Source organism: Gemmatimonadales bacterium (assembly GCA_036279355.1).
GTDB lineage: Bacteria > Gemmatimonadota > Gemmatimonadetes > Gemmatimonadales > GWC2-71-9 > DASQPE01.
In genome coordinates, this window is record DASUJH010000025.1 from 1 (window position 1) to 81855 (window position 81855).

Consider the following 81855-nt stretch of genomic DNA (forward strand, 5'->3'; position numbering starts at 1 on the left):
GGTACCCTGGCTCCGAGCCCGTTGGCTCGTCGAGGTCCGCCCACCAGACCTCGCCGCGCTCGATTACCACTCGGGCGTGCGGAGCGACCGAGCTTGGCTGCGGCGGAGCGGGCGCTCCAGGCGACTGGGCTGCTGCGCGTAAACGCGATCGAGTCGCTCGGTCACTTTGGTATTTTGGTGCTTGGCCAGGAATTCCGCCACGGCGGTGGCGTACAACTCACTGCGCGAGACCCCGAGACGCCGGGCCAGGGCATCGGCAGATTCGAAGAGCTCGTCGGGCAAGGAGATCGCCGTCTTCATACCACGAGTATACTGAGGTAGTACCGGCGGCGCAAGCGGACGAGCAGAAGGCCGAGCTCGACCGGCGCCTGGCTTGGCTTGCGCGCGATCCTGGCTCCGCGATCCCTGGGAGCAGGTCCGCCGCGACCTCCTCGAACCGGAGTGACGCGCCGGCTCACGTTCCGGCCGCAGGCCCGCACTGAGCTTCGTCAGGTCCGACGCTGGTACGACCTCGTCACCCGAGTGCTGCCACTCGCGAAAGCAGCCCGATGACGTGCCCACAACCGAAAGGGGATTACTCGACATCGCTGCGCCGGCCACTTGGATCAATTTCTCGACGCATTTCCGTCGGTCTCGCGGGCGCACGCCGTGGCGGCACTCACCTGGGCGCGCGCGGCGCTCGTGACGGGCGCGCGTCCTGGTGGATGAGGATGTGCCGCGCCAGCGCGCCCCTGCCCTGCGCGGCCACGAGCGCAGGTTCGTAGCCGCCCATGGCCTCACAGACGCGCGCCTCGCCACTCGGCCAGCACGCGAATTCGAGCTGGGGTTTGGCCGGCTCGCGTCGGCCCCACCTTGCAGGATGCGGGCACCCAGCCCACGCCTCCGGAACGGAAGAGGCCACTCATCAGCAGGCACATGCCATGAAATCTGCAAAGAAGGGTGCACCGAAATCTTCCAAGGGCACCACCGTGACTGGCAAGAAGCCCCAGGGATTCACGGACGAGGAGCGAGCCGCCATGCGGGAGCGCGCGCAAGAGCTGAAGGCGGAAGCACACCGTGGCTCGGGCGCGGGCACGGCGGACGGAGAGAACGATGTGCTGGCGAAAATCGCTGCGATGCACGAACCGGATCGCGCTATGGCGACGCGGATTCATGCCATCATCAAAGCCAATGCGCCAACCCTGTCGCCGAGAACCTGGTACGGAATGCCCGCCTATGCCAAGGAGGGCCATGTGGTCTGCTTCTTCCAAAGCGCGCAGAAGTTCAAGGCTAGGTATGCGACGCTGGGTTTCAGCGACAAGGCGAATCTCGACGATGGCCAGATGTGGCCGACCAGCTTCGCGCTCCAGAAGCTGACTACCGCCGAGGAGGCTCGAATCAGCGCACTCGTGAAAAAAGCAATCGGTTGACTCGGCACCAGATCCACAAGATCGCCGCGGGCTTCGGCTCCGGTTGGAGTGGTGGGTGGCGCGACCGGGATCACGGCCATCGCGCCCGGCCCGGTGCAGATTCCGGGCGGTGTCGGGGAGAGCACGGCACCCATTCACCGCACCCACGAGGAACTCGGAGATGAAAGCACCACTGAATGCAGGACTCACCGCGGCGGTCGTCGCCTGTTTGGTCGGCGGCCCCGCCCCTGCCGCTGCCCAGGCGGCCCACACCGGCGGCAACTCGAAAACGGTCTACGTCGCCCACCTGCACCCGATGAACACCAAGGTGACCGGGCACGCGACGACGGGCGATGCCCGGTTTTCAATCGAGGGCGACAACCTGACCATCAGCATCAAGGTCAAGGGCGCCGCACCCGACATCGAGCACTGGCAGCACTTCCATGGATTCACCGACAGCCGGGATGCCACCTGCCCGACGAAGTCGGCCGACAAGAACGGCGACGGCATCATCGACCTGATCGAGACCGAGCCGGCGGCCGGCACGACGATGGTGCCGTTCGACTCCGACCCGGCCGCCATGGACGTGGCGCATGGCGCCTACCCGAAGGCCTCGGCCGGCGGCACGTATGATTATCACCAGGTCGTGTCGCTCGAGGCCCTGAAGGCGGCGTTCGCCAAGGCGTTCGATGGCGCGCAGCTCGACCTCGACCGGCGGGTGGTGTTCGTTCACGGGGTGCCTTCGGACACCAAGCTCGCGTCGTCCGTGGCGTCACTCGGACCCATTCCCGCGCAAGTCACGCTGCCGATCGCCTGCGGCACGATCGAGCGGGCCAAGCGGTGAGTCTCGCATGCTTGCCCACCTCTGCGATCAGATGCGCCTGCCCTTCAACGCTGACCCGAGCGGTCCCCTGCCCGGTCCTCCGCGGCTCCCGGTCGTGCGCGAGGCGCTTCTCTACTTTCTTCCCTGGCCGAGGGGAAAAGTGCAAGGACCGCCCGAGGCGTTTGTAACCGAGCCGGGGAGGTGGGCCGATGACCTTGAGACGTTGAGAGCGTTGGTCGATCAGTTCCTCAACGCGGATTCGCGGCGACCGTTGTCGGTTCACCCAAATTGGGGACGGCTGATTCGGCGGCAGTGGGGAGTGTTCTTCTATCGCCACATTGATCACCACCTGAAGCAGTTCGGGGTCTGAGCCCCGCCGCGACGCCGCCGCAAGCGGGCCGTCGTGGTTGCCGGACGTACTGATGCCAGTTGGCGGGGACGCGGCCGCTGTCGGCCGGCCCCGCGCAGGTGGTACATTCGCCGGCGTGATCACCGACCGAAAGGAATGGCAGTTCTTCGTCGCCCTGCGGCGCGCGGACGGCGCGCTCGCCGCCGCGTGGTGGGCGACGCTCATCCTGCGCGGCGTGCTGCCGGCGGTCTTCGCGGTGGCGATGGGCGTGCTCATTGCCGCCGTGCAGCATAAGGGCGCACTCGGCACACCCCTCGCCGTCGTCGGCGCCGTTTTCGTTCTCCTCCAGGTGCTGCCGCCCGTGCACACCGCCCTCGGCTACAACCTGGGCGACCGCACCTCCGCCTGGCTCTACGACCGCCTCACCGAGGCGTGCGTGCGCCAACCCGGAATCGCCCACCTCGAGGATCCGGAGCTCACCAGCGACCTCACGGTGGCGCGCGACTTCGACCTCGGCATGACGGGGCCGCCGCTCAGCGTCTCGATGGATTTCATCGCCGGCGGGATGGCCGAGATGATCGGCGGACTCGCCTCGGCGGCGGTGCTGTTCGCCTTCGTTTGGTGGGCGCCGCTGGTGCTCGTGGCGGCGTGGCTCTCGACCCACTGGCTGCTGCGCGAGAGCGCCATCTGGTTCGACCGCAATACGCCCGAGGTCCGCGCCGCCCAGCGCGACGCCGAGTATCTGTACCGGCTCGCCGTTGACCCGCCGGCGAGCAAGGAGCTGCGGCTGTTCGGGCTCGCCGGGTGGACCCTGGACCGGTTCATCGCGCGGCGGAAGCGGCTGCACACGATTCAGTACGAGGCCACCCGGATGCGCGAGCGGCCGATGCTGTGGAGCCTGCTGATCGTGGTGGCGGCCAACGTCGCCGTGCTCTGGGTGCTGGCGGCGCGCGCGTCGGCCGGCGCCATCTCGGTGGGCGAGCTGGTGGCCTACGCCCAGTGCGTGATCGGGACGTCGCTCATTGCGTTCGGCGGCTTCAGCTGGGCGCTCGACGGCGCGTCGGCGCCGGTGGCTGCCGTCCTCCGGCTCGAGAAGGCGATGGCCCCGGAGGGGGCCCTCGCGATGGGTTCGCGATCCGCGCGCGGGCTGCCGGCCGGCGAAATCCGGTTCCGCGGGCTGCGGTTCGCCTATCCCCACGGCGGCGGCACGCCGGTGCTCGACGGCGTCGAGCTCACCATTCCCGCGGGCACATCGCTGGCGATCGTCGGGCAGAACGGTGCGGGGAAGACCACGCTCGCCAAGCTGCTCTGCCGCCTCTACGATCCCGCGGAGGGAGCGATCGAGGTCGACGGCGTGGACATCCGCGCGCTCGACCTCGCGGAGTGGCGCGGCCGGCTGTCGGCCGTCTTCCAGGACTTCGTGCGCTTCGAGCTGCCCCTGCGCGACAACGTCGCGCCAGAGGGCGCGCCTGACGAGACGATTCGGGAAGCGCTGGCGGCGGCGGGCGCGGGCACGCTCGCGAGCCTCGACACCGTCCTCTCCCGCGCGTACGAAGGGGGCACAGACCTTTCCGGAGGCCAGTGGCAGCGGATCGCCCTTGCCCGCGCGCTCTGCGCCGTCGCGACCGGCGCCCGGGTCGTGCTGCTCGACGAACCGACCGCGCAGCTCGACGTGCGCGGCGAAGCGGAGATCTTCGAGCGCATCCTCGGCGCCACCCGCCACTGCACCACCATTCTGGTGTCGCACCGCTTCTCCACCGTACGCCGCGCCGACCGCATCTGCGTCCTCGAGCACGGCCGCGTCGTGGAACTGGGGACCCATGACGAGCTGATGGCGAAGCACGGCCGCTATCGCACCATGTTCGATCTCCAGGCACAGCGGTTCGGCCGCGCCGAGGAGGACGAGGGGGTGACGTACGATGTCCTCGGCTGATCGCGATCTGCCCGCTGCCCTCCCGTCGATGTGGCGACTGCTCCGGCTCGGCTACCGCTACGAGCCGGCGCTCATGGGGTGGGCGTTCGTGCTCTCGCTCGCCGGCGCGCTGCCCGACGCCCTGCTCGCCTACTGGTTCAAGCTCATGGCCGACGCGGTGGTGGCGGGCAACGCCTCCCGCGTGCGGCTCTGGGTGGTGGTGCTCGGCCTGTCGGCGGTGGGGACCTGGTTTCTGCGAACGGTGAGCACGCGGGTCCAGCGGCGTTTTCGCGACCGTGTCACCATCGCCCTCGAGGCGCACGTCGCGCGGCTCCAGGCCGGCATCACGACCATCGCCCATCAGGAGCGCCCGGAGTACCTCGACCGCCTGGCGATGCTGCGGAACCAGGTGTTCGTGCTCGACCACATGTACATGTCGGTCTTCTCAACCGCCGGTTGGATCCTGCGGTTGGGGGTGACGCTGGCGCTCCTCGTCTCGGTGCACCCGGCGCTGGCGCTGCTGGTGGTGTTCGCGCTGCCGACCGTGATCACCGCGACGTGGCGCCCGGGCGTGGAGCGGGCGGCGGAGGAAAAGGCCGCTCCGTTCTACCGGCTGGCGCGGCATCTCTTCACCATCCTCACGACGGCGTCGCCGGGCAAGGAAGTGAGGCTCGCCGGCATCGGCGCGGAACTCTCGGATCGGCGGCGCCGCACCTGGGAGGATGGCTACGGTACGATCGCCCGTGCGCGCTGGGGATCGATGCTCTGGAACGCTGCCGCATGGGCGGTGTTCGGCGCGGCCTATGTCGGATCGATCGTGTTCGTCTCGGCGGGGCTGCGCGCATCGGCGGGCGCCGTGCTGCTCGTGCTCGCGGCGGGGGCGCGGCTCTCGGCGTACATCGGTGCCACGGTCGGCGAGCTGGGATTCCTGCGTGGGTTCTGGGTGTACGGCGCGCGGCGCCTCGCCTGGCTGGAGGACTATGCCGCGTCGGTCGCCGCCGCGGGAGATCTGCCGGCGCCGGACAAGCTCGAGCGTGGGATCCGGTTCGACCACGTCTCGTTCGCCTATCCGGGCACCGACCGGCTGGTGCTGGACGACGTGTCGCTCGACCTGCCCGCGGGATCCGTGGTCGCTATCGTCGGTGAGAACGGCGCGGGAAAAACTACGCTGGTGAAGCTCCTCGCGAAGATGTACGAGCCGACGTCGGGCCGGATCCTCGTCGACGGCGTGCCGCTCGCGCGCATCAGTCCCGAGCAGTGGCGGGAGAAAATGGCCGGCGCATTCCAGGACTTCTTCCGGTTCGAGCTGCGTGCGCGCCTCACGGTGGGCGTCGGCGACCTGCCGAGGGCCGGCGACGACCCCGCCGTGCGGGCGGCGGTGTCACGCGCCGGCGCGGACGACGTGGTGGCGCGGTTGCATGCCGGCCTCGACACCCAGCTCGGCCCCACGTGGCCGGGCGGGGTGGACGTGAGCTTCGGCCAGTGGCAGAAGATGGCATTGGCCCGCGGGTTCATGCGCGACGCCCCGCTGGTCCTCGTGCTGGACGAGCCGACCGCCGCGCTGGATTCGGAGACCGAGCACGCCCTGTTCGAGCGCTATGGCGCGGCGGCGCACGGGGCCGGAGGCCGCGTCACGCTCCTCGTCTCGCATCGCTTCTCGACGGTGCGGATGGCCGACCTGATCGTGGTGCTCGACGGCGCGCGGGTGACGGAGGTGGGCACGCACGAGGCGCTGATGGCGCGCGGCGGCCAGTACGCGGAGCTGTATACGATCCAGGCTACGGCGTATCGGTAGCGCCGCGTCACTCTCGGTGGATCACCTCGTCTGGGGCGGCCGGAACCTCGACGAGGAAATCGACCGGCTCGAGGCGCTGACCGGCGTCCGCGCCGCCCGCGGCGGGGCGCATCCCGGCGCCGGCACCCACAACGCGCTCCTCCGCCTCGGGGCCGCCAGCTACCTCGAGCTCATTGCACCCGATCCCGCACAAGCACCGCCCGCCGGTCCGCGGTGGTTCGGGCTGGACGATCTCACCGCGCCGGGCCTCGTCACCTGGGCCGCCAGGGCGACGGACCTCGAACGCCGCGTCGCCAAAGCGCGCGAGGCCGGGCTCGATCTCGGCGAGGTGCGACGCGGGCAGCGCCGGCTGCGCGATGGCGAGCTGCTCACCTGGCGACTTACACAACCCGAGATTGCTCGGGGCGACGGGCTCGTGCCGTTCCTGATCGATTGGGGCGAGAGTCCGCACCCGGCCGAGCGTGCGCCCGCCGGAATCGCGCTCGTGGCACTCGGGGCAGAGCACCCCGACCCGCCGCGCATCCGCCGGATGCTGGAGCAACTCGGCGTCGAGCTCCAGGTGTCGCGCGGACCGACGCCCGCGCTCATCGCCACGCTCGACACGCCGCGCGGACGCATTGCGCTGCGTTGATTGGAGACCGCCGTCACGCCACGGACATCGTCGCCCGACCCGCTGGCCATGGGGCCGGCGCAGTGCGGGCACCCGCCGAGTTCATGTACTCCCGCCTTGCCGCGCGCGCCCTGACGCTCGTCGAGGGTACCTATCGCATCGCGTGATGCGCCGCCGTCGCCGGGCGGGCCCACACCGGCTACCTTCCCGGCGCGCCTGCGAACGTGAGGCGGGGGTGGAGTGCGCATGACGGGCGCAGGTTCCGCAGCATGGGCGAATTAGGCTGCGGCACCGCAGTTGAATACAAGTTAGGCTGCGTCCGGCATTGCGCCAGGAGGAGGAGATAATGGACACCGGCGAAGCGCGGCAGCTTCTCCTCAAAGAGCATGGGTGGAGCCCTGAAACTCTCGATATCTGGCTGCGTGCGGACTGCAAGTGCGAGGTTTGCGGTCGAGACCTCTTAGGGTGCATCGATGACTACTTCTACGGGGCTGAGATCGACCACTTGCAGCCGGCGTCTCGCAAAGGTGGTGATGACGCATCCAACAGGGCGCTGCTTTGCAAGATGTGTAACAGGTTGAAGCGGAATACTGAGCTGTGCGATCCGACGCGGGGATTGCCGCGAGAAGCGATAGTCGAACTGGCCCGCAAGCACATCGTGCCGATTCGGCTTGACAGGCAGCACAAGCTAGATGCGGCAAAGCGGCTTCTTGAGGTGTTGAGTCGAGCCCAGAACCCGGCAGGGGCGACCAGTAGCCCAGAACCCGCAGCCTAACCCGCAAATGCAGCCGACAAGCGCGAAGCGGATCAAGCTCCGGGCTCAGCAACCCTCCGATGGCGCGCTGTGGAACGTGGGTTTTCTTCAAGTCGCTTGCAGCTGATTTGCAAGTCGTTGGGCAGACAGTACCCACGCGTACGTCGGAGTGGGTACGCTATCTTCGGTCACCATCGCCCCCCGAAAAAAGGAGCATCTCCGATGGCCAAGGTGACACCCTTCCTGATGTTCAACGATCAGCTCGAGGCGGCCATGGAGTTTTACACCGCCACGTTCCCGGACTCCCAAATCAGGAACGTGGCCCGCACTGGCAACGACGGTCCGATCGCCTCCGCCGAGTTCGTCGTCGGTGGTCAGGTCTTCATGGGCTACAACGGGGGCCCGTACTTCACCTTCTCCGAAGGCTTCTCCCTCTATGTGGACTGCGAGGACCAAGCGGAAGTTGACGAGTATTGGGACAAGCTCGTCAAGGCCGGCGCGAAGCCTACCCAGTGCGGCTGGATCAAGGATCCGTTCGGCATCTCGTGGCAGATTGTCCCACGGCGATTCATCGAGCTGATCCGCGACGGGAACCCTAGGAAGGTGAAGGCCGTGATGGAAGCCATGATGACGATGGTGAAGCTCGACGTAGCGGCCCTTGAGAAAGCCTACATTGAGGCGTAGCAGTGTCAAACGCCCGCGCCTTGAGCGCTGAGGAAAGCAAACGGTTGACTCGGCACCAGGGCTCCAGCTGGTACCGGAATAGCCTTGGGAACGCAGCGCCTCATGCCCGAGAGGCGCTTTGGAGGGACTTCGCTCAGGTGAGCGGCCCAACACCGGTTGCAATCCACCACTGACCTCCGCGAGGCAGCCATGGCTCTGGCACCGATCCTGATGCTGTACCTGGTCATTGGCGTGGTGGCGGCCACCGGGTCGGTGACGATCAGCCGCTCGCGGTTCTCGCCACGGGTGGAGCACACCTTCTTCGCGCTGCTGCTCATTCCGATCGCCGCGATGTACCTGGCCTTCGTCGCGTACTTCGGCGACTCCTCGGCGCTCCGGCCCGAGGCCTGGGCGGTCGCGGTATTCGCGGTGCTCGGGCTCCTGGGCCTCGGGTTTCCTGCGCTCGTCGTGCTGGGCTATGGGCTCCACGGCGGTTGGGACCTGGCGCACGAGATCTGGGTGCACCTCGGAGCCGGGGCCGGCGGCGCGCGGCCGTTCACGCACTTACCGCTCGCGTACGGGGTGTTCTGCGCGGCGTACGACTGGTGCATGGCGGGGTACTTCTTCACCCGGCGTGCGGCCTGGCGGCAGTGAGCGGGCGTCACGGCGGCGTAGCCGAACGGACGTTGCCGGGTAAACATTATCGACGGCGTTGCTGAGTCCGCTTCGCCGAGGATTGGAAAGTTCTGACATTGTGCCGCCGGCCGCCCTCAAGGACCTCCGATGACCCTCGATATGCGCCCCCAGTGTGAGAAGTGCGACGCACCGCTCGACTTCCGCGACCTGGCCTTCATCTGCAGCCACGAGTGCACCTTCTGCCCGGCCTGCGCCGTGAGCCTGGGCCAGGTCTGCCCCAACTGCGGCGGTGAGCTGGTCCGCCGCCCGCGGCGCCCCGTGAACATCTCAGCTGATTCGTAACAGGTGTTATCACCTGATGGGTGCCGCCCTTTCGCTTTCTCCGCCGCGGCGACATCTTTGTCTCGCTCCCCGACGTACGACTGCTCTCCTCATCGCGAAGGGCGCTGAGCCTCCTCCATAGGCTCGGGCCCCGAGCGCACGCCAGTTGCCATGCCCGCTGAGGCAATGAGCAGGCTGCGTAACTGAGCCGGCACGGGGCGCACGCATCGTGAGCATGACCGGAAGCGCCGAAGCCAAAGTGCCGCCCCCCAACGCCACACCGCTTGGAGCCGCCCGCCGTTCCCAACGGATCGCGGCGGCGCTTGGCGCGTACGCTCTGGCCGGGGGAGCCCTTTCCCTGGCCGGCTGGGTCGCCGATATCCGCCGCCTGACGGATTGGGTGGACCGCGGCATCTCGATCCAACCCACCACGGCCGTCGCCGCCATGGCGGCGGGCGCTGCCCTGATCCTGTTCACGCGGGACCGCCGGCGCTCCAGCGCCTCGTTCGCGGTGCTCGCCGGGCTGATTGCCATCGCCACCCTGTTCGAGCACGTGTCCGGCGTGAGCCTGGGGATCGACACTCTGCTCACCTTCGGCCGGCCGTGGGCGAACGTAGCCACGGTCGAACCGGGCCGGATGGGTCTGCCCGCCACGAGCTCGTGGATCCTCCTGGGCGCCGGGCTGGTGCTGGCGCAGCGGGGCGAGCGAGCGCGGGGAACGGCCGCCGCCATGGGGGTCGCGGCGACGCTGATCGCCGCGCTCTCGCTGATCGGCTACCTCTTCGGTGCCGACCCGTTGTTCTCATTGCCCCGGCTCACCGCGGTAGCGGGGCAGACCTCCACGCTGATCCTCGCCGTCGCGCTGGGCCTCCTGGCCGCGCTCGCCGACCGCCAGCCGATGCGCATGCTCCTGGAGCATAGCGCATCGGGACTGCTGGCCCGGCGAGCCTTGCCGGCCGTCATCGGGCTGCCGGTGGTGCTAGGACTCCTGGTGCTCCGGGGCCGGGCCGCCGGGCTGTACGACAGAGGAATGGGCTTCGCCCTCCTGGTGCTCGGACTCGTCGTCATCATGAGCGCGGGGCTCTGGTCATGCGCGGCCGCGGTCGCGGCGCACGAGCGCGCGCTCGCCGCCGCCAGTCACGCGCTGCGGGAGAACGAGCAGCGGTTCCGCCGTCTGGCCGATGCCATGCCCCAGATCGTGTTCACGACCGATCCCGACGGGCGCATCGCCTTCACCAACCAGCAGTGGAAGGACTACACTGGTGAGCCCGGCGGCCGCGCCGCAGATCTCACCGCGCCGGTGCATCCGGACGATCTCTCCTCGCTCCACGAACGCTGGGAGCGGGCCCGGAAGTCGGGCGAGGAGCACGCGGCCGAGCATCGGCTGAGGCGGGCGGACGGAGCCTATCGGTGGTTCCTGACCCGCGCGGTTCCGGTGAGGGACGAGCGGGGCGCCATCGCCCAGTGGTACGGCACCTCCACCGACATCGACGACCAGAAACGGGCCGAGCTGATGCTGCAGGAGAGCGAGCGGCGCTTCCGCGCGTTCGCCGATGCCGCGCCGGCCATGCTGTGGGTGACGGAGCCGGACGGCTCCTGCTCGTTCCTCTCGCGCGGGTGGTACGAGTTCACGGGCCAGACCGAGCGTGAGGCTCTGGGGTTCGGCTGGATGGACGCGGTGCACCCCGAGGACCGCGGTGGCTCACGGGAAAGCTTCCTCGCCGCAATGGGCCGCCATGAGCCGTTCACGGTGGAGCAGCGCGTCGCGCGGCTGGACGGCGAATACCGCTGGACACTCGCCGCGGGTCGGCCTCGCTTCGGCCCGGGCGGCGAGCTCCTCGGCTATAGTGGCTCGGTGATCGACGTCGACGATCGCAAGCGGGCGGAAGGCCAGCTGCGGCAGGCGGCCAAGATGGAAGCCATCGGCCGCCTCGCCGGCGGCATCGCCCACGACTTCAACAACCAGCTCCACGCCGTGAGCGGCTTCGCCAACCTCGCGGCGGGCGATCGCGGCCTCGGCGCCCGGGCTCGGCAGGACCTGCAGGAGGTCCTCAAGTCGGCCGAGCGCATGGCCGCCCTCACGCGCCAGTTGCTGGCCTTCAGCCGCCAGCAGTTGCTCCAACCGGAGACGCTCGAGCTCAACGCCGCCGTCCTGGACGGATCGTCGCTGCTGCAGCGGCTGATCGGCGCCCACGTCGAGATGGAGCTCGAGCTCGCGGCCGAGCCGACCTGGGTCCAGGTGGATCGCGCGCAGCTGCTCCAGATGCTCATGAATCTGGCCATCAATGCGCGCGACGCGATGCCGGGAGGCGGCCGGCTGCGGATCAGCACCGGCCGGCGCAAGGACGGATCGCACATCGTCCTCTCGGTGGCCGACAGCGGCAGCGGCATCGCGGCGGAGCACCTGCCGCACCTCTTCGAGCCGTTCTTCACGACGAAGGGCGTCGGCGAGGGCACCGGGCTCGGGCTCGCCACCGTGCACGGCATTGTCGCCCAGAGCCACGGCCAGATCGAGGTCGAGAGCGAGCCGGGCCGGGGGACCACGTTTACGGTGCTGCTCCCCGCGGTCACGGAACCGATCGCGGCACCGCACGTCGCGCCCAGCCTGGTGGACTCCACGCCGCGGCCGGCCCGGATCCTGGTGGTTGACGACGAGGAGATCGTTCGCGCGGTGGTCGCCCGCACGCTCGAGGGTGAGGGCTACGAAGTCCTCCAGGCGCGGGACGGACGAGAGGCGCTCGAGCAGCTCGGCCGGGCGCGAGGGTCGGTGGACGTGCTGTTGAGCGACGTAGTCATGCCGGTACTGGGCGGGCGCGAGCTCGGGGCCCGCCTCGCGGCCGAGCATCCGGAGCTGCCGGTCATCTGGATGTCGGGATACACGCGCGACACCGCGTTCGGCGATGGCCACTCGGACGGCACCCAGCTTTTTCTCCAGAAGCCGATCCTGGCCGATCTGCTGGTGAGGACGGTGCACGACGTGGTCGCGCGGAGGGAGACGCTGCAAGAGGTTTGACCAACGCGTGGGCGACGAGCCCGCCCGGAGGGCCTATGGTCGCTCGTTCGGATCTTCCTGGCGTGCTTCTCTTGCTTCCACTCGTTCTGCTGCTGCCGCGGGCGGCCGACGCGCAATACAGCCCGGTGCACCGCGGCTCCATTCAACTGGCCGGCACCGCTCAGCTCAGCCACTTCCGTGATATCGGCAACGACTTCAGCAGCAGCGTCATCGAGCTCGCTCCGCGGCTCGGCTATTTCGTCGCCCCGGGCCTCGCGCTGAACGCGAACCTGCAGTTCCGGCACGATGCGTCGGAGGTCGCCGCGGCTACGCAGTGGGGCGTGGGGCCCGGGCTCACGTACTACGTGTCCGGGCTCTCGCGCCGCGTCTATCCGTTCGTGTCCGGCCGGACCCTGTTCACCTGGAGTCACGCGTGGGACGGGAGCGGGGTCGTACTGGATCGGCGCAACTCGACCAGTTGGCTGGTTTCCAGCGGCGCGCTCGTGCTCCTGGCCGAGCATGTCGGGCTGACGGCCGAGCTGTACTATCAGCACGACCGGTTCACGGTTGAGCCCTCGACCAACTCCGACGAGCAGTATGGGCTGCAATGGGGCTTCGCGATCTTCGTCCATTAGGGTATGCCGCGCCCCCGCACCGGGCGACCGAATGACAGGGTCCGCATGAATTTCGACCTCGAATCATCGATGGACGTACTTCGCCGTACCCCGCCTGCCCTGGAGCAATTGCTCGGCGGGCTGGCGGAGCCGTGGATCCGGGGCGCCGAAGGCCCCGACACCTTCAGCCCGTTCGACGTGGTGGGGCATCTCATCGACGGCGAGGAGACGGATTGGATCCCGCGGGCGCAGATCATTCTGGCCCGGGGAGCCGATCCCCGCTTCGAGCCCTACGATCGATTCCGGCATCGAACGAGAAACGTGGGGTGCTCGCTCAGCTCGTTGCTCGCGGAGTTCGGCCGCTTGCGCGCGGCCAATCTGGCGCTGCTCCGCTCCTGGCAACTGACGGCGGCCGAGCTCGAGCTGCCCGGCAATCACCCGAGCCTCGGGCGTGTGACGCTCCGCCAACTGCTGGCCGCCTGGGTCGTGCACGACCTCGGGCATCTGGCTCAGGTGGCGCGGGTGATGGCCAAGCAGTATCGGCAGGAAGTCGGGCCGTGGGTGCCGTTCCTGCCGGTCCTGACCGACCACGAGGTGCCGCGCTCCTGATGTTCTTCCGAGCCGTCGTGATCTGGTTGGCCATCCTCGTGCTCGCGAGCCTCAACGGTGCCCTTCGGGACCTGCTCCTGGCGCCGCTCTGGCTCGCGCAATCCCGGGGTGTGCTCGGAGGTGCGGCTGATGTCCGCTGAACGGCCATGAGCGTGGTGATCGATACGTTTCGACCGGAGCACGCGGCGGCGTTCGACTCGCTGAATCGAGCGTGGCTCACCGCCTATGACCTGCTGGAGCCGGTTGACGAGCTCCACCTCACCGATCCGGCGGGCGCGATCCTGGCCCACGGCGGCCAGATCTTCGTGGCGCTCGAGGACGACGTCGTGATCGGCACATGTGGGGTCGTACCCCACGGACCGGGGACTTTCGAAGTGGTCAAATTGACGGTGGCACCCACTGCCCGCGGCCGCGGCATCGCACGCGAGCTCGTGGATGCCTGCCTTGCCTACGCGGTCCAGCAGAGGGCGCGGCAAGTGGTGCTCGTCTCCAACTCCCGCCTGCAAGCGGCGCTCAGGTTGTATGAGCGGCTTGGCTTTCGGTATGCGCCGATGCCGGCCGCGATGCCTTACGCGACCGCGGATGTGTACATGGAGCTGGAGCTCGCCCCGGGTCTGCCCGCCGCGCCCGCCCGTCCGCCCGTCCGCCCGTCCGCCTAGTGCCCCTGCCGCATCATTTCCCGCATTACCATCACATCGTCGAGGTCTTGGGGCCGGCCGGCGGCCTCCTTGTAACGGATGATGTCAGAGAGACTGGCGGCCAGAATCGTGGTCCCGTACACCTCGAACCTGACTGCGTCGCGTGCCAGGTCGTCAAATCCATCCGTTCCGCTCGGCGTGAAGGCGATATCCAGCCGGCCGGCGTCGGTGACGAGATTCCAGAGCCGGGCGCGGCGCAGGGTCGTAGCGGAGCAGTCAAACGCCAGCCCCTCCGGAACTCCCTCGGTGAAGACCCGTGCGTCGAGCTGGCGCAGCGCGGCGGCGAGTCGGTCGAGGTTCGCCGGATTCGCGGCTGGCGTGATGTCGGCATCGGCGGTGGCCCGGGGGAATCCGTAGAGCCGGGCGGCCATGGCGCCGATCAGAACGTAGCGCACCTTGTGGCGCGCGAGCGTCGCGATGAGCAGCGCGGGGTCGAGCGGCTTCACGCGGACGTGCGCCGGGCTAAGGAGAGGAAGCGTGACAGATTGCCGAGTTCGGTGAGCCGTGCCTCGGGGGGCAGGCCGAGAATCCGAGGCACGTCGGCCAGCATATGACTCCGGGCGGCGCGGCGCGGAACGACGGTGGCGTTGAGCGTGACGCCGGCGGCACGCAGCAGGCGCAAGAGCGTATCCCATGAGGGACTGGTCTCGCCGAGCTCGATACGGGCCACGACCGACTGCGCGGTGCCGGCGCGCCTGGCCAGAGCGCGCTGGCTGAGGCCACTTCGGGCGCGGGCCTCGCGAAGGAGCGTGGCAGGCGTGACCATCGGCGCATGATAGCTATCAAGCTATCAGGCCACAAGTCTCCCCGCTTTCATTGCTGACGCACCGTATATTGTACGAGCTCAAGTCGCTCGCCAACGCGCGCCGCGCCGTATCAGTCGCTCATGAGGTGTATCTGGCCGAGCCCATCAGCCGCGAGCGCCGGCGCCGGCGCGCATCCGCCTTAACTTCGGAGCCATGCCCTCCACCGCCCCTCGCCTGCTGCTCATCGGACTCGACGCCGCCGACCCCGAGCTGATCGACCGCTGGACCAGCGACGGCACGCTCCCGAACCTCGCCGCGCTGCGCCGCGCCGGCATCTCCGGCCGCCTCGCCAGCTCCGCGCAACATCTCGCCGGCTCGCCCTGGCCCACCTTCTACACCGGCCAGCCGCCGTCGCAGCACGGGCTCTACCACGACTATCAGTGGCGCGCCGAGTCAATGGGATTTGCCGCGCCCGGCGAGGACTGGCTCTCGCTCTCGCCCTTCTGGCGCCACCTCGGCGCCCGCGTTTCCTCCGTCATCTACGACATGCCGATGGCGCTCGGCATGGAGCCGTTCAACGGCGTCGAGGTCGCGGGCTGGGCCGCGCACGACAAGCTGGCGCCGCCCGCTTCGCACCCCGCCGATCTCCTGAGCGAGATCAAGCGCCGCTTCGGCGAGTGGCACATCGGGCCCGAGTCGTACGGGGCAGTGTCGGCGGCCGAGCTGCTCGAGCTGCGCGACCAGTTGCGCGACGGCGTTCGCCGCTCGACCGACCTGGCGCTCTGGCTGCTCGAGCGGCCGTGGAACCTCGCGATCGTCGCGTTCGGCGCGCTGCACCGCGGCGGCCACCGGCTCTTCGACCGCACGAGCATCGCGGGCGCGGCCACCAAAGCCCAGGGCGCGAGCTTCGACGGCGCCCTGCGCGAGCTGTACGTCGAGTGCGACGCGGCCCTCGGCCGGCTGGTGGCCGCGGCGCCCGACGCCACCGTGATCGCGTTTTCGGTCCACGGCATGATGGCCAATACCGCGCGCGTGGATCTGCTGGAGGACATGCTGGCGCGCGTGCTCAACGGGAACAGCAGCGCGCACCCGAAGCGCGGCATGATGCGCCGATTCGGCGAAGCGATTCCGACCGAGTGGCGGCGCGCCATCACCGCCCGGGTGCCGCGCGCCTTTCGCGAGCGGCTGGTGAATCGATGGGCGACCGGCGGCATCGCGTGGGATCGCACCCGCGCGTTCACCCTCCGCGCCGACTTGCAGGGCTACGTGCGACTGAATCTCCAGGGGCGCGAGCGGCAGGGCATCGTACCCCCCGCGTCAGTCGCAGCGTTGCGCGACCAGATCGCCGAGGGGCTGCTCACCTTTCGCGATGCCGCCACCGGCGAGCCGCTGATCGCCGCCATCGAGCCGATCGACGGGCTCTTTCCCGACGGCAATCGGCGCGACAACCTGCCCGACATCGTCGTGCGCTGGAGCGACGCGCCCGCCGCGCCGCACGTCGCGGTGGAGTCGCCGCGGTTCGGCCGGATCGAGCGCGCGACGCCCGGCCGGATTCCGAACGGGCGGAGCGGCAATCACCGCGGCGAGGGTTTCATCATTGCGCGCGGGCCCGGCATTGCGGCCGGCGCGCGGCTCGGCGCCACGCCGCACATCCTCGACCTCGCGCCGACCGTCGTGCGCCTGCTCGGCACCACCTCGAGCGTGCCGCTCGCAGGCCGCGTGCTTCCGGAGCTCGTCGGGTCGGTGTGACCGCCGCGGGGGACCGGCATCCGATGAAAGTCGTCCACCTGATCGATCACATGGGCCTCGGAGGCCAGCAGCTCGTCGTGCGCGACCTCGCCACCGCGCACGCGGCCGACGTGGAGCCCGCCGTCTGGGCGCTGAGCCGCCGCGAGCTGCCCGGTACAGCCGAGCGATTCGCCGCGGCCAGCGTGCCGTACTGCACGCTGGGCCTTTCGCGCACGAGCCCGCTTGCGCTCGCCGGCCTGCGCCGAGCGCTCCGTGACGCGCGGCCCGACGTGCTCCACCTCCACCTCGAGTACGCCACGCTGTTCGGCACCCTTGCCGCGCTCTCGCTCGCGGCGCCGCGCCCGTTGCTCGTCGCGTCGCTGGCGAACGATCCGCACCGGCACTCGTCGCTCCACCGTCGCGCCGGGCGCCTGCTCGCGCGCTACATCGACCTGCACATCACGATCTCGCCGAGCCTGCACGATGCCGTGCTGCGCGCCTATGCCGGGCGCCCGCGCCGCGTGGTTCTCGTGCGCTTAGGGATCGACCTCGCCTCCGCGGAGCGATCCGCGGCCGACCCGCGCCGAGTCGCCGAGTATCGGGCCGCTGCGCGGCGCGTGATCGGCACGGTGGCGCGGCTGGTGCCCCAGAAAGCCGTCCACGTGCTGCTCGACGCCGCGCCCGCGCTGCTCCGCGCGGAGCCCTCCACGCGGATTCTGATCGTGGGCGACGGGCCGCTCCGGAGCCAGCTCGTTGCACAGGCTCATCGGCTCGGCATTGCCGGGGCCGTGACGTTCGCGGGCTACCAGGGGGACACGGTGTCAGCCTACGCCGCGATGGACGTGTTCGTGCTTCCGTCGCGCGACGAGGGATTCGGGCTCGTCTTTCTCGAGGCGATGGCGATGGGCGTGCCGGTGGTCGGCACCCGCGTGGTGGGGAGCCAGGATGCGGTCGAAGACGGCGTCACGGGGCTGCTGGTACCGTTCGGCGATCCGGCGGCGCTCGCGGGCGCGGTCCTTCGCCTCTTTGCCGACGAGCAGCTCCGCCACCGGCTTTGCGCCACGGCGAGTGCGCGGGTGCGGCGAGATCACTCGCGCGAGCGCCCGGTCAAAGAGATCGAATCGCTCTATCGCGAATTGATGGACCGGCGGATCGCCGCCCTGAATGGCCCGCCGCGCGCACCGGTGGCGGTCGAGGCACGCACCCATGGGTGACGCGGCGTACGATCGCGTTTTCATCCTCGAGCTCACGGGACCGACGCTCGATTTCATCCTCGAGCGGCGCGCGGCGCTCCCGAACTTCGGGCGCTTTCTGGCCGAGGGCGCCTGGGGGCGACTCACCGGCCCGCCCCAGCCGGTGGCGCCGCAGTCGTTCGCGACGCTGCTCACGGGGCGCAACCCGGGTGCGACGGGGCTCTTCGATTTCTTCACGTTCGCCGCCGGCGGCTACGACCGCGTCCCCTACAGCACGACCCTGCTGCGCCAGCCGACGTTCGTCCAGCGGCTGTCGGACCAGGGCAAGCGCGTCGGGCTGGTCAACGTGCCGCTCACTTTCCCGCTGCCGAAGCTGAACGGGTTCGTGGTCTCGGGCGACGAGGGCATCGGCGACGAGTTCGCCTGGCCGCCGGAGGTGTGCCGGCAGCTCACCGCGGATGGGTACGTCGTGCCGTTCGGCGCGTCGTACTCGCCCGGCCGCGAGCACGAGCTCACCGACCACGCGATGCGCGTGCTCGCGATGCGGCGCCGCGCGCTGCGCACGCTGTTCGGCGGCGGACAGTGGGACTTCGGCATGCTCACGTTGCACATGTACGGCGAGCTGCTGCACGCGTTCTGGAGGTTTTACGACCCGGCCCACCCGGAGTACCGGCCCCTGGCCGAGGTGTTCGGCGATCGCGATCCGTTTCTCGAGCCGCTGGTCGAGATCGACGACATGCTGGGCGAGATCGTGGAGCTGGCGGGCCCGCGCGCGCTCGTGCTCGTGCTGGGCGCGTGGGGCCATCGGCTGGAGCACACCCGGGTGCACCTCAACGCCGCGCTCGCGCGCTCGGGTGACCTGCATTTTCGCCGCAATCCGCGCGCGCTGGTGAAGCGCGTCATGTTTCGCTCGGGCGTGACCGCCGCGTCGGCCGAGCGGCTGGCCCATCGGCTCAATCTCTGGAAGCTGTTCCACTACGGGCTACCCCGCGGCAAGCGCGCCAACGTGACCGGGGCGACATTTCTCTCGTTTCGCGACGTCGACTGGGCCCGCACGCGTGCCGTGGCAATGGGCTATCTCGGCCAGGTCTTTCTCAACGTGCAGGGCCACCGCCCGCTCGGTGTCATCCCGGCGGCGCGCTACAATGCCGAACGCGAGCGAATCGCGCGGCTGGTGAGTGAGCTGCGCGACCCCCGCAACGGCAGGCCGATGGTGCGGCGTGTGCTCGCGCGCGACGAGATTTATCGGGGCGATGCGCTCACCGACGCCCCCGATCTCGTCGTCGAATGGATGCCGGGCTATTCCGGCGACACCGGGCTCGCGGGCGGCGGCCGGCTGGTCACGCTGAGCGCGGCGAACCACTCCAGCGACCACTGCACGGAGAGCGTGATCCTGGCACTGGGCCGCGGCGTGCAGCGAGGCGAAATTACGGCCATCCTCCAGGACATCGCGCCGACGGTGCTCGATGCACTCGGCGTCGCCGTGCCTGCGGAGCTCGAGGGCAGCGTGCTTTCATTCAACACGGAGTCTCCATGACCGACCTCTACAGCGACGCACATCGCGCGTTGCAGGACCGCTTCGACACCCGCCGTCTGGCCGACAAGCTCGACGAGATCAACGTGCGCACCGAGTTCTCCGACGCCGACCGCGCGTTCATCGAGAGCCGGGACATGTTCTGGCTTGCCACGGTGGACCACCTGGCCCGGCCCACCGTGTCGTACAAGGGCGGCGCGCCTGGGTTCGTGCGCATGGTCGATGCGACCACGCTCGCGTTTCCCGCCTACGATGGCAACGGGATGTTCTATTCGCTCGGTAACATCGACACGACGGCGCAGGTGGGGCTCCTGTTCATGGACTTCGAGCGGCCCTATCGGCTGCGGGTCCAGGGCGAGGCGCGCGTCGAGCTCGACGACCCGCTGCTGGCGGAGTTTCCGGGCGCGCTGCTCGTGGTGCGCGTCGGCCTCACGTACGTCTTCCAGAACTGCCCGCGCTACGTGCACCGCTATCAGAAGGTGCAGGCCTCGCGCTATCTGCCTCGGGCCGACGGGAAAGCCCCGCTCGCGGGCTGGAAGCGCATCGACCTGATCCAGGACGATCTGCCCGCGGCGGACCAGGGCCGCGCCGCACGCGAGGGCGGCTGCATGTCGATCGAAGAGTGGGCGGCGAAGTCGGAGGCGGGGGATCCGGAGGCGTGAGGCGGGCGCGCTAGAAGAGTTCCTCGGCCAGCGCGACGATGATGCCCGCAGGGCCTCGCACGTAGCAGAGTCTGTACAAGTCCTTGTACTGGGCCACCTCGCCGACGAGTTCGGCGCCGTTGGCGCGCAGGCGAGCGACGGTGTCGTCGACGCTTTCGACTGCAAACATGACGCTCCGGAGGCCCAGCGTGTTCGGCGGTGCGATCGCCGGTTCGATCTCGACCAGCTTTGGATTGCGAAACTTCGTCAGCTCGAGCCGGCCGTGCCCATCCGGGGTCCGCATCATAACGATGTCCACCTGGACACGTTCGAGCCCATTGACGCGGTCCACCCACGCGCCCTCGACCGGCATCTCGCCTTCGACCGTCATGCCGAGCGCGGTGAAAAACGCGATAGCGGCTGCAAGATCGTCGACGACCACGCTGACATGGTCCAATCTCTTGATCGTCATGTCCCTAGTTTAGCAGAGGCATGCGCGGCGGCCCAGGCCGGCCGTTCTGCGCATCCGTAGTCGCGCCCTCACAGCGCCACGATCCCCATCCGCACCCCCTCCCGCACCGCCTCCGCCCGGTTGCTCACGTCGAGCTTGGTGAAGATCGTGGCGAGGTGATGCTTCACCGTCGACGCCGTGATGCCGAGCGCGGCGCCGATGGCGCGGTTGGCGAGGCCGTCGGCGACGAGGCGGAGCACCTCGGCCTCGCGCAGGGTGAGCGCGGCGCCCGCGACGGCATCTCCCAGGCCCGCATCGGCCGGCAGGAGATCGCGCGCGGCGGCGCCCGCGAGGCCGGCGGGCTCGCCGGGCTCGTCGCGACAAACGACGTCCGCCTCCTCGATCGTCCCCACCACGCGCATCGACGGATCCGAACGGAAGAGCCGGAGCAGCGCGGCACGGCGCGCTGGGTCGGCGACGGCGACGAAGATGCGGGTCACTTCCACGTGCTCATGCGGCGCCGCGGTTGATGCCGCCGTCGAAGGCCCAGAGTAGCGCCCGCACGTCGGGCGCGGGCACCGCGAGCGCGAGGCCACCCACCACCATCGTGTTGATCCCGATCACCTGCCCCGCCGCGTCGCACAGCGGGCCGCCGGAGTTGCCGGGCGCGAGCCGCACGTCGGCCTGAAGCCACGGAAGGTCGCGGTGCGCGGGGGGCAGATTCGCGGCGACGCGCACCGGACCGATGCCGTGCACGATTCCCGCGGTGGCGGCATTGGCGATGCCCATCGGATGCCCGACGGCAACGACCAGATGCCCGGGCCGGATCGCGCCGTCGTCGGCGAGCGGCGCCGGAGCGGGCAGCGACGCCGCGGTCCGGTCGCGCCGCAAATCCAACGGCGTGAGGACGGCGAGGTCGCGCCGCGGATCGCGCAGCACGAGCTCGAGCTCGAGCGCCGCTCGGTCCGCCGTCACCCCGGCGAAGCGGGCGCCCGGCCCGCCCCGCGCCACGTGCGCGTTGGTGACGACGACGTGCCGCCCGCTTGCGTCGGCGACCACCACGCCGGCGCCGCCGCCCCAATCACCCGCGCGGAGTTGAACCACGCTCCGCCCGATGCGATCCACCACCCGCGCAAGCTCGCCCGCCAGCACCTGCATCGCGCTCGCGCTCACCGGCGCCGCCCGTCGCCCCGCGGGCGCTCGCCCACCAGCACCTCGATCTCGGCCCGCGCACCGCCCCGCACGAGCGACAGCTCGAGCGTGCGGCCCACCGCGTCGCCCGTGAGCACGTGCAGCACGTCCTCGGGCTCGCGCATCGGGCGGCCGTCGATCGCCACGATCACGTCGCCCACCAGCAACCCGCCGAGCGCCGCCGGGCCGTCCGGCTCCACGGTGGTCACCAGCAGACCGCCCTCGCGCTCCAGGGCGAGTCGCTGGCGGAGCGCCGGCGAGAGGCGCACCGCCTGCATGCCCGCGCCGAGCCAGCCGCGCGGGACGTAGCCGCGGCTCAGCAGCACGTCGAGCACGCGATTCACCGTCTCCACCGGCAGCGTGGTCGCGAACGGCCGGCTCAACCCGCCCGAGTTGATGCCGAGCACCCGGCCTTCGATGTCGACGAGGGGGCCGCCGCCGAAGCCCGGGTACAGCGTCAGGTCGCTCTGCACCAACCGCGCGATTTCGCCGCCGCGCCAGCAGCGCCACGGGCCGCCGGTGGCGCTCACCGCGCCGAACGCCGCGCGCGGTCCACTCGCGTCGAGCCGGGCGAGGGCGAGCACCAGGTGGCCCGGCTTCGCCGCGCCCACGTCGCCCGGCTCCGCCACCGGCGCCTTGCCCGGCTCGATCCGAAGCGCCGCGAGATCGGTCGACGGGTCGCGCCCTTGCAGCGTGGCGGCGACGCGCTCGCCGCCCGGCAGCGTCACCCAGAGATCCTGCTCGCGCCGCACCGTGGCGTGCGTGGTGACGATCACGCCATCGCGCCAGTGGACGCCCGTCGAGGCGAGCTGCGGGCGGGCGTGCACCGCCACGGTGCTCTGCGCACCGCGCTCGACCGCGGCGGCGAGCTGATTGGAGAGATCGAGCAATGCGGAGGTCGCGGGGGCTGCCATGGAAAGCTCCTTCGTTCGTCGGGTCGCGGCCGGTGCGGCCGGCGACGTAGGAACGAACGATAGGAGCCTGGAGGTCCGCCGGCATCGGCCGAATGGCCATCGGCCGAATGGCCATCGGCCGAACGGCCATCGGCCGAACGGCCAGCGTGGCGCGAAGAGTGGTCGCTCGACGCTACTGCGGCGCCATCACCCCCGCCGGGCAGCGCCACACCGCGTGCTCGGCCGCGTAGCCGGTGCGCGGGAGGAGTTGCGATGCGAAGAGCACGGCACCCCAGAAGACGACGGCGAGCGCGACCAGGTGAGCGAGCCCCGCGCGAATGCGCCACGCCGCGAGCGCGCACCAGGCGCCGCCCACCAGCACCATCGCGACGGCACCGAGATATCCGGCGAGCGGCAGGTCGCACGCGCGGGCGTACGGCCACCAGACGATTGCCGCGCCGAGCGCGACGACCAGGATGAGCCGCGCCCAGAGACCCGCGAGCTCAGCGCCGGCCCGGTCACGCGCCGCGGCCGCGCCGCGATAGCGAGTCCAGCGCTTGGCCGAGGTCGCAGCCGTCGAACCGCCCACGGCCCCGCGCGGCCCGGAGCGGTGGAGGCTCGGCTCGGCATCGTGGCCGGCGAGTTGCGCGAGGAGTCGGTCCACCTCGCGTGCCATCGGATCGGGCTGGCGGCCGGGCGGCGGCTTGGGCATGGATGCCTGCCGGAGATGTGCTGGTGCGCTGCGGCGACGCGGTAATCGATCGGACCGCGCTCGCGGCATTTGCCGTACCAGCCACCTGCCCCGCGCGACCCGCTTGCGCCGCTTCACGCTGGCCGAGAAGTCACACCGCGCCTGCGTCCGGTGCCCTTGCAATCCGCGTTGCATCGTTCGGCGCGCCCATGCAGCTCCCTGCACGGGACCGACCGCGCCCCGTCGTGCGGCGCCTGCAACTCACTCGGGCGTGCCCGCCGCCTTGAGTCGCTCGACCACCGCGTCCTGGTGTTGTTCCGCGGCGATCGTGCGGGCGCTCTTGTTCCGGTCGTCGCGCACGGCCGCATCGGCCCCGCGCGCGAGCAACAACTCCACCACCGGCAGCTGCCCGTACGCCGACGCCCACATGAGCGCCGTCTCGCCGTGCGCGTAGCGGGCGTTCACGTCCACGCCGGCATCGAGCAGCGCCTGCACGCAGTCGGCATGTCCCTCGCCCGCGGCGTAGATCATCGCCGTCTTGCCCACCCGATCCACCGGCCGCGTGTCGGCGGCCTTGGCGAGCAGCAGCCGCACCATCGCAATGTGGCCGGCGTACGCGGCTCCCATGAGCGGCGTGTCCCCCGCGATGTCGGCGAGGTTCACGTCGGCACCGTGCGCGAGCAGGAGCTGCGCGAGCGCCGTGTCGCCCCTGGTCGCGGCCATCATGAGCGGCGTGTCGCCCTTCCGATCGCGGGAGTTCGCGACCGCGCCGCGGGCGAGCAGCGCCTCCACGTCCGCCAGCCGCCCGGCGCGGGCCGCGGTGAGGAGGTCGAAGTTGTCGTTACGCCGCTGAGCGTGGGCCTGATCCGGCACCAGGCCGCCCAGCGCGACCATAGCGGCGAGCGCGAGTGAACGCCGCCCGAGCGAAGACATATGGGACTCCAACTGAGTGAGTCGCGAGGTGATACGTCGCACCACACCTTGCGCGCGGCACCGGGGAACGTAACGTAGAGCCGCTCCGCTGGAACATAGCGCGCCAACTCCCCGGGTGGTCGCTCCACTCCTTCGTCGGCTCCTCGAGCCGGGAAAGGCTGGTATGCACATGTCGATGCGCATCCTGCCGGCAGCATCCGTCCTGTTCTGTCCACTGCTCCTTCTCTGGCCCGCCGCCGGCAGCGCGCAGGAAGTCGGCACGGCGGGACCCGGAGCGGGAGGCGTCCCCCGCGACATCAACGTGTCGCAGCAGATGCTGAGCGGCGCCGGCAGTCAGAACAACAACTGGCTGCACACCAACGGCAACTACGACCAGACCCGCTTCTATCCCGGCAACCAGATCAACACCGGCAACGTCAAGAAGCTCCGGCCGGCATTCGTCTTCCAGACCGAAGTGCTGGAGACGATGGAAACCGCCCCGGTCATCGTGGACGGGACGATGTACATCACCACGGCGTACGACCACGTGTACGCGCTCGATGCCGCCACCGGCCAGCAGTTCTGGCACTACAAGCACCAGATGGGCCCGGTGACGACGTTCTGCTGCGGCCCGAACAATCGCGGCGTCGCCGTGAACGGCGGCCGCGTGTACCTCGGCACCCTCGACTCGAAGCTGGTCGCGCTCGATGCCAAGACGGGCGAAGTGATTTGGCAGAAGCAGATCGCCGATCCGGAGCAGGGCTACAGCGAGACGATGGCCCCGACGGTGGTGGACGGCAAGGTGCTCATCGGCACCAACGGCGGCGAGTACGGCATCCGCGGCTTCGTGAAGGCGTTCGACGCCAACAGCGGCGACCTGCTCTGGACCTTCTACACGATTCCCGAGAAGGGGCACGAGGGGACGTTCTCGCCGACCGACGCCACGGGCCGCGACGAGCACCGCGACATCGCGGCGGAAAAGGCGGCGTTCGCCAAGGACGCGTCGTTCTACAAGACGCTGGGCGGCGGCGTGTGGATGAATCCCTCGGTCGATCTCAAGACCCGCACGATCTACTTCGTCGTCGGCAACCCCTCGCCCGACCTCTATGGCGCCATCCGGCCCGGCGACAACCTCTACACCGACGCGCTCGTGGCGCTCGATCTCGACAACGGCACCTACAAGTGCCACTTCCAGTACGTGCCGCACGACGTCTGGGACCTCGACGCGGTGAGCCCGACGATCCTGATCGACGCCAAGGACAAGAGCGGGAAGATGATTCCCGCCGTCATGCACGGCGGCAAGACCGGGCACGTGTACGTGCACGACCGGTCCAACTGCCAGCTCATCCGCTACTCCGAGGCGATGATCCCGCAGGAGAACATGTGGGTGCTGCCGGAGCCGAACGGCGCGCGCATGCTGCCCGGCGCCAACGGCGGCGTCGAGTGGTCGCCCATGGCGTTCAGCCCCAAGACCCGCCTGGCGTACGCGCTCAACCTGCACCAGCCGATGACCTATCACGTCGAGGAGGCGAACTACCCCGGCGGGTCGAAGCTCTGGCTGGGCGGCGCGTTCAAGACGATCCCGGCCGAGAAGCAGTGGGGCCGGCTCGCGGCGGTGAACGTGGACGATGGCAAGGTGGCGTGGAAGTACGACACCGAGCAGCCGCTCATGGGCGCGGCACTGGCCACCGGCGGCGATCTCGTCTTCTTCGGCGAGGGCAACGGCAACTTCAACGCGCTCGACGCCAGGACGGGCAAGCGGCTCTGGAGCTTCAACTGCGGCGCCGGCGCCAACGCGATGCCGGTCTCCTACATGGTGGGCGGCAAGCAGTACATCGCCGAGGGCTGCGGGGGCAACACGCAGATCGACTTCAAGCGCGGCAACAGCGTATTCGTGTACACGCTCGGCGATTGATGCCCGCCGGGCGGGGCATGCGTCGTATCGGAGTTCCGTGCGTTGCCGCCGCGGCGAGCTTGGCACTCGTTGCCGCGGCGGCGGCGCAGGACACCACCGCGGGGCAATCCAGGGCGCAGATATGCACGGCGTGCCACGGGCCGGGCGGCAGCTCGGCCCAGCCGCTCGTGCCCAATCTCGCCGGCCAGACCTCCCGATACCTTTATCTCCAACTCAAGGACTTCAAGGAAGACCGCCGGGCGGACCCGCTCATGACGCCCGTCGCCAAGTCGCTCGAGCGGCAGGACATGTACGACGTGGCCGCGTATTTCTCCGCGCAACCGCTGCACCCCGCCGAATTCAAGACCGATCCGGCGCGCGTGGCGCGCGGCGAGAAGAAGGCGGCCGAGACGCTCTGCACCATGTGCCACCTGGGGGAGTTCAAGGGGCAGAACGAGATTCCGCGCGTGGCGGGGCAGCAGCACGACTATGTGGTGAAACAGCTCACGGCGTTCAAGACCGGCACACGGACGAACGACGCGGGAACCATGGCGAGCGTCGCCAAGACGCTTTCGGACGAAGACATCGAGGATCTGGCGCACTATCTCGCAAGCCTTCGGTGACCTCACGCGCGCCCGCCGCGGCCTTCCGCCCCGGCTCGCCGCCGCGCTCGCGTTCGGGGCGGCGGGCGCGCTGCTGCCGGCGGTCTGGTTCGGCCCCGTTCTCGTCACCAGCCGAGATTGGGTGAGTTGGCTCCTCTACCTGGGCCTGCCCGCGCTGGCGGCTGCTGCCGCGGGCGCGCTCTTCGGCCGGCCGCTGGTGGCGCCGTCGGGCCCGGGGCGCGACGGCGCGGCCATGCTGCGCGGGGCCGGCATCGCGACGGTCGCCCTCATCTTCTTCGCCCCGCTCTATGCCTGCGTGGTCAAGTGGACCGAGCCGGGATGGACCAGCGTGGTCGGCCTCACGCTCCTCGTCATCTTTTTCGCGGCGCTCGCCATGTGGTGGGCGCTCGCCGCCATGGGCGGGCTCGTGGGCTGGGCGCTCTACCGGTTCTCGCTCCGCGCGGGGCGGCCGGGCGCCTGAGGCGGCCCCGCGCCGCGCCGGCCGTTGCGGTCGGGAGCCGCGGCGCGCAGCTTGGGTGGGCCACTTGCTCCGGAGGACCCCATGGCACAATGTGAAGTCTGCGGCAACGACTACGAGCTGTCGTTTCAGGTCGTCGCCGCCGGCCATACCCATACGTTCGACAGCTTCGAGTGCGCCATCAACAAGCTGGCGCCGATTTGCGACCACTGCGGCTGCAAGATCATCGGCCACGGCATCGCGGCCAGCGGCACGTTCTACTGCTGCGCCCATTGCGCGCGCAAGGAAGGCGTCACGACGGTAGCGGACCGCGCGTAGGCGACAGCGAACGCGACAGCGAACGCGAACGCGCGCGCGCCAGGCGGCGCGGCGGCGGCGATGAACTCGCGAGGTGCGGCGATGACGACGTACGCGATTCGCGGCGGTGAAGAGGGCGCGCGGCGGCTCGAGCTGGTCGCGCATATCATGGAACCGGCGACCGCAGCGCTCCACGCGGCCGCCGGCGTCGGTCCCGGCATGACCTGCCTCGACTTCGGCTGCGGGCCCGGACACGTGAGCCGCGCGCTGGCTCGGCGGGTCGCACCGGGCGGACGCGTCGTCGGCATCGACGTCGACGCGGTCAAGCTCGACGCGGCCCGGCGCGAGTGCGACCGCGCCGGCCTCGCCAACGTCGAGTTCCGGATGAGCGACGCGACCCTGTGGGCCGAGCCGGACAGCTACGACGTCGCGTACGGCCGCTTCATCATGTCGCACCTCGCCGAGCGCGGGGCGATCATCGGCCGGCTGGTCGAGGCGCTCCGCCCGGGTGGAGTGCTGATGCTGGAGGACATCGAATTCGCCGGCTCCTTCTGCTGGCCGCCGAATGCCGCCTATACCCGGTATTGCGAGCTCTACGGCGCCGTCATTGCGCGGCGCGGCGGCGACCCCGATCTCGGCCCGCGGTTGTACCCGCTCTGCGTCGACGCGGGACTCGAGGACGTGCATGTCGGAGTCGTGCAGTTCGTCCATGCCGCCCGCGCGCCCGAGAAGCAGCTCTGTCTGACGACGATGGTGAACATCTGCGACGCGGTCGAGGCCGAGGGGCTCGCGAGCAGCGAGGAGCTGGCGGAGACCGTCGCCGCGCTCGCCGCATTCACCGACGACCCGCGGTCGCTCCTGGGCTCGCCCCGCGTTTTCCAGGTGTGGGGACGGAAGCCCGCACGCCGCAGCTGAGGCCATGCCGGCACGCAGGCCGGTGAATCGACGCGCCGCGCCGACGCACTCGATCGCCACGATCGGCTATCAGGGCGCCACCGCACGGAACGTGGTCGACACGCTGCTGGCCGCCGGCATCGATCTGCTCGTCGATGTGCGCGCCGTCGCCAGCTCGCGCCGCCCCGGCTTTTCCAAGTCGCTGCTCGCCGCGCACCTGATGGAAGGCGGCATCGAGTACCTCCATCTCCGCGCGCTCGGCACGCCGGCCGCGGGGCGCGCCGCCGCCCGCGCCGGGCGGCATGAAGAAATGCGGACGATCTACCTGGGCCACCTCGTGCTGCCGGAGGCGCAGGCGGCGCTCGATGCGTTGGCCGACCTGGTGCGCGCCGGCCGCCGCGCCTGCCTCCTCTGCTTCGAGGCCGACGCCGCCCACTGCCACCGGAGCATGGTGGCCGCCGCACTCGACGCGCTGGTGCCGGTGCGCGTCGTCCACCTCGACCCGTCCGGAGCATGACCATGGCCCCCGCAGCGCCCAGCTACGCGCTCGGCCACTCCGAGGCGGAGCTCGAGCGGCTGATCCAGCAGTCGCGATTCTTCGGCGAGCTGACCGAGGAGCTGTTCCAGCGCGCCGGCATCCTCCCCGGCATGCGCGTGCTCGACATCGGCTGCGGCCCGGGCGACGTGTCGTTTCTCGCCGCGCGCGTGGTGGGGCCATCGGGCTCGGTGCTCGGCGTCGACCGCTCGGCCGACGCCATCCGCCTCGCGCGCGAGCGGGCCGCGGGCGCCGGGCTCACGAACGTCACCTTCGCCGAGGGCAGCCTCGACGAGCTCGACGTGGGCGGGGAGTTCGACGCGCTCGTCGGCCGCCTCGTGCTCCTGTATCTCGCCGACCCGGCGGCCACCCTGCGGCGGCTCCGGCGGCATCTCAAGGCCGGCGCGCTCGTCGTGATGCACGAGATGATCATGAGCACCGCCGTCGCCCTGCCCGCGTACCCGCTCTTCGAAAACGTCGGCTGGTGGGTCCTCGAGTCGTTCAGGCGGAGCGGCGCGGACACCGAGATGGGCGCGAAGCTCTTGACGACGTTCGTCGACGCCGGACTGCCGGCGCCGCAGATGGTGATGCGCAATCGGATCGACGGCGGCCCCGGTGCCCCCACGTACGCCGCGCTCGCGCATCTGATCCGCAGCCTGCTCCCCGCGATCGAGCGCTACGGCGTGGCGACGGCCGACGAAATCAGGATCGATACGCTGGCCGACCGCCTCCGCGAGGAAACCGTCCGGGGGCGCGGTGTCGTCATCGCGCCCGCGCTGGTAGGCGCGTGGGCCGTCGAGCCGGGGGGGTAGTCATTCTCGCCGTCGTGCTGGTGCTGCTCCGCTACGTGCTCGTCCATTACGCCTGACGCACCGCCTCCGTCTGGCGATTTCGCGCCCGCCGGGCCACCTTCACAGCCAAATGACCGATCTCGCCGCGCAGCTCCAGGCCACCCTGGGCGACGCATATCGCCTCGACCGCGAGCTGGGCGGCGGTGGGATGTCGCGCGTCTTCCTGGCCCATGAGACGGCGCTCGGCCGGCGGGTGGTGGTCAAGGTGCTGCTGCCCGAGCTCGCGGCGGGTGTGAGCGTGGAGCGCTTTCGGCGCGAGATCCAGCTGGCGGCGCAGCTCCAGCACCCGCACATCGTCCCGCTGCTCTCTGCCGGCGAGTCGGAGGGGCTGCCGTTTTTCACGATGCCGTTCATCGCGGGCGAATCGCTCAGGGTGCGCCTCGGCCGCGAAGGCGAGCTGCCGATCAACGAGACGCTGCGCATCCTGCGCGATGTGGTGTCGGCAATCGCATACGCCCACGGCCACGGCGTCATGCACCGCGACATCAAGCCGGACAACGTGCTGCTCTCGGGCGGTGTCGCGGTGGTCACCGACTTCGGCGTGGCCAAGGCGCTGCGCGAGTCGGGGACGAGCAGCCACGCGATCGGCGACGCCGAGGCGGGCCCCACGGCGCTCACCTCGATGGGCATCGCCCTCGGTACGCCGGCGTACATGGCGCCCGAGCAGGCCACCGCCGATCCCACGACCGACCACCGCGCGGACATCTACGCCTTCGGTGCCATGGCGTACGAAATGCTCGCGGGGCGAGCGCCGTTTGCCGGCCGCTCGCCCCAGGCCACGCTCGCCGCGCATGCGATCGAAGCGCCCGAATCGGTGGACCGGCTCCGTCCCGGCGTGCCGCCATTGCTCGGCACACTCGTCATGCAGTGCCTCGCCAAGCGACCGGCCGATCGGCCACAGACGGCGCTCGAGGTGCAGCACACGCTGGACGCGATCGGAACGCCGACCGGCGGTACCACGCCCACGCGCGTCGTCGCACCCGCAGGGCGCGGCACCGCCGCGGCGACGACGCCGGCCGGCACGCACCCCGGCGGCGATGCTGACGCACCGGAAGCGGCGGGGACGCCCACGGGCCACGGACAACGGGGGCGCGCGGTGACGCTCGCCGCGGCCGGCGGTGTGCTCGTGCTTGCCGCGGCCGTCCTGCTCCGGCAGGCGCGCACGCCCAACCCGCAGTCGGGACCGACTGAGGCGCCGATCACGTCGCCGGCTGCGGCGCCCGCGGTGCCGTCGCCGCCGAAGCCAGCGGCGCCGGCTGCTTCAGCGGGGGACTCGGCAGCGGCAGATTCGTCCCCCGCGGCCGCGCAGGCGCAGCGACCGGAGCACGCGGCGCCGGAGAAGCACGAAGCCGAATCGGCGAGAACTCGGCCTCCGACCGCTGCACCGGTCAGACGTGCGCGGGCCCGGGATTCGTCGGCGGGAGCGGCCCGGGATTCGCTCGCCGCCGCGGCCCGAGAGCGCAAAGCGCAACTATCCGCGCCCCCAACATCCGCGCGGCAACCATCCGCGCCGCCACCAGCGCTTCGCGATTCCGCCCGCCGCACCGCACCGAGCGACTCCGCCCTTGCGCGCGTTCGCCCGCGGGACTCGGCGGTCCCTGCGCCGGTGACGCCTTCCCTTACGCCGCGGGTGAGCGCGCCGCCCTCATCGAGCGCGGTTCTTCCGCAGCGCGCCTCGTCGGCCGCAGTGACCCCCTCCCCCTCGCCGTCGGCTCAGTCGCAGGCGCCCCCACCCCCGCCCCCGCCGGCGGCGGCGCCGCGGCCGGCCCAGGTCGATGCGCGCGCGGCGATTCGCGGCCTCGTCGCCGACTACGCGGCCGCAGTCCGGTCGCGCAGCGTGGCCGACCTCCGCCGCATCTATCCGGCAATGACCGCTTCGCAGCAGCAGTCGTGGGAGCAGTTTTTCACGATCGTGAGCCACGTCGACGCGCAGCTTGGGCTCGCGCAGCTCTCGATCGGAACGGGCGCGGCCGACGGACAGGTGACCGGCTCCTACACCTACACCAACGAGAGCACACACCGGCGCGAGGAGCAGGCGATTTCCTTCCACGCGGCGTTCCGGCTCGCGCCGGGCGGCTGGCAGATCAGCGAGGTGCGCTAGCCGCCGTCAGAAGTTGTACTCGAGCCCCGCCGTCCAGATGAGGTTCGGCCGGAGCCCGCCGCGGTTGAGCGGCCACTCGGTGTTGGCGATGAAGGTGACGCCCTGCACCGCCGTGAGCTTGACGCCGAGCGAAGCATCGACCAGATCGTCGCGGGTGTCGGGGATCGTGGTGGGCGTGATGACGCGGCGGTAGGGTGACTGGATCACGACCGGCGCCGGCACCACGAGCGGATTGGTGCCGACCTGCAGCTCGGAGATGACGTCCGCCGCGAGCGTAGCCCACGGCGCCAAGAGCTGGTCGAACCCCGCCGTGGCCAGCACCGCGTCGGTCTGGAACTCGCCGCCGCGGTAGGCATACCCCACGTTCACGTGCGGCGAGAAGGCGCCGAACCGGGCCGACGCCACGGCGAGCCCGCGCACGGCAAAGGCGCCCGCGCCGAGCAGGTCCTCTTCGCTGCCGGTCGGGAAGCGCACGTCGGCGAGGAGCGCGAGCGAGAGCGGATCGCCCCGGCGCAGGTTGACCTTGGCTCGCGCGGCCACGTCGCCCAGGCCCGTCGCCGCTCCCTCGACGAAGCGCGTCGCGGTGAGCACCGGATTGGTGGGCGTGCCGCCGAAGAAGTGGACGGCGGGCGGCGGCCCGAACGGGTTGATCTGCGCGCTGCTGTTGCCGCGCATCGAGGTGGTGACGATCGGCAACACGACCCCGAGGTCCACCCGATCGGTGATGCCGTAGGTGAGCAGAAACGAGGTGACCGTGACGTGGATGTCGAGCGCGAGCCCGAGGTCGATCGTCTCGTTCTCGACCGTCGGCACGCCCATGAGCGAGCAGTCGCCCCCCGCCACCGAATCACAGCCGGGAAAGTCCACGTTGGCGTGGGTGAAGGTGAAGCGTACATTGTCGAGGTCCACGCCGCGGAACGTCTTGAAGCTGAGGCCCGTGCGGGTCACCCCCGCCAGCATGCGCCCGCGGCCCAGCGTCTGCGCGCGCTCGCCGAAGATGGGCCCCGCCGATGTCGACGTGCGGGTCGGCACGCCGCCCTCGAAGCTGAACGTCGAGCCGCCGCTCGCCGCGCTCACCGGCACGTCCGCCGCGCTGCTCCCCACCGCGTCGGTGAGGAAGGCAATCACCGTTCCGTTGCTCGAGGCCGCCGAGGGAATGAAGTGGCTGCCGTGGATGCGGATCGACTCGGGATTGTTGGGATCGCCCGAGCCGCCGAGGAAGAGCGGGTCCTGGCCGGCGGTAAAGATGAAGAGCTGCGAAATCTGATCGCGGAGGTGCTGGGCGTACGCGGGCGCCGGGAGGGCAGCGGGCACGGCCAGCGCGACGGTCACGAGAAGGCGGCGCATGCAGTTTGCTGGCGAAATGGTGGAGGGGCACCGGACGTCACCGGCCCGCCATGACTAGCACGGATTCGACCACTCGGCAAGGGGCGCTGCAGAGCGTGTCGCCGGCGGCGTCGGACCGGCTGCACGGAAGCGAGCCGCCGTACGGATTCCCGGTTAGATTTCGGCCGCGTGCACGACTTGGCGCGCGATCCGACCTCTGAAATCGAGACTCACGTGAGCAGCTATAAAGTCGAACAGCGGCGCCTGGTCCACCGCGGCCGAGAGTTCCATTTCGTGTCCTACGAGGGCCGGGTCGCCAACGAGCGCCGCGGGGAGTCCGCCCTGCCGCCCATGTGGTTTCTCATGAGCGAAGGCAAGCGCCGCGAGGTGATGCCGCAGACGATGGACCAGCCGGTCGAGGAAATCGACGGCGCGCTGCTGCGCTGGGTCGATGAGCAGGTGTTCGGGCTGGTCAGCGGCAGAGTGCGCTCCGCGTGATGGCGCGCTGACAGGCGCCGCCGGCTCCGCTATCTTCGCCAGGCAACCCGGAGATCGACCTCGATGCGATTCGCTTCCCTGCTCCTCATCCTGCTCGGCGTAATCGGGACCGTGCTGGGCCTCGTCACCTTTGTCGAGCATCTTCGGAGCGCCACCGAGCGGCCGTTCTGGCTCGAGACTTACGGCGGCCCGGGGCCGATCATGGCGGGCGTCGCGCTGCTGCTGGTTGGACTCTATCTCCGCTCGACGAGCCGCTCGGAACAATAAGCGCCGCGCGGCCTGGAGGACTACATGCCGATACCGCTCAGGCTGGACACTGACGACATCACCATCGCGTTTGACATTATGAGCATGAACGGCTCGCTCCAGCCGGGCGCGACCGTCACTACACCCGGCGGCGGGCGGCTCCGGTTCGACGGCCGAGTGCCGGCGGGCCAGGGCGGCGGCTCATCGGGGCGGCTCGATTTCGAGCTGCTCGACCTGCCGTCGGACGCCGCGGCACCGGTCGCGGCGTGGCTCTCCGAGCGTCTCAACGGGCGGGTGGCGACCGTGCGCGTGGGCGGCGTCGCCGTGCCCGCCGAGCCCGACGCCTTGCGCCGCGCGCTCGGCGGGCGCGCGTAGGCGCGTCGGGTTTCCCGAGCCGCCGATCCGTGCCCGGGCGCCTCGAGGCGATCTGGATCAAGCGGGCGCACTGGGGACCGATGGACCCGGTGTCCGCCGCAACGCTCGTCGCCGGTCAGGGGCTCGTCGGCAACGCTGACCAGGGTCGCCGGCGGCAGGTGACGATCATCGAGCGCGAAACGTGGGATCGCCTCATGCGCGAGGTGGGCGGCGCGGCACCGCCGTCGGCCCGGCGGGCCAACCTGATGGTGAGCGGCGTGCCGCTCGTCGAGAGCCGCGGCCGCGTGCTCCGCGTGGGCGGCTGCCGGCTCCGGATCGGCGGCGCCACCATGCCGTGCGAGCGGATGGACGAGGCGGTGCCGGGCCTGCAGGCGGCGATGCGGCCGGATTGGGGCGGCGGCGCCTTTGCCGAGGTGCTGGACGACGGCGAGATCGCGGTCGGCGCCGCCGTCGCGTGGGTCGAACCGGAGCGAGCGGAGCCCGACCACCAGGGGGAACACATGCCAGTCGCCGCCCTCGCCCGCCCCGAACCCGGCGAGTACGATCCGTTCTACGAGCAGTATCTCGTCGAGCTCACCGCCGATGACGTGCTTCCCGTGCTGGCGAGCCAGCTCGAGGAGACGGTCGCACCGTTGGCCGCGCTCTCGGACGCCCAGGCGAACTTCCGCTACGCGCTGGGCAAGTGGAGCGTGAAGGAAGTCGTTGGGCACCTCGCCGACGCCGATCGCATCTTCACCTATCGTGCCCTCTGCATCGCGCGCGGGGACAAGACGCCACTGCCCTCGTTCGACGAGGAGGCCTATGTGAACGGCGCCGGGTTCGAGCGGCGCTCGCTCGCCTCGCTGGTGGACGAGCTGCGCGCGGCGCGGGCCTCTACGCTGGCGCTCTTCCGCTCGCTCGATCCGGAGACGCTGCGGCGCCGCGGCGTGGTGAGCGGCAGGGAGGTCACCGCGCGTGCGCTCGGCGCGATCATCGCGGGGCACGAGCGGCATCACGCGCGGGTGTTGCGGGAGCGGTATCTCGCGAAGATGCCGGCGCGCTAGAACGGCCTCCGTGTGGGGCTGCCAACCTTCGCGCTCCGAGCGGCCGCGGTTCGGAGCGCCGGCGAGCCCGCAACGGAGGGGGTGGCGCCGGAGCGGACGTCAGTGAGCGGTAGCCCCCCTTGGGATCTCGCCGATTGAGCGAACTGCAGTCCGCGCAGGCGCGACCCCCTCCGTTGCGGGCGAACGAGCACCGATCGGCGGCCGCCCTACCTCTTCCCCCCGCGATTCTTGTCGAAGATCGCCCAGAGTATGAGCACGAACGCCGCGAGCCGGAGCAGGTAGAGCCCCGTCACCGCCTCGTCCGGCGGATCGTTGAGCAGCGCGAGCGTGAGCCGCTGCACGCCAAGGGTCCAGAACGCCACGGCGAAGACGGCGAACAGCCGGTCCCGCGTCTCCCGCCAGAAGCGCAGGAAGAAGAGCCCCGCCACCGTGTAGCCCGCGACGATTGCGCCCGAGATGATCGGCAGCACCGGCGTGTAGGCGCGCATCACCGCGTCTCCCAGATGAGGCCGTACAGCATGACCGCGAGTCCCGCCAGGATCGGCACGCTCCGGAGCAGCGCCAGATCGTAGCTCGGCAGCACCAGCACATCGACCACCAGCATGATGTTGCCGAGCGCGAATCCGACGAATCCGAGGCCGCTCCAGAACAGGAGTCCCACCCCGCGGGTCCGCCAGCCCCGGAGCAGCAACGCGGCGCACGCGAAGCTCGTGAGGGCGCAGAGCACGTAGACGAACGGAGCCATGTTATTCCTCCGCCGGCTTCCGCAGCCGGAAGGCGTCCGAGAACGCACGCACGTTTTCCATGGGGCGTGAAGCGATGGCCGTGATGACCGCGACCCGGCGCTCGCGATAAGTCTCCGCCAGCCGCCGGACTGTGGCGTCGAGCTCCGGCGTCGCCGGGCCGTAGGAGTAGGCCCGAGGGTCGGTATGCTCCGTCGACTCCTTCGCCAACCCCTGTTCCCTGAGCAGCGCGAGGCGCCGCGCGGCCGAGGTCGGCTGGCTGTAGAGAGCGCGCGCCACCGCGTCCGCCGTCCATGCCTCGGATGGCGAGCGGTAGATCAGGAGCAGAACTTCGAGATGTTCGATGGTGTCGACGTGACGCGCGAGGAAGCGGTCCACGTCTTCCGGAATGCTGCCCGGGCTCACCGGGCGCTCCCCGTGGGTGCGCCGCCCGCCACTACGCCCGGGACCTGCCGAGCGTGAATTGGAACGTCGCCCCCTGCCCCGGCGTGGCCTCGGCCCAGATCCGGCCGCCGTGCCGGTGGATGATGCGCTGGACCGTGGCGAGCCCGATGCCCGTGCCGGGGAACTCACTCGCCAGGTGGAGGCGCTGGAACGGACCGAAGAGCCGATCGGCGTGGGCCATGTCGAAGCCGGTCCCGTTGTCGCGGATGAAGTAGGTGGGCTCGCCGGCGACCTGGGTCATGCCGAACTCGATGCGCGCCGCCGGCTCCCTGGCGGTGAATTTCCAGGCGTTCTCCAGCAGATTCTCGAGCGCGATCCGGAGCAACTGCCCGTCGCCTTGGGCCGTGACGCCGGGCCGGATGCGTACCTCCACCTCGCGCGCCGGCTCGGCCTCGTGCAGCCGGTCGACGATGACCCCCACGAGCCCGCTCAGATCGACCTCGTGCTCGCGCAGCTCGGCCCGGGTCACCCGCGCGAGGTAGAGCACGTCGTCGATGAGCTGCGCCATCTGCTGGCTCGCCTCGCGCATCCGGTCGATGCAGCGGCGGCCGCTCTCGTCGAGGTGCGGCCCCTGCGTTTCGAGCAGCATGCGTCCGAAGCCGTCGATGCGCCGGAGCGGCGCGCGGAGGTCGTGCGAGACGGCGTAGCTGAAGCTCTCCAGCTCCCGGTTCTTGTGCTCCAGCTCGCGCACCAGCGCCGCCTGCTCCGCCGCCATGGCGTGCGCCGCCTGCTCGCTCGCCTGCAGGAGCTCCGTCTGGCGGCTCAGCTGCGCCGTCTTCTTGGCCAGCTCGACGAACACCGCCACCTTCGACCGCACGAATTCAGGCACGATCGGCTTGACGAGATAGTCGACCGCGCCCACCGCGTAGCCGTGCACCGCCTCGGTCTGCGTGCGGTCGGCGGCGGTGAGAAAGATGATCGGCGTGTGGCGCGATTTGTCCCGCTCGCGGATCAATGTGGCGGTCTCGAAACCGTCCATGTCCGGCATCTTCACGTCGAGCAGGATCACGGCGAACTCGTCGGTGAGCAGCCGCTTGAGCGCTTCGCGCCCCGACTGCGCCGTGACGAGGTTCTGCCCGAGCGACCCCAGCATCGCCTCGAGCGCCACGAGGTTGGCCGGCTGATCGTCGACGAGCAGGATGTTGACCGGGGCGGGCGGCCGGGCGGCCGGACGGGCGGCCGGACGGGCGGCCGGTCGGGCGGTCCGGCGGTCGGGCGGTCCGGCGGCCGGGCGGTCGGGGTCGTCGTCGAGATCGGTCAGAGGGGGCGGCGCATGAGTTTCGGTCTCGGCCATTTCCGGACCGCCTGACCGCCCGATCGGCTGCCCGTCCACCTGACCGCCTGACCGCCCGCCCGGCTCGTCCATCTGACCGCCCGACCGCCCGACCGCCCGACCGCCTACCGGTACAGCCATACCCGAAGCAACGACAGTAGCTGTTCCATGTCCACCGGCTTCGCGATGTAATCCGACGCGCCCGCCTCGATGCACTTCTCCCGGTCGCCTTTCATCGCCTTGGCAGTGACCGCGATGATCGGCAGGTGGCGGAACCGCTGCAGCTCGCGGATGGCCTGCATCGTCTCGTAGCCGTCCATCTCCGGCATCATCACGTCCATCAGCACCACGTCCACCCCGGGCGTCTCCTGCAGCCGCGCGATCCCCTCCCGCCCGCTCTCGGCGTATACCACCTTCATCTCGCTCCGCTCGAGGAAGGTCGTGAGCGCGAAGATGTTGCGCACGTCATCGTCCACGATGAGCACCGTGCGGCCCGCAAGCGTGGGGTCGGAGCGGTGAAGCTGCTCGAGCATGGCACGGCGCGAGTCGGGCAGCGTCGCCGTCACCCGGTGGAGGAAAAGCGCGGTTTCGTCGAACAGCCGCTCGGGCGAGCGCGCGTCCTTGATTACCACCGACTCCGCGAGCCGGCGGAGCTCCGCCTCCTCGTTCCTGGAGAGCTGCTTCCCGGTGTACACGATGGTCGGGAGCTTGCGGAGGCCCACCTCGCTCTTCACCCGGGTCACGAGCTGGAAGCCCGTCATGTCGGGAAGCCCGAGGTCGAGCACCATGCAGTCGAACGACTGCCGCTGCAGGAGATCGAGCGCCGCTTCGCCGGTGGCCGCCGTGGTGGTCTCCACGTCGTCCGAGTGGCCGATCAGCTCCACGATGCTCTCACGCTGCGCCTCGTCATCCTCCACCACGAGCAGGCGCTTTACCGGCCGGTCGAGGAAGTCGTGCAGCGAGCTGAACGCCTCGGAGAGCGTTTCCCTGGTGGCCGGCTTCACCAGAAAGTCGCGCGCGCCGAGCCGGAGGCCGCGCTGCCAGTTCTCCTCGACCGAGATGATGTGCACCGGAATGTGCCGGGTGCCGGGGTCGTGCTTGAGCCGGTCGAGGATGGTCCAGCCATCGGCATCGGGGAGCCGGAGGTCGAGCGTCACCGCGGTGGGGTGGTACTCGCGCGCGAGTTGCAGCGCCTTGTCCGCCCGTTGCGCCACGAGCCCCTTGAACCCGCGCTCGCGCGCCATGTCGAGCAGGATCTGCGCGAAGTTCGGGTCGTCCTCGGCGATGAGCAGGATGCGGTCGCCGGCCTGGATCTCCGAGCGGTCGTCCGCCACCGCACGCTCCACCACCGGCGCCAGCACCGGGCGCGCCGTGGCGGTCGCGGCGGTGTTGGAGGCGAACTCGGCGCCCGCCTCCGCCACCGCCACGGCGAGGTCGTCCACGCTGGGCGGCTGGGGCACGGGCTGCGTCGGATAGATGAGCGGCAGGTACAGGGTGAACGTGCTGCCGAGGCCGGGCTGGCTCGCGAGCCGGATCTCACCACCCAGCAGGCGCGTGATCTGCCGGCTGATGGAGAGGCCCAGGCCGGTGCCGCCGTACTTCCGGCTGGTCGTCCCGTCGCCCTGCTGGAACGCCTCGAAGATGACGCTGTGCTTGTCCTTCGGGATGCCGACGCCGGTGTCGTGTACCTCGAACGCCACGACGCTGTTGGCCGCGTTGAGCAGCTCCTGCTCCGGGTTCCAGCCCGACGTGGCGAGGTATGCCCGGAGCGACACGTTTCCGCGCTCGGTGAACTTGAACGCGTTGGACAGGAGGTTCTTGAGCACCTGCTGCAGGCGCCGCGCGTCGGTCTGGATCGCGGGTGGCAGGTCGGTCTGCACGTCGACGTTGAAGTCGAGGCTCTTGAGATCCGCCACCTGGCGGAAGGTGCTCTCGACGAATCGCCGGAGCTCGGCGAACGGCACCGATCCCACATCGATCTGCATCGTGCCCGACTCGATCTTGGAGAGATCGAGGATGTCGTTGATGAGGTCGAGCAGGTCCGACCCCGAGCTGTGGATCGTCTGCGCGAACCCGACCTGCTTGATGGTGAGGTTGCCGTCGGAGTTCTCGCTCAGCATCTGCGACAGGATGAGCAGGCTGTTGAGCGGCGTCCGGAGCTCGTGCGACATGTTGGCCATGAACTCGGACTTGTACTTGGAGATGAGGGCGAGCTGCTCGGCCTTCTCCTCCAGCGCCTGCTTGGCCTGCCCCACCTCCATGTTCTTCTGCTCCACCTCGGTCTTCTGGTCGGAGAGGAGCTGCGCCTTTTCCTCCAGCTCCACGTTCTTGCGGGTGAGCTCGTCCTGCTGCTTCTTGAGCAGCTCCTCGGACTGCTGCAGCGAGCGGGCCTGCTCCTCGAGCCGGCTGTTCGTTTCGGTGAGCGCCTCCTGCTGCCGCTGCAGGCTCTCGGTGAGCGCCTGCGACTGCTTGAGCAGGCCCTCCGTCCGCATGTTCGCCTCGATCGTGTTGAGCACGATGCCGATGCTCTCGGCGAGCTGCTCCAGGAACGAGAGGCGGATTTCGTCGAAGTCGTCCAGCGTGGCGAGCTCCAGCACCGCCTTGATCTCGCCCTCGAAGAGCACCGGCAGAATGACGAGGCCGCGGGGCGGCGCGTCGCCCAGGCCGGAGCTGATCCGCACGTAGTTGCGCGGCACCTGCTGGATGGTGAGCATCCGCCGCTCCATCGCACACTGGCCCACCAGGCCTTCGCCGAAGCGGAAGACCCGCGCCACCTTCTTGCGGTCCTGGTAGGCGTAGCTCGCCAGCAGCTTGAGGGTGGGCTCGTCGCCGATGGCGTCCACCACGTAGAACGAGCCGTGGTGCGCCATGACGAGCGGGGCGAGGTCCGAGAGGATGAGCTGAGAGACGGCGGCGAGGTCGCGCTGGCCCTGCAGCGTGCGGCTGAACTTGGCCAGGTTGGTCTTGAGCCAGTCCTGCTCGGTGTTCTTCCGCGTGGTGTCGCGGAGGTTGCGGATCATCTCGTTGATGTTGTCCTTGAGCTCGGCCACCTCACCCGGCGCCTCGACCGCGATGCTCCGCGTGAGGTCGCCCTTGGTGACCGCCGTCGCCACCTCCGCGATGGCGCGGACCTGCGTGGTGAGGTTGCCCGCGAGCTGATTCACGTTGCCCGTGAGCTCGCGCCAGGTGCCCGCGGCGCCCGGCACCCGGGCCTGGCCGCCGAGCTTGCCTTCGACGCCCACCTCGCGGGCCACATTGGTCACCTGGTCGCCGAAGGTGGCCAGCGTGTCGATCATGTTGTTGATCGTGTCGGCCAGCGTCGCGATCTCGCCCTTGGTTTCCACCACGAGCTTCTGCTTGAGGTCGCCGTTGGCCACCGCGGTCACGACCTTCGCGATGCCGCGCACCTGGGTCGTGAGGTTCGCGGCCATCGAGTTCACGTTATCGGTGAGGTCCTTCCAGACGCCGGCGACGCCGGTCACCTGCGCCTGACCGCCCAGTTTGCCTTCGGTGCCCACCTCGCGGGCCACGCGGGTCACTTCCGACGCGAATGAATTGAGCTGGTCCACCATCGTGTTGATGGTGTTCTTGAGCTCCAGGATTTCGCCCTGGACGTCCACCGTGATCTTCTTGTTGAGCTCGCCCTTGGCCACGGCGGTCGTGACGTCGGCGATGTTGCGGACCTGGGCGGTGAGGTTGCCGCCCATGCTGTTCACCGAGTCGGTGAGGTCCTTCCAGACGCCCGCCACGCCGGTCACGTGGGCCTGGCCGCCGAGCTTGCCCTCGGAGCCCACCTCGCGCGCCACACGCGTGACTTCCGACGCGAATGAGTTGAGCTGGTCCACCATCGTGTTGATGGTGTCCTTGAGCTCGAGAATTTCGCCGCGCACGTCCACGGTGATCTTCTTCGAGAGGTCCCCGTTGGCCACCGCCGTCGTCACCTGGGCGATATTGCGCACCTGCGCCGTCAGGTTGCCGCCCATCGAGTTCACGTTATCGGTGAGGTCCTTCCAGATGCCACCGACGCCTTTCACCTGCGCCTGGCCGCCGAGCTTGCCCTCGGTGCCCACCTCGCGCGCGACACGCGTCACCTCGGAGGCAAACGAGTTGAGCTGGTCCACCATCGTATTGATGGTGTCCTTGAGCTCCAGAATCTCGCCCTTCACGTCCACGGTGATCTTCTTGTTGAGCTCGCCGCGGGCCACCGCGGTCGTCACCTCGGCGATGTTGCGGACCTGACCGGTCAGGTTGTTGGCCATCAGGTTCACGTTGTCCGTGAGATCCTTCCACACACCGGCGACACCCGGCACCTGGGCCTGGCCGCCCAGTTTGCCGTCCGTGCCCACCTCGCGGGCCACACGCGTGACTTCCGACGCAAACGAATTGAGCTGGTCCACCATCGTATTGATGGTGTTCTTGAGCTCGAGGATCTCGCCGCGCACATCGACCGTGATCTTCTTGTTGAGCTCGCCGCGGGCCACCGCGGTCGTCACTTCGGCGATGTTCCGGACCTGACCGGTGAGGTTGTTGGCCATCAGGTTCACGTTGTCGGTCAGGTCCTTCCAGGTGCCGGCCACGCCTTTCACCTGCGCCTGTCCGCCGAGCCGGCCCTCGGTGCCCACCTCGCGGGCCACGCGGGTCACCTCCGCGGCGAACGAGCTCAATTGATCGACCATCGTGTTGATCGTGTTCTTGAGCTCGAGAATTTCTCCGCGCACGTCGACGGTGATCTTCTTCGACAGGTCGCCCGTGGCGACGGCGGTCGTCACTTCGGCGATGTTCCGGACCTGCGCCGTGAGGTTGCCGGCCATCGAGTTCACGTTGTCGGTGAGGTCCTTCCATACCCCCGCGACGCCGCTCACCTGGGCCTGGCCCCCCAGCTTGCCTTCCGTACCGACCTCGCGCGCCACGCGGGTCACCTCGGACGCGAAGGAGCTCAACTGGTCCACCATGGTGTTGATGGTGTTCTTGAGCTCCAGGATCTCACCCTTCACGTCCACCGTGATCTTCTTGTCCAGCTCACCGCGGGCCACGGCCGTCGTCACTTCGGCGATGTTTCTCACCTGCGCCGTGAGGTTGCCGGCCATCGAGTTCACGTTGTCGGTGAGGTCCTTCCAGGTGCCGCCGACCCCCTTCACCTTGGCCTGGCCGCCGAGCTTGCCCTCGGTGCCCACCTCGCGCGCGACACGCGTCACCTCGGAGGCGAAGGAGTTGAGCTGGTCCACCATCGTGTTGATGGTGTTCTTGAGCTCGAGGATCTCGCCGCGGACGTCCACCGTGATTTTCTTGTTGAGGTCGCCGCGGGCCACGGCCGTCGTGACCTCGGCGATGTTGCGCACCTGGCCGGTCAGATTGCTCGCCATCAGGTTCACGTTGTCGGTGAGGTCCTTCCACACCCCCGCGACGCCGCCCACGCGCGCCTGCCCGCCGAGCTTGCCCTCGGTGCCGACTTCGCGGGCGACGCGGGTCACCTCTGACGCAAACGAATTGAGCTGGTCCACCATCGTATTGATGGTGTTCTTGAGCTCCAGGATTTCGCCCTTCACGTCCACCGTGATCTTCTTCGAGAGGTCTCCGTTCGCCACCGCCGTGGTCACCTGCGCGATGTTGCGGACCTGACCCGTGAGATTGCTGCCCATCAGGTTCACGTTGTCCGTGAGGTCCTTCCACACGCCGGCCACGCCCTTTACCTGCGCCTGGCCGCCCAGCTTTCCTTCCGTGCCCACCTCGCGCGCTACGCGCGTGACTTCGGACGCAAACGAGTTGAGCTGGTCGACCATCGTGTTGATGGTGTCCTTGAGCTCGAGGATTTCGCCGCGCACGTCGACTGTGATCTTCTTCGAGAGGTCCCCATTCGCCACCGCCGTCGTCACCTGGGCGATGTTGCGCACCTGCGCCGTCAGGTTGCCGGCCATGCTGTTGACCGAGTCCGTGAGATCCTTCCACGTGCCGCCGACTCCCTTCACCTTGGCCTGCCCGCCAAGCCGCCCTTCGGTGCCGACCTCGCGCGCCACGCGGGTCACCTCCGAGGCAAACGAGCCGAGCTGGTCCACCATGGCGTTCACGGTGCGGCCGATGCGGAGGAACTCGCCCTGCAGCGGGCGCCCCTCGATGTCGAGCGACATCGATTGCGTGAGGTCGCCGCGGGCCACGGCGCCGATCACGCGGGAGACCTCGTTGGTGGGCTGCACCAGGTCTGCAATCAGCGTGTTCACCGAGTTGAGCGACGCCGCCCACGAGCCGCCCGCCGCGTGCAGGCTGGCCCGCTGGGTGATCTTGCCCTCCTTGCCCACCGTCTTGCCGACGCGCGCAAGCTCCTGGGCGGTGCTCTCGTTCAGATCGATGATATCGTTGAGCGTGTCCGCCACTTTGCCCGCGATGCCGGTGAGCGTGCTCGGCATCCGGATGGTGAAATCGCCACGCCGCACTGCCGTGAGCACGGCCAGCAATTGATTCAGATCGAGCGCATCGGGGGGCGGCGGCAACGTGCGGTCGGAGGCGGCCTTCGACGTGCGGCCATTGGCCCGGCGATCCGCCGCGGCCCGGCCGTTGGTGGTCGAATGCGAGGTCGGCATCTGAACTCCAGGGGCAGAACGGTGGGCCGTCGGGCAAACTGCTCAAATCTCAACGGGAATCACGCGGGGTCTGTGACCGGGGTCACACTCGCCCGCCCGATGGCCGCTGGCCACGAGGCTTCTCAGTGCCCATTTTAAGTGTGTCTCGTCACCCGGCCGCGGGCCGGCGCCCAACTCCTGTCAATCAACCCGGTATGCCGGCTCCGGACAAGCTCAGAGTTCTGATTCTGGAAGACATGCCGATGGATGCCGAGCTGGTCGAGTACGAGCTCGAGCGGGCCAACATCGGATTCGTCGCATGTCGGGTCGATACGGAAGACGGGTTTCGCCGCGCGCTCGACGAATTCCATCCGGATGTGATCCTCTCCGACTACACGCTGCCCCGCTTCGACGGGATGGCGGCGCTCGCCCTGGCCAAGCAGTGGGCGCCGGCGACGCCGCTCCTCATCGTCACCGGCTCGGTCAACGAGGAGACCGCGGTCGGCTGCATGAAGGCGGGCGCCGCCGACTACCTGCTCAAGGGCAATCTCTCCCGCATCGGCCCGGCCATCGAGGCGGCCCTGATGCGCGCCAACGCGCACGCCGAGCAGAGCCGGGCCCAGCTGGCCCTCCGCCGCTCCGAGGCCAACCTGCGCGCCCTCTTCAATAACAGCCTGCAGTGCTTCGTGCTGGTGGACCGCACCGGCACCGTGCAGGCCTTCAATCCGACGGCGGACGACTGGGCCGTGCGGCTCACCGGCCGCCGACTCGCGGAGGGCGAGCGGATCGAGGAATTCCTCCCCGGCACGGCGGAGGGCCTCGCGGCCGCCCAGGCCGGCGAGACCCACCGCCGCGAGTACTGCATCGTCGACACCGCGGGCACCACCCGCTGGTTCGAGACGAGCGATGTCCCCGTGGTGGACGATGCGGGCGACGTGATCGGCGTATGCATGAGCGCCGTCAATATCGACGAGCGCCGCCGCGCCGAGCAGGCGTTGCGGGAGAGCGAGGCGCGCTACCGCGACCTCTTCGACAACGCCAGCGATCTGGTCTGCGTGACGTCACCCGGCGGCACGTTCCTCTACACCAACGCCGCCTGGCATGCCGCCCTGGGTTACGCGCCGCAAGAGCTGGCCGAGCGCCAGCTTGCCGACGTGGTGGATCTCGAAGACCTCGACCGCTGCGCCGACGCCTTTGGCCGCGTGCTCGCCGGCGAATCGGTAGGGCACCTCGAGATCGTGCTCCGCACCCGGGCCGGCGCCTCGCTCACCGTGGAGGGAAGCGTGAGTGCCACGTTCAAGAGCGGCCGGCCGGACGTGGTACGCGGCATCTTCCGCGACGTAAGCGAGCGGAAGCGGGTCGAGGAGCAGCTCCGCCGCGCCGAGCGGATGCAGGCCGCCGGCCGCCTCGCCGGCGGCGTGGCGCACGAGGTCAACAACATGATGACCGGCGTGCTCGGCTTCGCGAGCTTCGTCCAGAAGAGCCTTGCCCCCGACGACGCGCGCCACGGCGATCTCGACGAGATCGTCCGCGCCGGCACCCGCGCTGCCGACATCACCCGGCAGTTGCTGGCCTTCACCCGCCAGCAGTACCGCCGCGTCGAGCTGATGGACATCAACACCGTGCTCGACCGCAGCCAGCGCATGCTGCGGCGCTCGCTCGGTGACGATCACGTGCTCGATCTCAAGCGGGCGCCCGAGCCCTGCATCGTGCGGGTGGACCACGCGCAGCTCGAGCAGGTGCTCGTAAACCTCGTGCTCAACGCGCGCGATGCGATGGCCGAGCCGGGGCGAGTGTCCGTCGAGGTCACGTCGGTCTCGCTCGACGGCGCGTACGCCGAGAGCCATCCCGGCGTGCGGATTCCGCCTGGTGCGTACGTCATGCTGGCCGTGAGCGACACCGGCAGCGGCATCAGCGCCGAGGTGCAGGCGCAGATGTTCGAGCCCTTCTTTACCACCAAAGCGGTGGGCAAAGGCACCGGGCTCGGCCTCTCGACCGTGTACGGCATCGTGAAACAGAGCGACGGGTTCGTCTGGGCCTACAGCGAGGTGGGGCACGGCACCGTGTTCAAGATTTACCTGCCGCGGGTGAAGACGTCGGGGCCGATCGCGGCGGCCGGCAACGGCGCGAGCGGCGATGCGCGGGGGACCGAGACCATCCTCGTCGTGGAGGACGAGGCGATCGTGCGCGCGCTCACCAGCCGCGGATTGCGCGAGCACGGCTATACCGTCGTCGAGACCTCCACCGTGTCCGACGCGGTGGCGTATCTCGACGCGCACCGGGGCGGCGTGCATCTGGTGGTCTCGGATGTCGTGATGCCGGTGGCCGGCGGCCGGGAGTTGGGGCAGCGCATGGCGGTCATGGAACCGGGCATTCCGATCCTCTACATGTCGGGATATACGGGAGAAGACGTGGTGGAGCGCGGCCTCCTTTCGCCGGGCGCGCTCTTCGAGCAGAAGCCGTTCGCGCCCGACCGGCTGGCGCAACGCGTGCGGCAGGTGCTCGACACGGCCGAAGCCGCACGCCGGCGGCACAGCGGCCCGATGCCCACCCTCTGAGGAGCGTAGCCATGCCGCTGGGCATCACCCAGATCGATGCCTTCACGGCGACACCGTTCGCCGGCAATTCCGCCGCGGTGTGCCTCCTGCCCGCGCCACGCGAGGACGCGTGGATGCAGGCCGTGGCGCGCGAGATGAACCTCGCCGAGACGGCGTTCCTGCTCCGCGCGGACGGGCAGCTCGCTCCTGGCCGGCCCGGGAATGGCTCGTACCAGCTCCGCTGGTTCACACCCGCGGTGGAAGTCGACCTCTGCGGCCACGCCACGCTCGCAAGCGCGCATTTTCTCTGGGAGGCGGGCCACCTGCCGCCGGACGCGACGGCCCGATTCGAGACCCGGAGCGGCCTGCTCACGGCGAGCCGCGCCGGCGAGTGGATCTCCCTGGATTTTCCCGTGACGCCGGCGGTGCCGTGCCCGGTGCCGCCCGCGCTCGAGCGGGCGCTCGGCGCGCGCCTCTGCCAGGTGGCGCAGAGCCGATTCGATTACCTGGTCGAGCTCGAGTCCGCCGCCGCCGTGCGGGCCATTGCGCCCGACTTCACACTCCTCGAGCGCATCGGCGGACGCGGTGTCATCGTGACCGCCGCCTCCGACGACCCGAAATTCGATTTCGTTTCACGCTTCTTCGCGCCGGCGAGCGGGATCCCGGAAGACCCCGTCACCGGCTCCGCGCACTGCGTGCTGGGCCCATTCTGGGGGCCGCGTCTGAGCAAGAGCGACATGGTGGGGTATCAGGCGTCCGCGCGCGGCGGTGTCGTGCGGGTCGGCCTGCGCGGCGACCGCGTCCTGCTCGGCGGCCAGGCAGTGACGGTGCTGCACGGTCAGTTGTTGTACTGACCGCCTGTCCGTCTGTCCGTTTATTGGTCCGCCGGCCTCACCACCAGCCCGCTCACCGTCCCCTCCGGCGTGAGCGACCACTCGATCGTCACCGGCTTGCGCGAGCTGGTGAACGAGGCGGTCCTGCTGTACACCTGCTCCGGGCCGCGCCCGGCCACCTGCTCCTCCGCCTTCCCTTCCTCGCGGCCGAGCCGCGTCACCGCGCGGCCGGCAAACGCGCCAAGTTCCGCCGCGCTGCCGAAGACCTGACGCATTTCCGGCGTGAGCCGATCCCAGAGCTTGGAGTATTGGCTGCCGTAGAGCCAGTTGGTGTACGTCCTTCCCTCGGCCAGCACCGAATGGGCCGTCCGTTCCTTTGCCGGTGCGCAGGCGAAGATGCCGAGCGCGGAAAGCAGAACCGGTACCTTCCAGAAGCTCTTCATGCGCGCGTCAACCCGGTCGAGGGAGAGAACGAGTGCGGCCCGTGCAGAGGGATCCCGGGCCGGCGCAACAAAGTAATCAGGTGTGGGGTGTCGTGCAGTGGGCGGCGCGGCACCTCGCGTCCGGCGCGATCGCCGCGCGCCGGCCAGCGCGTCAGGCTCGCGTGAGCGTGAAGATCGGCAACTCCGGCGGACAGAAGAGCCGGGCCCGGATGTCGGCGGTGCCGATGCCGCGGGAGACGTAGAGCGGCGCCAGCGTATCGCGATACCAGCCGGCGACGAACCGCCCCGATCCGACGGGCGTGTACGCGGGGAGTCCGGGGATCCGGATCTGCCCGCCGTGGGTGTGGCCGGTGAGAAGCACTGAGGGCCGCGCCCCGAGTCCGAACGGCAGGCGATCCGCGAGGCCGGGCGCATGGGTGAGCCAGAGCTCGGGCGCGCCGATGGGACGGCGGGCGAGCGCGGTGCGCGGATTCGGATCGCCGGCAACGAGGTCGTCGAGCCCCACGAGCAGCAGCGTGCCACCGGCGTGCTCCACGGCGAGATGTGCATTGGTGAGGAGCGGCACGCCGGCCGCCGCATATGCCCGGCGCCCCGCCTCCCCGCCCAGGCCGCCGCGATACTCCCAGTTGCCGAGCGTGGCTGCGGTAGCGATGGTGCCCCGCGCGCGCCGGGCAAAATCGGTGAGGTCGGCCGACGCCTCGACGGTCTCGCAGATGTCGCCGGTGAGAACGACGATCTCGGGCCGCTCGCGCTCGAGCGCGTCGAGGGCTTCGGCGGCGACGGCGCGATTGGCCGGAAGATGAACGTCGCTCACGTGGGCCACGCGCACGCCTTCGAGCGCGCGCGCGAGGCCACGGACGGGCAGCATTGACCGGGTGATCTGGAGGCGCCGGGGCTCGACAGCGAACATGTCGCCCGCGAGAACCGTGGCGGCCGCACCGCCCGCGGCGAGGAACTGGCGTCGGGTGAGCTGCCTCATGCGCAGGCGGAACTTAATCGTGGACGCCTGAGCACCACCTGGTCGAGCCGGAGCGCCTCGCCCACCGACCACGCCTGGAACGGGCAGCCGCGCGGCGTGTGCGGCGGCTCCGCGTCAGCGATCTCGGAGACGTGGCCGAGTCCGGCCTCGCCCATGTGGCGGAGCAGCGGCTCGAGAAAGCAGTGGCGGGCGCGGCGCCGGGTGTCCGCCGTGTCGCCATGCACCCGTAACCACGCTTCCACGAACGGGCCGAGCAACCACGGCCAGACGGTGCCCTGGTGATAGGCGCCGTCGCGCTCGCGCACGCCGCCCTCGTAGCGCACGGCGTAGCGCGGATCGTCCGCCGCGAGCGAGCGGAGCCCGAGCGGGGTCCAGAGCGCGCGCTCCACCACGTCCACCACTCGGCGGGCGCGGACGCCGTCGAGCAACGCGAAGGGCAGCCCGCCCACCGCAAGGATCTGATTGGGCCGGAGCGATGCATCCACGGCGCCCGGCTGGTGGTCCGCATCGACGATGTCATAGAGACATCCCGCGGCCTCGTTCCAGAACCGCTCGAGAAAGGATTTCCTGCCGCGCTCGTACGGCTCGCGCCACGCCGGGTCCCAGTCACTCACGATCCGGAGCGCGTTGAGCCAGAGCGCCTGCACCTCGACCGGCTTTCCGATTCGCGGTGTCACCACTCGATCGCCCACCTTCGCATCCATCCAGGTGAGCTGCACGCCCGGCTCACCCGCCGCGAGCAGCCCGTCGACATCCATGTGGATCCGGTGGCGCGTACCGCTGGCGTAGCCCCCGATGATCGCGCGACACGCCGCTTCCAACCGCTCGCGGTCGCTGACGCCCACCGGCGGCTCCGGCGACCACCCGTCGCCCTGCAGGTATTCGTGCACGGCCACCACGTACCAGAGCGCCGCGTCCACCGCGTTGAACTCCGGCGCATCGCCGGCGTCGGCAAATCGGTTCGGCAACATGCCGCCCGATACCCGTTCGGCCCACTCGAGCAGGATTGCGCGGGCGTCATCGCGCCGACCCGCGGCGAGACAGAGACCGCGGAGCGCGACGAAGGTGTCGCGGCCCCAATCGCCGAACCAGGGATAGCCGGCGATGATCGTCTTGCCGGCGCCGCGCTTCACGAGATACGCGTCGGCCGCGCGGTGGAGTGGTGTAGCGAAGCGCGCGCGACGCAGCGCCTCGGCCGCACGCAGGCGGGCAAAGGCGTCAGCCGGCGATTCACCGTCACGCGCGAGCGCCGCGGGATCGGTCGTGAAAAGGAGTACTGCATCGCCGGCGGCGAGGTCCCAGGTGAACACACCCGGCGCCGCGAGATCGGTGACGAAATCGAGCCCGCGCGCCAGCTCCTCCGTACAGACGAAGCGGCGATACCAGAGCGGTTCGGGGGCATACTCGGCGTTGGCGAGCGCGGTCACCGCGGGAACGCCTTCATACGGGTGCCAGCGAACGCGGCCCTCGCCCATCTCCGCTCCAAAATCGAAGACCGCGTTCTCCTGGTGCATCGCGTGGAAGTTGCGACCGGAGAGAAAGGGCCGTACGACGAGCTGCACCGGCTTGGCCGCGGAATCTGTCGCACCGGTGCGCACCGCGCCGCCAGTGCCGCCCACGAGCCGCCACCGGAGGGCAACGGCGGGGAGGCCGGCGGGCACGAAGAGCTCCTGCTCCACCAGGTACCCGGTCGGTGTGCGCAGCGTCCACGCAGGCCACGGCTCGTGGATGAATGCCTCCAGCTCCGCCGCGTCGGCCGGCGCCGTGACGTCGGGCGCGTAGTGCTGTCGCGAGAGAAACTCGCGCCGGCCGCCCGCCTCGATCGCGGCCTCGAAGCCGTCCACCAACACCATCCGCCCCGACGGCGGCGTCGTGGCCACGAGCAGCAGAGCGTGGTAGCGCCGCGTGCGGATGCCGGACACGGTGCCCGAGGCGAAGCCGCCGAGGCCATCGGCCTCGAGCCACTCGAGGGAGCGCGGGTCGGTGGTCTTCCGCGACGCGTTGATGGCGGGCACCAGGGCCATGTCTGGCATCACGATCACACCGCCCGACCCGGCCGCTCGACCTCTACGCCCGTCGCGGGCGGGTCGTCACCCCCTCGGCCCGGACGTGGCGCGAATCGGGTGACCTCCTGTCCGATCTGGCTCATCGGGATCGGCTCGAGGTCGGGCGCGTCTCGAAGGCGTTCGGCAACGATGCGCTGTTGGCGCTCTCGTGCCGAGACGAAGGGATGGTGCTGGTGACGGACAACGGAAAGGATTTCGCGCGCATCGCGCGCGTGGCACCGTTCGAGTTCGTCGAGCCCTGGCCTCAGCTCGCCGCCGCTGCGTCAGGCAGCGCGCCGAACCGCCGCTCCCGGTGCCGGAAATCCGCCACCGCTTCGGCCAGGTGCTCGGGCCCGAAGTCGGGCCACATGATGGGCATGAAGCAGAGCTCGGCGTAGGCGCATTCCCAGAGCAGAAAGTCGCTCAGGCGCCGCTCGCCGCCCGTTCGAATGAGCAGATCCACCGGCTGCGCCGCCGGCCCGCCGTGATCCACGATCGAGAGCAATCGCCCGAACGACTCGCGCGAGGGCACCGTGTCGGCGCTCAGGCACTGCGCCGCGCGCAGGATGGCATCGCGCGCCGAGTAGTCGATGGCGATGCGCAGGTGCAGGCGATGCCCGCCCGCCGTCGTCGACTCGGCGATCTGCACCGCCTCGAGCAGCCCCTTCGAGAGCCGGTCGCGCCGGCCGAGGACCGTGAGACGCACGCCGGTCGCGGCACACCGCATTGCCTCGGTGCGCAGGTACTCGCGGAAGAGTCGCATCAGCCAGTTCACTTCGCGATCGGGGCGCTGCCAGTTGTCGGCCGAGAAGGCGAAGACCGTGAGCATGCCCACGCCCAGGTCGGGCGCGACCTCGGCGATGCGCCGCACCACCTTGGCACCCTGGCGATGGCCGGCCGCGCGCGAGCGGCCCTGGCGGGTGGCCCAGCGGCCGTTCCCGTCCATGATAATGCCGACGTGCAGGCTGGATGGCGTGACCGGCAGGGGTGCGGCGGGCGGTTTGATCACGAGGTCGTCTCCGAACCACCGGGGCCGCGGGGCCGCGTCTCCCGGATCAGGGCTTCCATATGGTCGAGGTAATGCTCCAATGCCTTGCGACCTGCGGCGGTCAGTCGGTATTCGGTCCGGGGCAGGCGGCCGGCAAACGACTTGGTGCAAGCGATGTACCGGGCCTCCTCGAGTCGCCGGGCGTGCACGCTCAGGTTGCCGTCGGTGGTCTCGAGCAATGCCTTGAGCTCGTTGAAGGTGAGCGATTCGTTCACCGCGAGCGCGCTCACGATGGCGAGCCGCATCCGCTCGTGGATGAGCCGGTCCAGTTCCAGCGCGCTTTGATGCGCCGGCGGTTCGGACCGCTCGCGCGCGGCGCCGCCAAGGTCGCGCCGGGCGGCGTTCGATTCAGCCACCGTACCTCCGCGCGATAATGAGTCCGAAGCCGATGTGGAGCCCGCCGAACCCGAGCGCCATGAGCGCGCCCGCCCATGCGGGCGGGGCGAAGAGCGCCACGGTGCCCAGCGCCATGAAGCAGAGACCCATGAGCGGCACTACGCGCACGGAGTACGCGCCGCCCGTCACGATTCCGGTCCCGTAGAGCAGGAGCCAGGTGCCGGGGAGTGCGCGCTCGAACCCGGCGCGCGCGAGAACCGCGGTGAGGAGCCCCGCGACGACAAATGGCGGGATGAAGCTCAGCACGAACCGCCGACCCGAGCCCGAGAAGATCGAGGTGCCGCACCGCCGCGCCTTGATGCGCATGGCTGCCCAGCCGATCGCGAGCGCGACGAGTGCGGCGCCGAGCCAGGTGCCGAGCCAGCCCCTGAGACTTTCCGCAGGTGAGGTCGCGAGTGCGGCGGCGAGTGCCACGAAGCCCATGATGACACCGCCCCAGCCGGGGACGGCCGTGAACGGCGTCGCGCGCTCCATGGTGCGCCGGATGAAGGAGAGGTTATCCATCGCCCGCGCATGGAGCGCGGGCGACTCTCGATTCTCCGTGTGGACCCGGGGGGCTGCGGCCATGGCGGCAATGATAGACGGGCCAGGGTGGATCAGGAAGTACTTTGCATCACAAAGTATGGCCCCGCTCCGCCGCCCGCAAGGTCTCCCCGCCCTGCGATGCCGAATTCCGATGGCGGGCGCTGGCGGGGGCTACGCCGCCTTCGCCACCTCGGACGTGCAGTTGGGGCACCGGCGCGCGGCCAGCGGAATCGGGGTGGCGCAGTAGGGGCAGTCCCGGGTGTTGGGCGCCGCCACGGGTGCCGGCGGATACAGCTTGACCGCCGCCCGCATCACCATGAACACCGCAAAGCCGATGATGAGGAACGAGACGATCGCGTTGATGAAGACGCCGTAGTTGAGCGTCACCGCGCCGGCCGCCTTGGCGTCGGCGAGAGCGGCGTAGGGCCCCGCCGCCTTGGCGCCTTCCTTGAGGACGATGAAGAGATTGGAGAAGTCGACGTTGCCCAGCGCGAGGCCGATCGGCGGCATGATGATGTCGTTGACCAGCGAAGAGACCACCGTGCCGAACGCCGCGCCGATGATGACGCCGATGGCGAGGTCCAGCACGTTCCCGCGCAAAATGAAGGCCTTGAAGTCCTTGAGCATCGCCCGCGCTCCGACGAGATAGGGGGAGGCATACGATACGCCGCGGGGCGGGCGGGCGTAAGAGCCGCGCACTCCGTCACCGCTCGGCCGGACGACCACTCCCGCATGCGGCGGCGCGATCGAGCAGCAGCCTGCGCTCCCTCGAGTTGCGGGTGAGCGAGGCGGCACGCTCGAACTCCGCTCGTGCCTCGTCCGCGCGGCCGAGCTTGGCGAGGAGGTCGCCGCGCACACTCGGCAACAGGTAATAGCTCTCGAGCGCGGGATCCGATGCGAGTCCATCAACGACCGCCAGCGCCGCCGCCGGCCCGAACGCCATGCCGACCGCGACGGCGCGGTTGAGCTCTACCACGGGGGATGGATCGATGCGGGCCAGCGCCTCGTAAAGCGCCACGATCCGTACCCAATCGGTTTCCTCCGCGGTCCGGGCGCGCGCGTGGCATGCGGCGATCGCCGCTTGCAGCGCGTACGGCCCGGGCGCATCGCTCGTCCGCTCGGCGCGCTCGAGCGCGCCGAGCCCGCGACGAATGAGAAGCTGGTCCCAACGCCCGCGGTCCTGGTCGAGCAGCAGGATCGGCGCACCCGACGGGTCGACTCTGGCGCGGAATCGCGACGCCTGGATCTCCATCAGCGCCTCGAGCCCGTGGACCTCCGATTCCCCGGGTGCCAGCTCGGCCAGGATGCGGCCCAGGCGGAGCGCGTCGTCCGAGAGCGCGGGACGCACCCAGTCATCGCCCGCCGTGGCCGAGTAGCCTTCGTTGAAGATGAGGTAGATGACCTCGAGCACCGACGAGAGCCGCGCGGCCAGCTCGTCGCCGCGCGGCACCTCGAAGGCAACGCGTGTTTCAGCCAGCGTGCGCTTGGCCCGGACGATCCTCTGCGCAATCGTCGTGGCGGGGACGAGAAACGCGCGCGCGATCTCGTCGGTCGTGAGGCCGCCCAGGAGGCGGAGGGTGAGCGCGGCTCGGGCCTCGGCCGAGAGCACGGGGTGACACGTGGTGAATATGAGGCGGAGGATGTCGTCGCCGACCGGATCGTCAAGGGCGGCGTCGAGATCGGGCGCGGCCAGCTCCCGCCCAGTTTGGAGCTCGTGGCCGAGTTGATCGTGCTTCCGCTCGAGCATTCGGTTTCGGCGGAATTGATCGATGGCGCGCCGCTTGGCGGCCGTCATGAGCCAGGCGCCGGGGTTTTCCGGAATGCCCGATGCGGGCCACCGCTCGAGCGCCGCCACCAGCGCATCCTGTGCGAGATCCTCGGCCAGCCCGACGTCTCCCACCATCCGCGCCAGCCCGGCGATGAGCCGGGCCGATTCGATCCGCCAGACGGCGTCGATAGCGCGGTGGGTGTCGGGAGCCGTCACGGCTCCCAATCACACCACGCCCGAGCACGAGGGCAAGCCCGCGCCGTGAGGGCTCATTGAATCGTGCGACACCCCGCCCTACCATTGATCCGCCCAGCATCTTTCAGGAGACTGTCCCGTGACCCCTGCGCGTCGAGCAGCAGCCGCGCCCTCGCTCTCGCCGGTCGAGCTGCTGTTCTCGGATTTCGCAAACGAGCATGCGCTCACCCGCCGCATGCTCGAGCGCTTCCCCGATTCCGACCCGGCTTGGCGTCCCCACCCCAAGTCCAGGACCGTCGCCGAGCTCGCGACCCACGTCGCGGCCATCATCAACCGCGGCTGGGTGATTCTCGAGACCGACACGATCGAGGCCAGAGAGCGGTCGCGATTGGCCCCGATCGAGTCGGCCGCGCGTCTCGTCGAGTTCTTCGACGCCAGCGTGGCTCGCTTCACTGCTGCGCTCGCCGCGACCGACTTCGACGCGCTCAAGCGCCCGTGGGAGCTCAGTCTGGCCGGGCGTGTCGTCGCCACATACCCCAAGCGGGTGGCGCTCCGGGTGGTCATGATGAGTCATCTCATCCACCACCGCGGCCAGCTCGGCGTGTACTACCGGCTGCTGGGCATCCCGATCCCGGCCCTCTACGGCCCCTCCGCGGACGAGTCGGTGCTCTGACCGCCTTGGCCTAGCGCTTCGCCTTCGCCGCCATCTGCTCGCCGAGGCGCTTCTCCTGCTCGCGCAGCTCGGGGGTGAGCGCCGGGCCGAAGTCCTCCGCCTCGAACACCTGGCGGATCTCGAGCACGGATTCCTCGCCCGTGGGGTTGGGGCAGCGCTTCGCCCACTCGATCGCCTCGTCCAGCGACTTCACCTGCCAGAGCCAGAATCCGGCGACCAGCTCCTTGGTTTCGGTGAACGGCCCGTCAATCACGGTCCGCTTGCTGCCCGAAAATTTGACCCGCGCACCCTTCGAGCTCGGCTGCAGGCCCTCACCGGCCAGCATGATGCCGGCTTTGACCAATTCCTCGTTGTACTTGCCCATTGCGGCCAGCAGCTCGTGGCTGGGCAGCACGCCGGCCTCGGTGTTCTTGTCCGCTTTGACGATCACCATGACGCGCATTGGCGTATCTCCTCTTCAGGTTGGAGTCGGGAGCCGGGCCCGCGGATCTGCTGTCGCGGGCTTTTCCGGACTCTACCCTGGCGTCGATCTAGGCGCCGCCGGATCGACATCCGGCCCTCCCGCCCGGTGAATCCCGGCCCTCCCCGCCCCCGTATGGCGTACCCCGCGCCCGGACGAGTAAGTTATCCGACCCCATCGAGAACCCGTCGCGCTCGGAAAGCGGTGTCGAGTTTCCGCTTCTCCGATCGACGATTCATTGTCCAAGGGCCGTGCAACGTGCACAAGGAGTGAGCCATGCCAGGAATGAGCGGCGTACGAGTGCTGGTCGGCACGCGCAAGGGCGCGTTCATCCTGACCGCCGACGGGAAGCGCGATCGCTGGGACGTGAGCGGTCCGCATTTCGGCGGCTGGGAGGTGTACCACCTCAAGGGCTCGCCCGCCGATCCAAACCGGCTCTACGCGTCACAATCGAGCGCCTGGTTCGGGCAGATCATCCAGCGATCGAGCGACGGCGGCAAGACGTGGGAGGTGCCAGGCGGGGAAAAAATCCCGGGGCCGACCGACATGCCGGGCGGAGTGAGCAACAAGTTCGCCTACGATACCTCGGAGAAAACCGGCAAGCCGCTCACCACGCACCAATGGTATGACGGCACGCAGCACCCGTGGGAATTCAAGCGCGTGTGGCACCTGGAGCCCTCGCCGACCGATCCCGATGCAGTCTATGCCGGCGTGGAAGACGCCGCGCTGTTCCGCACGACCGATGGCGCCCGCTCATGGCACGAGCTGCCCGGCCTCCGCGGCCACGCCACGGGGCCCAAGTGGGCGCCCGGCGCCGGCGGGATGTGCCTCCACACCGTCGTGCTCGACCCCACCAACCCCGCGCGCATGTACATCGCGATCTCGGCCGCGGGCGCGTTCCGCACCGACGACGGGGGCAAGAGCTGGCGCCCGATCAATCGCGGCTTGCGCTCCCAGTACATTCCGGACCCGGAGGCCGAAGTGGGCCACTGCGTCCACCGGATCGCGATGCACCCTTCGCGGCCCGACGTGCTCTTCATGCAGAAACACTGGGACGTGATGCGGAGCGACAACGCCGGCGACCAGTGGACCGAGGTGAGCGGCGATCTGCCCACCGACTTCGGCTTCGTGATCGACGTGCACGCGCACGAGCCGGAGACCATCTACGTGGTCCCGATCAAGAGCGACTCGGAGCACTACCCGATGGATGGCAAGCTGCGCGTGTTCCGGAGCCGCACCGGCGGCTGCGACTGGGAGCCGCTCACGAAAGGCCTGCCCCAGTCGGACTGCTACGTCAACGTGCTGCGCGACGCGATGGCGGTGGACAAGCTGGATCCCTGCGGCGTGTATTTCGGCACCACCGGCGGGCAGGTGTACGCCTCGGCCGACGCCGGCGACCGCTGGTCGCCCATCGTGCGCGATCTGCCGCCGGTGCTCTCGGTCGAGGTGCAGACGCTCTGATGATCCGGGTGGAATTGCCCCAGCACCTGCGCACGCTCGCGCGGGTGGGCGGTGCCGTGGAGCTCGAGGTCGCAGGACCCGCCACGCAGCGCTCGGTGCTCGACGCGCTCGAGGCGACCTATCCGGTGCTCCGCGGCACCATCCGCGACCACGTCACCCAGCGGCGGCGGCCGTTCGTGCGCTTCTTTGCCTGCGAGGAGGATCTCTCCCACGAATCGCCGGACGCGCCGCTGCCGGAGCCCGTGGCACGCGGCGCCGAACCGTTCCTCGTCGTCGGGGCGACGGCGGGCGGGTAGGGCCGCCGGTCCGGCAGAGCCGTTTCGCCGCTCCGAGCACGGGCGCCTCTGTCGGGGGCGCCCGCTGCGCGAATCCAACCTGTCTCAACCCAACTCAGCGACCACGCCAACACTTGCAGGTCGGTTCGATGCCCGCGGGACTCGCACGCCGAGCACGACCGCTGGCGAGGAACTTGCCTTTTCGCTCGGCGATCGCGCGATGGCAATCGCGAAGCATCCGCGACTCTCGCGGAACTCGCGTGCGGCCGTGCAGAGCGCATGACGCGCAAACTGCTGCATCGCTCGATGAGCCCCGCTCCGGAGAGGCACCGTGTTCGACCCGACAATGCACCGATTGCCCCGCCGCCGGTTCATGGTGACGGCGGTCGTTGTGGTCTGGCTCGGCGTGGCGGCGCGATATCCGGAGCGGGCTTCCGCGCGATCGACGGCAGCCACCGCATCTCCGACCGGCGCGAACGTCGACCTCGCCGGCGTGCGGGCGGGCGTCACGAGCACGGCGCCCCGGCCCGCGGCGCCGGTGGCCGCGATCGGCTCCGCTCCTCGTGCGCGCGGCACCACACCAGCCAACTGGCCCGTCGGTCCGGCGCCGCTTCCCGGGGCGATGTTTCCGGGCCATCGCATCGTCGCCTACTACGGGAATCCGTATTCCAAGCGCATGGGCATCCTGGGCGAGCTGCCGCCCGACTCGATGATGGCGAGCCTGCGCCGCACCGCCGCCGAGTGGGCGCGGGCAGACACGGCCCTGACGGTAATGCCGGCGCTCCACCTCATCGTGACCGTAGCGCAGGGCGCGGCGGGACGGGACGGCGGGCACCGGCTGCGGATGCCGGACAGCCTGATCGACCAGGTGGCCGGCTGGGCGGAGGCCAATCACTGGCTCATGTTTCTCGACGTGCAGGTGGGCCACAGCAGCGTGGAGGCCGAGCTGCCAAGGCTCGTGCCGTACCTCGCGCGCCCGTACGTGCATCTGGCGCTCGATCCGGAGTTCGCGATGAAGGACGGCTCCGCGCCGGGCCGGCGGATCGGCACGATGGACGCACGCGAGGTGAACTACGCCGCCCACATGCTCGAGCACCTGGTGGACAGCCTGCATATCCCACCCAAGGTGCTGGTGGTGCACCGCTTCACTCAGCGAATGCTCACCGGCTACGACCGGATCGAGCTGGACCCGCGGGTGCAGGTGGTGATCGACATGGACGGTTTCGGCGATCGGCCGCTCAAGCGGAGCGTGTACCGCGACTTCATCGTGAAGGAACCGGTGCAGTTCACCGGGTTCAAGCTCTTCTTCAAGAATGACCGACCGATGATGACGCCGGAGGCGGTGCTCACGCTGTCACCGAATCCGGTGTACATCCAGTACCAGTAGCGGAGGCTCGACTCGTGCCCGTTGCCCGGCCACTCGTCCCCGTCGCGGTGAACGCGATTGCCGGCGCCGCCATCGTGGCGCGCGCAGGCTATCTCCACTGGCGTGGCAGGCGCACTCGGCACTGGCCGTCCACGGCGGGGCGCCTCACCGATGCGTACGTCCTCAAGTATCACCACATGCGGAGCGGGCCCGGCTACGGGGCCCGGGTCGAGTACGAGTACGACGTGGGCGGCCGGCGATACAGGGCAAGCCAGCGGGTGATCGGCGCGGTAGAGTACGCGACGCCCGCGCGCGCGAGCGCCGAGCTGGCCGATCTCGAGCATGCGCCGCTCCGGGTGTACTACGATCCGGCGAATCCGGCTGATGCGGTACTCCGGCCCGGAATTGCGCCCGTGGCGCGGCGGCTCGCGCTCGGCGGCGTGGCGCTGCTCGCGGTGGGAGTCTGGTTCTGGTGGCGGGCGATGGGAGGGTGACCGCGCCCGACGGCCGCGGCGAGCTGGCGATCCGCCGCGCTCAGAACTTCGCCGATACCCACCACACGGCCAGCCAGAGCGCGGCCCCCGCCATGACGACGGCGGCGATCCCGGTGAGCAGATTGAGCACCCAGCCGTTCGTGTGCTCTCCCATCACCGCGGAATTGTTCGCCACGAGCAGCACCACGAACAGAAACGGCGGCGCCAGGATACCGTTCACCACGGCCGAGCCGAAGAGCATCGTCACCGGACTCACCCCGGTGAAGTCCCCCGCCACAGCGATGAGGATGCCCGCCGCAATGACGGCGTAGAAGAGGGGCGCGCCCTTCACCCTGTCGGTCATGCTGGCCGGTCGATTCGCGAGCGCCGCGACCGCGAAGGCAGACCCTCCGGTGAGCGTCGGCACCGCGAGCAGGCCGGTGCCGATGAGCCCCACCGAGAAGAGAAATGTCCCGATCCCGCTGCCGATCGGCTGCAGCGCCTGCGCCGCCTCGCGCGCGGTGCCGATGTCGCGGTTTCCGGCGGGATAGAGCGTGGCGCCCGCGGCGATGATGATGAAGAAGCCGATGAGCTGCGAGGCGACCATGCCGATGATCGTGTCCAGGCGCGCGCCCGGCGCTTCGGCCGGCCCGGTGCGTCGCCGCGCGGCAAGCGTGGTCCGCCCCTTCTGGATCTCCTCGTCCACCTCCTCCGCCGATTGCCACACGAAGAGATAGGGCGAGATCGTCGTCCCGAACACGCCGACAAAGGTCACCAGGTAGTCGTACGAATGCCGGAGGCCCGGCACGAACGTGCGGTGCAGCACGCGGCCCCAGTCCGGTCCCGCCATCACTCCCGCGAAGAGATAGCCGAAGAGCGCGAGGGCGAGCCACTTGAGGGAATCGGTGAGCAACCTGTAGCTGCCGAAGACGACGACGCCGATGAGAATCGCGCCGGCGATCGGCACGAATACCGTCTTGGACACGCCGGTGAGGAGCTCCGCACCCGCCGCGATTCCGGCGATGTCGGCGGCGGCGGTGATCGTGTTCGCGATGACGAGCAGCACGACGACGACCCACAGGAGCCAGCGCGGATAGTGGTCGCGCAGCACGCGCGCCAGATTGCGGCCGCTCATGAGGCCGATCCGGGCGCACGTATACTGCACCCCGATCATGAGCGGAATCTGAAAGAGGGCGGTCCAGAGCAGTCCGTATTGAAAGGCCGCGCCGGCCTGCGAATACGTCGTGATGCCCGCGGGGTCATCGTCCGCGGCGCCGGTGATGAGCCCGGGGCCGAGGGTCCGCAGGATCTTGCGGAGCGGACCGCCCTGCTTCGAATCCGCCATGCCACCTCCCGCGGGTGCGGTCGTCCGGCGCTTGCGATCTCCGCCGGCCCTCAAGAATACTCCGAGCGCCGGCCGGCCGGGCAGCGCGCCCGGTTCCGACCCGGACTCGGCGCAAGGAGACGACGATGCCAGGGATGTCAGTGCCGCTGCATGCGGTCGCCGCGGCGATCGCGATTGCAACCGCGGCCTGCGGTGGAAAAGGAAGCGGCGGAGGGCAACAATCCGGCGCCCAGCCGGTCGACACCGCGGCCGAAGCCAAGCTCATCCGCGACCTCGATAACGAGTGGCAACGCCGCATCCACGACCAGGACACGGCGCTCGTCACCATCATCTACGGCGACCACGCCGCGCTGCTGCCGCCCGATGCCCCATCGGTCGAAGGCCGCTCGGCGATCGCCTCGTTTTACCGGGACCTGTTCAACCGCCCGAATTTCTCGCTCACCTTCGAGTCGACGCAGTCGGAAGTCGGCGAGGGCGGCAAGATGGCCTTCGAGCGCGGCACCTACCGGCTCACCGTGGGCCCGTCGGATCGAAAGCAGACCGAGCAGGGCAAGTATCTCGTCGTCTGGAAGAAGGTCGATGGCCGCTGGCGGGTCGTGGCGGACATGTTCAGCCGCAACCAGGGGCCGCGCTGACGGCCGGCCGCCACGTTGCGGGGCCCGGCGTGATTTCTGGAGCGCGCGGGCCTGGCGCGCAGCCGCCGCCACCCGCACCATCGCGTCGGCTTCGCCGCTGCGGCCGAGTGCGCGGAGCACCGGCGCGTAGCCATCGCGCGTCGACCTGATCTCGGGACTGTCGGCCGGGAGCGCGCGCATCTGGAGCGCGAGCGCGCGCCGAATAAATGCGCCAGGACGGCGCGACCCGACGCCGCCCCCGGCGGCCGCCTGTCCGGCCGTCCGCCTGTCCGCCCGTCCGCCTGTGCCCCATATTCCCGCCGTGCCCCCAGACATGTCCGTTTCCTCCGCCGCCCTGCGTAAGGTCTCGCGCCGGCTCATTCCGTTCCTCTTCCTGCTTTACCTGCTCAACTACCTCGACCGGGTGAACGTCGGCTTCGCGGCGCTCGAGATGAATCGTGACCTCGGGTTCAGCGCGTCGGTGTACGGGTTCGGCGCCGGCGTCTTCTTTCTCGGCTACTGTCTGTTCGAGGTGCCGAGCAACCTCATCCTGCTCAAGGTGGGTGCGCGCATCTGGATCGCGCGGATCATGGTGTCGTGGGGGTTGGTCGCCTCGGCGATGCTCTTCGTGCGAAGCCCGGCAAGCTTCTACGGACTCCGCTTTCTGCTCGGGCTCGCGGAGGCGGGATTCTTTCCGGGGATCATTCTCTACCTCACGTTCTGGTATCCCGCGCGCGAGCGGGCGCGTGCCTACGCCTGGTTCCTCGCGGCGATCCCGATTTCCGGCATGATCGGTGGTCCGATCTCGGGGGCGTTGCTTGGCCTCCACGGCTGGCTCGGGCTTACCGGATGGCAGGTGCTCTTCCTGCTCGAGGGCGTGCCGTCGGTCATCGTCGGCGTGCTCGTGCTGGTTCTCCTGCCGGACCGCCCGGCGGATGCGCGGTGGCTCGCGCCGGCTGAGCACGCGGCGCTCGACGCGGCGCTGCACGAGGACCGCGCGCGCCACGCCGGCGAACACGACGGTGCCCACGCGGCCGGCGCCCACGTCACGAGCCTGCGGCACGCGCTGCGCGATGCCCACGTCTGGTTGCTCGGCCTGGTGTACTTCCTCATGATCGTCGGCCTGTACGCCTTCGGCCTCTGGCTGCCGCAGCTCCTCAAGAGCGCCTCGGGACTCGGAGACTTTGCGGTGGGGCTGCTCTCGGCCGTGCCCTACGCGGTCGCGGCGGCGGGCATGGTGCTGGTCGGCGTGCGCTCCGACCGCGCCGGCGAGCGGCATCGGCACGTGGCGCTGCCGGCACTTGTGGGTGCCGCCGGTTTCCTTGCGGCCGCTGCGCTCCACCACCCCGTCCCCCTCATCGCCGCGCTCTCGCTCGTGGCGCTCGGAGTGCTCGGCGCACTGGGGCCCTTCTGGGCACTACCGACCGCATTCCTCGAGAAGCGGGCGGCGGCCGGTGGCATCGCGCTCATCAACTCGATGGGCGCGCTCGGTGGATTCGTGGGTCCCTATCTGCTCGGCGTGGTGAAGGATCGCACGGGGAGTTTCGCGGGGGGACTCGTCGTGACCGCGCTCATGCTGGTGGCCGCGGCGGTCGTGGTGCTCTCGCTCCGGAGGCCGGTCACTCGCACGGAGCGGCGGCCGGGCTGGACAGGCGCCTGAGCAGGCGACAGAATATTTCGCATGCCACCAATCACAACGGCCACGGTGTGCGACCCGCGAGTCGACGCCTGCATTGCCCGTTCGGCCGAGTTCGCGCGGCCGATTCTCACCCACCTGCGCGAGGTGGTGCACGCGCGGGGCGAGCAGGCGATGGGCCAGTTCGGCCGGATCACGCGCATGGCCGACCTGCCGCCACAGCGGGTGCTCGAGGGTTACGGCAAGCAGGCACTGCGGCTTCACGAAGCCGGAATCGGATCACCGGCGCGATCAAAGCCCCGAGCGGCAAAGCCGCCCGCCATGCCCGCTGACGTGAGGCGCGCGCTCGCGCAGAGCGCGAAGGCCCGTGCCACCTATGATGCGCTGAGCCGGAGCGGTCGCCGTGAGTACGTCGACTGGATCAGCGAGGCCAGGCCGCCTGACCGCGCGACCACCGGTCCCGCTCAGCGCAGATCGTCCCGCAGCATCGAGTAGTAGACCACATCTTCCAGCTCGCCGTCCTTCGGCGACGGCTGCCGCACCTCCCGCTCCCGTCCCATCCCGATGCGCTCGAGCACGCGGCCCGACGCCGGATTGCGCGCGAGGTGGTGCGCGTGGATCCGGGCAAGGTCGAGCACCGCAAACCCGTGGCGCACCACGGCGGCCGCGGCTTCGGTGGCGTAGCCCCGGTTCCAGTACTCGACGCCGATCCAGTACCCCAGCTCGGCCTCCATCCGCTCCCGCTCGATGTCCTTGAGACCGATGCCGCCGATGAGCCGCAGGTCTTCGAGCACCCGGACGGCGAGATGCAGCCCGGTGCCATGCGCATGCTCCGCCGCCGCGAACGCGAAATAACCATAGGCGTGCGCGGGCTCGTACGGGTGCGGAATGGACAGCGTGGTGTCGAAGATCTCGCGCGCGCCGGCGAGCCGCACGATGTCGGGCACGTCCGATTCGGTATATGGGCCGAGCAAGAGGCGCGCGGTGCGCAGCACCGGCACGACGATCGGCACCGCCGGAGCGCCGCTCTCGGTGCTGCCAACCCGATTGGCCGCGGCATCGCTCACTGCCGCGGGCGCCACTGCACGCGCTCGAGCCGCACCCGCCCGCGGCCGTCGAACTGCACCCCCTCGCGCTCGAGCAGCATGCGCTGCGTGAGCGCGGCGCCGGGCATGGCGCGGCAGCTCACCTCGCCGCGAGCGTTGATGACCCGATGCCACGGCACCGTCGTCGCGCGGCTCAGCGCGTGCATCGCGTATCCCACCTGCCGCGCGTGCCCCGGGAGGCGCGCCAGCGCCGCGACCTGGCCGTAGGTTGCGACGCGCCCGCGCGGGATTCGTCGCACGATCGCGTAGATCCTTGCATACGCCCCGGTGACGCGCGCCATCGCAACGACTCCTCCGTCAGCGATCCCTGAGCCGCCGCACGAACTTGAGGCCCGACCACCGCTCATCGACCGCGCAGACCTTCACGTCCACGAGGCCCAGCGCCAAGCCCGCCGCGCGCACGACGTTTTCCGTGAGATCCGACTCACGCGGCGAGCCCGATGCAGCACTCCGCTTGGGCCACGAAATCCAGAGCGCGCCATCGCGCGCGAGCGCGGCCGCCAGCCGGGGCAGCCCGGCGTCGAGCGCGGCACGCTGCTCGAAGAACGCATGGATGAGACGTGCGTCGCGTCCGAGCCTCGCCACGAGCGTGGCGTCGGCGGGGAGCGGCGCGAGCAATGCGGCGTAGCCGGGCGGCGCGCCGACGGCGATGACGCGCATGCCGGGCTTGATGCCGAGCTTTTCGGCGAGTGTGCGCCGGGAGTAGCCCGCGGCCACGAACCTGCCCCTGTCCGGTGACGCCCAACAACATGCCACCGGCGCGCCCGTGCACAAGGGCGGCCGCGCGTTACTCCGCAGCCTGCTCCATCCGCCCGATCGGCAAATCGGCGCGGTTCAACTCCGTGTTGATCGCCACCGCGGCCTGGGCACCTTCCGCCGCCGCCACGACGACGAGCTGCGCGTCCTTCGACGCGTCGCCCGCCACGTAGAGCCCGCGCGTGCCGGTGCGCTCGCCCTTCTTCGTCGCGACGGCGCCCTTGTCGTCGAGCGGCGCACCGAGCTTCAGCGCGAGCACCGAGGCCTGGTGCTGGCCGGCGTCGAAGAAGAGCGCGCGGCGGGGGAGCGGCCTGCCGCGGTCGAAGCAGATTACCTCGAGCTGGCCATCGTGCCCCTCGAGCCGGACCACCCGCTCCTCGCGCAGGCCGACGCCGGCGCTTGCGAGCGCGCCGCGTGCGTCGCCGTCGAGCCGCGCGGGCCCATCGGAGCACCAGACCACGTCGGCGGACCACTGCGTAAGTGCGAGCGCCAGACCGGCAGTGGCGGGGTCCGCACCGTAGGCCGCGATCGGCTGGTCGCGGTGTTCCCAGCCGTCGCAGTAGGGACAGTGGTGCACGCTGTTACCGTACAGCGCGTCGATGCCCTCGAGCGCCGGGATCTCGTCCACCACACCGGTGGCGATGAGCAACGTCCGGCCGCGGCAGCGCTCGCTGTCCGCAAGCTCAACCTCGAACCCGCCCTCGATCCGATGCGCATCGCGGACCTCGACGGTGCGCGGCTCGACATCCGGATAGCGCGCGAGCTCGGCGCGCGCCGAGTTGAGGAAGTCGGCGGGCGGCATGCCGTCGCGTGTGAGATAGCCATGGATGGCGCGGGCGCGGCGGTTGCGCGGACGTCCCGCATCGCACAGGAGCACGCGGCGCCGGCAGCGGCCCAGCACCAGCGCCGCGCTCAACCCCGCGGGCCCGCCTCCGACGACAATGCAGTCGTACGCACTCACGCGCCCGCGCGGGAGAAGTCTGCCGACTCGAGCACCTGCTTGAGCCGCCGCAGATCATCCTCGACCTGCTGCTCGGGCTCCTCGCCGAAGAGGGTCGCCACCGCGGCGCCGAGCCGGCCCGCGGGCGGCTCGTAGCTCAGCACCACGCGCACCTCGGTGCCGCGGCCGCCGAGTGCCGGTGTGAAGTGCACCGAGCCGGCGTTCGGCACGTCGGCACCCGGCAGCGAGCGCCATGCAATCAGCTCGCCCGGGATTTCGTTGTGGATTTCGGCGTCCCATTCGACGCGGGTACCGCCGGGCGCCTTCGCGACCCAGTGCGAGCGGCCCCCGCCGCGCATCGTCACCGACTCCAGATGCTCCATGAACCGCGGCAGATTCTCCAGGTTGCGCCAGAACCGGTACACCTCGTCCGGCGGACGATCGATGACGACGCGACGCTCGACCTTGATGCCCTCGCCTCCCGCCACGCTCGCGACGGGGCTCGCCACCTGTTCCCGCCGCGCGGAGTTCCGGCCCAGCGCCCGGTTCACACCCGAGCGGCCGGTGAGCGCGCGCAGGATGAGGCCGCCGCCCATCGGCAGCAACCATCCCCGCCACCGGCGCCGCCGGAGCCCGGCGACGACAAACGCCGCACCGACGGCGGCGGAGATCCACCGTTCGGTGCTGCCAACGTTGACCGGCCCCTCACCCCGCGCGCGATGCGGCAGCAGGTGGCGCCAGTCGGCGCCGATGACGTTGTCGCGCACGCTGTCGATGATCGATGACATGGTTTACTCTCCGTCTGGTGACCCGACCGCGGACAGGAGCGCGTCGAGCACGCCGCACCGCCGGGCCCGCAGCACCGCCGCGCGCGTCACCGGCTCTCCGAAATCGAGGATGACGCGCTGGCGGTCGTCGAGGATCGTGCGCGACACCGGCCGGCCCAGCACCTGGTTGACCCGCCGGCGCTCGGCTTCGTCGCGCATACGAAGCTGCAGCGCCTGGACCTTGTCGACAACCTTCTCCCAGAGGTGGGGCGCACGCTCGGGAGGCTCCGGCGCTGCCGTATCCGCGCTCATGCCGCGGGGCGCAACTCCACCTTGATCCATCCGTCGGCCCGGGAGTCGAACGCCTCGTACGCGTCGACGGCCGTGGCCAGCGCCTCCTGTTGGGTCAGCACCGTGGAGGGATCGAATACGCCGCCCTGCACCAGCTCGAGCAGGTTCGGGATGTAGCGGCGATGATTGCAGTTCCCCGCTGGGCGAAGTACCCCCTCGCGGCAGTACGCGCAGTAGCCGCAGGCGGTGGTGGACGCGATGACGACGCGGTCGCCGGGGCGAAGGTTGCGCACGTCCGCGCCGACCTCTTCCACCACACCGACGCCCTCGTGTCCGAGCACCGTCCCCGGCTCCATGCCGGGGAGCGTGCCGCGGATCATGTGCAGGTCGGTGCCGCAGATGGCGCTCGCGGTGATCCGCACGATGGCGTCGGTCGGCGCCTCGATCGTGGGGTCGGTGACGTCGTCCAGCCGGATGTCGCCCACGCCGTGAAATACGACCGCCTTCACTGCCCGTGCTCCCGGCGGTCGGTCTCGCGTCGCGCGGCGCGCCGGCGTTCCGGCCGGGCGTCGCCCGTCACCGCCCCCGACTCTTCCATCTCGGTCACTTTCTGCTCCACCTGCTCGGGGTCGTCCTCCATGAGGTGCCGGCCCATCGTGTCGGCGTTCCGGGGATTGTCGAGCTCGAGCTCCCCGCGCGGCGCGTCCGCGCTGTCGCGGGCGGGCTTCTCGGCAAACTCCCTGCGCTCGTGCTCGTCCATCGTAGCGAATTCCCGGCTCGTATTCTTGGCCATGCTGCAATCATCCTTTCGTCATCGTGCGGTGCGCTCGGCACACGCCGCTTTACATCCGATCGGTACGCCGCCGCCCCGGCCGCGTGGCGTCGCGGCGGTCGTGATCGCTGGTGCCGCCGTACGATTCGGCCGTGGCCAGCTCCGCGCGGCTCCCCACGTCGGCGCCGTTCTCCGTAAGCAGCACGACCGCCTCGCGCATCCGTCCGCCGGCGCGGACCGTGACCAGCGCGTCGCCCGCCGAGAAGCGCTCGGCAAAATGCTCGACGTCGGTCTCGGGAAGGTCGAGCGTTTCGAGCACGTCCGCGATGCGGCCTCCGGCGCGGCCCGTCGTGCCGCCGGCGCGCAGCACCGCGGCGATCATCCCGCCGACCACCACGGGGCCCGCGTCGACCAGCGTCTCCGCCTCGACCCCGACCAGCGAGCCCACGACGCCGCCCAGGAGCCCGCCGGGCTCGCTCCGTCGGTGCAGCGCGAGCCCGAGCGTGTCGCGCCCGAACCCGGCCGACTGCAACGCGCGCACGCCGCGCTCAGCGGTTTCGGCATCCGGAACGGCGCCGGCCACCACGCTGCTGCGCCGGTCCGGGCCCCGGGCGTTCGCGTCTGTCGGGGTGGCTGACATCACTCGGTCTCCCAGAAGCCGGGACGTGAAAGCGGAGCGCCGGAGGGAGCCCTATAGCTCACGCTTTGGCGGCGAACGGCGGTGATGCATCTCACAGCCACACGCCCGCGCGGTCGGCGCGAGCGCGGGCCGCAAGCATGCTGCTGAGCGAGGTGTGCGGGGCGCTCCGGCGCGTGTTCTCGTCCATGCCTTCGCCCTTGTCGCGCACGAAAAGCCGCGCGTAGCGGCCGCCGCGATTCTCAGGACCGCGGCACGTAAGCCACGTCACGCCGCGCGGGGGAGCCGATGCACTGAGATGGCGCCGGAATCGGCCCAGATTGGCGCGACACGGTCGTCCGTGGATCCGCCGCGCCGCCCCACCCACGCGCCAGAGGACAGCCGATGGCCGAAGCCGATCTGAATCCAAGCGATATCGCGTCCGGCGAGCGGCTCTTTCTCTCGCCGGGAGCATCGTGGCCGCTCGAGAGCGGGGGCTTCGGCGAGTTGATCGATCAGATTGACGACTACGCCATCTTCCTGACCGACGCCGAGGGCCACGCGCTCACCTGGAACCGGGGTGTGGCCCGCCAGCTCGGGTTTGGCGAAGCGGAGTTTCTCGGGCTCGACGTCGCCCTGCTTTTTCCGCCTGAGGCCCGAGCGCGCGGCGAGCACGTCCGCGAGCTCGAGGAAGCCGCCGCCACCGGCCGTGCGGGCGACGACCGCTGGATGCTGCGGAAGAACGGCGCCCGATTCTGGGCCTCCGGTGCTACAATCGCGGTGCACGCGCACGACGGCACCCTGGTCGGGTTTGCCAAGCTGCTGCGCGACCTCACCGAGCGCCGGCATGGGGAGGAGGACTTACGCGCGGCGGAGAAGCGGCTCCAGGCCGCCCTCCTCGCCGCGCGGACCGGCACCTGGTGGTGGGACATCCAGACCAACGCGCAGCACCTCGATGAAGGGCTGCGCCACCTCCTCGGCCTCCGGCCCGGCGAGGAAGTCCACACGCTCGACGAGTTCCTGGCGCACGTGCACCCGAACGACCGCGCCACGCTCATGGCCGCGTTCCGGCGCACCGCGAACGAGGGCCGCGATCTCGACGTGGAGTTTCGTGTCGTGCTGCCGGACGGCGACATCCGCTGGCTGCGCGACCAGGGGCAGGCGGTGCGCGATGCCACCGGCCGGCCACAGTCACTCACCGGCGCGTGTACCGACGTGACCGAGCGGCGCCACGCCGACGAGGCGCTGCGTCAGGCCCAGCGGCTCGAGGCGGTGGGGCGCCTCGCCGGCGGCATCGCGCACGAGGTCCGTAACATGATGACCGCGGTGCTCGGCTTCAGCGAATTGCTCATGGCCGACTTCCCGGCGGGTGACGGCCGGCGCAACGACCTGGAGCAGATCCGCCGCGCCGCCGGCCGGGCCGCCGCCATTACGGGGCAATTGCTCGCGTTCAGCCGCCGCGATCTGCACCAGCCGGAGCAGCTCGACTTGGGTGAGCTGGTGGACACCCTCCAGCCGATGCTCCGGCGCCTGGTCGGTGCAAACGTCGAGCTCGGCATCCGCCAGGCGGACGACCTCCGGCCGGTGCGCGCCGATCCGGGTCAGATCGAACAGGTGATCGTCAATCTGGCACTCAATGCCCGGGATGCCATGCCCCGCGGTGGCCGGCTCGAGCTCGAGCTGGACGAGGTGCGGCTCGGCGTCGACTACGCGCAGCGCCATCCCGAGGCCGCCATTCCCCCCGGTTACTACGTCCGGCTCGCCGTGAGCGATACCGGCACCGGCATGGACGCCGAAACCCGCGAACGCGCGTTCGATCCCTTCTTCACCACCAAGCCGGTGGGCCAGGGCACCGGGCTCGGGCTCGCATCGGTGTACGGCATCGTGAAGCAGAGCGGCGGGTTCGTCTGGCTGTACAGCGAGCCCGACGCGGGCACCACGGTCAAGCTGTATCTGCCGGTCGCCATGTCGGAATCCGCCGGCGAGGGTGCCGCGTCCGAGCCGGGTCCGCTCCTCCGCGGCACCGAGACGATCCTCGTGGTGGAGGACGAGGACGTGGTCCGCGACACCGCGGTGCGCATTCTCCGGCACGCGGGCTATACCTGTCTCGAGGCGCGCAACGGGCGCCAGGCGCTCGAGCAGCTCGCCTCCTGCAACGGCGCGGTCGATCTCGTGCTCACCGATCTCGTCATGCCCGACGTCGACGGCCGCGCGCTCGCCGAGGCGCTCGCCGGCCTGCGCCCCGGCGTTCCCATCCTCTTCACCTCGGGCTACACCGGCGACGAAGTGCAGCGCCGCGGCCTGCTGCCTCCGGACGCGAGTTTCGTGAGCAAGCCATTCGATGCCGCCGGGCTCACCCGGCAGGTGCGGGCGTTGCTCGAGCGGGGGCATTAGCCCGCCGCGCGAGACGCCATTCGAGCCAGCTCCTGGCCGCGAGCGTCACGAGCGCGAGCAACGCCAGAAGTGACGACACGGCAAACGCACCTACGTAATCGTACTCGTTGTAGAGGATCTCGACGTGCAGCGGCATCGTGTCGGTGAGCCCGCGGATGTGTCCCGACACGACCGACACCGCGCCAAACTCGCCCATTGCGCGGGCATTGCAGAGGAGCACCCCGTACAGCAGGCCCCACCTGATGTTGGGGAGCGTGACCCGCCGGAAGGTCTGCCACGCGCCGGCGCCGAGCACCACCGCCGCCTCTTCGTCCTCGGTCCCCTGCTCCTGCATCAGCGGAATCAGCTCGCGCGCCACGAACGGCACCGTGACGAAGGTCGTAACCAGCACGATGCCGGGCACGGCAAAGATGATCTGCACGCCGTGCGCCTCGAGCCACGGACCGAACCAGCCGCGCACCCCGAAGACGAGCACGTAAATCATTCCCGCGATCACCGGCGAGACCGCCATGGGGAGATCGATGAGCGTCACCAACAGGCTGCGGCCGGGAAAGGTGAATTTCGCAACCGCCCACGCCGCCGCGATCCCGAAGACCAGGTTGAGCGGCACCGCAACGGCGGCCGCGAGCAGCGTGAGTCCGATGGCGGAGCGCGCCTCCGGCTCGAGCAACGCGGCGGCGTACGCGCTCCATCCTTTCCCGAATGCCTGGCTCAGCACGAGCAGCAGCGGCAGCACCAGAAAGACGCCGAGAAAGCCTAGCGCCGCCGCGATGAGCAGCGCGCGCACCGACCGCGGCTCGGCCGTCCCGGCGCCGGCACCGGGGACGGGAGCGAGCGGCCGCGCCATGGCGGTCACGCGGCGAGCCGCCGGCGCCCGAGCCACTGCGCCAGGTTGATCGCGAGGAGCAGCAGGAACGACGCGACGAGCATCACGGCAGCGACGGCCGTGGCACCCGCGTAGTCGAACTGCTCCAGCTTGCTCATGATGACGAGCGGTGCGATCTCGGTGCGAAGCGGCATGTTGCCGGCGATGAACACCACCGAGCCGTATTCGCCCACGGCCCGCGCGAACGCCAGCGAAAATCCGGTCAGGAGCGAGGGTGCCACGGCCGGAAGGAGAACCCGTCGGATTGTTTGAACCCGGCTCGCGCCCAGGCTCGTCGCCGCCTCCTCGACCTCGCGCTCGAGATCGTGCAGCACGGGCTGCACCGTGCGCACCACGAAGGGCAGTCCCACGAAGGTGAGCGCCACCACGACGCCGAGCGGCGTGAACGCCACCCGGATGCCGGCCTCCGCGAAGAGCGCACCGAGCCAGCCGCGCACGGAGAAGAGCGTGGCGAGCGCGATCCCCGCGACTGCCGTGGGCAGCGCGAACGGCAGGTCCACCAGCGCGTCGACGGCGCGCCGCCCCGGAAATCGGTAACGCGTGAGCACCCACGCGACCACCAGCCCGAACACCGTGTTGAGCGCCGCCGCCACGAGCGACGCACCAAAGCTCAACCGGTACGCGGCGAGCACCCGTGGGTCGGTTATGGTTGCCCAGAATCGCAGCCAGCCCAGGCCGGCCGAGCTGGCGAATAGCGTGGCGAGCGGGATCAGGACGATGAGGCCGAGATAGGTGAGGGTGTAACCCAGCGCGAGCCCGAAGCCGGGCAACACCCGCCGCCGCGGCGTCATGTCACGCGGCCGGCCGATAGATCTGATCGAAGGTGCCGCCGTCGGCGAAGTGGACGGACTGAGCGCGCGCCCAGCCGCCGAACATGCTGTCCACGGTGAAAAGGCGCAGCGGCGGGAATCGGCCCGCGTACCGCGCCGCGACGGATGCGAGGCGCGGCCGGAAATAGTGCCGCGCCGCGATGGCCTGGCCCTCGGGGGAGTAGAGGTACTCGAGGTACGCGTGCGCCACTGCGCGCGTGCCACGCCGGTCCACCACGCGGTCCACCACCGCCGCCGGGGGCTCCGCGAGAATCGAGACCGATGGCGTCACGATCTCGAGCTTGTCGGGGCCCAGCTCGTTCACCGCGAGCAACCCCTCGTCCTCCCACGCCAGCAGCACGTCGCCGATCCCTCGCTCGACGAAGGTGGTCGTGGCGGCGCGCGCGCCGGTGTCGAGCACCGGCACGTTGCGATACAGCCGGGCGACGAAGGCGCGGGCTGCGGCCTCGTCGCCGTGGGTGCGCTCGAGCGCCGCGCCCCACGCTGCGAGGTAATTCCAGCGCGCCCCGCCGGAGGTCCTGGGGTTCGGCGTGATCACGGCGATGCCCGGCCGCACGAGATCGTCCCAGTCGCGAATGTGCCGCGGATTTCCCTTCCGCACCACGAACACGACGGTGGACGTGTACGGCGCGCCGCCGTCCGCGAGCCGGGAGCGCCAGCCGCTCGAGACGAGCCCGCGCGCCGCGAGCGCGTCGATGTCGGAAGCGAGCGCGAGCGTCACCACGTCCGCCGGAAGCCCGTCGATCACCGCGCGCGCCTGGGTGCCCGATCCGCCGTGCGATTGGCGGACCACGACCTCCTGCCCCGTCGCCAGCTTCCAGTGCCGCGCAAAGGCCGCGTCGTAGTCCCTGAACAACTCGCGCGTGGGGTCGTAGGACGCGTTGAGGAGCGTGACCCGCCGACCGGCCTGGTCCGCGCCGGCGGAGGTCGCGCACGCGCTGGTGGACGCCGCCACGGCACCGAGTGCGGCGGCAAGCAGGAGTCCGAAGCTCACCCGCGAGGCGAGCGCGTGCAGCCGCTCGATGGCCTCGTTCCCGAGACCGATGACGCGCCCGAGCGCCTGCATGAGGGCGCGCGGACGCGAAACGTCGTTGGCCGCACGGGAACGTCGCTCCCGCGCGTCCGGCACCGCCGGATCCGACGGCGCGGGAGAGCGAAGATGTCGCCGGTGGCTCATAGCACCCACTCCGGATCGGCCGATACCGCGGGCGCGGGCCCCCGCTCCGGCACGAAGACGCGTACCTGTCTCGGCTTCACGAACACGCGGTCCCCGCGGCGCAGCCGCAGCTCCTCGTACCGCGCGCGGGACACCTCGGCCTCGATCTCGCCGTGAATCGGGCTCTCCAGCTCCACCCGCACCGACGCGCCAAGCGCGCGCGCAAAGCTCACCGTCGCCTCGAACGTGCCGCCGTTCGGCGCGAGATCGATGTCCACCTCGTGGGTCCGCACGAACGCCACCGCCGCCGCGTCTTCCGCGCCCGCGTACTCCGGCGCCTCGTGCGCCACGGCGCCGAGTTGGAGGTGCCCGTTCTCCAGGCGTCCGTGGAAGAGGTTCACGCTGCCGAGGAAGCTGTAGACGAAGGGCGAGGCGGGGCGGTCGTACACTTCCTCCGGCGTGCCGATCTGCTCGACCCGGCCCTCGTGCATCACCACCACCCGGTCCGCCACTTCGAGCGCCTCGTCCTGGTCGTGGGTGACGAAGAGGCTGGTGATCTGGATCTCGTCGTGCAGCCGGCGGAGCCAGCGCCGAAGTTGCTTCCGCACCCGCGCGTCGAGCGCGCCGAACGGCTCGTCGAGCAGCAGCACCTTGGGTCGGACGGCGAGGGCGCGCGCCAGGCCCACCCGCTGCCGCTGGCCGCCCGAGAGCTGGTGAGGATACCGGGCGCCGAGAGGGCCGAGCTGCACGAGATCGAGCAGCTCATCGACCCGCGCACGGATCTCGCGGTCCGGCGGCCGCACCCGCCTCGGCTGCACCCGGAGGCCGAACGCCACGTTCTCGAACACGCTCATGTGGCGGAAGAGCGCGTAGTGCTGAAAGACGAACCCGACCCGCCGCTCGCGCGGGTGGCGCGCGGTGGCGTCCTCGCCGTGGAAGAGAATGCGCCCCTGGTCGGCGGCCTCGAGCCCGGCGATGACGCGAAGCAGCGTCGTCTTGCCCGAGCCGGATGGCCCGAGCAGCGCCACCAGCGCGCCGGCCGGCACGTCGAGCCGCACGTCGCGCAGCGCCACGAACGCGCCGAAGCGCTTGGTGACGCCGTCCACCCGGATCGCGGCTGGTGGCGTCGAGCCGTTTGCGCTCGCGGCAGGTTCAGGCGACATGGGCTGCCACCGATTCGTGCGTGAGGGAATCGAGGCTCGGCCCCGCGATTGCCCCGGCGCCGTGCAGCAGCGCCCGCAGCCGCACCACGTCTCCCACCACGATCACGGCCGGCGGGCGCACGTCCGCCGCCCGCGCGCGCCGTGCGATGTCGCCGAGGGTTCCGGTCGTCACGCGCTCCCCGGGCAGCGTGCCGTTCTCGACGATCGCGACCGGCGTATCGAGCGCGCGTCCTGCGCCGGCGAGCTGCGCGACGACCTCCTCCAGCCGCTCGACACCCATCAGGATCACCAGCGTCTCGATCCGCGCGAGCGCCTTCCAGTCCAACTCGTCGTCGGCATCGCCGGCACGGTGCGCGGTCACGACGGCAAAGGCGCTCGCCGTGCCGCGCGCGGTGACCGGGATGGCGGCGGAGGCCGTGGCGCCGAGCGCGCTCGATACCCCGGGCACTACCTCCCACGGCACGCCGGCCTCGGCGCACGCGAGCGCTTCGTCCGCGCCGCGCCCGAAGACGAACGGGTCGCCGCCCTTGAGCCGCACCACGGCGCGCCCGCGCCGCGCCGCAGAGATGAGCAATGCGTTGATGCCGTCCTGCGGCATGCAGTGTCCGCCCGGCGCCTTGCCAACGTAAATCAAGTCGGCGTCGGCGGGCGCTTCCTCCAGCAGCTCTGCGCTCACGAGGCGATCGTAGACCACGACGTCGGCCCGGCGCAGGAGCTCGAGCCCGCGCGCGGTGATGAGGCGCGGGTCGCCGGGGCCGGCGCCGACCAGGTGCACCGTGCCGAGCGGGCGCGCAATCGCGGCGCGCGGATCGGCGGGTGTGAGCGTCCGCGTGACGGCGCTCGGCCCGGCGCCCTCCGGCTCGACGCCCATGATCCCCGCGATCCGCCGGCGCGCCCCCGCGTCGTCGCCCGCGCGAAGCAACGCCAGCACGTCCGAATCCACCAGCCGGTACCAGAGACGGCGCCGGGTCTGGAAGTCGGGATAGCGCGCGGCGAGCGGCGCACGGATCGACCCCGCCAGCTCGAGAAACCGCGCGAGCTCGGGCCCGAGCTCGCGCTCGAGCCGCTCGCGAAGCCGCACCGCGAGCGCGGGCGCATTTCCCGAGGTGGACACCGCGATCACCAGCTCGCCGCGCCGGAGAATCGACGGCAGGATGAAGCCGCAGTATGGCGGATCGTCCACCACGTTCACCAGAATGCCGCGCCGCGTCGCCTCGGCGTGCACGGCGTGATTCACCGCCGCGTCGTCGGTGGCGCCGATGGCGAGGCACGCGCCCGCGAGATCGCCGTTGGCGTACCCGCGCGCCGCATGCGCGAACCGCCCGGCCCGGTGCTGCGCGGCGAGCCCCGGCGTGAGCGCCGGCGCCACCACAGTCACCCGCGCTCCGGCGGCCACGAGCGCCGGGATCTTCCCCTCGGCCACCGTGCCGCCGCCCACCACCACGCAAGGGCGATCGCGCAGGTCGAGCAACACCGGGTAGTAATGCATTTCAGCTCGCCCGCGCGAGCCCCTGCGCAACGAGGTACTCGAGAATCGCGCGCGCGTTCTCTTCCGGCGTGGCATCGGTCGTGGACAGCGTGAGCTCCGGCCGCAGCGGCGGCTCGTACGGATCGCTGATGCCGGTGAAGTTCTTGATCTCGCCCCGCCGCGCCTGCGCGTAGATCCCCTTCACGTCGCGCCGCTCGCATTCCTCGAGCGGGGTATCGACGAACACCTCGACGAAGCGGTCCGCCCCCACCAGCGCCCGCGCCTCGTCGCGGGTGGCACGGTAGGGGCTCACTGCGGCGCAGACGACGAGACCGCCGTGGCGCGCCACCTCCGCCGCCACAAACGCGATCCGCCGGATGTTGAGGTCGCGGTCCTCCCGGCTGAAGCCGAGGCCCTTGGAGAGCATCGTGCGGACGACGTCACCGTCGAGGACGGTGGCCTGGCGTCCGCGCTCGAGCAGGAGCGCCGAGAGCACGTCGGCCGTCGTCGACTTGCCCGCGCCGCTCAGACCGGTGAACCAGACGCAGGCGCCGTGATTGAGCCGCGGCGGATACGCCTCCGCCAGCACGCGCGCCACCTCGGGCCGGGTGAACCATTCGGGCAGCCGGCGCCCCTTGTTGAGATAGTCGTTGCGCACCTGCGTGCCCGAGATGGTGGCCGTGCGCACGCCCGCCGGCACCTTCGAGACTTCCTCGTAGCGCCGCTCGTCGGGGAGATAGGTGAGCTCGTGGAATGGAATCACGCCGACCTCGATCTCGTCGGCGTGGCGCCGCACCAGCTCCTGCGCCTCGTACGGGCCGTAGAAGGGCTTGCCGGTCGAGTCCACGCCGGGGCCCGCGTGGTCGCGGCCCACGACGAAATGATTCGCGCCGAAGTTCCGCCGGATGACTGCGTGCCAGAGCGCCTCGCGCGGGCCGCCCATCCGCATCGCAAGCGGGAGCAGCGAGAGCAGGATGCGGCCCGGCTCGTAGTGATGGCGCGCCAGCGCCTGGTACGTGCGTACCCGGGTGTAGTGATCGACGTCGCCCGGTTTGGTCATGCCGACGCTCGGGTGCAGCAGCAGCACGCCATCCACCGCGGCGATGGCCCGCTTGGTCAGCTCCTCGTGCACCCGGTGCAGCGGGTTCCGGGTCTGAAAGGCGACGACGTTGGCCCGGCCGTACGTCGCAAGCCGCTCGCGCACCTCGGCCGGTGTGAGCCGGAGCGCCTGAAAATCGTGGTGCACGGGCAGGCGGAGCACCGTGAGCGCGCCGCTCACGTTGAGCGAGCCCCAGCGCCGGCTCTCGGCCACGAGCGGGTGCTTCGCGTCGATGGTCCCGAAGACGCGCCGGCCGAACTCGTCGCGATCCCACTCGTAGATCTCCTCGATGGTGAGGATGGCGAGCGGGTTGTTCTTGCCGTCGCGGAGCGCGACCTCGCGGTCGAGGGCGATGCCGGGGCCGGGCTCCACGGGCAGCGTCACGGGAATCGGAAACAGATGCCCGCTCCCGAGCCGCATCTCATCGAGAATCCGCCGGTAGTCCTCCCGGCCCGCGAATCGGTCGAGCGGCGAGAAGCCGCCGACCGCGAGAAGCTCGAGGTCGCACACCGCGCGCTCCGAGAGCTGGATCGACGGAAGCGTTCCGGCGTGCGCCTGGAGCGCAGGCAGCGCCTCGTCATCGGCGCGCAGGTCCACCAGCGTGCCGCCGTAGGGCGGGACGAGCAGCTCGGAGTTGGTCGTGGTCACGTCGCACTCCCCTCGATGTTGGTGTAGGTGGCCGCCATGCGGCGCGCCCGGAACGCCGGCCTCATGCGCCGACGCTCACATCCTTTACGCCGACCCCGTCGGCGGCGATGTCAAGCGTCAGCGTGGCGCTCGCGGCTTCGATCGTGAGCGCGTAGGCGCCGGGCCCCCGAGCCGAGATCGCGAGCCGCGCCACGACCTGTCCGGCGAGTGCCGCGAGCGCCGCGTTCACTTCTGCGAGCTCCGCGTCCAGCGCACGGCCCCTGGGCGTCGCGTGGTAGAGCCGCACCGCCGCGGCCTCCGCCTCGGGGCCGTGCAGCCGGCGCATCCGGCCGGTGCGGAGCACCAGCTCCAGCAGGCGCTCGAGCGGCGTCGCCAGCTCGTCGTGCACCTCGCCGCCCGCAGCGGCGCGGGAGAGCGCGTCGTACTCCGCGCGCGCGGGCGAGTCGCCCCGCGCGTCGCCCAGCGCATCGCCCAGCGCCGCCGCCTCGAGCAGCAGCGCCTCGCGCAGGCTCTCGTCAATCCGCATGGGGAACGAGCACCTCGAGCTCGTGTTCGAACGTGCCGGTCTCGATGGTGCAATGCATGCCGCACTCCTTGGGCGCGTTGGTTTCCCACCACCAGCGCCCGGCCCGGGGGTCTTCCCCCGGCGCGGTGGCGCGGGTGCACGGCGCGCAGCCGATGCTGGTGTATCCCTGGTCGTAGAGCCGGTGGTACGGCACGTCGCGGGCACGGATGTATTCCCACACCTCGTCGTGCGTCCAGTCGGCGAGAGGGCTCAGCTTGGCGATCCCGCCGTGGTCGTGATCGACTTCGATCTTGCGGATGTTCGATCGGCTGGCCCACGTCTCCCGGCGAAGTCCCGTAATCCATCCGTCGAGCCCATCGAGAACGCGTTGCAGCGGGCGCACCTTGCGCACTTGGCAGCAGTGCAGCCGGAGCGGCACCGCCCGATAGAAGAGATTGACGCCGTGGCGGCTGGTCATGGCCTCCAGCTCACCGGCATCGGGCACGTAGATCTCGATGGGAATCGCGTACCGCTCGCGCACGGCGTCGACCAGATCGTAGGTCTCCTGGTACTGGCGCCCCGTGTCGATGGTGAACACCCGGACCGCGGGGTCGATCCGCCACGCCATGTCGAGCAGCACCATCCCTTCGGCCTGGAAGCTGGTGCAGAGCGCCACCCGCGAGCCGTAGCGCTCGAGCGCCCAGGCGAGGACCGCCTCCGGCGGCTGATCGTCGTACTCGACGGCCAGCTCGCCTGCTTCGACGTCGTCGAGCAGATCGGGAGCGTCAGACATTGGCGGGCTCTCCTGCGGGATCGCTGATGGCGTCCGCGGCTTTCCCCTCGCCGCGCCGCGCTCGCGGGCGCAGCTCGGCGCGCACCTCGTCGATCGGCCGCTCGGTAGCCGCCGCAATCAGCGCCTCGTCCGGTTGTCGATCGGCAAAGGCCGCGAACGCCTCTCCCGCTTCGCGCTCGGCGAGCCAGAAGCGCACGAGCCGCTCGACGTGCCCGTTGACCAGCTCCGCCGCTACCCGCTTCACGACCGGCAGCCCGATCGCCGCGCGCACGCCCTGGCCGCCGCGCAGGTAGATGTCGTAGCCCTCCTGCTTCTCTCCGCTCGCGGTCCGCTCGCGCAGCGTGGTGCCCTGGAGGCCGATGTCGCCGGTCCAGTGGTGCGCGCAGGCGTGGGGGCAGCCGTCGAGATGGATGCGGAGACCCGACGCGGCCTCGCCGAACACCGACTCCAGGTGATCGAGCAACGCGGCCAACCGGGGCTTGGTGAGCGCCACCGCGTAGTTGCAGAGCGGCGACCCGGTGCACGCAATGCTTACCGCGCGCACCCGGTTCACGCCGAGTGGAAAGCCGAGCTCGGAGACGTCGGCCACCACCCGGTCTACCGCGGCGGCCGGCACGTTGGCCAGAATGAAGTTCTGTTCCCGCGTGAGCCGGATTTCGGCGCCCGCCTTCTCGGCCACATCGGCCACACGCAGGAGTTGCTCGCCGCTGATGAGCCCTACCGGCACCGGCACCCCGATCCACGCGAGCCCCGGCTGCCGCTGCGGATGTACGCCGCTCCCGTGCTCGCCGGGGAGGGGTGCCGGCGCCGCCAGGTCCGGAAGCCGGAAGCCGAGCCGCTCCTCGACCTGGGCGCGGTACGGCTCGGGCCCCACGTCGTCCATCATGAACTTGAGCCGCGCTTTGACCCGGGACATCCGGTACTTGGGCGTCCCTTTCCAGACGTCCACAATTGCGCGAAGCGCGGGAATGGTGAGATCGGCGTCGACGAACGCACCCAGGTCGCGCGAGATGCGCGGCACCGTCGAGAGTCCGCCGCCCACCCGCACGGCAAACCCCGGCCGCCCATTGCGCATGGCGCCGACCAGCGCGATGCAGTGCATCTCCGGCAGGTTGCACTGATGGGGGCACGCGGCGAGCGTGATCTTGTGCTTGCGCGGCAGGTCGGAGTATTCGCGGTTGCCGTAAAAGAACGCGGCCACCTCGCGGAGCACCGGCGCCACGTCGAACAACTCGCCGGGATCGATGCCGGACACCGGGCAACCGGTGACGTTTCGCACCGTGTCGCCGCAGCCGCCCGCCATCGTGAAGCCCGCCCGACCGAGCGTCTCGAAAATCTCCGGCAGGTGGCGCAGCTCGATCCAGTGGAGCTGAACATTCTGACGGGTCGTGAGCTCGCCGTACCCGCGCCCGTAGCGCACCGACAGCGCGCCGATCGTCCTGAGCCTCGCCGGCGTCAGCACCCCGCCCGGGATCTTCACCCGCATCATGAAGTACCCGGTCTTCGGTTTGTCGTGGTACAGGCCGTACCACTGCAAGCGCACGATGTCCTCTTCCGGCACGCTCTCGTAGCTCCGGGTCGCGAGCTCGGGGAACTCGTGCAGGATGTCGAGCGGAAACTTTTCGGCCTTGAGCCGCTCGATCGAATTGCGCTTGAGGACCTGATCGCGGGTGATCGGTGCCGTCATGCCGTGTGCGCGCTCCAGAAAAGAAAAAGGCCCGGGAGCGGATCCCGGGCCTTGCGAGTCGCGTGAGGTCCCGTGGTGCTCCGCTACGCCAAAGGGGCGGAGCCGTCGGGACCGGTAAACGAGCGGTACGCTAGCCTGAGCCTGTGGGCATACGTGCCGCGCGCGGTTCGACAGGGCTCCGCGAGCGACAACAACACATGGCCAGGTGAGCGCTATGCATCATGGCGGGAATTAATGCGGCCCCCAGCCGCGCTTGTCAAGCCCGGGAATCACCGCCGGTAGTGTCCGGTTTTCATTGTAACGGCTTCGCGGGGTCCATCCGCGCGATGATCTCCTTCACGGTCCAGACCTGATCGGTCAAGCCGGCCGCCATCGCGGGCGTCGTCTTGCTCCCGTGCCCGGCGGCGGTCAGCGTCTGGTGGGGCCGGCAGTAGTTGTAGTACAGGAAAAAGAGGCTCACCGCATGTGCGTGATTCACCGCCTTCTTGCTGAAGGCGTTGGTCAAGCGCGTGAATCGGCGATTCTGCATCCGCAGCGTCAGGTTACTCCGCTCGACATACGAGGTCGAGATGAGGTCGGGATCGGGGCGCCCGATCATTCGCACCTTC

General features: G+C 70.2%; 85 protein-coding genes. 40 read left to right on the top strand and 45 right to left on the bottom strand.

Annotated features, from left to right (window positions below):
• Window positions 1-63: 63 nt before the first annotated feature.
• Window positions 64-300, bottom strand: coding sequence for a ribbon-helix-helix protein, CopG family (locus tag VFW66_06940; protein ID HEX5386411.1), 237 nt, complete (start codon window positions 298-300; stop codon window positions 64-66).
• A 470-nt stretch (window positions 301-770) separates the two neighbouring features.
• On the opposite strand from VFW66_06940, the gene VFW66_06945 reads away from it, so the two are divergent.
• From VFW66_06945 to VFW66_07005, 13 genes are all read left to right on the top strand, one after another.
• The gene (locus tag VFW66_06945; protein ID HEX5386412.1) at window positions 771-1409 is read left to right on the top strand and encodes a DUF1801 domain-containing protein; all 639 of its coding nucleotides are present in this window, start codon (window positions 771-773) and stop codon (window positions 1407-1409) included.
• A gap of 160 nt (window positions 1410-1569) precedes the next feature.
• Window positions 1570-2232, top strand: coding sequence for a hypothetical protein (locus VFW66_06950; protein HEX5386413.1), 663 nt, complete (start codon window positions 1570-1572; stop codon window positions 2230-2232).
• 464 nt (window positions 2233-2696) lie between these two features.
• Window positions 2697-4493: an ABC transporter ATP-binding protein gene (locus VFW66_06955; GenBank protein ID HEX5386414.1), complete on the top strand. Its 1797-nt coding sequence runs from the start codon at window positions 2697-2699 to the stop codon at window positions 4491-4493.
• Entirely contained in the window at window positions 4480-6267 is a 1788-nt protein-coding gene (locus VFW66_06960) for an ABC transporter ATP-binding protein (protein ID HEX5386415.1), read from the top strand. Before VFW66_06955 ends, VFW66_06960 begins: the two co-directional genes overlap by 14 nt.
• 16 nt (window positions 6268-6283) lie before the next feature.
• The gene (locus VFW66_06965) at window positions 6284-6898 is read left to right on the top strand and encodes a VOC family protein (protein HEX5386416.1); all 615 of its coding nucleotides are present in this window, start codon (window positions 6284-6286) and stop codon (window positions 6896-6898) included.
• A gap of 955 nt (window positions 6899-7853) precedes the next feature.
• Window positions 7854-8315: a VOC family protein gene (locus VFW66_06970; protein HEX5386417.1), complete on the top strand. Its 462-nt coding sequence runs from the start codon at window positions 7854-7856 to the stop codon at window positions 8313-8315.
• Between the two features lie 189 nt (window positions 8316-8504).
• Window positions 8505-8948 (top strand): DUF6010 family protein, encoded by a 444-nt coding sequence (locus tag VFW66_06975; GenBank protein ID HEX5386418.1) that lies wholly within the window; start codon window positions 8505-8507, stop codon window positions 8946-8948.
• Window positions 8949-9077: 129 nt separating this feature from the next.
• Window positions 9078-9272, top strand: coding sequence for a DUF1272 domain-containing protein (locus VFW66_06980; GenBank protein ID HEX5386419.1), 195 nt, complete (start codon window positions 9078-9080; stop codon window positions 9270-9272).
• A 214-nt stretch (window positions 9273-9486) separates the two neighbouring features.
• A complete protein-coding gene (locus tag VFW66_06985) occupies window positions 9487-12264 on the top strand; it encodes a PAS domain S-box protein (protein ID HEX5386420.1) in 2778 nt (925 codons plus the stop codon).
• Between the two features lie 62 nt (window positions 12265-12326).
• Window positions 12327-12878, top strand: a complete 552-nt coding sequence (locus VFW66_06990; protein ID HEX5386421.1) for a hypothetical protein — start codon at window positions 12327-12329, stop codon at window positions 12876-12878.
• Window positions 12879-12923: 45 nt separating this feature from the next.
• Window positions 12924-13466, top strand: coding sequence for a DinB family protein (locus VFW66_06995; protein HEX5386422.1), 543 nt, complete (start codon window positions 12924-12926; stop codon window positions 13464-13466).
• Window positions 13466-13606: a hypothetical protein gene (locus VFW66_07000; GenBank protein ID HEX5386423.1), complete on the top strand. Its 141-nt coding sequence runs from the start codon at window positions 13466-13468 to the stop codon at window positions 13604-13606. Before VFW66_06995 ends, VFW66_07000 begins: the two co-directional genes overlap by 1 nt.
• A 6-nt stretch (window positions 13607-13612) precedes the next feature.
• On the top strand, window positions 13613-14125 hold the full coding sequence (locus VFW66_07005) for a GNAT family N-acetyltransferase (GenBank protein ID HEX5386424.1): 513 nt from the start codon (window positions 13613-13615) through the stop codon (window positions 14123-14125).
• Here VFW66_07005 and VFW66_07010 read toward each other — a convergent pair.
• Together VFW66_07010 and VFW66_07015 are read right to left on the bottom strand one after the other, a co-directional pair.
• Window positions 14122-14610, bottom strand: a complete 489-nt coding sequence (locus VFW66_07010) for a hypothetical protein (protein ID HEX5386425.1) — start codon at window positions 14608-14610, stop codon at window positions 14122-14124. The genes VFW66_07005 and VFW66_07010 overlap by 4 nt on opposite strands.
• Entirely contained in the window at window positions 14607-14930 is a 324-nt protein-coding gene (locus VFW66_07015) for a helix-turn-helix transcriptional regulator (protein HEX5386426.1), read from the bottom strand. Before VFW66_07015 ends, VFW66_07010 begins: the two co-directional genes overlap by 4 nt.
• Window positions 14931-15123: 193 nt before the next feature.
• On the opposite strand from VFW66_07015, the gene VFW66_07020 reads away from it, so the two are divergent.
• The 4 genes from VFW66_07020 to VFW66_07035 are packed head-to-tail and all read left to right on the top strand — an operon-like array spanning window position 15124 to window position 20027.
• Window positions 15124-16659 carry an alkaline phosphatase family protein gene (locus VFW66_07020; GenBank protein HEX5386427.1) on the top strand — a complete coding sequence of 512 codons (1536 nt, stop codon included), beginning with the start codon at window positions 15124-15126 and terminating at the stop codon, window positions 16657-16659.
• A 23-nt stretch (window positions 16660-16682) separates the two neighbouring features.
• Window positions 16683-17852 carry a glycosyltransferase gene (locus VFW66_07025; protein HEX5386428.1) on the top strand — a complete coding sequence of 390 codons (1170 nt, stop codon included), beginning with the start codon at window positions 16683-16685 and terminating at the stop codon, window positions 17850-17852.
• Window positions 17845-19368, top strand: a complete 1524-nt coding sequence (locus VFW66_07030) for an alkaline phosphatase family protein (protein HEX5386429.1) — start codon at window positions 17845-17847, stop codon at window positions 19366-19368. Before VFW66_07025 ends, VFW66_07030 begins: the two co-directional genes overlap by 8 nt.
• Window positions 19365-20027: a pyridoxamine 5'-phosphate oxidase family protein gene (locus VFW66_07035; GenBank protein HEX5386430.1), complete on the top strand. Its 663-nt coding sequence runs from the start codon at window positions 19365-19367 to the stop codon at window positions 20025-20027. Before VFW66_07030 ends, VFW66_07035 begins: the two co-directional genes overlap by 4 nt.
• A 10-nt stretch (window positions 20028-20037) precedes the next feature.
• Here the strand turns inward: VFW66_07035 and VFW66_07040 are convergent, their stop codons facing one another.
• The 6 genes from VFW66_07040 to VFW66_07065 form a co-directional block, all read right to left on the bottom strand.
• Window positions 20038-20478 carry a VOC family protein gene (locus tag VFW66_07040; protein ID HEX5386431.1) on the bottom strand — a complete coding sequence of 147 codons (441 nt, stop codon included), beginning with the start codon at window positions 20476-20478 and terminating at the stop codon, window positions 20038-20040.
• Window positions 20479-20546: 68 nt separating this feature from the next.
• Window positions 20547-20957: a helix-turn-helix transcriptional regulator gene (locus VFW66_07045; GenBank protein ID HEX5386432.1), complete on the bottom strand. Its 411-nt coding sequence runs from the start codon at window positions 20955-20957 to the stop codon at window positions 20547-20549.
• Window positions 20958-20967: 10 nt separating this feature from the next.
• Window positions 20968-21630, bottom strand: coding sequence for a trypsin-like peptidase domain-containing protein (locus VFW66_07050; GenBank protein HEX5386433.1), 663 nt, complete (start codon window positions 21628-21630; stop codon window positions 20968-20970).
• The gene (locus VFW66_07055; GenBank protein ID HEX5386434.1) at window positions 21627-22562 is read right to left on the bottom strand and encodes a trypsin-like peptidase domain-containing protein; all 936 of its coding nucleotides are present in this window, start codon (window positions 22560-22562) and stop codon (window positions 21627-21629) included. Before VFW66_07055 ends, VFW66_07050 begins: the two co-directional genes overlap by 4 nt.
• 172 nt (window positions 22563-22734) lie before the next feature.
• Window positions 22735-23253 (bottom strand): hypothetical protein, encoded by a 519-nt coding sequence (locus VFW66_07060; protein HEX5386435.1) that lies wholly within the window; start codon window positions 23251-23253, stop codon window positions 22735-22737.
• Window positions 23254-23493: 240 nt separating this feature from the next.
• Entirely contained in the window at window positions 23494-24165 is a 672-nt protein-coding gene (locus VFW66_07065; protein ID HEX5386436.1) for an ankyrin repeat domain-containing protein, read from the bottom strand.
• A gap of 169 nt (window positions 24166-24334) precedes the next feature.
• Here VFW66_07065 and VFW66_07070 point away from each other — a divergent pair, with 169 nt between their 5' ends.
• The 8 genes from VFW66_07070 (at window position 24335) to VFW66_07105 (ending at window position 31796) form a co-directional block, all read left to right on the top strand.
• Window positions 24335-26059, top strand: a complete 1725-nt coding sequence (locus VFW66_07070; protein HEX5386437.1) for a PQQ-binding-like beta-propeller repeat protein — start codon at window positions 24335-24337, stop codon at window positions 26057-26059.
• A gap of 59 nt (window positions 26060-26118) precedes the next feature.
• Window positions 26119-26661, top strand: a complete 543-nt coding sequence (locus VFW66_07075) for a c-type cytochrome (GenBank protein HEX5386438.1) — start codon at window positions 26119-26121, stop codon at window positions 26659-26661.
• A 121-nt stretch (window positions 26662-26782) separates the two neighbouring features.
• Window positions 26783-27121 carry a hypothetical protein gene (locus VFW66_07080; protein ID HEX5386439.1) on the top strand — a complete coding sequence of 113 codons (339 nt, stop codon included), beginning with the start codon at window positions 26783-26785 and terminating at the stop codon, window positions 27119-27121.
• Between the two features lie 81 nt (window positions 27122-27202).
• The gene (locus VFW66_07085) at window positions 27203-27436 is read left to right on the top strand and encodes a hypothetical protein (GenBank protein ID HEX5386440.1); all 234 of its coding nucleotides are present in this window, start codon (window positions 27203-27205) and stop codon (window positions 27434-27436) included.
• 81 nt (window positions 27437-27517) lie between these two features.
• On the top strand, window positions 27518-28330 hold the full coding sequence (locus VFW66_07090; GenBank protein ID HEX5386441.1) for a methyltransferase domain-containing protein: 813 nt from the start codon (window positions 27518-27520) through the stop codon (window positions 28328-28330).
• A gap of 4 nt (window positions 28331-28334) precedes the next feature.
• Window positions 28335-28826 (top strand): DUF488 domain-containing protein, encoded by a 492-nt coding sequence (locus tag VFW66_07095; GenBank protein ID HEX5386442.1) that lies wholly within the window; start codon window positions 28335-28337, stop codon window positions 28824-28826.
• Between the two features lie 2 nt (window positions 28827-28828).
• Window positions 28829-29656 (top strand): class I SAM-dependent methyltransferase, encoded by an 828-nt coding sequence (locus VFW66_07100; protein HEX5386443.1) that lies wholly within the window; start codon window positions 28829-28831, stop codon window positions 29654-29656.
• Between the two features lie 109 nt (window positions 29657-29765).
• Window positions 29766-31796 carry a serine/threonine-protein kinase gene (locus VFW66_07105; GenBank protein HEX5386444.1) on the top strand — a complete coding sequence of 677 codons (2031 nt, stop codon included), beginning with the start codon at window positions 29766-29768 and terminating at the stop codon, window positions 31794-31796.
• 6 nt (window positions 31797-31802) lie between these two features.
• Here VFW66_07105 and VFW66_07110 read toward each other — a convergent pair whose 3' ends face one another.
• Window positions 31803-33143 (bottom strand): hypothetical protein, encoded by a 1341-nt coding sequence (locus tag VFW66_07110; protein HEX5386445.1) that lies wholly within the window; start codon window positions 33141-33143, stop codon window positions 31803-31805.
• Between the two features lie 213 nt (window positions 33144-33356).
• Between VFW66_07110 and VFW66_07115 the strand changes: the two genes are divergently transcribed.
• The 4 genes from VFW66_07115 to VFW66_07130 all read left to right on the top strand — a co-directional run bounded on the left by VFW66_07115 (window position 33357) and on the right by VFW66_07130 (window position 35284).
• Entirely contained in the window at window positions 33357-33620 is a 264-nt protein-coding gene (locus VFW66_07115; GenBank protein ID HEX5386446.1) for a hypothetical protein, read from the top strand.
• Between the two features lie 63 nt (window positions 33621-33683).
• Window positions 33684-33887 carry a hypothetical protein gene (locus VFW66_07120; protein HEX5386447.1) on the top strand — a complete coding sequence of 68 codons (204 nt, stop codon included), beginning with the start codon at window positions 33684-33686 and terminating at the stop codon, window positions 33885-33887.
• A 24-nt stretch (window positions 33888-33911) separates the two neighbouring features.
• Entirely contained in the window at window positions 33912-34241 is a 330-nt protein-coding gene (locus VFW66_07125; protein HEX5386448.1) for a hypothetical protein, read from the top strand.
• 29 nt (window positions 34242-34270) lie between these two features.
• Complete coding sequence (locus VFW66_07130) at window positions 34271-35284, top strand: DinB family protein (protein ID HEX5386449.1); 1014 nt, start codon at window positions 34271-34273, stop codon at window positions 35282-35284.
• A 206-nt stretch (window positions 35285-35490) separates the two neighbouring features.
• Here the strand turns inward: VFW66_07130 and VFW66_07135 are convergent, their stop codons facing one another.
• The 5 genes from VFW66_07135 to VFW66_07155 all read right to left on the bottom strand — a co-directional run bounded on the left by VFW66_07135 (window position 35491) and on the right by VFW66_07155 (window position 44319).
• Window positions 35491-35772 carry a DUF5985 family protein gene (locus tag VFW66_07135; GenBank protein HEX5386450.1) on the bottom strand — a complete coding sequence of 94 codons (282 nt, stop codon included), beginning with the start codon at window positions 35770-35772 and terminating at the stop codon, window positions 35491-35493.
• Window positions 35772-36029 carry a DUF5985 family protein gene (locus VFW66_07140; protein ID HEX5386451.1) on the bottom strand — a complete coding sequence of 86 codons (258 nt, stop codon included), beginning with the start codon at window positions 36027-36029 and terminating at the stop codon, window positions 35772-35774. The genes VFW66_07135 and VFW66_07140 overlap by 1 nt, the downstream gene beginning before the upstream one ends.
• A 1-nt stretch (window position 36030) precedes the next feature.
• Complete coding sequence (locus VFW66_07145) at window positions 36031-36432, bottom strand: hypothetical protein (GenBank protein HEX5386452.1); 402 nt, start codon at window positions 36430-36432, stop codon at window positions 36031-36033.
• Between the two features lie 31 nt (window positions 36433-36463).
• Window positions 36464-37765 carry a response regulator gene (locus tag VFW66_07150; GenBank protein ID HEX5386453.1) on the bottom strand — a complete coding sequence of 434 codons (1302 nt, stop codon included), beginning with the start codon at window positions 37763-37765 and terminating at the stop codon, window positions 36464-36466.
• A 104-nt stretch (window positions 37766-37869) separates the two neighbouring features.
• Entirely contained in the window at window positions 37870-44319 is a 6450-nt protein-coding gene (locus VFW66_07155; protein ID HEX5386454.1) for a HAMP domain-containing protein, read from the bottom strand.
• A gap of 194 nt (window positions 44320-44513) precedes the next feature.
• Between VFW66_07155 and VFW66_07160 the strand changes: the two genes are divergently transcribed.
• Together VFW66_07160 and VFW66_07165 are read left to right on the top strand one after the other, a co-directional pair.
• Complete coding sequence (locus VFW66_07160) at window positions 44514-46856, top strand: PAS domain S-box protein (GenBank protein HEX5386455.1); 2343 nt, start codon at window positions 44514-44516, stop codon at window positions 46854-46856.
• Between the two features lie 11 nt (window positions 46857-46867).
• Window positions 46868-47689 carry a PhzF family phenazine biosynthesis protein gene (locus VFW66_07165; protein ID HEX5386456.1) on the top strand — a complete coding sequence of 274 codons (822 nt, stop codon included), beginning with the start codon at window positions 46868-46870 and terminating at the stop codon, window positions 47687-47689.
• A gap of 20 nt (window positions 47690-47709) precedes the next feature.
• Here VFW66_07165 and VFW66_07170 read toward each other — a convergent pair whose 3' ends face one another.
• The 8 genes from VFW66_07170 to VFW66_07205 form a co-directional block, all read right to left on the bottom strand.
• Window positions 47710-48111 carry a hypothetical protein gene (locus VFW66_07170; protein ID HEX5386457.1) on the bottom strand — a complete coding sequence of 134 codons (402 nt, stop codon included), beginning with the start codon at window positions 48109-48111 and terminating at the stop codon, window positions 47710-47712.
• 151 nt (window positions 48112-48262) lie between these two features.
• Window positions 48263-49090, bottom strand: a complete 828-nt coding sequence (locus VFW66_07175) for a metallophosphoesterase (GenBank protein HEX5386458.1) — start codon at window positions 49088-49090, stop codon at window positions 48263-48265.
• Complete coding sequence (locus VFW66_07180; GenBank protein HEX5386459.1) at window positions 49087-51123, bottom strand: amylo-alpha-1,6-glucosidase; 2037 nt, start codon at window positions 51121-51123, stop codon at window positions 49087-49089. The genes VFW66_07175 and VFW66_07180 overlap by 4 nt, the downstream gene beginning before the upstream one ends.
• A 277-nt stretch (window positions 51124-51400) precedes the next feature.
• The gene (locus tag VFW66_07185) at window positions 51401-52144 is read right to left on the bottom strand and encodes a di-trans,poly-cis-decaprenylcistransferase (protein ID HEX5386460.1); all 744 of its coding nucleotides are present in this window, start codon (window positions 52142-52144) and stop codon (window positions 51401-51403) included.
• The gene (locus VFW66_07190; protein ID HEX5386461.1) at window positions 52141-52539 is read right to left on the bottom strand and encodes a transcriptional regulator; all 399 of its coding nucleotides are present in this window, start codon (window positions 52537-52539) and stop codon (window positions 52141-52143) included. The genes VFW66_07185 and VFW66_07190 overlap by 4 nt, the downstream gene beginning before the upstream one ends.
• Window positions 52532-53146: a hypothetical protein gene (locus tag VFW66_07195; protein ID HEX5386462.1), complete on the bottom strand. Its 615-nt coding sequence runs from the start codon at window positions 53144-53146 to the stop codon at window positions 52532-52534. Before VFW66_07195 ends, VFW66_07190 begins: the two co-directional genes overlap by 8 nt.
• A 129-nt stretch (window positions 53147-53275) precedes the next feature.
• Window positions 53276-53803 (bottom strand): large conductance mechanosensitive channel protein MscL, encoded by a 528-nt coding sequence (gene mscL / locus VFW66_07200; GenBank protein HEX5386463.1) that lies wholly within the window; start codon window positions 53801-53803, stop codon window positions 53276-53278.
• Window positions 53804-53807: 4 nt separating this feature from the next.
• Entirely contained in the window at window positions 53808-55088 is a 1281-nt protein-coding gene (locus VFW66_07205; GenBank protein HEX5386464.1) for an RNA polymerase sigma factor, read from the bottom strand.
• A gap of 118 nt (window positions 55089-55206) precedes the next feature.
• On the opposite strand from VFW66_07205, the gene VFW66_07210 reads away from it, so the two are divergent.
• Window positions 55207-55740: a DinB family protein gene (locus VFW66_07210; protein ID HEX5386465.1), complete on the top strand. Its 534-nt coding sequence runs from the start codon at window positions 55207-55209 to the stop codon at window positions 55738-55740.
• Window positions 55741-55750: 10 nt separating this feature from the next.
• Here VFW66_07210 and VFW66_07215 read toward each other — a convergent pair whose 3' ends face one another.
• A complete protein-coding gene (locus VFW66_07215; protein ID HEX5386466.1) occupies window positions 55751-56182 on the bottom strand; it encodes a YciI family protein in 432 nt (143 codons plus the stop codon).
• A 303-nt stretch (window positions 56183-56485) separates the two neighbouring features.
• Here VFW66_07215 and VFW66_07220 point away from each other — a divergent pair, with 303 nt between their 5' ends.
• The 4 genes from VFW66_07220 (at window position 56486) to VFW66_07235 (ending at window position 59796) form a co-directional block, all read left to right on the top strand.
• The gene (locus tag VFW66_07220; protein HEX5386467.1) at window positions 56486-57661 is read left to right on the top strand and encodes an exo-alpha-sialidase; all 1176 of its coding nucleotides are present in this window, start codon (window positions 56486-56488) and stop codon (window positions 57659-57661) included.
• On the top strand, window positions 57661-57957 hold the full coding sequence (locus VFW66_07225; GenBank protein ID HEX5386468.1) for a MoaD/ThiS family protein: 297 nt from the start codon (window positions 57661-57663) through the stop codon (window positions 57955-57957). Before VFW66_07220 ends, VFW66_07225 begins: the two co-directional genes overlap by 1 nt.
• 310 nt (window positions 57958-58267) lie before the next feature.
• Window positions 58268-59323 carry a hypothetical protein gene (locus VFW66_07230; protein ID HEX5386469.1) on the top strand — a complete coding sequence of 352 codons (1056 nt, stop codon included), beginning with the start codon at window positions 58268-58270 and terminating at the stop codon, window positions 59321-59323.
• A gap of 14 nt (window positions 59324-59337) precedes the next feature.
• Window positions 59338-59796 carry a DUF3592 domain-containing protein gene (locus VFW66_07235; GenBank protein ID HEX5386470.1) on the top strand — a complete coding sequence of 153 codons (459 nt, stop codon included), beginning with the start codon at window positions 59338-59340 and terminating at the stop codon, window positions 59794-59796.
• Window positions 59797-59836: 40 nt separating this feature from the next.
• On the opposite strand, the gene VFW66_07240 is transcribed toward VFW66_07235, so the two are convergent.
• On the bottom strand, window positions 59837-61120 hold the full coding sequence (locus VFW66_07240) for a divalent metal cation transporter (GenBank protein HEX5386471.1): 1284 nt from the start codon (window positions 61118-61120) through the stop codon (window positions 59837-59839).
• A gap of 125 nt (window positions 61121-61245) precedes the next feature.
• On the opposite strand from VFW66_07240, the gene VFW66_07245 reads away from it, so the two are divergent.
• The 3 genes from VFW66_07245 (at window position 61246) to VFW66_07255 (ending at window position 63865) form a co-directional block, all read left to right on the top strand.
• Entirely contained in the window at window positions 61246-61755 is a 510-nt protein-coding gene (locus VFW66_07245) for a DUF4440 domain-containing protein (protein ID HEX5386472.1), read from the top strand.
• A 301-nt stretch (window positions 61756-62056) separates the two neighbouring features.
• Complete coding sequence (locus VFW66_07250; GenBank protein ID HEX5386473.1) at window positions 62057-63394, top strand: MFS transporter; 1338 nt, start codon at window positions 62057-62059, stop codon at window positions 63392-63394.
• 21 nt (window positions 63395-63415) lie between these two features.
• On the top strand, window positions 63416-63865 hold the full coding sequence (locus tag VFW66_07255) for a YdeI/OmpD-associated family protein (protein ID HEX5386474.1): 450 nt from the start codon (window positions 63416-63418) through the stop codon (window positions 63863-63865).
• Here the strand turns inward: VFW66_07255 and VFW66_07260 are convergent.
• The 10 genes from VFW66_07260 to VFW66_07305 all read right to left on the bottom strand — a co-directional run bounded on the left by VFW66_07260 (window position 63835) and on the right by VFW66_07305 (window position 68910).
• Complete coding sequence (locus tag VFW66_07260; protein ID HEX5386475.1) at window positions 63835-64452, bottom strand: GNAT family N-acetyltransferase; 618 nt, start codon at window positions 64450-64452, stop codon at window positions 63835-63837. The genes VFW66_07255 and VFW66_07260 overlap by 31 nt on opposite strands.
• Window positions 64434-64757, bottom strand: a complete 324-nt coding sequence (locus tag VFW66_07265; GenBank protein HEX5386476.1) for an MGMT family protein — start codon at window positions 64755-64757, stop codon at window positions 64434-64436. The genes VFW66_07260 and VFW66_07265 overlap by 19 nt, the downstream gene beginning before the upstream one ends.
• A 16-nt stretch (window positions 64758-64773) precedes the next feature.
• Window positions 64774-65193 (bottom strand): DUF3052 domain-containing protein, encoded by a 420-nt coding sequence (locus tag VFW66_07270; GenBank protein HEX5386477.1) that lies wholly within the window; start codon window positions 65191-65193, stop codon window positions 64774-64776.
• 70 nt (window positions 65194-65263) lie between these two features.
• Complete coding sequence (locus VFW66_07275) at window positions 65264-66193, bottom strand: NAD(P)/FAD-dependent oxidoreductase (GenBank protein HEX5386478.1); 930 nt, start codon at window positions 66191-66193, stop codon at window positions 65264-65266.
• On the bottom strand, window positions 66190-66960 hold the full coding sequence (locus VFW66_07280) for an SRPBCC family protein (protein ID HEX5386479.1): 771 nt from the start codon (window positions 66958-66960) through the stop codon (window positions 66190-66192). The genes VFW66_07275 and VFW66_07280 overlap by 4 nt, the downstream gene beginning before the upstream one ends.
• A 3-nt stretch (window positions 66961-66963) precedes the next feature.
• A complete protein-coding gene (locus VFW66_07285) occupies window positions 66964-67251 on the bottom strand; it encodes a hypothetical protein (GenBank protein ID HEX5386480.1) in 288 nt (95 codons plus the stop codon).
• Window positions 67248-67739 carry an alcohol dehydrogenase catalytic domain-containing protein gene (locus tag VFW66_07290; GenBank protein HEX5386481.1) on the bottom strand — a complete coding sequence of 164 codons (492 nt, stop codon included), beginning with the start codon at window positions 67737-67739 and terminating at the stop codon, window positions 67248-67250. Before VFW66_07290 ends, VFW66_07285 begins: the two co-directional genes overlap by 4 nt.
• Window positions 67736-68023 (bottom strand): hypothetical protein, encoded by a 288-nt coding sequence (locus VFW66_07295; GenBank protein ID HEX5386482.1) that lies wholly within the window; start codon window positions 68021-68023, stop codon window positions 67736-67738. Before VFW66_07295 ends, VFW66_07290 begins: the two co-directional genes overlap by 4 nt.
• 49 nt (window positions 68024-68072) lie before the next feature.
• Window positions 68073-68642 (bottom strand): hypothetical protein, encoded by a 570-nt coding sequence (locus VFW66_07300; protein HEX5386483.1) that lies wholly within the window; start codon window positions 68640-68642, stop codon window positions 68073-68075.
• Between the two features lie 91 nt (window positions 68643-68733).
• Window positions 68734-68910, bottom strand: a complete 177-nt coding sequence (locus VFW66_07305) for a hypothetical protein (GenBank protein HEX5386484.1) — start codon at window positions 68908-68910, stop codon at window positions 68734-68736.
• A gap of 113 nt (window positions 68911-69023) precedes the next feature.
• On the opposite strand from VFW66_07305, the gene VFW66_07310 reads away from it, so the two are divergent.
• Complete coding sequence (locus tag VFW66_07310) at window positions 69024-71012, top strand: PAS domain S-box protein (protein HEX5386485.1); 1989 nt, start codon at window positions 69024-69026, stop codon at window positions 71010-71012.
• Here the strand turns inward: VFW66_07310 and cysW are convergent.
• From cysW to VFW66_07360, 10 genes are all read right to left on the bottom strand, one after another.
• Window positions 70972-71859, bottom strand: coding sequence for a sulfate ABC transporter permease subunit CysW (gene cysW / locus VFW66_07315; protein HEX5386486.1), 888 nt, complete (start codon window positions 71857-71859; stop codon window positions 70972-70974). The genes VFW66_07310 and cysW overlap by 41 nt on opposite strands.
• A 5-nt stretch (window positions 71860-71864) precedes the next feature.
• Window positions 71865-72689: a sulfate ABC transporter permease subunit CysT gene (gene cysT / locus VFW66_07320; GenBank protein HEX5386487.1), complete on the bottom strand. Its 825-nt coding sequence runs from the start codon at window positions 72687-72689 to the stop codon at window positions 71865-71867.
• Window position 72690: 1 nt separating this feature from the next.
• Window positions 72691-73905: a sulfate ABC transporter substrate-binding protein gene (locus VFW66_07325; GenBank protein ID HEX5386488.1), complete on the bottom strand. Its 1215-nt coding sequence runs from the start codon at window positions 73903-73905 to the stop codon at window positions 72691-72693.
• Window positions 73902-75047, bottom strand: coding sequence for a sulfate/molybdate ABC transporter ATP-binding protein (locus VFW66_07330; GenBank protein HEX5386489.1), 1146 nt, complete (start codon window positions 75045-75047; stop codon window positions 73902-73904). Before VFW66_07330 ends, VFW66_07325 begins: the two co-directional genes overlap by 4 nt.
• Window positions 75037-76536 (bottom strand): siroheme synthase CysG, encoded by a 1500-nt coding sequence (gene cysG / locus VFW66_07335; protein HEX5386490.1) that lies wholly within the window; start codon window positions 76534-76536, stop codon window positions 75037-75039. The genes VFW66_07330 and cysG overlap by 11 nt, the downstream gene beginning before the upstream one ends.
• A 1-nt stretch (window position 76537) precedes the next feature.
• A complete protein-coding gene (locus VFW66_07340; GenBank protein HEX5386491.1) occupies window positions 76538-78262 on the bottom strand; it encodes a bifunctional sulfate adenylyltransferase/adenylylsulfate kinase in 1725 nt (574 codons plus the stop codon).
• Window positions 78263-78323: 61 nt separating this feature from the next.
• Entirely contained in the window at window positions 78324-78788 is a 465-nt protein-coding gene (locus tag VFW66_07345; protein ID HEX5386492.1) for a hypothetical protein, read from the bottom strand.
• On the bottom strand, window positions 78778-79560 hold the full coding sequence (locus tag VFW66_07350) for a phosphoadenylyl-sulfate reductase (protein HEX5386493.1): 783 nt from the start codon (window positions 79558-79560) through the stop codon (window positions 78778-78780). The genes VFW66_07345 and VFW66_07350 overlap by 11 nt, the downstream gene beginning before the upstream one ends.
• Window positions 79553-81247 carry a hypothetical protein gene (locus VFW66_07355; GenBank protein ID HEX5386494.1) on the bottom strand — a complete coding sequence of 565 codons (1695 nt, stop codon included), beginning with the start codon at window positions 81245-81247 and terminating at the stop codon, window positions 79553-79555. Before VFW66_07355 ends, VFW66_07350 begins: the two co-directional genes overlap by 8 nt.
• Window positions 81248-81539: 292 nt before the next feature.
• A partial coding sequence (locus tag VFW66_07360; GenBank protein HEX5386495.1) for a hypothetical protein occupies window positions 81540-81855 on the bottom strand: 316 nt, incomplete at its 5' end.

Excerpts from the sequence above, each read along its gene's own strand:
- VFW66_06940 (HEX5386411.1), bottom strand. The coding sequence starts at position 300 with ATGAAGACGGCGATCTCCTTGCCCGACGAGCTCTTCGAATCTGCCGAT.
- VFW66_06945 (HEX5386412.1), top strand. The coding sequence starts at position 771 with ATGGCCTCACAGACGCGCGCCTCGCCACTCGGCCAGCACGCGAATTCG.
- VFW66_06950 (HEX5386413.1), top strand. The coding sequence starts at position 1,570 with ATGAAAGCACCACTGAATGCAGGACTCACCGCGGCGGTCGTCGCCTGT.
- VFW66_06960 (HEX5386415.1), top strand. The coding sequence starts at position 4,480 with ATGTCCTCGGCTGATCGCGATCTGCCCGCTGCCCTCCCGTCGATGTGG.
- VFW66_06970 (HEX5386417.1), top strand. The coding sequence starts at position 7,854 with ATGGCCAAGGTGACACCCTTCCTGATGTTCAACGATCAGCTCGAGGCG.
- VFW66_06975 (HEX5386418.1), top strand. The coding sequence starts at position 8,505 with ATGGCTCTGGCACCGATCCTGATGCTGTACCTGGTCATTGGCGTGGTG.
- VFW66_06980 (HEX5386419.1), top strand. The coding sequence starts at position 9,078 with ATGACCCTCGATATGCGCCCCCAGTGTGAGAAGTGCGACGCACCGCTC.
- VFW66_06985 (HEX5386420.1), top strand. The coding sequence starts at position 9,487 with ATGACCGGAAGCGCCGAAGCCAAAGTGCCGCCCCCCAACGCCACACCG.
- VFW66_06995 (HEX5386422.1), top strand. The coding sequence starts at position 12,924 with ATGAATTTCGACCTCGAATCATCGATGGACGTACTTCGCCGTACCCCG.
- VFW66_07000 (HEX5386423.1), top strand. The coding sequence starts at position 13,466 with ATGTTCTTCCGAGCCGTCGTGATCTGGTTGGCCATCCTCGTGCTCGCG.
- VFW66_07005 (HEX5386424.1), top strand. The coding sequence starts at position 13,613 with ATGAGCGTGGTGATCGATACGTTTCGACCGGAGCACGCGGCGGCGTTC.
- VFW66_07015 (HEX5386426.1), bottom strand. The coding sequence starts at position 14,930 with ATGGTCACGCCTGCCACGCTCCTTCGCGAGGCCCGCGCCCGAAGTGGC.
- VFW66_07020 (HEX5386427.1), top strand. The coding sequence starts at position 15,124 with ATGCCCTCCACCGCCCCTCGCCTGCTGCTCATCGGACTCGACGCCGCC.
- VFW66_07025 (HEX5386428.1), top strand. The coding sequence starts at position 16,683 with ATGAAAGTCGTCCACCTGATCGATCACATGGGCCTCGGAGGCCAGCAG.
- VFW66_07030 (HEX5386429.1), top strand. The coding sequence starts at position 17,845 with ATGGGTGACGCGGCGTACGATCGCGTTTTCATCCTCGAGCTCACGGGA.
- VFW66_07035 (HEX5386430.1), top strand. The coding sequence starts at position 19,365 with ATGACCGACCTCTACAGCGACGCACATCGCGCGTTGCAGGACCGCTTC.
- VFW66_07040 (HEX5386431.1), bottom strand. The coding sequence starts at position 20,478 with ATGACGATCAAGAGATTGGACCATGTCAGCGTGGTCGTCGACGATCTT.
- VFW66_07055 (HEX5386434.1), bottom strand. The coding sequence starts at position 22,562 with ATGGCAGCCCCCGCGACCTCCGCATTGCTCGATCTCTCCAATCAGCTC.
- VFW66_07060 (HEX5386435.1), bottom strand. The coding sequence starts at position 23,253 with ATGCCCAAGCCGCCGCCCGGCCGCCAGCCCGATCCGATGGCACGCGAG.
- VFW66_07065 (HEX5386436.1), bottom strand. The coding sequence starts at position 24,165 with ATGTCTTCGCTCGGGCGGCGTTCACTCGCGCTCGCCGCTATGGTCGCG.
- VFW66_07070 (HEX5386437.1), top strand. The coding sequence starts at position 24,335 with ATGTCGATGCGCATCCTGCCGGCAGCATCCGTCCTGTTCTGTCCACTG.
- VFW66_07085 (HEX5386440.1), top strand. The coding sequence starts at position 27,203 with ATGGCACAATGTGAAGTCTGCGGCAACGACTACGAGCTGTCGTTTCAG.
- VFW66_07090 (HEX5386441.1), top strand. The coding sequence starts at position 27,518 with ATGACGACGTACGCGATTCGCGGCGGTGAAGAGGGCGCGCGGCGGCTC.
- VFW66_07095 (HEX5386442.1), top strand. The coding sequence starts at position 28,335 with ATGCCGGCACGCAGGCCGGTGAATCGACGCGCCGCGCCGACGCACTCG.
- VFW66_07100 (HEX5386443.1), top strand. The coding sequence starts at position 28,829 with ATGGCCCCCGCAGCGCCCAGCTACGCGCTCGGCCACTCCGAGGCGGAG.
- VFW66_07105 (HEX5386444.1), top strand. The coding sequence starts at position 29,766 with ATGACCGATCTCGCCGCGCAGCTCCAGGCCACCCTGGGCGACGCATAT.
- VFW66_07110 (HEX5386445.1), bottom strand. The coding sequence starts at position 33,143 with ATGCGCCGCCTTCTCGTGACCGTCGCGCTGGCCGTGCCCGCTGCCCTC.
- VFW66_07120 (HEX5386447.1), top strand. The coding sequence starts at position 33,684 with ATGCGATTCGCTTCCCTGCTCCTCATCCTGCTCGGCGTAATCGGGACC.
- VFW66_07125 (HEX5386448.1), top strand. The coding sequence starts at position 33,912 with ATGCCGATACCGCTCAGGCTGGACACTGACGACATCACCATCGCGTTT.
- VFW66_07135 (HEX5386450.1), bottom strand. The coding sequence starts at position 35,772 with ATGCGCGCCTACACGCCGGTGCTGCCGATCATCTCGGGCGCAATCGTC.
- VFW66_07140 (HEX5386451.1), bottom strand. The coding sequence starts at position 36,029 with ATGGCTCCGTTCGTCTACGTGCTCTGCGCCCTCACGAGCTTCGCGTGC.
- VFW66_07150 (HEX5386453.1), bottom strand. The coding sequence starts at position 37,765 with ATGGCCGAGACCGAAACTCATGCGCCGCCCCCTCTGACCGATCTCGAC.
- VFW66_07155 (HEX5386454.1), bottom strand. The coding sequence starts at position 44,319 with ATGCCGACCTCGCATTCGACCACCAACGGCCGGGCCGCGGCGGATCGC.
- VFW66_07160 (HEX5386455.1), top strand. The coding sequence starts at position 44,514 with ATGCCGGCTCCGGACAAGCTCAGAGTTCTGATTCTGGAAGACATGCCG.
- VFW66_07165 (HEX5386456.1), top strand. The coding sequence starts at position 46,868 with ATGCCGCTGGGCATCACCCAGATCGATGCCTTCACGGCGACACCGTTC.
- VFW66_07170 (HEX5386457.1), bottom strand. The coding sequence starts at position 48,111 with ATGAAGAGCTTCTGGAAGGTACCGGTTCTGCTTTCCGCGCTCGGCATC.
- VFW66_07175 (HEX5386458.1), bottom strand. The coding sequence starts at position 49,090 with ATGAGGCAGCTCACCCGACGCCAGTTCCTCGCCGCGGGCGGTGCGGCC.
- VFW66_07180 (HEX5386459.1), bottom strand. The coding sequence starts at position 51,123 with ATGCCAGACATGGCCCTGGTGCCCGCCATCAACGCGTCGCGGAAGACC.
- VFW66_07195 (HEX5386462.1), bottom strand. The coding sequence starts at position 53,146 with ATGGCCGCAGCCCCCCGGGTCCACACGGAGAATCGAGAGTCGCCCGCG.
- VFW66_07215 (HEX5386466.1), bottom strand. The coding sequence starts at position 56,182 with ATGCGCGTCATGGTGATCGTCAAAGCGGACAAGAACACCGAGGCCGGC.
- VFW66_07220 (HEX5386467.1), top strand. The coding sequence starts at position 56,486 with ATGAGCGGCGTACGAGTGCTGGTCGGCACGCGCAAGGGCGCGTTCATC.
- VFW66_07225 (HEX5386468.1), top strand. The coding sequence starts at position 57,661 with ATGATCCGGGTGGAATTGCCCCAGCACCTGCGCACGCTCGCGCGGGTG.
- VFW66_07240 (HEX5386471.1), bottom strand. The coding sequence starts at position 61,120 with ATGGCGGATTCGAAGCAGGGCGGTCCGCTCCGCAAGATCCTGCGGACC.
- VFW66_07245 (HEX5386472.1), top strand. The coding sequence starts at position 61,246 with ATGCCAGGGATGTCAGTGCCGCTGCATGCGGTCGCCGCGGCGATCGCG.
- VFW66_07255 (HEX5386474.1), top strand. The coding sequence starts at position 63,416 with ATGCCACCAATCACAACGGCCACGGTGTGCGACCCGCGAGTCGACGCC.
- VFW66_07265 (HEX5386476.1), bottom strand. The coding sequence starts at position 64,757 with ATGGCGCGCGTCACCGGGGCGTATGCAAGGATCTACGCGATCGTGCGA.
- VFW66_07280 (HEX5386479.1), bottom strand. The coding sequence starts at position 66,960 with ATGTCATCGATCATCGACAGCGTGCGCGACAACGTCATCGGCGCCGAC.
- VFW66_07285 (HEX5386480.1), bottom strand. The coding sequence starts at position 67,251 with ATGAGCGCGGATACGGCAGCGCCGGAGCCTCCCGAGCGTGCGCCCCAC.
- VFW66_07295 (HEX5386482.1), bottom strand. The coding sequence starts at position 68,023 with ATGGCCAAGAATACGAGCCGGGAATTCGCTACGATGGACGAGCACGAG.
- VFW66_07300 (HEX5386483.1), bottom strand. The coding sequence starts at position 68,642 with ATGTCAGCCACCCCGACAGACGCGAACGCCCGGGGCCCGGACCGGCGC.
- VFW66_07310 (HEX5386485.1), top strand. The coding sequence starts at position 69,024 with ATGGCCGAAGCCGATCTGAATCCAAGCGATATCGCGTCCGGCGAGCGG.
- cysW (HEX5386486.1), bottom strand. The coding sequence starts at position 71,859 with ATGGCGCGGCCGCTCGCTCCCGTCCCCGGTGCCGGCGCCGGGACGGCC.
- cysT (HEX5386487.1), bottom strand. The coding sequence starts at position 72,689 with ATGACGCCGCGGCGGCGGGTGTTGCCCGGCTTCGGGCTCGCGCTGGGT.
- VFW66_07325 (HEX5386488.1), bottom strand. The coding sequence starts at position 73,905 with ATGAGCCACCGGCGACATCTTCGCTCTCCCGCGCCGTCGGATCCGGCG.
- VFW66_07330 (HEX5386489.1), bottom strand. The coding sequence starts at position 75,047 with ATGTCGCCTGAACCTGCCGCGAGCGCAAACGGCTCGACGCCACCAGCC.
- cysG (HEX5386490.1), bottom strand. The coding sequence starts at position 76,536 with ATGCATTACTACCCGGTGTTGCTCGACCTGCGCGATCGCCCTTGCGTG.
- VFW66_07345 (HEX5386492.1), bottom strand. The coding sequence starts at position 78,788 with ATGCGGATTGACGAGAGCCTGCGCGAGGCGCTGCTGCTCGAGGCGGCG.
- VFW66_07350 (HEX5386493.1), bottom strand. The coding sequence starts at position 79,560 with ATGTCTGACGCTCCCGATCTGCTCGACGACGTCGAAGCAGGCGAGCTG.
- VFW66_07355 (HEX5386494.1), bottom strand. The coding sequence starts at position 81,247 with ATGACGGCACCGATCACCCGCGATCAGGTCCTCAAGCGCAATTCGATC.